Below are 113,410 nucleotides of genomic sequence, written 5' to 3'. Positions count from 1 at the left end.
GAGCGTCGGGAAGAACGCCTGGTTGAGGACGAGCGCGGCGGCCGTCCCGTAGATGTAGAAGTCGTAGAACTCGATGGCGGTCCCGATGAACGAGGCCACGGCCACCCGGCGGAGGCTCTCCCGGCCGGTGGCGAAGCCGGGCGCCTGGGCGTCCTCGCCCGGAGGCGTGGCCTTCGCGGCCGGGATGCCGCCCGCCGGTACGGCTGCTGATGTCGCGTCACTGTGCACGAGCCGCACTGTCACGCGGCACGCCGGGCCAGTCAATAGGTGGGATGCGGTGTCTTGGCTGTTGAGACAGGGGAGGTGGCGGCGGGAGGGTGGGAGGGGCGGCCGTGCACTGATTTTTCGGATGAGTACGATTTTCGACATAGGGCGTGACCTGGGGATTTTTACGGGGAAGGCGAGTTGTCGGCCTGATGAAATACGTAGCTCGGGTGGCCATCGTGGTCTCCTTGGTAGTCGGCTTGCTGAATGTCTTCGGCCTGATCTACCTGTTCGTCGAGTGGGGGCCGGGGAGTGCGGAGCCGCGTGACATCGTCGGTACCTGGACAGGGCCTCGCGGCGCGCAGGTGACGTTGCGCGAGGACGGGACGGCGATCGCGACGAATATGCCCACCGCCTACAGCGGATACGACTACCGCTCGACCATCAGCGGCACGGGCACGTGGTCGTTGCCGAGGAGGCCGGACATTTTCGTGGACCAGGCCGTCAAGATCACGATCCCCGCCGGACGCGGGGAGCGCGAGACCGAGCTGGAAGTGGACGGCCCGGGGGCGCGGCACGGCATGCATGTACCGGTGGACGTGGAGTCGGCGCTGGGCATCGACTTCCACAAGGCTTCCTGACGCCGCCTCGTCACGCCACCACCGCCTCCACGATCGAGAGCGTCGAGTCCGTGGCGAGCGTGCGGGACGGTTCCAGGCCGGCGGCGGTGAGGAGCCGGTGGAAGGCGGGTTCGTCGCGTTCGCGGCCGTCGAGGGAGGTCATCATCAGGATGTCCATGGTCTTGCCGGGGTGGGGGGCGTTGCCCGCGGGGACGACCGCGTCGATGGCCAGGAGGCGGCTGCCGGGCCGGGTCATGGCGGTGCGGCAGGCGCGCAGGATCCGTACGCAGTCGTCGTCGCTCCAGTCGTGCAGGATGCGCTTGAGGAGGTAGACGTCGGCGCCGGGTGGTACGGCGGCGAAGAAGTCGCCGGGGTGGGTCTGCCAGCGGCCGGTGAGTTCGGGGGTGTCCAGGGTGTGGTGGCGCAGGACCGGTTCCTGGTCGTGGAGGATGCCGTGCAGGGCCGGGTTGCGCAGCAGGACCTGACGCAGCAGGCCGCCGCGTCCGCCGCCGACGTCCACGACCGTGCCGTCGGCGGGGAAGTCGTACGCGGCGGCGATCGGGCCGTTCTCGCTCTCGGCGAGGCCGGCCATGCCGGTGTCGAAGACGGCGCCCGCTTCCGGTACGCGTTCCAGGTGGCCGAAGTAGGGCGCGCCGAAGAGGTCCTCGAAGACGGTACGGCCGCGACGGACGGTGTCCGCGAGCTGCCCGGCCGGCCGCCAGAAGGGTTCGTCGGTGAGCATGACGACGGCGTCCCGCAGGGAGGACGGGGCGTCGGAGCGGAGGGGGTCGGCCGCGGGGGTGAGGTGGAAGGCGCCCGTCTCGTCCTCGCGGAAGACTTCGCGCGTTGCCAGCAGGCGCAGGGCGCGGCGCAGGTGTGCGGCGTCGGAGCCGGTGGCGGCGGCGAGTTCCTCGGCGGTGCGCGGGCCGTCGGCCAGGTGGTCGGCGACGCCGAGGAGCGCCGCCGCCCGCAGCGCGGCGGAGTGGAGGTAGGCCAGGGCGTGTTCGGTGAGCCGGACGGCGGGGGAGTGCGGCGTGGTGGGCATGGGGGCGCGGCCCTTCCGTGAGCGGAGGTCGGGGCTTCCACCATGGCCGTACGCCCCGGGCGCCACCAGGGCACATTGCGCCGCCCGTGCACCGCGCGGGGCTACCGGTACCGCAGGTACCGCCGCCGCGTCCGGCGGAAGCCCGCCAGGCCGTCGTGCCAGGCCGCGGCCACCTCGTGCACACCGGCGCCCGCGTCGATCATCGTCCGTACGCGCGGGGTGCCGGTGAGCTTGTCGATCCAGTGGTCGGGGCGCCAGGCGAAACCGGGCCAGGTCCGCTTGGCGGTGATCAGGAGGGCGATGCCGGTACGGACCGGGTCGAAGGCCTCCCGGTCGTGGACGTGCAGTTGGACGCCGCCGATGGTCTTGCCCTGGAACTTGGAGAAGGCGGGGGCGAAGTACGCCTCCCGGAAGCGGACGCCGGGGAGGCCGACGTCCGCTGCCGCCTCGTTGGCGGCGGCGGCCCAGCGGCGGTCGATGCCGTCCGCGCCCAGCAGTTCGAAGGGGCGGGTGGTGCCCCGGCCCTCGGAGAGGTTGGTGCCTTCGAAGAGGCAGGTGCCGGCGTAGACGAGGGCGGTGTCCGGGGTGGGCATGTTGGGGCTCGGCGGCACCCAGGGCAGGCCGGTCGCGTCGAAGAAGCCGGTCCGCTGCCAGCCGGTCATCAGTACGGTGTCCAGGTCGGCGGCCCGGCCCGCCGCGCGGGGCACGAACTCGGCGTTGAACAGGAGAGCCAGTTCGGCCACGGTCATGCCGTGTGAGAGCGCGATCGGTTCGCGGCCGACTCCGGAGGCCAGGGCGCGGTCCAGTACGGGGCCGGTGGCGGCGCGTCCCGTCACCGGGTTGGGGCGGTCCAGGACGACGAGGCGTTTGCCGGCCAGGACGGCGGCGACCATGCAGTCGTACAGGGTCCAGATGTAGGTGTAGAAGCGCGCGCCGACGTCCTGGATGTCGAAGACGACCGTGTCCACGCCGGACCGGGTGAAGATGCCGGCCAGCGCCCGGCCGCTCTTGCCGTACGTGTCGTGGACGGGCAGCCCGGTGGCCGGGTCCTCGTAGCTGCCTTCGGAGCCGCCGGCCTGCGCCGTGCCCCGGAAGCCGTGTTCGGGCCCGAAGACGGCCGCGAGGTCCACCCGGTCGTCGGCGTGCATGACGTCGACGATGTGGCGTACGTCCGGGGTGACGCCGGTGGGGTTGGTGACGACGCCGACCCGGCGGCCGGACAGGAGCGCGTAGCCGTCGGCGGCCAGGCGGTCGAAGCCGGTACGGACGCGGGGGCGGGGGCGGGGGCGGCCGGAGGTCCCCTCGGCCGCTCCGGCGCCGTACGCTCCCTCGGGCTCTCCTGCCGCAGCCGCCTCGTCCGGCATTCCCATCGCACCCACCACGCTCGTGACCGCCGTCGCGGCCAGCAGATTCCGTCTGGACAGGGTCATGCGTCCACCTCCGCCGTCAGGGCAGTGTCGTGCGCACGCTAACGCCCGGCGGCCTCCGGGGGAACGCGGTGGACGGCGCGCCGCGCGCCGGGCCGCCGGGCGGGCCCGCGCCCTTCCACTCCGGCATACCGACTGGTTAGTCTGCCTGGCAGTCGAGTCATGGGCGACCGAGGGAGACCGCTGGTGGAAGCCGTACGGGACAAGGCAGTCGTGGTGACCGGGGCGGGCGGTGGCATCGGTGCCGCGCTGGCCCGCCGCTTCGCCGCCGCGGGCGCTCGGGTCGTGGTCAACGACCTGGACGCGGCCAAGGCCGAGCGGACGGCGCGGGAGACCGGCGCCGTGGCCGTGCCCGGGGACGCTTCCACCGTCGTGCCGGCGGCCCGCGAGGCGCTCGGCGGGACCGTCGACGTCTTCTGCGCCAACGCCGGGGTCGGCACCGGCGGCGGCCCCGAGGCGCCGGACGCGGCATGGGAGCTGGCCTGGGACGTCAACGTCATGGCGCACGTACGGGCCGCCCGCGCGCTGCTGCCCGGGTGGCTGGAGCGCGGCGCGGGCCGGTTCGTGTCCACCGTGTCGGCGGCGGGCCTGCTCACCATGGTCGGCGCGGCACCGTACAGCGTCACCAAGCACGGCGCGTACGCCTTCGCCGAGTGGCTGTCGCTGACGTACCGGCACCGGGGGATAGCGGTGCACGCCATCTGCCCGCAGGGCGTGCGCACCGACATGCTCGGCGGCACCGGCGCGGCCGGGGAGCTGGTGCTGACCCCCACCGCGATCGAGCCCGCCGAGGTCGCCGACGCGCTGTTCGCGGCGATGGCGGAGGAACGTTTCCTGGTGCTGCCGCACCCGGATGTCGCCACGTACTACACCGCGCGGGCCGCCGACACCGAGCACTGGTTGGGTGGCATGAACCGCCTCCAGCGGAAGCTGGAACAAGCCGGGAGCCGCACGCCGGAAGCCGAGGGGACGAGCCGATGACCACCTACCAGGACAAGCCGTGGCTGGCACAGCTCACCGAGGCGCAGCGCGCGCCCGTGCGCCCGCGCCCCTCCGCGCTGCACGCCTTCCAGGACGCGGCCCGCCGCGCCCCGGACCGTACCGCCCTCGCCTACTTCGACGGCCGGCTGTCCTACGCCGAGACCGACGCGCTCAGCGACGGCGTGGCCGGGCACCTGGCGGAGCGCGGCTTCCGGCCCGGCGACCGGGCCGCGATCATGCTCCAGAACACTCCGCACTTCGTGCTGGCGGTGCTCGGCGTGTGGAAGGCGGGCGGCATCGTCGTCCCCGTCAATCCCATGTACAAGTCGGCCGAGACGACCCACGTCCTCACCGACGCCGAGGTCACCGCGATCGTCTGCGCGGACCGCGCCTGGGACGCCTTCCTGCGCGCGACCGCCGCCGCTGCCCCCTCCGTACGCATCGCCCTGACCGCCTGTGAACTCGGCCTCCAGACCCGCGACGACGTCCGGGTGCTGCGCGGCGAACGGCTCGGGCCGCGCGAGGGCGCCGACGACCTGCTGGCGGCGGCCCGCGCGTACGAGGGCAAGCCACCCGGCGTGGCACCGCCGGCCGCCGCGGGCACCGCCCTCATCAGCTACACCTCCGGCACCAGCGGCACCCCGAAGGGCGCCGTCAACACCCACGGCAACATCGCCTACAACGCCGAGCGGCAGCGCACCGGCCTGGCGCTGCCCGAGGGTGCGACGTACTTCGCGCTGGCGCCGCTCTTCCACATCACCGGCATGGTCTGCGAGCTGGCCGCCAGTTTCGCCAACGCGGGCACCCTCGCGCTCGCCTACCGCTTCGAGCCGGGCGTGGTCCTCGACGCCTTCCTGGAGCACCGGCCCGCCTACACGGTCGGCCCTTCCACCGCCTACATGGCGCTGACGGCCCAGCCGGGGGTGACCCGCGAGCACTTCGCGTCGTTCCGCACCCTCTCCTCGGGCGGCGCGCCGCTGCCGCCCGCGCTGGTGGAGAAGTTCCGGGCGGCCTTCGGGCCGTACCTGCACAACGGCTACGGGCTGACCGAGTGCACCGCGCCGTGCGCCAGCGTCCCGCCGGGCCGCGAGGCGCCCGTCGACCCGGCCTCCGGCACGCTCGCGGTCGGCGTGCCGGGCCCCGACACGGTCGTCCGGATCGTCGACGACCAGGGGCGTGACGTGCCGTTCGGCGAGCAGGGCGAGATCGCGGTGCGCGGCCCGCAGGTGGTGCCCGGCTACTGGCGCCGCCCGGACGCCACCGCCGAGACCCTGCCGGACGGGGAGCTGCGCACCGGCGACATCGGCTTCATGGACCCGGACGGCTGGCTGTACGTCGTGGACCGCAAGAAGGACATGATCAACGCCTCCGGGTTCAAGGTGTGGCCGCGGGAGGTCGAGGACGTCCTGTACGGCCACCCCGCGGTGCGCGAGGCGGCGGTGGTCGGCGTGCCGGACGCCTACCGGGGCGAGTCGGTCAAGGCGTACGTGAGCCTGCGGCCCGGGCGGCACGCGGAGCCGGACGAACTGGCCGGGTACTGCGAGGAGCGGCTGGCCGCGTACAAATATCCGCGGCAGGTGGAGATCCTGCCCGACCTGCCGAAGACGACCAGTGGCAAGATCCTCAGGCGGGAGCTGCGCGGGCGCGGCTGACCGCGCCCGCTGCGGGCACCACGCAACGACACGACGCACGACGCACAAGGGACAGGTGAGCGCGATGGCCGGCACGACGGACGGCGGGAGTACCAAACCCGTGGCACGGCGGCTGCTGGCCACCGCCACCCGGCTCTTCGCCGAGCGGGGCTACGACCGCACCTCCGTCCAGGAGATCGTGGAGGCCGCAGGCGTCACCAAGGGCGCCCTCTACCACTACTTCGGCTCCAAGGACGACCTGCTGCACGAGGTGTACGGGCGGGTGCTGCGGCTCCAGCAGGAGCGGCTGGACCACTTCGCCTGCGCCGACGCGCCCGTGGAGCAGCGGCTGCGGGACGCCGCGGCCGACGTCGTGGTCACCACCATCGAGAACCTCGACGACACGAAGATCTTCTTTCGCTCGATGCACCACCTCGCGCCCGAGAAGGACAAGCAGGTGCGGGCCGAGCGGCGGCGCTACCACGAGCGGTTCCGCGCGCTGGTCGAAGAGGGCCAGCGCGCCGGGGTGTTCAGCAGCGCCACCCCGGCCGACCTGGTCGTGGACTACCACTTCGGGTCGGTGCACCACCTGGGCACCTGGTACCGCGAGGACGGCCCGCTCACGCCGCAGCAGGTCGCCGACCACCTCGCCGACCTGCTGCTGCGGGCACTGCGGCCGTGAGACCCCCGGGGCCGCACGGCCTGCCGCCTACATGTAGTGCTTGAGCTCCCGGCGCGCCAGCGACCGCTGGTGCACCTCGTCCGGGCCGTCGGCGAGGCGCAGCGTACGGGCCGCGGCCCACAGCTCCGCCAGGGGGAAGTCCTGGCTGACGCCGCCCGCGCCGTGCAGCTGCACCGCCCGGTCGAGGATGTCCACGACCGTACGCGGCGTGGCGATCTTGATGGCCTGGATCTCCGTGTGCGCGCCCTTGTTGCCGACGGTGTCCATCAGCCAGGCGGTCTTCAGCACCAGCAGCCGCAGCTGCTCGACGGCCACCCGCGCGTCCGCGATCCACCCCTGTACGACGCCCTGGTGCGCCAGCGGCTTGCCGAAGGCCGTACGGGTCACGGCGCGGCGGCACATCAGCTCGATGGCGCGTTCGGCCATGCCGATCAGCCGCATGCAGTGGTGGATGCGGCCGGGGCCGAGGCGGGCCTGCGCGATGCCGAAGCCGCCGCCCTCCTCGCCGATCAGGTTCCCGGCCGGTACGCGGACGTCGTGGAAGACGACCTCGGCGTGGCCGCCGTGGTAGTGGTCCTCGTAGCCGTACACCCGCATGGCGCGGCGGACTTCGAGGCCGGGGGTGTCGCGCGGGACCAGCACCATCGACTGCTGGCGGCGCGGGTCGGCGCCGTCCGGGTCGGTCTTGCCCATCACGATGAAGATCCGGCACAGCGGGTTCATCGCGCCGGAGATGTACCACTTGCGGCCGTTGACGACATATGAGTCGCCATCCCGCCGGATACGGGTCTCGATGTTGGTGGCATCGGAGGAGGCCACGTCGGGCTCGGTCATCGCGAACGCCGACCGGATCTCGCCCGCCAGCAGCGGGTGCAGCCACTGCTTCCGCTGCTCCTCGGAGCCGAACTGCGCCAGCACCTCCATGTTGCCGGTGTCCGGCGCCGCGCAGTTCAGCGCGGTCGGCGCCAGCTGCGGGCTGCGGCCGGTGATCTCGGCCAGCGGCGCGTACTGGAGGTTCGTCAAGCCGGCGCCGTACTCCTCGTCCGGCAGGAACAGGTTCCACAGGCCCTGCTTGCGGGCCTCCGCCTTGAGCTCTTCCACGACCGGCGGGGTGTCCCACGGTGAGGCGAGCGCGGCCCGCTGCTCGCCGGCCACCGCCTCGGCCGGGTACACGTGCTCGTCCATGAAGGCCAGCAGTCTGCCCCGCAGCTCTTCGGTACGGGCGTCGAATGCGAAGTCCATCAGCGTGCCTCAGCCTTCCTTGGCGGTCGTCAGGGTGTCGAGGGTGGCCAGGCCGCGGCCGATGAAGACCGGCACCAGCTCGCCGATCCGGTCGAAGCCCGCGCCGACGGTCTGCCCGAGCGTGAAGCGGTAGTGGATGCCCTCCAGGATCACGGCCAGCTTGAAATACGCGAACGCCGTGTACCAGGCGATGCCGGACACGTCCCGCCCCGACCCGGCCGCGTACCGCTCGATCAGCTCGGCCGCCTCCGGGTGGCCCGGCGCGCCGCACGTCGTGGCGATCGGCGAGCCGGGGACGTCCTCCTGCTCGCTGTACATCACCAGCAGCCCGAGGTCGGTCAGCGGATCGCCGAGCGTGGACATCTCCCAGTCCAGCACCGCCGTGATCCGGTCGCCGTCGCCGACCAGGACGTTGTCCAGGCGGTAGTCGCCGTGCACGACGGCGGGCGCGGGGGAGGCGGGCAGTGCCGCGCTCAGCGCCTCGTGCAGCGCGTCGATGCCCGGCAGGTCGCGGTTCTTCGACGCCGCCAGCTGCTTGCCCCAGCGCCGCAGCTGACGCTCCAGGAAGCCGTCGGGCCGCCCGAAGTCGCCGAGGCCGACCGCCGCCGGGTCCACGGCGTGCAGCGCCACCAGCGTGTCGACAAGGGACAGCACCACGCCGCGGGTCCGCTGCGGGCCGAGCGCGCCGAGCTGCTCGGCCGTACGGTACGGCACGCCCTCGACCAGCTCCATCACGTAGAACGGCGCACCGAGGACCGCCTCGTCCTCGCACAGCAGCAGCGCCTCGGGCACCGGCACCGCCGTCGGGTGCAGCGCGCCGATCACCCGGAACTCGCGCCGCATGTCGTGCGCGGTGGCCAGCACGTGGCCGAGCGGCGGACGCCGGACGACCCACCGGCCGGTGCCGTCGGTGATCCGGTACGTGAGGTTGGACCGGCCGCCCTCGATCAGCTCGGCCGCCAGGGGGCCCCGCACCAACCCGGGGCGCTCCCGGTCCAGGTGCTCGCGCAGCCGTTCCAGGTCGAGGCCCGGGGGCGCCGGCCGGGCCGGGGGCGTGGGAGGGGTGCCGTTGCTCATCGTGCTCCTCCGTACGGAAGGGACGGCCGCCCCGGGCGGACGGCCGCTACGATCATGCCGACTAGTCGGTATGGCGTCCAGAGGGAGAGTGTGGGGTGTGGGTCACGCAGCCGGACAGGGCCGAACGGCCCGGCTCAGATCAGGATCGCCGCGCCCAGCACCGCCAGCGCGCAGGTGCAGGCGGCCAGCGCCAGGGCCGTGCGGGCGGCCAGGGCCGGCGGGCGGCCGGCGCCCATCGCCCGCATCCGGACGTGCGCGGCCGCCACGAACGCGATCCACACCACCATCACCAGCGCCGCCGCGACCACCCCCACCGGCCCCGGGGCGCGGTGCTGGACCAGTTGGCGCCCCGCGAGGATCGCGACCAGCGTGCAGGACAGGGTGGTGCGCCGCCAGGCGAGGCGGGTGCGCTCCGGTTGCAGGCCCGGATCGCGGGCCGGGCGCGGCTGCTCCGGCGGCAGGGAACCGGCCATCGGTCAGCGCGTCCAGCCGACGGCGACGAGCACGACCATCGCCGCCGCGAGCAGGGCGACCGCGACCGCCAGTACGGCCGGGAAGCGGGAGGCGGGCAGGTCCTCGCCGCGCCGCATCGCCCGCTCGCAGCGCACCCAGTGGTTCACCGCCCGCACCGCGCACAGCGCGCCGCCCACCAGCAGGACGACCGTGAACGCCACCCGCGGCACGTCGTGCAGCCGGGGCAGGAACTGGTCCACCGCGAACCCGCCGCCCACCAGCGCCAGCCCGGTGCGCAGCCAGGCCAGGAAGGTCCGCTCGTTGGCGAGGGAGAAGCGGTAGTCGGGCGTCGCGCCCTCCTCGCGGACGCGCGCGGGCGTGAACCACAGCCGTACGCCCGCGCCGATCGACCGCAGCCTGTCGGTGAGGATCATGGCCAGCACCCTACGCGGTGCCCCGGCCGGCCCCCTGCCCGTAGTGCCCGGGGGCTGTCACTCCCGGGCCGCCCGCCACTCCAGCAGCCGCCGGTACGCGGCCATGCCGTCCGGCGTCCACTCCCACCCGGGTATGCGCCGCTCCAGCTCCTCGTCGCTGAGGAACGCGTGCCAGGCCACCTCCGACTCCTGCGGCCGGACGGGCAGCGTGCAGCGCACCTCGTAGACCGCCGACCACCAGGTGTGCTCGGGCGTCTCGTAGAGGAACTTGAACAGCGGGACCGGCTGCGGCAGGCCGGTCACGCCCAGCTCCTCCTCCGCCTCGCGCAGCGCCGTCTCGTCGTACGTCTCGCCCGCGCCGACCACGCCGCCGACGAACATGTCGTAGTACGAGGGGAAGACCAGCTTCTGCGCGGTACGGCGGTGCACGAAGATCCGGTCCTCGGCGTCGCGGGCGAGGATGAACGCGCACCGGGTCCGCAGCCGGTGGGCGTACGCGTCACCGCGCCGGGCCTGCCCCACGACCTCGTCGCTCTCGTTGACGACGTCGACGATCTCGTCCGCGCTCAGTGGTTGCTGTCGGTTCATGCCCCCATGCAACCAGCCCGCGGGGGCCGCCGCGCCGCAGGGCGGAGCGCGCGGCACCGCCCGTGGCGCGGGGGCGCCGCGTCTCGCCCACCGCGTCTCACCAGCGGACGGCCGTGAAGTCGACCGGCCGCGGCCGCAGTTGCCCGGTGCGCGCGGCCAGCCGGCGCATCCGGTCGGCCATGTCGGCGGCGGGCAGGTGCTTGCGGCCGCCGTGGCCGGGCAGCAGCCACTCGAAGCGCAGCCGGCCGACGGTACGGGCCAGGGACGCGGCCAGCGCCTCGATGGAGAACCAGGTGACGCTGTCCGCCACCTCGACGTCCCCGGTCGTGCGCGACCAGTAGAAGCTGTCCCCGCTGAAGCAGTAGCGCTCGTCGGCGACGTACAGGACGCTGCCCTCGGTGTGCCCCGGCAGCGGGTGGGCGAGCACACCGTCGGCGATCTCCGTGGTCCCGGTGCCCCGCAGGACGTGATCGGCCTCCGGTACGGAGTCCAGGTCGCCTTCGTGAATCCACAGCCGGGCGCCGAGGCGGTCGGCGTAGCGGCGGCCGTGCGCCACGTGGTCCCGGTGGGTGAGCAGTACGTCGGTGACGGGGCCGAGCGCCTCGTACCGGGCCGCCAGCGGCTCGCTCCACCGGGGCGTGTCCACCATCATCAGCGTCCCGCCGGGCCGGCGCAGGAGGTAGGAGTTGGCGCCCGCGGTGTGCTGGGAGTTGTGCCCGCACAGCAGCACGTCGGTGGTGCCGAGCGGCATGGGGTAGGGGTCCAGCGCCGGGTCGAGCCGGCGGGCCGGGTGGCGGATGGAGCGGGTGGGGCAGGCGAAGGCGGCGGCGTGCAGCCGCCGTTCCTCCGCCTCGTCGCGCGGCTGCCGGACGATCTCGGAGCGCCCGCCGCGCTCGGCGATGAGGTCGGGGGCGAGTTGCCGGGCGACGTCGCAGTTCGTGCAGCGGTCGTCGACGTACCAGGCGTCGTCCGGAGCGGTTCGCGTGCGGGAGGGGCCGCGGGCGTCGTTCTTCATGGCATGCCTCACCTTTCGGGCGGCTTGTGCGGGGTTCGTACGAAGAGGTACCGCGACGGCGGCGCAAAGAGGAAGGGGGGCGGGGGGTTGCCGGTTGCGGCCCGACCGTTTCTCACCCCACCCCGCAACTCCCGTATCCGCTCCGGCCGCCACCCCCGGTTGACGCCCCGCCCGGCCGCACTGAGGATCGGTACCCACGATGGCGGCCGGGCCCTCCGGCGCGCCGCGGCGAGGAGAGAAGCTGGCGGACATGGCCTACGACGCTGATGTGATCGTGATCGGAGCGGGTCTCGCGGGGCTCGCGGCCACCGCCGAGCTGGCCGAGGCGGGGCGCAAGGTGATCCTCCTGGACCAGGAGCCGGCGACCGGCCTCGGCGGCCAGGCGCACTGGTCCTTCGGCGGTCTCTTCCTCGTCGACTCGCCCGAGCAGCGGCGGCTGCGCATCCGCGACAGCCACGAGCTGGCCTGGCAGGACTGGCTCGGCGCGGCGGGCTTCGACCGCCCCGAGGACCACTGGCCGCGCCAGTGGGCCGAGGCGTACGTGGACTTCGCCGCGGGCGAGAAGCGCTCCTGGCTGCACCGGCAGGGCGTGCGGTTCTTCCCGGTCGTCGGCTGGGCCGAGCGCGGCGGCTACGAGGCCACCGGGCACGGCAACTCCGTACCCCGCTTCCACATCACCTGGGGCACCGGGCCCGGGCTGGTCGCGCCGTTCGAGCGGCGGGTACGGGCCGGGGTGGCGCGCGGCCTGGTGGAGCTGCGCTTCCGCCACCGCGTCACCGGCCTGGCGCGCAGCGCGGGCGTGGTCGACACCGTCACCGGCGAGGTGCTGGAGCCGTCGGCCGCCGAACGCGGCACGCCCAGCAGCCGCGAGGTGGCCGGCGTCTTCGAACTGCGGGCGCAGGCCGTGATCGTCACCTCGGGCGGCCTCGGCGGCAACCACGAGCTGGTGCGCGCCAACTGGCCGGAGCGCCTGGGCACGCCGCCGGAGCGGATGCTGTCCGGGGTGCCCGCCCACGTGGACGGCCTGATGCTCGGCGTCACCGAGGCGGCCGGCGGCCGGATCGTCAACCGGGACCGCATGTGGCACTACACGGAGGGCATCGACAACTGGGACCCGATCTGGCCGCGGCACGGCATCCGCATCCTGTCAGGGCCTTCGCCGCTGTGGCTGGACGCGCGCGGCAAGCGGCTGCCGGTGCCGCTCTTCCCCGGCTTCGACACGCTCGGCACCCTCGAACACATCATGCGCACCGGTTACGACCACACCTGGTTCGTGCTCACGCAGAAGATCATCGAGAAGGAGTTCACCCTCTCCGGGTCCGAGCAGAACCCGGACCTGACGGGCCGCAGCGTACGCGAGGTGCTGAAGCGGCCGCTGCCCGGCGCGCCCGGCCCGGTGCAGGCGTTCATGGACCGGGGAGCGGACTTCGTCGTCGAGCGCACGCTCGGCGGCCTCGTGCGGCGGATGAACCAGCTCACCAAGGAGCCGCTGCTCGACGAGGCCGAGCTGCGCCGTGAGATCGTCGCGCGCGACCGCGAGATCGCCCATTCCTTCACCAAGGACTCCCAGGTCACCGCCATGCGCGGGGCGCGCAGGTACCTGGGCGACCGGCTGATCCGCACCGCGTCACCGCACCGCCTGCTCGACCCCAAGGCCGGGCCGCTGATCGCCGTACGGTTGAGCATCCTCACCCGCAAGACGCTCGGCGGCCTGGAGACCGACCTGTCCTCGCGGGTGCTGACCGAGGGCGGCGAGCCGCTGCCGGGCGTGTACGCGGCCGGAGAGGCGGCGGGCTTCGGGGGCGGCGGCGTCCACGGCTACCGGTCGCTGGAGGGGACCTTCCTGGGCGGCTGCATCTTCTCGGGGCGCGCGGCGGGGCGCGCGGCGGCGCGGGCGGTGGGCTGAAACGTCACCCGCTCTTATTGACAAGTGTGTTGACAGGCAAGGGAGTTGAGTTTCCGGACATTCTCCGGACAGCCTTGACGTGAAGCTGTGACTGCCGCTTTGCTGTGCGTGACCCAGTGGTGTGGACCAGTCGGCCGACGGTGCGGGCCGGTCCGCCGAATTCCGCACATGCGCGCCCCGGATGCGGCGCGCCCGGAGGTGAAGCGCGTCGTGGAGTGTTCCTGCCCGTGACCCCTCCGCCGCCCCCGCCGCTGGGCAGATCCCGCCGCAAGGACTCCCTGGTCCTCGACCCGGCCCTGGACGACGTCGAACTCGCCGCCTCCGTCGACGCGCTGGCGCACGGCCGGTGGGTCAGGGTCCGTACGCTGCTGGCCGACACCGGCACGGACTGGGACCTGCGCGGCCACCGGCTGGTGGTGCTCGGCGAAGGCCCGGCCGGCGCCGCCTGGGCCGGTGACTGGCGCCTCGCCGAACCCGACAGCGCGGACGCCGCCGCCCTGCTGGCCTGCGCCCTCGTCTTCCAGGCGCTGCGGGGCAAGTGCAGCGCGGACGCCGCCCGCGAGGCCTGCGGCGTCGCCGCCCGCATGGCGCCCCGCGATCCCACACCGTGGCTGGGGACGCTCATACTCGCCCGCCGCACCGGCACGGCCGACGAACGCGAGCACGCCTTCGACCAGGTACGGGCCCGGCACCCCGACCACCACCACGCGCACCACCTGATGGCCGCCTGCCTGGCCGAGCAGCACCAAGGCGGCGCCGGCGACCCGTTGCACCAGGTCTACGACTTCGCCTACTGGGCCGCCGAACAGGCCCCGGCCGACTCGCCGCTGGCGATCCTGCCCGTCGTCGCGCACGCGGAGCGCTACCGCGCGCTGGCCGCCGCCGGCCTCGAACCCGCGGACCCCGCGGCCTCCGGGCACTGGTCCTCCCGCCGTGCCCGCCAGGTCATGAAGGCGGCCTTCGACTGGTGGCTGGAGTGGGAGGGCGAGGGCCACCCGCGCCGCAAGGTGGACCTCAACTTCCTCGCCCACGCCAAGTACCACGAGGGGAGGATGGCCGAGGCCGCCGCCCTCTTCCACCGCATCGGCCCGCACGTCACCGCCGTGCCGTGGTCCTATCCGGACCGGGACGCACGCAAGGCCTTCAAGGCGGCGCGCGACACCGCCTTCCGCACCGCCTGACGCACTCGCACTCGCCGCACTCCACGGAGAGGACACCTTCGCGCCATGCTCACGAGCAGTACGGGAAAGCAGCGCCGCCCGAGACGCACGGGAAGACCGGAAGGCCCCGGGGAGATCAGCACCTTCAAGGGCCAGGAGCGGGCCCTGCGGGCCGGCCGCATCGGCACGCCGGGCCTGCTCCTGTCCGTCCTGGCCGCCAGCGCGCCCCTGATGGTGGTGGCCGGCGTCATGGTCACCACGTACCAGGTCATGGGCATCGTCGGACAGCCGCTGCTCTTCGTCATCCTGGGCGTGGTGATGGCGCTGTTCAGCGTCGGCTACGCCGAGATGAGCCGGCACGTCCACAACGCGGGCGCCTTCTACGCCTACATCGCGCGCGGCCTCGGCGGCACGGCGGGCGCGGGCGCCTCCTTCGTCGCGCTCGCCGCCTACAGCGCCCTCCAGTTCGGCATCTACGGCATCTTCGGCTTCGAGGTGTCCGGGCTGCTGGACCAGCACCTGGGCAGCACGGTCGCCTGGTGGGTGCCCGCCCTGCTCGGCGTCGCCGTCATCGGCGTCCTCGGCGCGCTGAAGATCGACCTCAACGCCAAGGTGCTCGGTGTGCTGCTCGCCGCCGAGGTCGCCCTCATCGTCGTCTTCGACGTCGCCTTCGCCACCGACCCGGGGCCGCAGGGCCTGTCGCTGCACGCCTTCGACCCGGCCACCCTCGGCGGCGCGGGCCTGGGCACCGCGCTGTGCTTCGCCGTCGCCGCGTTCGTCGGCTTCGAACAGGCCCCCGTCTACGCCGAGGAGACCAGCCGGCCGCAGACGGTCGTGGCCCGCGTGATGTTCCTCGCCGTCGGCTTCGTCGCGGTCTTCTTCGCGCTCAGCTCCTGGCTCATCGGCGTCGCCACCGGCCCCGGCCACGTCGTGGCCGCCGCCGGGAAGGAAGGCCCCAACCTGGTCTTCGCCCTCACCGGGCCGCGCCTCGGCGGCACCTTCACCGACATCCTGCACGTCTTCTTCGTGACCGGCATCTTCGCCTCGATGCTCAGCTTCCACAACGTGGTCGCCCGGTACGCCTTCGCCATGGGCCGCGAGGGCCTGCTGCCCGCGGCCCTCGGCCGCACCGCCAAGTCCAGCGGCGCGCCCGCGCTCGGCTCGCTGCTCCAGTCCGTCATCTCGCTGCTCGTCGTGGGCGCCTTCGCGCTCACCGACCGGACGCCGGACGGCGACCCGGCCACCCCGTGCTCAAGCTGTTCACCTGGGGCGGCAACGTGGGCGCGCTCGGCGTGATCGTGCTGATGGCCACCGCGTCCGTCGCGGTCATCGCCTTCTTCCTGCGGCGCGGAGCGGGCCGCGCCCAGGCCGGACGGCTGCTGGCCGCGGGGCTGGCCGCGCTCGGACTGCTGACCGTACTGGTCTACGCGGTCAAGGACTTCGGCGTGCTGGTCGGCGCCGAGAAGGGCTCGGCACCGAGCTGGGCACTGCCCGGCGTCATCGGCCTGGCGGCCGTGGTCGGGCTCGGGTACGGGCGGGTGCTGCGCGCCCGGCGGCCGGAGGTCCACGCCCGTATCGGACTGGGCAACGAGGCGTTCCAACTGGAGAAGGCGGCGAGCGTGCCGCCGGTGCCGACCCTGCGCGAGGAGAGCTGACCGATGGCACACAGCGCGACGGAACCGCAGCCCCCGAAGGACACGGACGCGGCGCCCGCCGCCCCGCACCCCCTGGACCCGCTGACCGCGGAGGAGATCACCACCGTCCGCGACGTCCTGCGCCGCGAGGGACTGGTGGACGGCGCCACCCGCTTCCCCCTCGTCCTCCTCGACGAGCCGGACCGGCACACCGCCGCCGCGCACCGCCCCGGCGCCCCGGTCACCCGCCGGCTGCGCGTCACCCTCCTCGACACGGGGACCGGAGCCTCCGCCGAGGCCGTCGTCGACGTGGGCGCGCGCGTCCTGCTCTCCCACCGTCCCCTGGACCCCGGCGCCGACGGCCAGCCGCCCATCCTCTTCGAGGAATACGAACGCTGCGACGCGATCGTCAAGGCCGACCCGGGCTGGCGCCGGGCCATGGCGGAGCGCGGCCTCACCGACACCTCGCTCGCCGTCTGCGCCCCGCTGGCCGCGGGCAACTTCGGGCGGGCCGAGGAGACCGGGCGCCGCATGCTGCGCTCGCTGACGTTCCTGCGCTGCGAGGCGGCCGACAACCCGTTCGCGCACCCCGTGGGCGGCCTGGTCGCCGACGTCGACCTGACCGAGCGGCGGGTCGTCCGGCTCGTGGACACCGGCGCCGTACCCGTGCCCACCGAATGCGGGCGCTACGAGGCCGGGTTCAACGGCCCCGCGCGCACCGACCTCAGACCCCTGGAGATCAGCCAGCCCCAAGGCCCCTCCTTCACCCTGGACGGGCACCGCCTGGCCTGGCAGAACTGGTCGCTGCGGCTGGACTTCAACTCCCGTGAGGGCCTCGTCCTGCACGAGCTGTCCTTCCGCGACGGCGACCGCGTACGCCCCGTACTGCACCGCGCGTCGCTCGCCGAGATGGCCGTCCCGTACGCCGACCCCGGGGAGGACCGCAACTGGATCTGCTACCTGGACGTCGGCGAGTACACCCTCGGCCGCAACGCCAACGCGCTGCGGCTGGGCTGCGACTGCCTCGGCGAGATCGTGTACGTCGACGCCGTCGTCCCCGACGACCACGGCAACCCGCAGACGCTGCCCAACGCGATCTGCATCCACGAGGAGGACCACGGCCTCCTGTGGAAGCACACCAACATGTTCGACGACTTCGCCGCCGACAGCCGCCGCTCCCGCCGTCTGGTCGTCTCGTACATCGCCACGCTCGGCAACTACGACTACGGCTTCTACTGGTACCTCTACCAGGACGGCACGATCGAGTTCGAGGTCAAGTCGACCGGCCTGGTGCAGACCTCGGCGGCGGAGCCCGGCACCGTGTCCCCCTACGCCACGGAGCTGGCCCCCGGCCTCCAGGCGCCCTTCCACCAGCACCTCTTCTGCGCCCGGCTGGACCCGGCGGTGGACGGCCACGCGAACACGGTGGAGGAGGTCGACGTCGTCCGGCTCCCCATGGGCCCGGACAACCCCAACGGCAACGCCTTCACCACCCGTGCCACCCCCGTCACCGACTCCGGCGAGGCGGGACGGCTGGCCGACCCGGCGGCCGGGCGCCGCTGGCGGATCACCAACCCCGCCTCCGCCAACCGGACGGGCCGGCCGGTCGCGTACACCCTCACCCCGCAGGAAGGGCCCACGCTGCTCGCCCAGCCAGGGTCCCCGGTCGCCGCGCGCGTCGCCTACGCCACCAAGCACCTCTGGGTCACCCGCAGCGCCCCCGGCCGGCGCTACCCGGACGGCGACTACCCCAACCAGCACCCCGGCGGCGCGGGCGTCGTGCAGTGGTCGCGCCCCGGCGAATCCCTGGAGAACACCGCCCTGACCCTCTGGCACTGCTTCGGGCCGACGCACCTGCCGCGCCTGGAGGACTGGCCGGTCATGCCGGTCGACCGGTGCGGCTTCACACTGCGGCCGACCGGGTTCTTCGACCGCAACCCGGCACTCGACCTGCCGCGCGAGAGCGGCGGGCCGGGACACTGCACGCCCTAAGCGCCGTGCGGTGCGTCCAGGGACGTCGGTTCCCACGCGCGCCGCAACTGCGCGCGCAGAAGCGGCAAGGGGCTGTCGTCGAGGCCGCGGAGCCGGTCGGACAGGAGGGCCAGCGTGTCGCAGCGCGCCAGTTGCAGCGCCCGGGCGCACGCGCCGGGGCCGAACCCGGCCGCCTCGGCGACGCGTACGGCCGCCACGGCACCGACCGAGATCGCGATCCCGGCGACATCCTCGGCGGCGTCGCCGGTCACCGCGTCCGTCCAGTCCAGTACGCCGCTGATCCGCCCGTCCCCGGCCACGAGCAGATGCTCGCCCTTGATGTCGTTGTGCACGAGCGTGCCGGGCGCCGTCGCGGCCTCCGCCGCCGGTACGTGCAGTCTCGGCAGCCAGGCGGCGTCGAACTCGCCACGGGCCGCGACGGATTCGGCCGCCGCCGCGGCCCGGCGCAGCAGTCCGGGCATGTTGCGCGGCGCCTCCGGCGGCACGCCCAGCGCCTCGGCGTCCGCCACGGGCACCTCGGCGAGCAGGACGAGCATCCGCGCCAGACCGGCCTCGCCGGCCGCCGGGACCGAACACAGCTCGGCGGAGACCCCGTCCAGCCGCGCGTCCAGGGTGAACGCGCGCCCCCGCGCCCACTCACCGCTCGCCACGCTCCGCGGCACGGGCACGCCGATCCGGTCGCCGACCAGGCCGCGCAGCGCCACCTCGCGGCGCAGGCGCTCCGACCCGCCCCGGTCGAGCGCGCAGCGGGCGACGTGCTCCGTCCCCACCCACCAGGACGCGTGATCGCCCCCTTCGCCGATGGGCCGGACGTCCGCCACGCCCACCCCGGGCACCGCGTCCTGGGCCAGCAGGGCCACCTCTGCCGCCGTCGGCAGGCGTTCCTCCGTCATGATCGCCATCATGCCGCAGACCGCGAACCGCCGCCGGTCACCGCGTCCGGCCGCGCCCGGGCGGCCAACCTCGTTCCCGGAGCCGCCGGGACCGGTGCCGGGGCCGGCCCGGCCCGCGGGCCCTCAGCCCTCCAGCGCCTCGCGCACCCGCCGGGACACGGTGAACGCGTACAAGTCGAGCACCCCCGGCGGCTCCGCGAGGCCAGGGCCGCCGGCCCGTATCCAGGCGGCGATGTCGTCCAGCGCCGCGTCGTCGTTGACCAGGCCGAGCCACACCGGGCGCCCGCCCGCCGCCCGCCCCGCGCGCGACGGCTGGACCACGACGACGTTGGCCTGGTCGCAGACGTCCAGGCACTCGGAGGCCCGCACCGCGGCCGCGCCCGCCAGGGCCGCGCGCAGCCGCGGGATCTGGGCCGCGTGGTCGACGCCCGGGACCTTGCGCGGGTCGCCGCAGCAGCAGCCGCGGCAGACGGTGACCCGGCACGGGGCCTCGGCGGACGGGCGGCCGGAACGCTTGCTGATCATTCGACCCATGCTACGCGGGGTAGGTATCGGCCCCATGACCTCCACCACGCACAACCGCCCGGCGATACCGGGCCCCAAGGGCCTGCCGCTCCTGGGATCGATGCTCGACCTGCGGCGCGACACCCTCGACGCGTTCACCCGCGCCCGGTGCGAACACGGCGACGTGGTGCGCTTCACAGCCGGGCCGCCCGGCCTGCGCAGCGTCTTCCACGCGGTCTTCTCGCCCGAGGGCAGCCAGCAGATCCTGGCCTCCGAGGCCGCCAACTTCCGCAAGGACCACCCGTTCTACGAAGAGGTCCGGCAGTCCTTCGGCAACGGGCTGCTGACCAGCCAGGACGCCGACTACCTGCGCCAACGGCGGATCGTGCAGCCGCTGTTCACCAAGCGCCGGGTGGACGGCTACGCGGCGGCCGTGGCGGCCGAGGCCCAGGCCGTCGCCGGACGCTGGCGGACGCCGCCCGGCGGCACGGTCGACCTGGTGGGCGAGATGAACCGGCTCGCGCTGCGCACGGTCTCCCGCATCCTGTTCGGCACGGACGTCGAGGCCGCGGTCGACACCGTGCACCGCTGCTTCCCCGTGATCAACCGGTACGTGGTGCGGCGCGGTTTCTCGCCCCGCAACCCGCCGCGCCACTGGCCCACGCCCGCCAACCGGAAGGCCGCCGCCGCGACGGCCGAGCTGTACGCGGTCTGCGACCGCATCGTCGCCGGACGCCGCGCCGCCGGCAGGCCCGGCGACGGCACCGACCTGCTCTCGCTGCTGACCGGCGCCGGCAACGCGGAGGACGGCAGCCTGGACGCCACCGAACTCCGCGACCAGGTGCTGGTCTTCCTGCTGGCCGGGCACGAGACGACCGCGACGTCCCTGGCCTTCACCCTCCACCTGCTCGCCCGGCACCCCGAAGAGCAGGCGCTCGTACGGGAGGAGATCGCCGGTGTCCTGGCCGGGCGCGCCCCCGAGGCCGCCGACCTGGACCGGCTGCCGCGGCTCACGATGGCGCTCAAGGAGGCGATGCGGCTGTACCCGGCGGCGCCGGTGGTCAGCCGCCGCGCCGTCGCGGCCACCGAGATCGGCGGGCACGCGATCCCGGCCGGCGCCGATGTGATCGTCTCGCCCTGGGTGACCCACCGGCACCCCGGCCTGTGGGAGGACCCGGAGCGCTTCGACCCGCTGCGGTTCACGCCGGAGCGCGAGGCGGCCCGGCACCGCTACGCCTGGTTCCCCTTCGGCGGCGGCCCGCGGGCGTGCATCGGGCAGCACTTCTCGATGCTGGAGTCGGTGCTGGCGGCGGCCGTCCTGCTGCGCTCGTACGAGCTGACGGCCGTCGACCGGGAGGTGCCGCTGACCGCCGGGATCACCTTGCAGGCGGCGGGTCCGGCACGGGTGCGGCTGCGCGCGGTCTCCTGAGGGCCGGGACGGCCGGTGCGTGAGCGCGCGGCGGGCACCACGGTAAACGCAACAGAAATAGCGTTTGCGTTTCCGCGGCGCCCGCCGTACCGTTCTTCACGCCCCATTGCCGCCGATCGGAGAAGGCCGTTGCTCGTCTGAGGTCCTGAGACACCGCGCCCACGGCGCGAGGTGCGACGGTGCGCGCGTCCGGCGCGCCCGGCACCCGCCGTGCGGCCACGTCCGCGACCTCGGCGACCCCGGATCTCCGGCCCGCCTCCGCGCCGGCCCGCCCCCGTGCCCCGGCCCGGCCTCCCCGTGGACCTTCTCGCGGTGTCTCCCGCGCTGCCCCCGAATCCCGTCGCGCACTCAGGAGACCCGTATGCATACCCAGTCCGCCACACCCTCAGGCGCCTTCCTCGTCTGCTCCGGCCTCGGCTTCGCCTGGCCCGACGGCACCCGCGTGCTGGAGGACTTCAACCTGGCCGTGGGCCCCGGGCGCACCGGCCTGATCGGCCTCAACGGGTCGGGCAAGTCAACCCTGTTGAAGCTGTTCGCCGGAGAGCTCGAACCCGCCGGAGGGACCGTGAAAACCGTCGGCGAGATCGGCTACCTGCCGCAGAACGCCGCCCTGGACACCGGCCTGCGGGTGGACGCGGCCCTCGGCATCGCCGAGACCCGCGCGGCCCTGCACGCCATCGAGAACGGTGACGCCGACGAGGCCCACTTCGCCGCCGTGGGCGACGCCTGGGACGTCGAGGAACGCGCCCGCGCCACCCTCGACGGACTCGGCCTGCACGCCATCGACCTCGACCGCACCATCGGCGAGGTCTCCGGCGGTGAGTCCGTCCTGCTGCGCCTCGCCGCGCTGCTGCTGCGCCGCCCCGACGTCCTGCTGCTGGACGAGCCGACCAACAACCTCGACCTGGCGGCCCGCCGCCGGCTGTACGCGGCGGTGGAGGGCTGGTCCGGCGTCCTGGTCGTCGTCAGCCACGACCGCGAACTGCTCGACCTCGTGGACCGGATCGCCGACCTGCGCGGCGGCGAGGTCCACTGGTACGGCGGCAACTACACCGCGTACGAACACGCGCTCGCCGTCGAACAGGAGGCGGCCGAACGCATGGTGCGCGTCGCCGAGGCCGACGTGGTGCGCCAGAAACGCGAACTGGCCGACGCGCACGTCAAGCTGGCTCGCCGGGCCCGGTACGCCGACAAGATGTACGCCCGGAAGCGCGAACCGAAGATCATCATGAACGGGCGCAAGGCCGCGGCCGAGGTCTCGGCCGGCAAGCACCGCAACCTGCACACCGAGAAGCTCAAGGAGGCCAGGCAGCGGCTGGGCGAGGCCGCCGAAGCCGTGCGCGACGACGACGAGATCCGCGTCGACCTGCCGCACACCGAGGTACCGCCGGGCCGCGGCGTACTGACCCTGCGGGCCCTGCGCGCCCGCTACGGGGCATGCGCCGACATCGAGCTGCGCGGCCCCGAGCGGGTGGCGCTGACCGGGCGCAACGGCTCCGGCAAGACCACGCTGCTGCGGACGCTGGCGGGCGAGATCCCGCCCGCGGAGGGCACGGCGGAGATCCACGTACCGCACCGCTTCCTGCCGCAGCAGCGGCTGGACGTCCTCGACGACGGGCTGACCGTCGCCGAGAACGTCGCCCGCTTCGCCCCGGACGCCACCAACAACCAGGTACGGGCCCGCCTGGCGCGCTTCCTGTTCAAGGGCGCCCGTGCCGACCAGCCGGCGGGCACGCTCTCCGGGGGCGAGCGCTTCCGGGCCACCCTCGCGGCCCTGCTGCTCGCCGAGCCCGCGCCCCAGCTCCTGATGCTGGACGAGCCGACGAACAACCTGGACACGGCTTCGGTCCGCCGGCTCGTCACGGCGCTGGACTCCTACCGCGGCGCCCTGATCGTGGTCAGCCACGACCTGGCCTTCCTCCGTGAGATCGGCATCACCCGCTGGCTCGCCCTGAACGGCGCACTGGCGGACACCGCCCCGATGTGACCGCACCGATGCGACCGCCGCCCGATGTGACCGCCCCGGGCGGCGACGCGCCGGGGCGGCCGGCTCAGAAGTGCCGCAGCAGCTCGGTGAACTTCTCCAGGCGGAGCACCTGCCCGTCCGCCGGGTCGAGGACGTCGTGTTCCAGCACCCACGTGTTGTCGTTCGGGATGAACACCGCGTTCAGGCCCGCCGCCCGGGCCGGCAGGATGTCCGACTTGGGGGAGTTGCCGATCATCCAGGTGGCCGACGGCGTCAGCGTGCGGGCGCGCACCAGCTCCTCGTACGTACCGGCGTTCTTCTCCGGCACGATGTGCACCCCGCGGAAGTGGTGCGCCAGCCGCGACGCCGCCACCTTCCTGCGCTGCTCCTCCGCGTCGCCCTTGGTCAGCATCAGCAGCCGGTGCCGCCCGGCCAGTTCCGCCAGGGTCTCGGCCACCCCCGGGATCAGCTCGACCTCGTCCGCCTCGAACGCCCGCGCCCAGTCCGCGATCCGGGCCAGCTCCTGCGCACTGGCCTCCCGGCGGCGTACCCGCCGCACGCACTCGCCGAGGCTGCGCAGGAACACCTTGCTGCCGTACCCGTGGACCGCGGCGTTGGCGGCCTCGATCTCGTCCAGGAGGGCCCGTACGCCGTCCCGCCCCAGCTCGGGATGGTCCAGCCAGGTCAGGAACTCCTCGATGACCCGCTCGAAGATGACGTTGTTCTCCCACAACGTGTCGTCGGCGTCGAACACCAGCACCTGCCGTGCCCGGCGCGTCCCGGACCCGCCGTCCCCTGCACCCACACCGTCTCCCCGTGCTCCGTCGTCCCGGCCGGCCGGCGCTCCGGCCCCGCGGCACCCTACTGACCCGGCCCGCGCGGACGCACCGCATTTCCCGGCGGCCCGGACAGCGGCCCGGCCGTCGCGGGGGAACCGCCACCGGGGACAATGACGTCATGTCGACAGAGCGCGAGGCCGCGAGCGGGCCCGGCGGCCGGTACGCGGTGCGCGACGCGGCGGCGTACCTGGCCGGATGGTGGACGATCGACCGCACCGTGCTCGACGTCCGCACCGGTACGCAGGGAACCTTCAGCGGCACGGCGCACTTCCGGCCCGAAGGCGGGGCCGGGGCCGTGCTGCTGCACGTGGAGGAGGGCGAGCTGACCTGGAACGGCGCGACCGCCCCGGCCACCCGCACGCTGCGGCTGTGCCCGCGCCCCGACGGCACCGCCGACGTCACCTTCGCCGACGGGCGCCCCTTCCACGACCTCGATCTGCGCACCGGCCACTGGAACACCCGGCACCCCTGTGCCGCGGACCTGTACGAGGGCGAGTTCACCGTCGTCTCGCCGCGCGAGTGGCACCTGCGCTGGCGGGTGGGCGGACCGGCCAAGACCCAGCTGCTGTGCTCGGCGTACCGGAGGGCCGCCCGCCCGCTGCCGTGACGCGGCCTGCCGCGTCGGGGTCACGGCCGCCGGCCCCAGTCCTCCGGGTCGAGCACGGCGGCCATCCGGTCCAGCACCCGGTCCGGCATACCGGGCCGCAGCGGCAGGCAGACCGCGTGCCGTACCAGGTGGGCGGCGGTCCGTGCGCCCTGCGGGCGGTCCGGCGGGGCCGGTACCGCGCCGAGCGACGCCGGCCGCGCCGCGTCGAATCCCGCCGACCGCAGGCGGGCCGCCGTCGCGTCCGGGTCCGGGGTGGGCACGGCGCACAGCCAGAAAGTGTGGACGGGAGCCGCCGCGCCGTACACCAGCGCCGGGTCCGGCAGCCGTGCCGCCAGCCGCCGTGCCACCGCCGCACGGGCCGCCACCGCCCGTGCGGTGCCCGCGCCGCCCAACCGCCGGTCCAGCAGGGCCAGCAGAGCCGGCCCGGGACGCTGCCGGATCGCGGGCAGAAGATCCGCGCCGGCGAAGGCGCCCACCGAGCCCTGGAGGCTTCTCGCGTGGTCCCGCCCGAGCAGCCCGGCGGCGGCCACCAGGCCGGTGTAGAGCGGCCGTGAGGTCAGCAGCGCCAGCAGGGCGTACTTGGCGACCCGCCCGGCCTGCGCGTTCCGCCCCTGCACGGGCCACGCGCGGTGCAGTGCGCGCATCGAGGCCAGCAGGCCGGGGTCGCGTACGACCGCGACCGCGCCGCCCAGCGCCGTCGCGGTCTTCAGCGGGCCGAAGCTGAACAGCGAGACGTCCGCCGCGGCGCAGCCCCGGAAATCCGGGCCGCTGTACGCCTGGGCACAGTCCTCGACCAGCAGCCAGCCGTGCCGCGCGGCCAGTTCCGCCAGGGCCCCCAACGGCGCCTGGGTGCCGAAGAGGTGTGCGACGACGACGGCCTTCGTCCGCGGGGTGGCGGCCGCTTCCCACTGGTCGGCGGCGGGCAGCAGGGTGCCGGGGTCGAGGTCCACCGGGACCGGCACCAGGCCGTGTTCCGTCACGATCCGCCACATGTCGGGGATGGTGACGGCGGACATCAGCACCTCGCTGCCACGCGGCAGTGCCGCGGCGCTCAGTGTCAGGTCCAGCGCACTGCGCACGGACAGCGCCGCCATGCAGTGCCGTACGCCCCCGTCCGCGGCCGTACCGAGCGCGCTGCCGGCCCCGAACCGCCGTTCCACGGCGGCGGCCGCCCCCTCGGCGTCCCCGTCGCGCGCGCAGGCCGCCAACCCGTACGCGAGATCCGGCCAGCCGATGTCGAACGTCTTCGGTGGATACACCTCACACACCTCCCACCGGGTCAGACGCACAGCACCGCCGGGGACCTGACCCGAAAGGGTCCCCCGTGGGACCGCATCCGCCCGGCGGCCGACGGGTAGGGACCGCGCTGTGAAGACTCACGACACCGACCCCGCTACCGACGCCAAGCTGCGGGCCAACCAGGAGAACTGGGACGCCCGTACCCCCGTGCACGCGGCCAGCGACTTTTACGGCCTGGACGGCTCGCGGACCGCCGAAGACTGGTTCGCGCCCTTCGAGTGGGACGACCTCGGGCCCTTGAAGTACCGCGACGTACTGCACCTCCAGTGCCACCTGGGCACCGAGACGCAGGCGTTCGCCGACCGGGGCGCGGCGCACACGGTCGGCCTGGACTTCTCCGGCGCGGCGCTGGACGTGGCGCGCCGCCTGGCGGCCGGCCGCGGCCGGTGCGTCGAGTTCGTCCAGGCCGACGTCCACCGGGCCGCCGACGCGCTGGCCGGCCGCCGCTTCGACGTGGTCTACACGGGCAAGGGCGCGCTCTGCTACCTGCCGGACCTGACCCGGTGGGCGCGGGTGGTCGCCGGTCTGCTGCGGCCGGGCGGCACGCTGTACGTGGTCGAGTTCCACCCGGTGCTCAACGCCCTGGGGGCCGCCCCCGGCGCCGGCTCCGCTCCGGAAGACGGGCAGCTGCTGCTCACCCGCGACTACCTGGAGGGCCGGGGCGCGCTCCGCAGCGACACCCCGTACACGTACACCGACGGGCCGCCCGTGGCGGGCGCGACGACCAGTTACGAGTGGCGGCACGGCCTCGGGGAGACCGTGAGCGCGGTGACCGGCGCCGGGCTCGCCGTCGATCTGCTGCGGGAGACGGACCTGCTGCCCTGGAAGCGCTTCGCGGCGATGGAGCAGGCCGACAACGGCTGGTGGCGGCTGCCCGCGGACCACCCCCGCATCCCGCTGCTGTTCGCCCTGCGCGCGACCAAGGTCTGAGGCGGGTGCGGCGCGTGCCACGGATCAAGCCAGCCCTCGTCCCGTTCAAGCCGGAATGCCAGGCGCCGCTTTGCACCGACAAACATCCCATGATCCGGTGGATTCGCCGGGCGCCGGCAGACGCCCGGGGTACACCGCCGTCAGAGAGGTGACACAGCATGCGCGACGTGGATGCCGTACTCGGCACGCCCTGGCACGAACTGCCGACCGCCGACGACGTGGTGGCAGCGGCCATGGCCTGGCACTTCGACCCCGCCACCGGCTCCAGGTTCTGGGTGGAGCGGGCCGCGTCGCTGCCCTTCGACCCGCGCCGGGACATCACCACCCTCGCCGACCTGGCCAGGTTCCCCGACGTCAGCACGGAGTGGCGGGACGTACCGGTCGAGGACCTGCTCCCGGCGGGACTGCGCGGCATCGGCCGGCTGCCCTCGGTCTGGGAGAGCGGCGGCACGACCGGAGCCCCCAAGCGCGTCGTCGACCTGGGCCAGTGGGAACGCAACACCCGGTGGTGGTCCGACGTCCTCGACCGGCACGGCTTCCCCTCGCACGACGGCAACCTGCTCTTCCTCGGCCCCAGCGGCCCGCACGTCGTCGCCGACGCGCTGCGCGGCCTCGCCCGCCTGCGCGGCGCGGTGTTCTTCCCCGTGGACCTCGACCCGCGCTGGGTACGCAGGTCCCTCCGGGACGGCCACGACGACGTCGTCAAGCGCTACGTCGACCACATCCTCGACCAGGCCGAATGGGTGCTCGCCTCGCAGCACGTCACCATGCTCTACGCCACCCCGCCGCTCCTGGAGGCCATCGCCGAACGCCCCCGGCTCGCGGACCTCGTGCGCGCCAAGGTCCGCGGCATCATGTGGGGCAGCACCTCCATCGACCCCGAGACGCTCCGGCTGCTCGCCGCCGAGGTCTTCCCCGACGCGGCCGTCAGCGGCCTGTACGGCAACACGATGATGGGCGCGGCACCGCAGCGGCCCGCCGTCCCCGGCGACACCGAACCCTGCGTCTTCCAGAGCTTCCACCCGTACGTCCACCTGTCCCTGCTCGATCCGGACGACCTGTCCCGCGAGGTGGCGTACGGCGAGCGGGGCCGGGTGTGCATGCGCCAGCTGAGCCCGGAGGTCCTGCTGCCGCACGTCCTCGAACGGGACACCGCGGTCCGGGTCGCGCCGGTGCCGGGCTTCGCGGGGGACGGCGTCGCCGACGTGCAGCCGTTCACCGAAGGCGGCGCGGAGATCATCGAGGGGGTGTACTGAGGTGACAGGACACCCGAAAACGGCCGCGGGCCCCGATGGCGGCATCGCCGTCGAGCGGCCCTCGGGCCCGTACCGCTCCGCCAACCGCACCACCCTCACGGACGTCACGGGGCGCCCGGCCGGCGAACTCTCCCTCGCGCCCCCGCTGCTGATCCGCCAGGTGATCAACGAGATGCGCGCCGCCCCGGAACAGCCCGCCGAGGACCGGCTCGCGGCCCTGGCCGGGGCGGGCGAGCTGTTCGCCACGGCGACGCTGGACGGGGAGACCCCCGACGCCTACTGCCACCGCCAGGCCCTGGTCTCCGGGCTGCCGGTCTCCGTCGCCCGCCGCACCCTCGCCAAGGTGGCGCGGGCCGGCCGGGCCGCGGCGGACACCCTGGCCGCGCAGCGCCCCGCCGGCGCCGTGTCCCTCGACGCGCTGCGGGACACGGGCCGCCCGGACACCGGCGCCGCCCCGGTGTGGGTGCGCAAGGGCGACGTGCTCGGCGTACTGGCGCCCGGCAACCACCCCGCCACCCACCTGGAGTGGCTGGGCGCCCTCGCCCTCGGCTACCGCGTCGCCGTGCGCCCCTCCCGGCGCGACCCCTTCACCCCGCGGCGGCTGCTCCGCGCCCTGCGCCGGGCGGGGCTCGCACCGGGGTACACGGCGCTGCTGCCGACCACCCACGAGCACGCGGACGCCGTCGTCGAGCACGCCGACCGCGGCCTGGTCTACGGCGGTGACGCCGTCGTGGACCGCTACGCCGACAGCCGGCGGGTGCTCGCCCAGGGCCCCGGCCGCTCGAAGATCCTGCTTACCGGGGACGTGTCCTGGCGGGACCACCTGGACACCATCGCCGACTCGGTCGCGGGCGACGCCGGGGTGCAGTGCCTCAACGCCAGCGCCGTACTGTGCGAGCAGGACCCGCAGGGCCTGGCGGCCGCCCTCGCCGAGCGGCTCGACGGGCTGCCGTCGCTGCCCGCGGGCCACCCCGAAGCGGCCCTGCCCGTACGGCCGCTGGACGAGGCCCGGCAGCTCGCGCGGCAGGTGCGCGAGGCCGTCGGCGCGCACCTCGCGACCGGCCCCGGCGCGGCCGGCGAGCTGATCACCGACCTCGGGGACGGGAGCGCCGTCCTGCGGCCCGTGATCACCGTCCTGGACGGCCCGCGGCACCCGCACTTCGGCACCGAACTGCCCTTCCCGTACGCGGCCGTGGTGCCGTGGCGGCCCGGCCCGCGCCCGGACGGGCTCGGCCGGACCCTGGCCCTCACGGTGCTCGGCGGCGACGCCGGCCTGGTACGGCAGTGCCTCGCGAACCCGCTGATCCGCAACACCCACTGGGGTGACGTGCCCACGTACTGGTCCCGGCCCGGCCTGCCGCACGACGGGTCGCCGGCCGAGTTCCTGATGGAGACCAAGACCTTCGCCACGGGACCAACGGGCACGGAAACGCACTGACTTGGCCATGCCGCGCCGGCTGACCGGTGGATAAGGTTCCGGGCATGGTCCTTTCCGGGTTCTCTCGGTTGCCGCTCCGCGCCGTACTGTTCGCCGACGGGGTGCTCGCGCGCCTCGAAGGCAAGACGGCCCAAGGAGTGCTGAGACACAGCGTCGTCCTCGACCCCGTGGCGGTCATCGACCGCCTGCACCCGCCCGGCACCACGGAATCCGTGGTGCCGGGAACCGCCGTCCCGGTCGTCCCCTCGCTGGAAAGAGCGCTGCGGTTCCGGCCCGAAGCGCTGGTCGTGGCGATGACCGAGTCGGACCATGTCGCCTACGCGGACGGCCGCCCGCGGCACGCGCCGCGGCAGCCGGGGGACCTCCCGGCGTTCTGGTGGGAGCAGATCGCCGCCGCCGTACGCAACGGTCTGCACGTCATCTCCTGCCTCCACCTCCAGCTGCGGCACACCGAACTCGCCGAGCGGGTGGCGGGCGGCCAGCAGCTGATCGACGTGCGGCGCCCGCACGGCATACTGCCCAAGTACTCCGGGCGGCTGCGGCGGACCCGTGCCAAACTCGTGCACGTGGCGGGCAGCGACTGCGTCGTGGGGAAGCGGACCGTCGCCCTCCAGCTGCACCGCGAGGCGGTGGCGCGCGGCATCGACGCCGGCTACGTCGGCACCGGCCAGACCTGCCTGCTCGCCGGCTGCACCGAAGGCGCGATCGTCGACCGCGCCCCCGTCTTCCAGGCCGCCGGCCTCGTCGAGCACCTGGTCCTGCGCGCGGACCCCCGGCACGACCTACTGATCATCAAGGGCCAGGCGTCCGTGCTGCACCCGGCCTTCGGCGGCCTGGCCACCGCCATCCTCCAGGGCTCGCGGCCCGACGCCGTCGTCTTCGTGCACGACCCGCGCCGCCGCTTCCGCTACCACTGGGAGCACCTGCCGCTGGGCGACGTGCGCAGCGAGATCCACGTCGTGGAGGAGCTCGGCGGGGCCCCGGTGGCCGCCGTCGCCAGCCGCGGACGGGAGAACGTACGCAGCCTGCGGCACCTGGGACTGCCGGTCGTCGACGTCCTGGACGGCGACGGCACGGCCGAACTCCTGGACGCGCTGCGGCCCATGGTGATCGTATGACCTTGCCCGGCCCCGGACCCGGTGGCCCGGCCCGCGACTGTGAGGAAAAGGTGCACGGTGAGTGTTGAGGTGGCCCTGGCCGTACGGGCGCACTTTGCGGAACGCCCCGCGTGGGACGCCCGGAGCGGCACGCTGCTCTGGGTGGACATGGGCGAGGGGGACATCCACGGCTACCGTCCCTCCGACGGCAGCGACACGGTCACCGCGGCCGGCGGGCCGGTGGCGGCGGCCCTGCCCAGGGCGGGCGGCGGGCTCGTGCTGAGCCTGCGCGACGGCGTCGCGGTGACCGGGCCGGACGGCTCCCGGCGGTGGCTCGCCCAATGGCCGGACCAGGACGTACGCGGCAACGACGCGGGCATCGACGCCCGGGGCCGCCTGTGGGTGGGCACCATGGCCGGCGAGTCCTCGCCGGGCTGGCTGGCCCGTATCCCGGCCGACGGCCCCCCGCACCTCGCGGCGACCGGGGTCCGGCTGAGCAACGGCATCGCCTGGAGCCCGGACGCGACCCGCATGTACTACGTGGACACCCCCACCCGCCGCATCGACGTCTTCGACTACGACATCGGCACCGGCCAGGCGGCCAACCGCCGCCCCCTGGCCGAGATCACGGACACCGAGGGCGTACCGGACGGCATGTGCACCGACACCGCGGGCGGCATCTGGGTGGCCCTGTTCCGCGGGGGAGCGGTCCGCCGCTACACCCCGGACGGCCGGCTGGACCGCGAGATCGCCCTGCCCGCCTCACTGACCACGGCCTGCGGCTTCGGCGGCACCGACCTGACGGACCTTTACGTCACCTCGGCCCGCCGCGACCTGGGCGACATCGAGCCCGAGGCCGGCAACCTCTTCGTGATCCCCGGCGTCGCCCAGGGACTGGAGGGCGTGGCGTTCGACGGCTAGTTCCTGAGGACAGCCTCGCCGCTGTCCTGTCCGGCCCGCGTCGCCGCGGGCCGGAAGCGGGCGAACGCCCGGGACACCTCGACCAGCCATGCCACATCGGCGGAGAAGTCGGTACCGCCCGCGGGCACGGGCGCCGGCCTGCCGTCCGTACCGGCGGGCCCGGCAGCGCCGGAGTCCGGCGGCCGCGGCCCCGCCGCGAGCGCCGCCGCGATGTGCGCGGCCTCCGCCTCCGCGAGCCGCTCCCCGGCGGCTCCCCGCTCCGGGTCCGGCACCGCGCCGGGACCGCCGTGGTGACCGCGCAGCGCCAGGCAGCCGTCCCGGATCTCGATCACCCGGCGGTGCAGGTGGAACCGCAGGTCGTACAGGGCCGCCAGGTCGCTGCCGGTGCTGGACGGCAGGGAGATCTCCGGATGGGCCCGGTGCAGGGCCAGCCACAGCGGGCGCAGCCGCCGGTAACTGCGGTAGTCGGCCAGCCAGCGGCGGGCGGCGGAGACCCGCGGCCCCCACAGCGGGGCGGTCCAGCCGACGATGTTCAGCACCATGCCCACGGTCAGCGTGGTCCGGGACACGTCCGACCAGCGCAGCGGGTTCCAGCCGTACTGCGTCAGGAAGACGTCGGCGTACCGCCCGGCAGGGTAGACCAGTTCGACGACCGCGCCGGCCGCCGCGATGCGCAGGCCGCGGCGTACCCAGGCGTGGTCGGTGAGCTTCGCGAAATGCCAACAGGCGCGGGCCACCAAAACCTTGCCGACCACGAACGCGGTGAGGTAAGCGGCCTGGTAGGCGACGAAGAACGGCTGGTCTCCGGGGTGCTTGAAGACGTTGCGCGGCGCGCCCTGGAGGGTCGCCAGGAAGAACAGCACCGCCATCGTGACGGGCACCACCGCGAGGATCAGCAGCCGCCGCCTGGCCCGTACGAGCGCCTCGGCCCTCGGGTATATCCAGTGGATCAGCAGGATCTGCTGGCAGGCGAGCACGGCGATGATCCACAGCTGGACCGACACGTTGTACCAGGTGATGGTCCCGAACAGGGTGCCCGTCCAGCGGGCCGGGGTGGACATCGACAGGTACATGCCCTGGCAGCCGAAGGAGGCGCACAGCGCGATCAGACCGGCGTTGCGGCGGTGCCCGCGCAGCAGCGGCACGAGGGTGTAGGCGAACGCGATCCAGCAGGCGAGCGCGGCGATCGGGTAACGGATGTGGGTGATGCCGGTCATGAACCGTCCTCGCGGCGCCAGTCGAGCGATCCGTGTACGCGGCCCAGCGCGCTGTCGGGGTCCGGCGCGACCGCGCCCCCGCGCGGCCCCGCCCGCAGTGCCTCACCGAGGAGAAAGGCCATGACCTCCGCTTCCTGTTCCTGGGCGTCCGAGTAGTTCTCGCGGTAGAGCAAGTCCTGTACGAGGGTGGGGTCGAGGTCGGGGAAGAGCAGGGCGTTGGCGTCGGCTCCGTGGACGCCGACGCCGTGGTGGCCGCAGATCATGTGGGCCAGTTCGTGGGCGATGATGTGTTCCTGGTGGTGGCGGCTGGTCTGCGATTCGTAGACGACGTAGTCCGTGCCGGGGAAGGACAGCCACAGGCCGCAGGGCCCCGAGGAGTCCATCGGCATGGCCACCAACTCGATCTCCCTGCCCCGGTTCCGGGCCACGTGGTCGCAGAGCAGCGGCAGGTCGTAGCCGGCGGGGAGCCCGAACGCGGCCAGCTTGGCCCGGCACTGCCGGCGCAGCGCTTTGATGCCGGACCCTCTGCCGTGGCGGTCACGCCAGGGAAAAGGCATCCGGGGCACTACTCCTCGCTGTCGGACGGGCGGGCGGGCTGCCGGCCGCGCGTCGCGGCGGTGGTGGAGTGCAGCATGCTGACCTCGCGGATGATGCGGGCCAGCGACTTGCGGCCGGAGTCGTCCATGCTCATGGCGCGCAGCGCGATGTCCCGGACCTCCGCGTTGCCCATCGCGGAGGCGAGGGCCAGCTGCGAGTCGACGCGGTCCGCGGTGTCGTCGTCGAAGAAGTAGGCCACCGGCACCCGGAAGAAGGCCGCGAGCGCTTCGAGGTGGCGCTTGGTGGGGTTGGTGCGCTGACCGGTCCGCAGTTGCCAGACGTACGTCTTGGAGAAGGTGCCGCCGCTCAGTTCGCTGCATCCGCGCGCGACTTCCTCGTACGTGTACTCCCTGCCGTTCGCGCGGATCGTGGTGAACAGCTTGTCGACCTTCCCGGCCAGTGACGACATCAGGACTCCTTCAATGTGCGCCGGGTGGGCTGCCGAAGTGCCGACTCATCTTAGTTGACAGGGCTGTGGCGTGCACTTAACGTCGGAGCGCGTTAGCGGAGATGGACAGAATGCGCCTCACGTCTACTCACGCGAACGACGGGGGTGTTCGCGTGAGGAAGAGCTCGTCGCGACGGCGACCGGTTGCCACGGTCGCCGCGGCGCCGGCGCGATGAGCCGCACGTCCGGTGAACCACCCCTCGTACAGGTCGGTTTGCGCGCCTGCCCCCCCGATTCCGGCCGGTCTTAATTCCCGGCCAGGCGGGCACGCCACCAGTCCACCGTCGCCTCGACCTGTTCGTCGAGGGGCGTGGCCGCCGCGGCGAACGCCTCGCGGTAAGCGGTGGAATCCACGACGAACGGCCGGTCGAACTGGTAGCGGATCTCCCGCAGTTCCCGCAGCAAGGGCGAGACCACCGACAGCGCGCGCATTACGGCCGGCGGCAGCCGGCGCACCGGAACCGGCTCCACCCGTGCCTGCGCCGCCAGCTTGCCGGTCATCTCCCGCACGGACAGCGCGGGCGCCGTGGGAACGTGCCAGGCCCGCCCCCACGCCTCCTCCAGTACGGCGGCCTGGGCCATGGTCCTGGCCACGTCGGGCAGGTAGGTCCAGCTGTGCGGAGCGTCCGGATCGCCGAGGACGGAGACCGGCTTGCCGTCCAGCAACCGCGGCACGACCCGGGACGCCAGATGCCCGCCGTCGGTCACGCCCGGTCCGAAGAAGTCCGACGCGCGGACCTCGACGGCCTTGATGCGGCCCGCCTCGTGCAGGGCGCGCGCCCGCTCCCAAAGCTCCGCCCGCACCCGCCCCTTGGGGCCGGTCGCCGCGAGCGGCAGGTCCTCGGTCAGCTCGCCGCCGACCGGGCCGTAGCCGTAGAGGTTGCCCAGCATGACGAGCACCGCGCCGGTCGCCTCGGCCGCCTGGTTCACGGACGCGGCCAGCGCGGGCCAGTCACGCGTCCAGCGGTGGTACGGCGGCGAGGCGCACTGGTGGATCGCCGCCGCACCCCGCGCGGCCTCCGTCAGCCGCCCGGCCGCTGCCGCGTCCAGTGGGACGTGCTCGATCCCCGGCTCCGCGCGCCCGCCGGACCTGGTGACCACCCGCACGGAATGCCCCTGTCCAGCCAGGAACCGGGCCGTGGCCGCCCCGGCGGGACCGAAACCTATGACTACGTGAAGATCCATGCGCGCAGGTTAGCGAGCGCGGGCGCCGCCGCCCAGAAAAGCAAAAATCCCCAGGTGAACTGGGGTTTTAGCTGGTGTCCGAGGGGGGACTTGAACCCCCACGCCCGATAAAGGGCACTAGCACCTCAAGCTAGCGCGTCTGCCATTCCGCCACCCGGACCAGGTGTCTGCCGGTCCGGCCCCGCGGCCGTTCCGACATGGAAAACAATAGCAAACGTTCAGGGGTGGTCGATCACGGCCGTCCGGCGCCGGGGGCGCGCCTGTGACCAGCGGATGTCGGCAGCATTGCGGCCTTGGGCGCAGCGCCGCCGGGGTGGAGGATGGCGGTGGACCCCCGCCGCGGACCGGACTCCTGAGTCACGGCGCGGCCGTGAACCATGAGGAGGCAGTGTGAGCGAGTCGCAGCCGGCCCGTACGGTCACCGGCGAGGACGAGGTCGTCGACCTGTGCCGGGACCTGATCAGGATCGATACGAGCAATTACGGCGACCACTCCGGCCCGGGTGAGCGTGCCGCCGCCGAGTACGTGGCGGAGAAGCTCGCCGAGGTCGGGCTGGAGCCGCGGATCATCGAGTCGCACAAGGGCCGGGCCTCGACGGTGGCCCGCATCGAGGGCGCCGACCCGTCGCGGCCCGCGCTGCTGATCCACGGGCACACGGACGTGGTGCCGGCCAACGCGGACGACTGGACCCACCACCCCTTCTCCGGCGAGATCGCGGACGGGTGCGTGTGGGGCCGTGGCGCGGTCGACATGAAGGACATGGACGCGATGACGCTCGCGGTCGTCCGCGACCGGCTGCGTTCCGGGCGCAAGCCGCCGCGCGACATCGTGCTGGCCTTCCTCGCGGACGAGGAGGCGGGCGGCGTGTACGGCGCCCGGCACCTCGTGGACAAGCACCCCGGCCTCTTCGAGGGCGTCACGGAGGCCATCGGCGAGGTCGGCGGGTTCTCCTTCACCGTCAACGAGAACCTGCGGCTCTACCTCGTCGAGACGGCCCAGAAGGGCATGCACTGGATGCGGCTCACCGTGGACGGCACCGCGGGCCACGGGTCGATGACCAACAGCGACAACGCGATCACGGAGCTGTGCGAGGCGGTCGGGCGGCTGGGCCGGCACAAGTTCCCGGTGCGGGTGACCAAGACCGTACGGTCCTTCCTCGACGAGCTCTCCGACGCCCTGGGCACCGAACTCGACCCCGAGAACATGGAGGAGACCCTCGCCAAGCTGGGCGGCATCGCGAAGATCATCGGCGCCACGCTGCAGAACACCGCGGCACCGACCCAACTGGGCGCCGGTTACAAGGTCAACGTCATCCCGGGCCAGGCGACCGCGGCCGTCGACGGGCGGTTCCTGCCCGGTCACGAGGAGGAATTCCTCGCCGATCTGGACCGGATTCTCGGGCCGCGGGTCAAGCGCGAGGACATTCATGCCGACAAGGCCCTGGAGACCAGTTTCGACGGCGCCCTGGTGGACGCCATGCAATCGGCCCTCAGGGCCGAGGACCCGATCGCGCGGGCCGTTCCGTACATGCTCTCCGGCGGTACGGACGCCAAGTCCTTCGACGACCTCGGAATCCGGTGCTTCGGCTTCGCGCCGCTCAAGCTGCCGCCGGAGCTGGACTTCGCCGGGATGTTCCACGGCGTGGACGAGCGGGTGCCGGTCGACGGACTCAAGTTCGGTACGCGCGTACTCGACCGGTTCATCGAGCAGAGCTGACGTGAAGTCCCGTACCGGCGTACGGGACTTCCGCCGCCGGGCATCGCACGCGAGCCCGGACATTCGGCCAGACGTGCGCGTTTAGCCGGAACGAGTGAATGCCGTCATAGGCTCGTAGCTTCATCACCTTCTCCTCGTTGCAGAGGGTGCGGTCCGCGGCTGGGACCGCATTGCCAACAAGGAGGAATAATGATCAAGAAGGTCGTCGCTGCCGCGGCTGCCACCGGTGGTCTGGTGCTCGCCGGCGCGGGCCTGGCCGTTGCCGACTCCGGGACCCAGGGTGCCGCCCTGAACTCCCCGGGTGTCATTTCGGGCAACGCCGTCCAGGTGCCGATCCACGTGCCGATCAACCTGTGCGGCAACACGATTGACATCATCGGGCTGCTGAACCCCGCCTTTGGCAACACCTGCGTCAACGACTGACGCTGTGCCTGAACCCGTAAGGCTGTAATCCCGGTCGGCTCCGGAGTGCGCACCATGCACTCCGGAGCCGACGGTTGTTTCGGCGCGCGGAAGAGGAGAGTTCCGTGGGCCCTTCAGAAGGTCGAAGGCAGGGGAGAGCGAACCTATGCGAGAGGTCGCGAAAAAGGGCCTGATCACCATGGCGGCGGCGAGCGGCGTGCTGGCCGTCGCGGGAGGTTACGCGCACGCGGATTCCGGTGCGCAGGGGAAGACGGCGAACGCCCCGGGGGTGTTGGCCGGCAATTCGGCCCAAATTCCCGTGCACGTCCCGGTACAGGCCTGCGGGAATTCCGCGAATGTCGCCGGGCTGCTGAATCCGGCCATGGGAAACCGCTGTGACAACGGCGGCGGTTCCCGTGGCGACGGCAGCCGGAGTCACGGCTCCGGCGGCGCCGGTGCGCAGGGGACGGCGCAGAACTCGCCCGGCGTCGCGTCGGGCAACCAGGTGCAGGCGCCGGTCCACGCGCCCGTCAACGCCTGCGGCAACTCGGTGTCGGTCGTCGGGCTCGGCAACCCGGTCACCACGAACGGCTGCGGCGGCAGCGGCGGCGGCAGCAGCACGGGCGACGGTACGGGCACGGGCACCGGCCACGACCCGGAGCCGCCGTCGGGCCGGAACGACCCGAAGCCGTCCGGCGGCCAGGAAGACCCGCGGTCCCCGGCCGGGCCCGGTGCTCCGGCGCAGGACCGGGCGGGCGGACCGGCCGCACCGGGTGCGCCGGGCGGCCCGGCGGCCGGGCACCGGCCGGACACGGAGACCGCGGGCGCGGTCCAGGAGCGGGGGGCGCAGGCGCGGACGCGGGAGGAGTCGGAGCCGCGGACGCAGATCGTCACCCCGCCGGAGGGCGGCGGCCTCGAACACCTCGCGCAGACCGGCGCGGCCGCGCTCGGCATCGCGCTGCCGGCCAGCGCGGGCCTGCTGATCGGCGGCGCGGTGCTCTACCGCCGCGCGCGTTCCGCGCGCGCCTGACCACCTCGCCGAACCGGTACGGCCGGCGGGCTCCGCTTCGGCGGGGCCCGCTCGGTCCTGTGCGGGTCCGCTCCGCCGTCTCCACGGCCGGGAGCGCGAGTGATTCAGGCATGAGTTCGGGGGGTGGCCACGGTGCGGTCACGCGGCGTGGCGGGTGCAGCGGCGGGCGCGAAGCTCACCAGGTCGCCCTGATCTGGCGGATGATCCGGCGGCGCAGCCGTACGCGGCGGCTGCCGTCGGGATTGAGGCGCAGGCGGTCCAACTCCCAGTGTCCGTACTCGGCATGGTCGGTCAGCAGGCGTGTGGCGGCCTTGCGGGAGACCCCTCGCGGCACGTACACATCGCAGAATTCGTATTCCGGCATCGCATCTATTGTGCGGGACCGGCCCCGGTACGGATAGCGTCTGCACTATGTCTGATGCTGCGCAGCCTTCCGCTGCCGAGGTACGTGCCGCCGCCGAGGCGGTCAAAGCCGCGCTGGACCGTCACCTCGACGCGGTCGAACACCGCTCGGGCCAGGACGACCCCGCCGTCTATGCCGCGTTCGACGAACTCGCCGCGGCGGCTGAGGCGTACGACGAGCTGCTGTACGACACCTATGACGAGGTCACTCCCTTCGAGATCCCCGGCAACGACGCGCTGCCCGCCTACGCGGGCCCGGAGGAACCCAGCGCGCTGAGCGTGCTGATCCGGCGCGACTACGCGGTGGCCGAACCCCAGCGGCTGCTGTCGCAGGCGCAGCGGATCGCCGACCTCGACCCGGAGTCGGCCGCCGACGCCGCCGCGGAGGTCCGGGCGGTCAACGGTGGCACCGGATCGGTGGCCGGGGTGGTCGGCAGCAGCGTGCACGCGGCGCTGGGCGTGCTGTTCGGGGAGTTCGAACCGGACGAGATCGCCAGCCGGCACAAGGAGTTCGGCCTGGAGGAGGGCGACTCGACGCTGTGGGTGGTCGCGGCGGACGAGACGCCCGAGCCGGGGGAGTGGCTGTCCGCGCCGTTCGACCAGACCGATCCGCAGCGGGTGGTGTGCCGCTTCGACGTCAGCTCCGTCTTCGACGAGGAACCGGGCGCCGACGCCGATGACGACGACGTGCTGGAGACGCTCGACGGGGAGCGGTGAGGCGGCCGTAGCGGAAGCGTGACGGTGCCGGGGCGGCGCGTGGACGCGCGCCGCCCCGGCGCTCAGCCTGCCAGGGTGTCCGCCGTGGCCTGGGCGGTGTGCTGCTGGAGCAGCGTCCGCAGCCGGGTGGTGCGCTCCTTGACCGGGATCTCGGCGACCGCGCGCGGCAGCGCCTGGTCCACGCCCTGGACGACGGACAGGTGGCGTTCGGCGCGGCCGAAGGCGGTGTAGACCCAGGCGCGGGTCAGGCCCTTGGCGGCGTCGCCCGGCAGCACGGCCACGACGGCCGGCCAGCGCGAACCGGCCGCCTGGTGGGCCGTGATCGCCCAGCCGTGGCGCACGGCGCCCGCGGCGACCTCTTCGCGCGGCACGACCACGGGGGAGCCGGCGCAGTCCAGGTGCAGCCCGGCCTCGTCGGCGCCGGTGACCGTGCCGAAAACCGTACGGCCGGGGGCGGGGGAGTGGGCGACGCGGTCGCCCGGGTCGAAGCCGCCGAACCGGCCGGGGCCGGGGTTGAGCCGCTCCTTGAGGGCCGTGTTCAGGGCGCGGGTGCCCGCCGCGCCGCCGTGGCCGACGGTGACGACCTGGGTCTGCCCGGCGGGCACGCCGATCGCCCGGGGCACCGAGTCGGCGACGAGCTGCACGGTGCGGTGCACCGCCTCGCCGGGGTCGCGCGCCGGGACGATCACTACCTCCTTGCCGGGCGCCTCGACCTGGTTCAGCTCGCCGATGCCGATGCCGGAGACCAGCTCGCCGACCGGCCCGAAGTCCGGTGTGCGGGAGGCCACCTGGGGGCAGCAGCGGGCGGCGAGCACGTCGGCGAAGAGCCGTCCTGGGCCGGCCGACCACAGCACACCGGGGTCGCCGCTGAGCACCAGCCGGGTGCCGTCGGTCAGCGACTCGACGAGCGCAGCGGCGGTCTCCAGGTCCAGCTGGGGCGCGTCCAGGACGACCAGCAGGTCGAGGGCGAGGGAGCCGTCCGCGTCCCGGCCCGGGCCTTCGCGGCCCGCCAGCAGCCCGGAGAGCGTGACGGCGGCGTCGCCGGGGGCGGCCGGCGCCGCGGCCGGGTCCTGATACGCGTCGGCGGCCTCGGCGACGAGCCGGGCCAGCCGCGCGCGGCCGTCGTCGGTGTGCGTGGCGCCGCAGGCGCGCAGGCCGAGCGCGCGGGCCGCGGCGATCAGCGCGGCGGGCTCGGCACGCGCGGCCTCGGCGCCGGTGTGGGCGACCAGCCCGCCGCGGGCCGCGGTACGGATCAGCTCGGCGGCGGAGGGCGAGGGGGCGGCCGCCGCGGCGGCTTCCCAGTCGGCCGCGCCCGGCCGGCGGATGGCCGGTGCGCCGGGGTCCTCGTCCGGCGCGGTGCCGTCCGGATCCGGGGAGTCTTCGGCGGGGTGCTCCTCGTCGGCGGTGCCGTCCGGGTCCGCCGGGGCCGGGAGGCCGGCGGGCTCTTCGAAGGTGTTGAGCAGCCGCGCCAGGCCGTCCGCGACGCTCTCCTCGGCCATGGCGAAGCGGTCCAGGCCGAGCAGCACCCGGACCGGCTGCTCCTCGTCCTCGTCGTCCGACGCCGCCGGGCGGGCGGCGCCCGGGGCCTCGATCGCGTCCTGGAAGACCAGCACGGCGCCCTCGGCGATGGCCGTCTGCAAGGCCTCGTCCGGGTCCGGCACGGACCGCTGGGCGAGTGCGGCGCGCAGCGCGGACGCCTCCAGAGCGGAGTGCCCCGCCAGGGCGGCCTGCTCCAGCAGCCAGCCGACCAGGGCCTGCGCGCGCCGCTCGTCGCCGGGGCCGCACGCCGGGCCGAGGAGCGCCCGCGCGAAACCGTCGGCCTGCTCGGGGCGGACGCCCGGGACGGCGAGCAGCTGCCACGGGTCCTCGCGCAGCGCCTCGGCGGCCCGCTCGCCGAGCGTTTCGGCGGTCTTCGCGGCCAGCGCCTCCGGGGCGCCGCCCGCCGTCAGCACCTGTCGTACGCCCTCGATGCCGGAAGCGGGCGGCGCCGTCGCGGCCGGGTGCGCCGCGGCGTGTTCCGCCGGGCCGGGGCGGTGGGTGCCGCCGTCCGCGGCCGGGCGGGCGTGGCCGGGGGCGGCGTCCCGGCCGGGGTCTGCCGCGGGCTGCGGCACGGCTGCCGGGCCGCCGCGCTCCTGGGCGCCGGTGGCCGGAGCCGGCACGCCGCCGGCGTTCCGTGGTCCGCCCGCTGCCCGGGGGGCGCCGCCCGTCCGGGGGGAACGCCCGGTGAAGAAGGAGTCCGCCGACCGCTCGCCGCTCTCCACGGCCCGCACCGCTGCCGCCAGCGCGGCAGCGGTCGCCGCGTCGCCCCTCTTGGGCCCGGCCGCCACCTCCCCGGGCCCGGCCTCCACCTTCTCGGGCTCGGCCGCCACCTCCCCGGGTGCGGCCTCCGCTTCGCCGCCGGCGGCCTCCGGGCCGTGCGCGGTCGGCTCGGGTGCGGCCTCGTCGGAGAGGCGGTCGGTGCTCACAGCGTGCTCCAGTCGTGGTCGGGATAGTGGTGCACCGGGGCCGAGACGTCGTCCAGGGCCCGGCAGATCTCGTCAGGAAGACTAAGGCCCTCCACTGACAATGCCGCTCTGAGCTGCTGCGCGGTGCGCGCGCCGACGACCGGCGCGGCGACCCCCGGCCGGTCGCGGACCCACGCGAGAGCCACCTGCAGCGCGGTGACGGCGAGCCCGTCGGCGGCCGTGGTGACCGCCTCGACGATGCGGCTCCCCGTCTCGTCCAGGTACGGGGCGACGAACGGCGCGAGCTGCTCCGAGGCGCCGCGGGAGTCGGCCGGGGTGGTGCGCCGGTACTTGCCGGTGAGGACCCCGCGGCCCAGCGGTGACGAGGGCAGCACGCCGACGCCCAGGTCCCGCGCCGCGGGCAGCAGCTCGCGCTCGATGCCGCGCTGGAGCAGGGAGTATTCCATCTGGGTGCCGGCCAGGCGGGTCCGCAGCGTCGGCGCGGCCAGCTGCCAGGTCGCGGCCTTGGCCAGCTGCCACCCGGAGAAGTTCGAGACGCCCACATAGCGCGCGCGGCCGGTGGCCACGGCGATGTCGAGGGCCTGGAGGGTCTCTTCGAGGGGCGTGTGCGGGTCGAAGGCGTGCAGCTGCCAGAGATCGACGTAGTCCGTGCCGAGACGTTCCAGTGAGGCGTCCAGCGCGTCCAGCAGGTGGCGGCGGGAGCCGTCGACCCGGCGGTCCGCGTCCAGGACGCTGCCCGCCTTGGTCGCGATCACCAGGTCGCGGCGCGGCACCAGCCCCTCGCAGAGCCGGCCGAGCAGGTACTCGGCGCCGCCGTCCGCGTACACGTCCGCGGTGTCCACGAGGGTGCCGCCGGCCTCCCAGAACGCCTTGAGCTGCTCGGCGGCGTCGTGCTCGTCCGTGTCCCTGGCCCAGGTCAGGGTGCCGAGGCCGAGACGGGACACGCGCAGGCCGGTACGGCCGAGGTGCCTTTGCTCCATGGGGCTTGAGGTTACTGGCCCGTCGGCCGGGCCGGTGGACCTGTGGACAGCCGGCCGGCACACCGCGCGGGCGGCCTGTGGACGACCGGCCGGTGACGGCTGCCGCCGCCCCGCGCTAGAGTCCCCGGAACACCGACGTTACTGATCAGTAAGGGGAGCGGCATGAAGCTCGGGATCAACCTCGGCTACTGGGGCGCCGGGATGGACGCGGACAACCTGGCCGTGGCGCAGGAGGCGGACCGGCTCGGCTACGCGGTCTGCTGGGCCGCCGAGGCGTACGGCTCCGACGCCCCCACCGTGCTCTCCTGGGTCGCGGCCCAGACCGAGCGCATCGACGTCGGCTCCGCGATCTTCCAGATCCCGGCCCGTACGCCCGCGATGACCGCGATGACCGCCGCCACCCTCGACTCGCTGTCCGGCGGCCGCTTCCGCCTCGGTCTCGGCGTCTCCGGACCGCAGGTGTCCGAGGGCTGGTACGGCGTGAAGTTCGACAAGCCGCTGGCCCGCACCCGCGAGTACGTGGAGATCGTCCGCAAGGCGATGACCCGCGAGCGGCTGTCCTACCAGGGGCAGCACTGGACGCTGCCGCTGCCCGACGGCCCCGGCAAGCCGCTGAAGCTGACCGTGCACCCGCAGCGCGAGCACATCCCGCTCTACATCGCCGCGATCGGCCCCAAGAACCTCACGCAGACCGGTGAGATCGCCGACGGCGCGCTGCTGATCTTCCCCTCCGCCGACCACCTGGAGGAGACGGCGGTCTCCCACATCAGGGCGGGCCGGGAGAAGGCCGGGAAGACGCTGGAGGGCTTCGACGTCTGCCCGACGCTGCCCCTGGCCGTCGGCGAGGACAAGGACGTCGGCGCGCTGGCCGACATGTTCCGTCCGTACACCGCGCTGTATGTGGGCGGCATGGGCAGCCGCAAGCAGAACTTCTACAACCAGCTCGCCTGCCGCATGGGCTACGAGAAGGAGGCCGCCGAGATCCAGGAGAAGTACCTGTCCGGCGACAAGCAGGGCGCGGCGGCGGCGATCCCCCAGAAGCTGATCGACCAGACCACGCTGCTCGGCTCCGTCGAGCGCATCGCGGAGCGGATGCAGGCGTACGCGGCGGCCGGGGTGACCACGCTGACCCTCGCGCCCGCCGGCTTCACGCTGGAGGACCGGGTCGCCTCGCTGCGGGCGGGCACCGAGGCCCTGGAGCGCGCCGGGCTGGCGTAAGGGCCTGCCCGGCGTTCCGGGGCGCCGGGTCCGGAGAACGAGCCTGCGGCCGTGGTGGGGGCTCGGGGGTCTTCCCCGCCACGGCCGTCACCCCGCACAACGCCGGGACGGCCCGCGTGGTTACGCCGCGGCCCGGTCCCGCCCGGCCCCGGTCGTCCGGTCCCTCGAACGGGGGAGTTGGCCGACGTACCCGTTGCCACTTTCCGCGTACCGCACTTTACTTTTCTTTTGCGGATGTGCGTATCGGAGGTGGCCCGATGCTCTCGGCCAGAAGCCTGTTCCAGGAGATCCTCGACCACGACGAGTCCTACCGGCTGTTCTGCTCCATCGCGGCCAGCGGCGAGGCGCAGGGCGGCTGGGAGAACGGGCGGATCGCCGCGCTGGTCCCCGCCTCGCAGCGCGCACTGGCCCCCAAGGTCGCCCGGCACGGCGCCGACGAGGACAAGCACGGCCGGCTGTTCAACGCCCTCCTGCGCAAGCGCGGCCTCGATCCGGCGCCGGTCCCGGCGGAGGCCGACTACACCGTGCTGCTGGAGCGCCGCGGCATCGGCCTCGCACACGACAAGCTGCGCCGCGACGAACCGCTCACCGAGCAGGACGTCGTCACCTACCTCGCGCACAGCCGGGTCACCGAACAGCGCGCCGCCGACCAGATGGGCATGCTCAAGAAGCACTTCGGCGGCCACCCGGAGATCGGCAAGGCGATCCTGATGATCGCCCAGGACGAGGAGAACCACCTCGCCTACTGCCACGAGGAACTGCTGCGGCTGGCGGAGCAGGGGCACGGCCCCGCGATCCGGCGCACGCTGCGCGCCTGCGCCCTGGCCGAGGCCGTGGTCTACCGGGACGTCAGCCTGGCCGTGATGGCCCACATGGGCCGCGTCCTAAGCTGGCCGCGCGCCAAGTCCGCCCTGCTCGCCGCCGGCATCCGCGCGGTGTACGCGTACGAGCGGCTCGCGGGCTGGCGCCGGATGGTCACGCTGCGCGCCCCGGAGCGGCGCGACGCGCTGGGCGGACCGGCCGCCTCGGCGCCGGAGTCGGCCTGAGGCCGCGGGCCCGCGGACCGTTCTCACAGCCAGCCGCGCCGTTTGAAGAGCCGGTACAGGAGCAGTTCCAGGCACAGCATCAGCAGCAGGATGCCGTAGTAGCCCCAGGTCCATCTCAGCTCGGGCATGTGATCGAAGTTCATGCCGTAGACGCCGGCGATCAGCGTCGGCAGGGCCGCCATGGCCGCCCAGGCGGAGATCTTGCGCATGTCGTCGTTCTGGCGCACCCCCATCTGCGCCAGGTGGGCGCTGAGGATGTCCGACAGCAGCCGGTCCAGCCCCTCGACGGACTCGTTGGCGCGGGTGAGGTGGTCGCCGACGTCCCGGAAGAACGGGCGGGCCTCGGCGTGCACGAAGGGCACCCCGGCGTTCTGCAGGCGCAGCATCGGCTCCACCAACGGGTTGGTGGCGCGCCGGAATTCCAGTACCTCGCGCTTGAACGCGTAGATCGCGGCCGCGGTGTTGCCGGTGTCCGAGCGGGACGGCGCGAACACCTCCGCCTCCAACTCCTCCAGGTCCACCTGGAGTTCGGTCGCCACCTCGATGTAGTGGTCGACGACCGCGTCGCTGACCGCGTACACGACCGCGGTGGGGCCGTGGCAGAGCACGTCCGGCTCGTGCTCCAGGCGGCGGCGTACCGCGGCCAGCGGGCTGGCCGTGCCGTGGCGGACGGTGACGACGAAGGAGTCGCCGAGGAAGAGCATCAGCTCGCTGGCGGTGACGGAGCCCGCCGCGTCGTCGTAGGAGATCGGCTTGAGCACCATGAACAGGGAGTCGTCGTACACCTCCATCTTCGGCCGCTGGTGCGCCTTGAGCGCGTCCTCCACGGCGAGCGGGTGCAGCCCGAACTCGCTGCTGACACGGTCGAACTCCTCCCGGGTGGGCTCGTGCAGCCCGAGCCACAGGAAGGAGTGACCTTCGGCGCGCGCCGCTTCGAGGGCGTCGGAGAAGTCCGACGGCCCTTCGGTGCGGCGGCCGTCCCGGTAGATGGCGCAGTCGACGATCACACTGGGCATTGTCACTCGTCGTACCGGCTCGTGCCAGGACTCCGGGTCCGCGTCCGGTGGCCGGCCCCGGCAACGTAGGGTGCTGCCATGCCCACGCTGATCCTGGTGCGGCACGGCCGCTCCACCGCCAACACGTCCGGCCTGCTCGCCGGGCGGATGCCCGGAGTGGCCCTCGACGAGCGGGGTGCCGCGCAGGCCGCCGCGCTCCCCGGCCGCCTGGCGGGCCTGCCGCTCGCCGCCGCCGTGAGCAGCCCGCTGCAACGCTGCCGGGAGACCCTCCAGCCCCTCCTGGACGCCCGCCCCGGCCTGCCGCTGCACACCGAAGAGCGCATCAGCGAATGCGACTACGGCGACTGGTCGGGCCGCAAACTGGCCGAGCTGAACGACGAGCCGCTGATGGAGGTCGTCCAGCAGCACCCGTCCGCCGCCGCCTTCCCCGGCGGCGAGTCCATGCGCGGCATGCAGGCGCGCGCCGTGGACGCGGTACGCGACTGGAACGCCCGGATCGAGGCCGCGCACGGCCCCGAAGCGGTCTACGCGATGTGTTCGCACGGCGACATCATCAAGTCGCTGGTCGCCGACGCCCTCGGCCTGCACTTCGACCTGTTCCAGCGGATCTCCGTCGAGCCCTGCTCGCTCACCGCGATCCGCTACACCCGGCTGCGCCCGTACGTCGTACGCCTCGGTGACACCGGCGACTTCGGCGGGCTGGCACCGCGGGAGGACGGCACCACGGCGGCGGACGACCGGGACGCGGCCGTCGGTGGTGGCGCGGGCGGATCGTGATCAGCGGGCGCAGTAGGGTGGGGCGACGGCGCTGCCTGCCACACCTCCTGCGATCCGTACACGGAATCGGCACCCACAGGAACCGCAGCGACCGCAGTGACCCCGCAGTCGAGCAAACGGAGCAGGACGTTGTCCCGTCAGGTGTTCTTCTACGACGCGCCGGACCGCTTCGTGGCCGGTACGGTCGGGCTGCCTGGACGCCGTAGTTTCTTCCTCCAGGCGACGGCCGCCGGCCGCACCACCAGTGTCGCCCTGGAGAAGACCCAGGTCGCCGCGCTCGCCGAACGCGTCGACGAGCTGCTGGACGAGGTGGTGCGCCGCAGCGGCGGCAACGCGCCCGTCCCCGCGGTCGCCCCCGCCGAGCTGTCCGACACCGCTCCGCTGGAGTCACCGGTCGAGGAGGAGTTCCGGGTCGGCACGATGGCGCTCGCCTGGGACGGCGACGAACAGCGCATGATCATCGAGGCCCAGGCGCTCGTCGAGCTGGAGGCCGACACGGACGAGGACCTCGCCGAGGCCGAGGAGCGGCTGCTCCAGGACGACGAGAACGGCCCGCCGATGCTCCGCGTCCGGCTCACCGGCACGATGGCCCGCTCCTTCGCCAAGCGGGCCCTGGAAGTCGTCAACGCGGGGCGCCCGCCCTGCCCGCTGTGCAGCCTGCCGCTCGACCCGGAAGGACACGTATGCCCGCGTCAGAACGGATACCGGCGGGACGCGTGATGCCGGGGGAGGAGACGGTGACGGCCCGGGGGGACGGAGCGGCCGAGCAGGTGGCGGACGGCCGCCCGGGTGACGGCCGGGGCGGCGGCGGCCGGGCGGCGCAGGCGCACCCCGTACGGCTGTCCGCCGAGGCGCTGACGCACGGCGAGCTGACCGTACGCGGACAGGTGCGCGAGGCGTCCAACGCCGTCCTGTACTGCACGGTCACCCACGGGGGCACCACGGGCACCTGCGTCTACAAGCCCGTCGCCGGCGAGCGCCCGCTGTGGGACTTCCCCGACGGCACGCTCGCCCAGCGCGAGGTCGCCGCGTACGAGCTGTCGCGGGCCACCGGCTGGGACCTGGTCCCCACCACGGTCCTGCGCGACGGGCCCTACGGGCAGGGCATGGTCCAGGAGTGGATCGAGGCGGTGCCCGAGGACGCCGGGCTGCTGGCCCTGGTCGAGGGCGAGGAGCCGGGACCCGGCTGGAAACCGGTGGGTTTCGCCGAGGTCGGCGAAGGCCGTACGGCACTTCTGGTACACGCCGACGACGAGCGGCTGCGGCGGCTCGCGGTCCTGGACGCGGTCATCAACAACGGCGACCGCAAGGGCGGCCACCTGCTGCCCGCCGGCGGCGGACGGCTCTACGCCATCGACCACGGCGTGACCTTCAACGCCGAGGACAAGCTGCGCACGCTCCTGTGGGGCTGGGCGGGCGAACCGCTGACCGAAGAGGCCCGCGAGGTGCTGGAAAGGCTGGCCGGACAGCTCGCGGACGGCGCCCCGCTCGCCGCCAGGCTGGCCGGGCTGATCACCGCGGCCGAGCTCGCGGCGCTGCGCGGACGGGTCGCGGACCTGCTGCGCACGGGGGTGCACCCGAGCCCTGGCGGGGACTGGCCGCCGATCCCCTGGCCGCCGGTCTGAGCGTCCCGGGCGCCGCGGAACCGCCGGGATGCCCCCTGCCAGCACACCGGGGCGGTCCGGCGCAAGAGGGCCGATTCAGCCAAGATCCGTGATCCGGTTCGTATGCGGAACATGCATCCGGTTACGCTCAAGGCATGCATGCATGGCCCGCTTCTGAGGTCCCCGCCCTGCCCGGCCAGGGCCGCGACCTGAGGATCCACGACACAGCGACCGGCGGACGGGTGACCCTCGCTCCCGGTCCCGTCGCCCGTATCTACGTCTGCGGCATCACGCCGTACGACGCCACCCACATGGGGCACGCGGCGACCTACAACGCGTTCGACCTGGTTCAGCGCGTGTGGCTCGACACGAAGCGCCAGGTGCACTACGTGCAGAACGTCACCGACGTCGACGACCCCCTCCTGGAGCGGGCGCTGGCCACCGGCGACGACTGGACCGCGCTCGCCGAGCGGGAGACCGCCCTGTTCCGCGAGGACATGACGGCCCTGCGGATGCTCCCGCCGCGCGAGTACGTCGGCGCCGTCGAGGCCATACCGTGGATCGTCCCCATGGTCGAGCGCCTGCGCGACAACGGCGCCGCCTACGAGCTCGAAGGCGACATCTACTTCTCCGTCGAGGCCGACCGGCACTTCGGCGAGGTCTCCCGGCTCGACGCCGAGGCGATGCGGGTACTGTCCGCCGAGCGCGGCGGCGACCCGGAGCGCCCCGGCAAGAAGAACCCGCTCGACCCGATGCTGTGGATGGCCGCCCGCGACGGCGACCCCAGCTGGGACGGCGCCTCCCTCGGCCGCGGCCGCCCCGGCTGGCACATCGAGTGCGTCGCCATCGCCCTGCGGCACCTCGGCATGGGCTTCGACGTGCAGGGCGGCGGCTCCGACCTCGCCTTCCCGCACCACGAGATGGGCGCCTCGCACGCCCAGGCCCTCACCGGCGAGCACCCCTTCGCCAAGGCGTACGTGCACGCCGGCATGGTCGCCCTGAACGGCGAGAAGATGTCCAAGTCCAAGGGCAACCTCGTCTTCGTCTCCAAGGTGCGGCGCGACGGCACGGACCCGGCGGCGATCCGCCTGGCCCTGCTCGCGCACCACTACCGCGCCGACTGGGAGTGGACGGACGCGGTCCTGGAAGAGGCCGTGGAGCGGCTGGCGCGCTGGCGCGCCGCGGTCTCCCGCCCGGACGGGCCGCCGGCCGACGCGCTGCTGGAGGAGATCCGTACGGCGCTGGCGGACGACCTGGACTCGCCGGCCGCGCTCGCCGCGGTCGACCGCTGGGCCGCGGCCCAGCAGGCGGACGGCGGCAGCGACGAGGGCGCGCCCGGTCTCGTCTCGCGCTCCGTGGACGCGCTGCTCGGCGTCGCCCTGTAACCGCGTCACCGCCCCACCGGCCGCGCGCGGCACCCCGTCAGCTCCGGGGCGCTCCCTCCACCGAGGGAGCGCCCCGATTCGCTTGTGAAGACGTACCGTTGCGGGAGGCGGCGGGCCCGGGGGTGTGCTGGGCTGAGCGTCCCAGGACTCCCGCAGGAAGGACGCGCACCATGCCACGCTCCCTTTCCCGCCGAAGACTGCTCGCCACCGGCACGGCACTGGGCGCCGGCGCCGCCCTCGCCCCGCTCGGCCCCTTCGCGCCGCCCGCCCGCGCCTCCGGCGGATGGCCCACCACGATTCCCCTCCCCGACGGCTTCCGGCCCGAGGGCATCGCCATCGGCCCGGGCCCGTACGCGTACTTCGGCTCCCTGGCCGACGCCTCCGTCTACCGCGCCGACCTGGCCACCGGGCGGGGCCGGCTGATCACCGGAAGCCTCGGTACGGGCCGCCAGGCCATCGGCCTCAAGACCGACGCCAGGGGGCGGCTGTTCGTCGCGGGCGGCGCGGGCACGCTCCGCGTCGTCGACACCCGCGGCGGTGCCGTCCTGGCCACCTACGCGGCCGGCGACGGGCAGAACCTCGTCAACGACGTCTTCCTCACCCAGGACGCCGCCTACTTCACCGACTCCTTCCGCCCGCAGCTCTATGTGCTGCCCTTCGGGCGGCACGGCGAACTGCCGGGGCCCGACGGACTGCGCACCCTGCCGCTGACCGGCGAATGGGTCCAGGGCCCCGCCTTCACGGCGAACGGCATCGAACGCACCCCGGACGGCACGGCGCTGCTCGTCGTCAACGCCTACGCGGGCGCGCTCTTCCGGATCGATCCGCACACCGGGAACGCCCGCAAGGTCACGCACAGCGGCCCGCCGCTCGTGAACGGCGACGGGCTGCTGCTCCTGGACCGGGACCTGTACGTCGTGCAGCAGGCGCAGAACGCCGTGGACGTCCTGCGCCTGAACCGCACCGGCACGTACGGCCGGGCGGTCGCCCGCATCACCGACCCGCGCTTCCAGGTCCCGACCACCGCCGCGGCCTGCGGCGACCGCATCTACCTGCCCAACGCCCGCTTCGACGTGGACCCGCCGCTGCCGTCCACGACGTACACCGCCGTCGCGGTGGACCGCGTGTGACGGGCGGGACGCGAGGGCACCCATCCGGCGGGACGCTGCCTGTCCCGCCGGATGGTGACCGCCGCGCCGCCGCTGCCGGGGTGGCCTCAGGCGAGTGCCGGGGTCATTCCCCGGAGTCGTCCGAGGTGCCGTCCTCCGGGCCCTTGGCGTCCGCCGAGCCGCCGGGCTCGCGGGGCTCGTGGGTCTCCTCGGCGTCCCGCGGCTCCCGGTGCTGCTCCCGGGGCTCCTTGGCCTCCTTCGGCTCTTTCGGGTCCTTGGGCGCCGGGCGGGGCGGGCGGGTGCGGCCGCTCGTCGTGTCGCGCAGGTAGGAGCCGTCGCGGCCGTCGGCGACACCGCCGTCGGTCGCCAGACCCGGGCCGGCCTGCGGGTCCCGGCGCCGCAGATACCGCTCGAACTCCCGGGCGATGGCCTCGCCCGACGCCTCCGGCAGTTCGGCGGTGTCCCGCGCTTCCTCCAGCGACTGGACGTACTCCGCGACCTCGCTGTCCTCGGCCGCCAGCTGGTCCACGCCCAGCTGCCAGGCACGGGCGTCCTCGCTCAGCTCGCCCAGCGGGATGCGCAGGTCGAGCAGGTCCTCCAGGCGGTTGAGGAGGGCGAGGGTGGCCTTCGGGTTCGGCGGCTGCGAGACGTAGTGCGGCACCGCGGCCCACAGGCTCACCGCCGGGACGCCCGCGTGGGTGCACGCCTCCTGGAGGATGCCGACGATGCCGGTCGGGCCTTCGTACCGGGTCTCCTCCAGGTCCATCGTGCGCGCGAGGTCCGGGTCGGAGGTGACGCCGCTGACCGGCACCGGCCGGGTGTGCGGGGTGTCGCCGAGCAGCGCGCCCAGCACCACCAGCATCTCCACGCCCAACTCGTGGGCGAAGCCCAGCAGCTCGTTGCAGAACGAGCGCCAGCGCATGCTGGGCTCGATGCCGCGCACCAGCACCAGGTCGCGCGGCTTGCCCTTGCCGTTCGCGTCGGCGATCCGCACGACGGAGAGGCGCGTGGTGGGCCACGTGATCTTGCGGACGCCGCCGTCCAGCCAGACGGTCGGGCGGTTGACCTGGAAGTCGTAGTAGTCCTCCGCGTCCAGCGCGGCGAACACCTCGCCCTTCCACTCCCGGTCCAGATGCGCGACCGCGGCGGAGGCGGCGTCACCGGCGTCGTTCCAGCCCTCGAACGCGGCCACCATGACCGGGTCGATCAGCTCGGGAACTCCGTCGAGCTCGATCACCCAGCGCCTCCTTCCGACCGGCGCCGCCTCCTCGGGACGGTCACCGGCAGCAGTTCCATTTGCGTGCGCCCCCAGCCTACGGCGTCCGTGGGACCCCGACGCAGCCCCTGTGCACGAACGAGTGTGCATACATCCGACGTGTTCGGATTCCGTCCGGCCCGGCGCCCGGTACCCGCCCGCTGCCGGCCGGCCCCCGGCCTCGGCCAACTTCCGTACGTCCCCCGGACGCTGGCGCGCCGCCGACGGCGCCGGGGGCACGGTCCGTGCTTCACGTGCCGGTGCGCCCGCTCACTGGCGGCGCCGGGCCGTGCGAACGGGTTCAGCATCCGGTGATGTTCGACTACGTTGCGGTGTCCGGGAGTGGGGAGGACCGGGCGCTTCCGACCGGTTCCCCGGCAGCGTGACCAGCGTCACGCCGGCCGCCTCCCGGATGGCCGGCGGCGGGAAACAGGACCGAGGGGGCCACGATGCCGTACGTACCGCGCGGGGACCGCCAGTTGGGGCGTACGGGCGTGCACGTGCCGCCGCTCGGTCTGGGCTGCGCGCCGCTGGGCAACCTCTACCGGCCCCTCACCGAAGAGCGCGCCCGGCAGACCGTGCTCGCCGCGTACGACACCGGCGCCCGCCACTTCGACACCGCGCCGCACTACGGACTCGGCCTGTCCGAGGAGCGCCTCGGCCGCGCGCTGGCGGGGCGCGACCGCGCCTCGTACGTCCTGTCCACCAAGGTCGGGCTGCGGCTGCGCGCGCTCGCGCCGGGCGAAGCGGTCGACGGCCAGGGCTACACCGACACCCCCGCGCGCGCCCGCGTGCGGGACCTCAGCGGGGACGGCATCCGCCGCACGCTCGACGCCTCCCTGGAACGGCTCGGTGTCGCCGCCGTCGACATCGTCTACCTGCACGACGTCGAAGGGCGGGAGGCCGCGGTGTACGACTCCGGCTTCCCCGCCCTCACCGAACTGCGCGCGCAGGGCGTGGTCGGCGCCATCGGCATCGGCATGAACCACAGCGGCCCCCTGGCGAGGTACGTCGCCGACCTCGACGTGGACGTGGTGCTGTGCGCCGGGCGCTGGACCCTGCTCGACCGCGGCGCCTTCGACGACCTGCTGCCGGTCTGCGCATGCCGCGGCACGTCGGTCGTCGTCGGCGGCGTCTACAACTCCGGGCTGCTGGCCGATCCGTCGCCCGGCGCCCCGTACGACTACGTGCCGGCGCCGGACGCGCTGGTGGAGCGGGCGCGGCGGCTCGGGGAAGTGTGTGCGGAGTTCGGCGTGCCGCTCAAGGCGGCGGCCCTGCGCTTCCCCTTCGGGCACCCGGCCGTGGCCGGTGCCCTGGTCGGCGCCGCCTCCCCGGAGGAGGCCCGGGAGAACGCCGACCTGTTCACGTACGACATTCCCGACGCGCTCTGGCACGCACTCGCAGACCGGGGCCTCCTCGACACCGACCTGCCGCTGCCCACCGCCGATCCGGCAGCCCGCCCGTGACGTCACGCGTCCGGATTCCGCCAGCCGTGCCGTCCGCCGCGTACGAGGATCGAGTCGGGCACGGCCCCTGGGGGAGGGGCTCGGTCCGCTGGGCCAGCCCCTTTCTCACAGGGTGGACCGCAGCCCGTTCTCCACGCTCGCGACGTGCACCGTCGCCCAGGCCCGCGCCGCCTCCGCGTCCCGGTCGCGGAGCGCGGCGACGATCGCCCGGTGCTCGGCGAGCGTGCGGCTCACCGCGTCCTGCTGCGCCAGCCCGCGCCAGACGCGTGCCCGCGTCGTCGGCCCCGAGAGCCCGTCGAGGAGGGAGCACAGCACGGAGTTGCCGGCGGCGGCCACGATCTCGCGGTGGAACTCCAGGTCGCAGGCGACCAGCTCCTCCACCGCGGGGTACGGCCCGAGGGCGTCCAACCGCCGCTCCAGGCCGTCCAGTTCGCCCGCTCGGATCCGGCCGGCCGCCATCGCGGTGGCGGCCGGCTCCAGGATCCGGCGGACGGCCAGGAACTCCAGCACCGTGTCGTCGCGGTGGAAGTCCACCACGAAGCCCAGCGCCTCCAGGAGGAGTTGCGGGTCCAGGCTCGTGACGTAGGTGCCGTCGCCCTGCCGTACGTCCAGGATGCGGATCAGCGACAGGGCGCGTACGGCCTCGCGCAGCGAATTGCGCGACAGGCCCAGGTCCGCGGCGAGTTCGCTCTCCTTGGGCAGCCGGTCGCCCGGCCGCAGCGCGCCGGAGACGATCATCGACTTGATCTTCTCTATGGCCTCGTCCGTGACCGCCATGGCCGGCCCTTCCGTTCGCGTGCGCCATCCGGATCGCCGAAGACATCCGATGTCTGCGCCATTATGGCGGCGGAACCGGGGGCACCGGGAGGGCCGGGCGGCCGCCTTGGTTCAGCCCGCCCTGACGAGCGCCTCCACCTCGGCGATCGCGGCCGCCTCGTCCAGCGTCGTCAGCCGCCGGTCGCGCATCAGGACCCGGCCGTCGACGACGGTGTCCCGCACGTCGGCGGCGCGCGCCGCGTAGGCGAGCGTCGACAACGGGTCGTGGCGCGGCGCCAGGTGCGGCCCGCCGAGGTCGAGCACGGCCAGGTCCGCGCGCTTGCCCGCCTCCAGCGAGCCGAGCTGCCCGTCGAGCCCCAGCGCCCGCGCGCCCTCGATCGTCGCCATCCGTACGGCCTGCTCGGCGCCGACCGCCGTGGGGTCGCCGCCCGCCTTGTGCACCAGCGCCGCCAGTCCCAACGCGCCCACCATGTCAAGGGAGTTGGAGCTGACCGGGCCGTCCGTGCCGAGCCCGACCGGCACGCCGTGACGCAGCAGGTCGGGCACCCGGGCGACGCCGCAGCCCAGCTTGAGGTTGGAGACCGGGCAGTGCGCCACACCGGTGCCGGTCCCGGCGAGCGCCGCGATCTCGGTGTCGCTCAGCTCGACCGCGTGCGCGAGCAGCGTGTCGGGGCCCAGCAGGCCCAGCGACTCCAGCAGTTCGACGGGCCGCTTGCCGTACCGCTCGCGCACCATCGCCACCTCGGCGGCGTTCTCGGCCGCGTGCAGGTGCAGCAGCGCGCCGTGCTCCTCGGCAAGCGCGGCGATGTCCGTCAGCTGGGCGGCGTCCAGGGTGTAGGCGCTGTGCGCGAAGACCACCGGCCGGGTGCCGGGGGAGAAGCGGCGCTCTTCGAGGTAGCGGCGCGCCCACTTCGTCCGCTCCCCGTACGGCATGCGGTCCGGCGTCACCGGCACGTCCATGAACGTCGGCCCCGACAGCAGCCGCCAGCCGGCCTCCCGCGCCGCCCGGTCGGCCGCCTCGGGGAACCAGTACATGTCCAGGGCGGTGGTCACCCCGCCCCGCACACTCTCCGCGACGGCCAGCCGCAGGCCGGCGGCCACCGCTTCCGGGGACAGCAGCGCGCCCTCCCGGGGCACCACGCGCGCCAGGAATCCCTGGAGGGTCACGTCGTCGGCGTGGCCGCGCAGCAGCGTCATCGCGAGGTGGGTATGGGTGTTGACCAGCCCCGGCAGCACGAGGCAGCCGGTCGCGTCGATCTCCTCGGCCGCGCGGTACGCGGCACGGACCTCGCCGGCCGGTCCCACCGCGACGATCTCCCCGTCCCGTACGGCGACCGCGCCGTCCCGCAGCACCGTGCCCGCCGCGTCGACGGTCAGCACCGTACCGCCGTGCACCAGCAGGTCGGCCGCCGCCGCTTCCGCGCGGCCGCCCGCCGCGACCCCGTCTCCCGCCGCGCTCACCGGGCTCCCTCCGCCAGCGTCCGCAGGGCCTCCAGCGAGACGACGGCGCCGCGCGCCACGCCGTCCGCGACGACGTCCCGGTACGGGTCGTAACCGCCGGTCGCCGCCTCGTCGACCAGTTCGTCCGCGTTCACCCCGTCGACCACCAGCACCGCGCCGGCGACCAGCCCGCGCAGGCCCGCCGTCACCAGCAGCGCGGACACCTCCATCTCGATCGCGGCCACGCCGGCCGCCGTGTACGCCGCCACCGGCAGCGGCAGCAGACCCGGCTGGAACGCCGCCCGGGTCCACACCACCCCGCGGTGGTACGGCGCCCCGGCCTCCGCCGCCGCCCCGGCGAGCGCCAGCACCGCCTCCGGCGCGGCCACGGCCGGGTACTCCGGCGGCACCAGCTGCTGCGTCACCCCGTCGTCCCGCACCGCGGCCTCGGCGATCACCAGGTCGCCGTCGCCGATCCCGGCCCTGATCGCCCCCGCCGTACCGAACCGCACGAACGTCCGCACCCCCGCGTCGGCCAGCTCCTGGAACAGCAGCACCGCGCCGGGCGCGCCCACCCCGTGCGACGCGACGACCACCGGCAGGCCCTTCCAACTGCCGGTGAACGTCCGGTACTCGCGCTGGTACGCGATCTCCGCCGCGTCGTCGAGCAGCTCGGCGACGGCGGCCGCGCGGGCCGGGTCGCCCACCACGACGGCGGACGGCGGAAGCCCGCGGCGGGGCAGGCGGGCGATGGGTGACAGGTCTGGTGTCACGGGTCGGCTCCAGTGGCTCGGGCGCATGGCCCGCGGGACGGGACAACGCTGACGGGACGGCGCCGGCCGGGACCGCGCGCCGCGCCTCCCAACCTACGGGTCCGCCTTCCCGCGCCCGCGACGTGGTCCGGTACGCGCGGCCGCGCCCCGTGCGCCCTCGTGGCCCGACGGCTCACTCCCGCCCCGACGCCAGCTCCAACTCCAGCAGCCACTGCACCACTTCGGCGTGGTGCCGGGCCTGGAGCAGGTCCGCGCCCCACGCGTACAGGCCGTGCCCCGCCACGACCACGGCGGGCATCCGCGGTTCCCTGGCCTTCTCCAGACGGTCCCCGAGCACGCGCATGTCCTGGCTGTTGGCGATGACCGGCAGCCGCACCGCGGCACCTTCGGCGGGCAGCCCGACCCCCTTGAGCATCTCCAGGTCCCGCAGGACGATCCCGCCGGGCCGCCGCCGCCCCATCGCCACCGCGGCGACCGTGTGGACGTGCACGATCGCCCCGGCGCCGGTCAGCCGCGCCACCCGCGCGTGCAGCCCGGCCTCCGCCGAGGGACGGCCGCCCGCCGGACCCTCGACCGCCGCCCCCGCACCGTCCACGAGCACCACGTCGTCCGCCGTCAGCTCGCCCTTGTCCCGCCCGCTCGCGGTCACCGCCAGCCGCAGCGGATCGCGGGCCAGGACGACCGACAGGTTGCCGGACGTGCCGCGCATCCAGCCGAGCGAGGCGAACCGCGCGGCCTCGGCGGCCAGCCGGGCCCCGGCCCGCCGCACCTCCGCCGCGCCGGGGCCGCCGCCGTCCCCGGCGCCCGTGCCTATCTCCAGCTGGGCGAAGGACGCCACCTCGGGGTGGTCGCCCGTCCCGCTCTCGTAGTACGGCTCCCCGGGCCGCCGGACCCCCGCCGTGCGCCACCCCGCCGCCCTGGCCGCGTCCAGTTCCCCCGGCCGGTCCGACAGGAACAGCATCCGCTCCGGCGCTGCGCCGAGGTCGGCGGCGATGGTCCCGTACGAGGCGGCCGCCAGTTTGGGCCCGGCGTTCTCCGTGTCGTAGAACCGGTCGGCCAGCGGCCGCAGGTCCCCCGCCGGGCTGTGCCCGAACCACGCGCGCTGGGCCGCCACCGAACCCGACGAGTACACGTGCAGCCGGACCCCGGCCGCGTGCCACGCCCGCAGCCGGGGCACCACGTCCGGGTAGAAGTGCGAGACCAGCTCCCCGCTCGCGAAGCCCTCGGCCCACACGATCCCCTGCAACGTCTTCAGGGGCGCGGCCTTGCGGTCCTCGTCGAGCCACGCGCCGAGCACCTGCTCGATCCGCGCGGCGTCGGCGGCCGGCTCGTCCAGCATCTGCCGGATCTGCCCGACGGCCCGCCGTACGTCCGGCTCCCCGGCCCGTTCGGCCAGCAGCCGCCCGAACCGCTCGCGCGCGTACGGGTACAGCTTGTCGACGACGAAGCCGGTCGCGCCCGTGGTGCCCTCGATGTCCAGCACCACGTGGTCCACCTCGAAGGCGTGGGTCACGCCGCGCCCCCTTCGGCCCGCGCGGCCCGCAGCGTGTCGAAGTCCGGGAACCGCAGCGCGATGTCGTCGCCCGTGAACGTGGCGATCCAGCCGTCCTCCTCGTGGAAGAAGCGGATGGCGGTGAAGGACGGGCGGGTCCCCATGTCGAACCAGTGGGTGGTGCCCCGCGGCACCCCGAGCAGGTCGCCCTCCTCGCACAGCACGGCGTGCACCTCGCCTCCCGCGTGCAGGTAGAACGCCCCGGACCCGGCGACGAAGAACCGCACCTCGTCGTCGTCCTCGTGGGTGTGCTCGGCGAGGAACTTCTGCCGCGCGGCTTGCGCCCGCTCCGCCCACGCGGGGTCGTCGGCCGGGTGCAGGGCCGCCACGTCCACCGTCGCGAAGCCCTCCTCGGCGGTCAGCGTGGCGATCTCCGCCCGGTACGCCGCGAGGACGGTGCCGGCGTCCGCGTCCGGCGCCACGCCCGCGCGCACCGGCCACTGTTCGTACCGCACCCCGATCGGTGCCAGCGCCGCGGCGATCTCCACGGGGTCGGACGTGTGCCGCACCACGGTCTCCGGGCCGCTCTCCGGCCAGGTGGTCAGCAAGGTCATGGGGCTCTCCAAGGTCGGTGACGGGTCTGGAGGCTGTGCGGGCCGGGCCGGGAGCCCCGGCCGGCCCCTGCGGCGATGCTAGTGCGGCGTCCGCCCGGGACGGCCCGCTCGCCGGGTGTGTGATTCCTGCGGGGCGGGTACCCCGGGGGGCCGGAAGGAACAGAGTCCGCACGCAAGGGAGGCGAGGGCCGCAGGTCATGGACGCATGGGATGTGATCATCGTCGGCGCGGGGTCGGCCGGAGGCGTACTGGCCTCCCGGCTGACCGAGGACCCCGCGCGGACCGTACTGCTGCTGGAGGCCGGGCCCGACTACGGCAGCACGCCCGGCGGGCTGCCCGACGACGTGGCCACCAGCCCCGCCGCCACCCACAGCCACGACTGGGGCTACGTCGGCGAGCCCGGCGTCCTCGGCCGGTCCGTCGCGCTGCCCCGCGGCAAGCTGGTCGGCGGCTCCTCGGCGATCAACTCGGCGATCGCCCTGCGCGGGCACCCGCAGGACCACGACGACTGGGCCGCCCAGGGCAACCCCGGCTGGGCGTTCGCCGACTTCCTGCCCAGCCTGCGCCGCGTCGAACGCGACCTGGACGTCGGCCCGCCCTGGCACGGCACGGACGGCCCGGTACCCGTTCGGCGGTACGGGCAGGCCGAGACGAACCCGTGGCAGCGCGCCTTCCACGACGCCTGCACGGCCCTCGGGCACCCGCCCGTCACCGACCACAACGCCCCCGGCGCACGCGGCGTCGGCCCGGTCCCGGTCAACCGGGTCGGTGGCATCCGCCAGAGCACCGCCCTCACCTACCTCGCGCGGGCGCGCGGGCGGCCGAACCTCACCGTGCGCGGCGGAGTGCTCGTCAACCGGGTCGTCCTGCGCGGCGGGCGGGCGGCAGGAGTGGAACTGGCCGGTCCGCAGCGGACGGTGCTGCCCGCGCACCGGGTCGTGCTCGCGGCCGGCGCGTACGGCAGCCCGCCGGCCCTGCTGCGCTCCGGCATCGGCCCGGCGGACCACCTGCGTGACCTCGGCATCCCCGTGACGGCCGACCTGCCCGGCGTGGGGGAGAACCTGCGCGACCACCCTGCCGTGACGCTCAAGTACGGCACCGGCGCCCCGCCACCCGGCCCCCGCGACCCGGTCCTGCAAACCTTCCTGACCTGTGGCGTCGGCTGCGAGGGCGGGCCGGTCGACCTCCAGGTCTTCCCCTCCGGCCCGGAGGCCGACGAGAACGGGGACACGGTGCTCACCCTGTGGGTGGCGCTGCTGCGGCCGTCCTCGTGCGGCCGTCTGCGGCTGCGCTCGGCCGACCCCCTGGACGCCCCGCGTATCGACGTGGGCTTCCTCCGCGAACCGGAGGACACCCGGCGGATGGTGACAGGCATGCGGCTGGCCCGCGCCCTCGCCCGTACGGCACCCCTGTCCGCACTGCTCCGCGAGGAGCGGGCGCCCGGCCCGTCCGTCACCACGGACGGGCAGCTGGCGGAGGCGCTGCGGCGGACGGTCAGCGGCTACCAGCACGCCGCCGGGACCTGCCGGATGGGCCCGGCCGGTGACCGCGGCGCGGTGGTCTCCGCCACCGGCGCCGTACACGGCGTCGAAGCCCTGCACGTCGTCGACGCCTCCGTGATGCCGACGCTGCCCGCCGCCAACACCAACCTCACCACCATGGCCATCGCCGAGCACTGCGCGGAGCTGAAGCCGTAAGCACCTGTGTCATGCCCCGCGACGCGCCGAAGGGCGGCTCCCGGTCCGGGAGCCGCCCTTCGGGACAGCGGTGGGTGGCGGAGCGTCAGCCGCGCCGGCCCAGTATGTCCTTGGTCTTGGTACGGACGTCCTCCGTGTCCAGACCGCGGATGGTCAGCGTGGTGCGGCGGCGCAGCACGTCGTCGACCGTCTCCGCCCACTCGTGGTCACGGGCGTAGACGACCTGGGCCCAGATCTCGGGCGCGTCCGGGTGGATGCGCTCGGCCAGCGCCGGGTCGTCGTTGGCCAGGCGCGCGATGTCGAAGGACAGCGAGCCGTAGTGGGTGGCCAGGTGGCGGGCGGTCTCCGGCGCCATGCGCGGGCCGGGGGCCGAGCCGTCGACCAGCAGGCGGTGGGCGACCGCGTTGGGGTTGGCGATACCGGGCAGCGGGAGCTTCTTCGGCAGGTGCGAGATGGGCTCCATGTCCTCGGCCAGCGGGTGGCCCGGCAGCGCCGCCAGCTTGTTCATGACCGTACGGCCGATGTGGCGGAACGTGGTCCACTTGCCGCCCGCGACGGAGAGCATGCCGCCCGCGCCCTCGGTGACGACGGTCTCGCGCTTGGCCTTGGAGGTGTCGCCGGGGCCGCCCGGCAGCACCCGCAGGCCCGCGAAGGAGTACGTGATCAGGTCACGGGACAGCTGCTGGTCGCGGACGGAGAAGGCCGCCTCGTCCAGGATCTGCGCGGTGTCCTTCTCGGTGACGCGGACGTCCGCCGGGTCGCCCTCGTACTCCTCGTCGGTCGTACCGAGCAGCAGCATGTCCTCCCAGGGGAGGGCGAAGGTGATGCGGTACTTGTCGATGGGGGTCGCCAGCGCGGCCTTCCAGGGGGAGGTGCGCTTGAGGACCAGGTGCGCGCCCTTGGACAGGCGGATGGAGGGCGCCGCGTTCGGGTTCTCCATCTTGCGCAGGTGGTCGACCCACGGGCCGGTCGCGTTCAGGACCAGGCGCGCGTTGACGCCGAACTCGGTGCCGTCGGTGCCGTCCTTGAGCTCGGCACCGGTGACCCGGCCCTGCGTGAAGCGCAGCCCGGTGACCTCGGCGTGGTTCAGGACGGTGGCGCCGGCCTCGACGGCCGCGCGGACCGTCATCAGGGCCATGCGCGCGTCGTTCATCTGGTCGTCGCCGTACACGGCCACGGCCTTGAGGTTGTCCGTGCGCAGCTCCGGCACGTCGCGCTGGGCCTTGGACGGGCTGATGACGTGACCGACGCCGTCACCGAAGGCGGACAGCGCGGAGTACGCGAAGACGCCCGCGCCCAGCTTGGTCGCGCCGTGCGGGCCGCCCTTGTAGACCGGCAGGTAGAAGGTCAGCGGGTTGGCGAGGTGGGGGGCCACCTCGCGGGAGACCGCACGGCGCTCGAAGTGGTTCTCCGCCACCAGCTTGACCGCGCCGGTCTGCAGGTAGCGCAGACCGCCGTGGAGCAGCTTGGAGGAGGCGGAGGAGGTGGCGCCGGCGAAGTCACCGGCGTCCACCAGCGCAACCCGCAGCCCCGACTGCGCGGCGTGCCAGGCGGTGGAGATGCCCAGGATGCCGCCGCCGATCACCAGGAGGTCGTACGTCGCCTTGGAAAGCCGCTCCCGGGTCTCGGCGCGGCTCTGGGTCGAACCGTCGGCCGGGTGCGTCCCGAGTGCCGGGACGCTCTGCAGGGTGCTCATTTGATTACTCCTCGTCCTCGATCCAGCCCATGGACCGCTCGACGGCCTTGAGCCAGTTCTTGTACTCGCGGTCGCGGGTCTCCGCGTCCATGCGGGGGGTCCACTCGGCGGCCCGGCGCCAGTTGGCGCGCAGCGCGTCGGTGTCCGGCCAGAAGCCGACGGCCAGTCCGGCGGCGTAGGCGGCGCCGAGGCAGGTCGTCTCGGCCACCATCGGACGCACCACGGGCGCGTCCAGGAAGTCCGAGATGGTCTGCATCAGCAGGTTGTTGGAGGTCATGCCGCCGTCGACCTTCAGCGAGGTCAGGTCGACGCCGGAGTCCTTGGTCATGGCGTCGGTGATCTCGCGGGTCTGCCAGGCGGTGGCCTCGAGCACGGCGCGGGCGATGTGCGCCTTGGTGACGTAGCGGGTCAGGCCCGCGATCACACCGCGCGCGTCCGGGCGCCAGTAGGGGGCGAACAGGCCGGAGAACGCGGGGACGAAGTACGCGCCGCCGTTGTCCTCGACGGTGCTGGCCAGCGTCTCGATCTCGGCGGCCGAGTTGATCAGGCCCATCTGGTCGCGCATCCACTGCACCAGCGAACCGGTGACGGCGATCGAGCCCTCCAGGGCGTAGACCGGCTTCTGGTCGCCGATGCGGTAGCCGACCGTGGTCAGCAGCCCGTTGTAGGAGTTGACGGGCTCGTCACCGGTGTTCATCAGCATGAAGGTGCCGGTGCCGTACGTGGACTTGGCCTCGCCCTGGTCGTAGCAGGTCTGGCCGAACAGCGCGGCCTGCTGGTCGCCCAGCGCCGAGGCGACCGGCACGCCGGCCAGCGCGCCCGAGGCGGCCGTGCCGTACACCTCGGCGGAGGAACGGATCTCCGGCAGCACCTCGGCGGGGATGTCGATGGAGTGCAGGATCTTCTCGTCCCACTCCAGCTTGCGCAGGTTCATCAGCAGCGTGCGCGAGGCGTTGGTGACGTCGGTGACGTGCACGCCGCCCTCGGTGCCGCCGGTCAGGTTCCAGATGACCCAGGAGTCCATGGTGCCGAAGAGGATGTCGCCGGCCTCGGCGCGCTCGCGCAGGCCCTCGACGTTGTCCAGCAGCCAGCGGATCTTCGGACCGGCGAAGTAGGAGGCCAGCGGCAGGCCGGTCTCGCGGCGGAAGCGGTCCTTGCCGACGTTGCGGCCCAGCTCGCGGCAGAGCGCGTCGGTGCGGGTGTCCTGCCAGACGATGGCGTTGTGGACCGGCTCACCGGTGTGCTTGTCCCACATCAGCGTGGTCTCGCGCTGGTTGGTGATGCCGATGGCCTTGACGTCCTTGGCGGTGATGCCGGCCTTCTCGACGGCACCGGCCACGACCTGCTGGACGTTGGCCCAGATCTCCTTGGCGTCGTGCTCGACCCACCCCGGCTTGGGGAAAATCTGTTCGTGCTCCTTCTGGTCGACCGACACGATGCGGCCGTCCTTGTCGAACACGATGCAGCGGCTGGAGGTGGTGCCCTGGTCGATGGCCGCGATGAAGGGGCCGTGACCGTGCGAGGCGGCGCTGTGGTTGTCGCTCATGGTGTCTGTGCTCCAAAAGTCTTCTGTGCGGGCGGCGCGGCTCAGGCGAACGCGATGTTGTAGATACCACCGGCGATCGCGCCGCCGATCAGCGGACCGGCGACCGGGATCCAGGCGTAGCCCCAGTCCGATCCGCCCTTGTTCGGCAGCGGAAGCAGCGAGTGGACGATACGCGGACCGAGGTCGCGGACCGGGTTGATCGCGTAGCCGGTCGGGCCGCCCAGCGACAGTCCGATACCGACGACCACGAACGCGGTCAGCAGCGCTCCGACGACACCGACGCCCTTGCCGTTGTCACTGAGGCCCTGCGTGAGGATCGCCAGCACGAGCACGATGGTGGCGATGACCTCCGTGGTCAGGTTCTGCACCGCGTTGCGGATCTCGGGTCCGGTGGAGAAGATCCCGAGAACCGGGCCGGCCTTGGGGGCCGCCGCCTTGTCGACCATGCCTTCCTGCCCGCTCCGCGCGCCCACGATCTCCGGGTCGGTCAGGTGGGCCTTGAAGTGGCCGTAGTACGCGAGCCACACGAGTACCGCACCGATCATGGCGCCGAGCAGCTGCGCGGCGAAGTAGACCGGCACGTCGCCCCACGGCGTGCCGCCCTTGACCGCCAGTCCCACGGTGACCGCCGGGTTCAGGTGGGCGCCGGACTTGGTCGCGATGTACGCGCCGGTCAGCACGGCGAAGCCCCACCCGAAGGTGATGGCCACCCAGCCGGAGTTGAACGCCTTCGAGCGCTTGAGCGTGACGGCGGCGCAGACGCCACCGCCCAGCAGGATCAGAACAGCGGTACCGATGGTCTCGCTGATGAAGATGTCGGAGCTGGACACCCGCGACTCCTTTGTCCTTCGTCCAGGGGAAGGCGGACCCCGGGTCCCTCCGGTGGTCCGCGCCCTCCGAGAGGGCGTTGGTCGGCCTCCGGCAATGTCCACCATAACGAATATTGTCGTTTGGTGTTCGACAATGCCGACCGACGAACGGCAGTTTTCTTCACACGCAGCACCCCGTCAAGGGTTCTGTGACTGAAAACTTAGGTGAACATATGGTGCGAAAGGGGTCAGAATCGCCCTGCGCCGAGGTCCCTGGAGACGGCACGTGCGCAATCCCTCACAGCGGCGACGATTTCCGGCCGCAGCTCACCCGGCTCGCCGTCCCGGCAGACCCGCTCCACCGCGCCCGTGACGCCCACCGCGCCCACCGGCATCCGCCGCCGGTCGTGGATGGGCGCCGCCACCGACGCCACGCCCTCCCAGGTCTCCTCCACGTCGGCAGCCCAGCCCCGCGCCCTGGTGAGGTCCAGCACGCCCTCCAACTCGTCCAGCGCGGTCACCGTGCGCGGCGTGAACGCCTGCCGCTCCGCCTCCGCCGCCTCGCTGTGCGCCACCGGGTCGTACGCCGTCAGCACCTTGCCCAGCGCGGTGCTGTGCAGCGGGTGCATCGCGCCGACCTCCAGCACCTGGCGGCTGTCGTCGGGCCGGAAGACGTGGTGCACGATCAGCACGCCCTGCTGGTGCAGCACCCCCAGGTACACGCTCTCGCCGCTGGAACGCGCCAGGTCGTCCGTCCATACGAGCGCGCGGGCGCGCAGCTCGTGCACGTCCAGGTAGCTGTTGCCCAGCCGCAGCAGCTCCGCGCCCAGCTGGTAGCGGCCGGACGCCGGGTCCTGCTCGACGAAGCCCTCCTGCTGGAGGGTGCGCAGGATGCCGTGCGCGGTGCCCTTCGCCAGGCCCAGCGCGGAGGAGATGTCGGAGAGCCCCAGCCGCCGCTCGCCGCCGGCCAGCAGCCGCAGCATCGCGGCGGCACGCTCCAGCGACTGGATGGTCCGTGCCATCGGGCAACCTCCGGGTGAAGCGGTGTGAAGCGGGTGACATGGTGCGGTGTGCAGCGGCGCCGTACAGCCCATGAGCAGCTCACGAGCGGTTCGGCAATGCTGAACGATATCGGTGAATGCCGACCCTGTGGCAGTCGGCCGACCCCTGTCAATGATCTTGACCGGGTCCGGCGCTGCCCCGGAACCGCCCCGCGCCGTCCACGCCGTGGGACACCCGGGCCACCGGCAGCCACGCCCGCTACCCTGACCGGGTGCGCCTTCTACCGGAAGACGCAAAGCCGACAGCCGTCGCAACCAGGGGAGCACCTCCATGGCCTCGTACACGCCATCGTCCACCAGCACATCCCGCACCACGGCACTGCGCGAGGCCCTCGCCTCCCGCGTAGTGGTGGCCGACGGGGCGATGGGCACGATGCTCCAGGCCCAGGACCCGACGATGGAGGACTTCCAGCAGCTGGAGGGCTGCAACGAGATCCTGAACATCACCCGTCCGGACATCGTCCGCTCGGTCCACGAGGAGTACTTCGCGGTCGGCGTCGACTGCGTCGAGACCAACACCTTCGGCGCCAACTACGCCGCCCTCGCCGAGTACGACATCCCCGGGCGGGTCTTCGAACTGTCCGAGTCCGGCGCCCGCATCGCCCGCGAGGTCGCCGACGAGTTCACCGCCTCGACCGGGCAGCAGCGCTGGGTGCTCGGCTCCATGGGCCCCGGCACCAAGCTGCCCACCCTCGGCCACGTCGACTACGCCACCCTGCGCGACGCCTACCAGCAGAACGCCGAAGGCATGATCGCCGGCGGCGCCGACGCGCTGCTGGTCGAGACCACCCAGGACCTGCTGCAGACCAAGGCCGCCATCCTCGGCGCCCGCCGCGCCCTCGCCGCCACCGGCACCGACCTGCCGGTGATCTGCTCGGTGACCGTGGAGACCACCGGCACCATGCTGCTCGGCTCGGAGATCGGCGCCGCGCTGACCGCGCTGGAGCCGCTGGGCATCGACATGATCGGCCTGAACTGCGCCACCGGCCCCGCCGAGATGAGCGAGCACCTGCGCTACCTGGCGCGCAACGCCCGCGTACCGCTGGCCTGCATGCCCAACGCCGGCCTGCCCGTCCTCGGCAAGGACGGCGCCCACTACCCGCTGACCCCGGGCGAGCTGGCCGACGCCCAGGAGACCTTCGTCGGCGAGTACGGCCTCTCGCTGGTCGGCGGCTGCTGCGGTACGACCCCCGAGCACCTGCGCCAGGTCGTCGAGCGGGTACGGGGCCTGGCCCCCACCGAGCGCGACCCGCGCCCCGAGCCCGGCGCCGCCTCCCTCTACCAGACCGTCCCGTTCCGCCAGGACACCTCGTACCTGGCCATCGGCGAGCGCACCAACGCCAACGGCTCCAAGAAGTTCCGCGAAGCCATGCTCGAAGGCCGCTGGGACGACTGCGTGGAGATGGCCCGCGACCAGATCCGCGAGGGCGCCCACCTGCTCGACCTGTGCGTGGACTACGTCGGCCGCGACGGCGTCGCCGACATGCGGGAGCTGGCCGGCCGCTTCGCCACCGCCTCCACCCTGCCCATCGTGCTGGACTCCACCGAGGTCCCGGTGCTCCAGGCGGGCCTGGAGAAGCTGGGCGGCCGCGCGGTGATCAACTCCGTCAACTACGAGGACGGCGACGGCCCCGAGTCGCGGTTCGCCAGGGTCGCCGCGCTGGCCCGCGAGCACGGCGCCGCCCTGATGGCGCTGACCATCGACGAGGAGGGCCAGGCCCGCACCGTCGAGAACAAGGTCGCCATCGCCGAGCGCATCATCGAGGACCTGACGTCCAACTGGGGCATCCGCGAGTCGGACATCCTCATCGACTGCCTGACCTTCACCATCTGCACCGGCCAGGAGGAGTCCCGCAAGGACGGCGTCAACACCATCGAGGCGATCCGCGAGCTGAAGCGGCGCCGCCCCGACGTACAGACCACGCTGGGCCTGTCCAACATCTCCTTCGGCCTCAACCCCGCCGCCCGCATCGTGCTCAACTCCGTCTTCCTCGACGAGTGCGTCAAGGCGGGCCTGGACTCGGCGATCGTGCACGCCTCCAAGATCCTGCCCATCGCGCGCCTGGAGGAGGAGCAGGTCAAGGTCGCCCTCGACCTGATCTACGACCGGCGCGCCGAGGGCTACGACCCGCTCCAGAAGCTGCTGGAGCTGTTCGAGGGCGCCACCGCCAAGTCGCTGAAGGCCGGCAAGGCCGAGGAACTGCTCGCGCTGCCCCTGGAGGAGCGGCTGCGGCGCCGCATCATCGACGGCGAGAAGAACGGCCTGGAGACCGACCTGGACGCGGCGCTCGCCGAGCGCCCCGCCCTGGACATCGTCAACGACACGCTGCTGGAAGGCATGAAGGTCGTCGGCGAGCTGTTCGGCTCGGGCCAGATGCAGCTGCCGTTCGTGCTCCAGTCCGCCGAGGTCATGAAGACCGCGGTGGCCTACCTGGAGCCGCACATGGAGAAGTCCGACTCCGAGGGCAAGGGCACCATCGTCCTGGCGACCGTGCGCGGCGACGTGCACGACATCGGCAAGAACCTCGTCGACATCATCCTGTCCAACAACGGCTACAACGTCGTCAACCTCGGCATCAAGCAGCCGGTCTCGGCCATCCTGGAAGCCGCCGAGGAACACCGCGCCGACGTCATCGGCATGTCGGGCCTGCTGGTCAAGTCCACGGTGATCATGAAGGAGAACCTGGAGGAGCTCAACCAGCGCAAGATGGCCGCCGACTTCCCCGTCATCCTCGGCGGCGCCGCCCTGACCCGCGCCTACGTCGAGCAGGACCTGCACGAGATCTACGAGGGCGAGGTCCGCTACGCCCGCGACGCCTTCGAGGGCCTGCGCCTGATGGACGCCCTGATCGCCGTCAAGCGCGGCGTGCCCGGCGCCACCCTGCCCGAGCTCAAGCAGCGCCGCGTCCCCAAGCGCGACCTCCAGGTCGCCGAGCCGGAGCAGGAGGAGGGCACGGTCCGTTCCGACGTGGCCACCGACAACCCCGTACCGGCGCCGCCCTTCTGGGGCACCCGCGTCGTCAAGGGCATCCAGCTCGCCGACTACGCGTCCTGGCTGGACGAGGGCGCCCTGTTCAAGGGGCAGTGGGGCCTCAAGCAGGCCCGTACGGGTGACGGCCCCTCCTACGAGGAACTGGTCGAGTCCGAGGGGCGGCCCCGGCTGCGCGGCTGGCTCGACAAGCTCCAGACCGAGAACCTCCTCGAAGCCGCCGTCGTCCACGGCTACTTCCCCTGCCACTCCAAGGGCGACGACCTGATCCTGTTCAACGAGGACGGCACCGAGCGCACCCGCTTCACCTTCCCGCGCCAGCGCCGCGGCCGGCGCCTGTGCCTGGCCGACTTCTTCCGCCCGGAGGAGTCCGGCGAGACGGACGTGGTCGGGCTCCAGGTCGTCACCGTCGGCTCGAAGATCGGCGAGGCCACCGCCGAGCTGTTCGCCTCCGACTCCTACCGCGACTACCTGGAGCTGCACGGCCTGTCCGTCCAGCTCGCCGAGGCGCTCGCCGAGTACTGGCACGCCAGGGTCCGCGCCGAGCTGGGCTTCGCCGGGGAGGACCCGGCCGACGTCGAGGACATGTTCGCGCTGAAGTACCGCGGCGCCCGCTTCTCGCTGGGCTACGGCGCCTGCCCCGACCTGGAGGACCGCGCCAAGATCGCGGACCTGCTCCGCCCCGAGCGCATCGGCGTCCAGCTCTCCGAGGAGTTCCAGCTCCACCCCGAGCAGTCCACCGACGCCATCGTCATCCACCACCCGGAGGCCAAGTACTTCAACGCGCGTTAGCCGGCGCCGTCGTACACTGGTCGGTCCGGTAGCGGCCGGTCGTTTCCCCAGTACGGGGAGGCGACCGGCCCTTTTGTCCCTCCGGGGACACATCAACGGAGGTGCACGGATGACCAGCAGCATCCCCGCGGTAGGCACGCGTACGGCCGACGGAGCCACCCTCCAGGCCGTCTTCCTCGACCTGGACGGCACCCTCGTCGACACGGAGGGCTTCTGGTGGGAGGCGGAGGCCGAGGTCTTCGCCGAGCTGGGCCACGTACTGGACGACCACCACCGCGAGGTCGTCGTCGGCGGGCCGATGACGCGCAGCGCCGCGTACCTGATCGGCGCGACCGGCGCCGACATCGGCCTCCCGGAACTGACCGTGCTGCTGAACGCCCGGTTCGCCGAGCGCATCGCCCGCGGCGTCCCGCTGATGCCGGGCGCCCGCCGGCTGCTGGCCGAGCTGGCCGCCCACGGCGTGCCCACCGCCCTGGTCTCCGCCTCGCACCGCACCATCATCGACCGGATGCTGCACTCCCTGGGCCCGGAGCACTTCCGGCTGACGCTGGCCGGCGACGACCTGCCCCGTACGAAGCCGCACCCGGACCCGTATCTGACCGCGGCCGCCCGGCTGGGCGTGGACCCGCGGCGCTGTGCCGTGGTGGAGGACACCGTCACCGGGGTGACGGCCGGTGAGGCGGCGGGCTGCCGGGTCGTGGCCGTGCCGTCGGTGACGCCGATCGCCCCCGCGGCGGGCCGCACGGTCGTCGGTTCCCTCGAAGAAGTGGATCTCCCATTTCTCCGCTCGCTCATCACGGATAGCCGGTGAGGTGTGCACCGAGCGTGGCGTTCGAAAACGGAAGAAACTGTAAGGAGTGGGCCGCTCATTTTCCGTGACGAATGCGTTGGCTGAATTCACCCGCCCGAACCCCCCAATGCCGGAGTGACGTTTCTCACGCGCCAGCCCGTCGACAGGGGAGTCCGCAGGCCTCTCGCGGGTAATTTCGGGTGGTTTCGGCAGGGGCAAGTGTCCGGATTCATGGAGGCTCGCGCAAATCGTTCCCCCGTCCGGATATCGGTCACCTGGCGGCCGTTATCCGGGCGTGATATCTGTTCAACTCTGTTGTGTCCCGGACGCCCTGGCCGTTCCTACTAATGTCATCGCGAGCAACACCTCTGCGCTGATAAGGAAACCTGCCGACGATGAATCGCAAGACCTTGGTGCTGCCGGCCCTGGCCGGTCTGCTCGTCCCCGCGCTCGCCGCCTGCGGCAGCTCGGACGGCTCCGGGGACGGCGGCAAGCCGATCAAGGTCGGCACCACCGCCCAACTGGAGGCCACCAAGGACGCGCCCGCCCCGCTCGACCCCGCGCAGGCGTACGACGTCGACGCGTGGAACGTGCTGCGCGGAACCTTGCAGACGCTGATGCGGCTGCCGCGAACCGGCACGGCGCCGGTCCCCGAGGCCGCCGAGTCCTGCGGTTTCCGGGACACCCAGAACGAGCAGTACCGCTGCAAACTCCGCAGCGGCCTGAAGTTCTCCAACGGGCACGCGCTCACGTCCAAGGACGTGAAGTTCTCCATCGACCGGATGCTCGCCATCAAGTTCGACACCGGCCCGTTCTCACTGGTGGACAACGTCGACAAGGTGGAGACGCCCAGCGAGACCGAGGTGGTCTTCCACCTCAGGAAGCCGGACGCCACCTTCCCGCAGAAGCTCGCCACCCCGGCCGCCGCCATCGTCGACAGCGAGGTGTACCCGGCCAAGGGCCTCTACAAGGGCTTCGAGGTCGCCGGCTCCGGCCCCTACACCGTGCAGGTCGAGCACAGCGGAGAGCGCGTCACCAAGGCCGTCTTCTCCAAGAACCCCGATTACCAGGGCGGCATCGAGGCGAAGAACTCCGCCGTCGAGATGAGGTTCTTCGACGACTCGGCCGGCATGGAGAAGGCGCTGCGCAAGGGCGACATCGACCTGATGAACCGCAGCCTGGCGCCCGACCAGATCAAGGGCCTGGAGGACGCCAGGAACGACCACGTCACCCTGACGGCGGTACCCGGCGCGGAAATCCGCTACCTGGCCTTCAACACCGACGACCCGTCGGTCTCCGACAAGGCCGTCCGGCAGGCCATGGCCCAGCTGGTCAACCGCTCCGCGCTGGTACGCGACGTGTACTCCTACGCGGGTGACCCGCTGTACTCCCTGGTGCCGAAGGGCCTCACCGGCCACATCAACTCCTTCTTCACCAAGTACGGCAACCCGAGCGTCCCCGCCGCCCGCAAGATCCTCCAGCAGGCGCACATCAACACCCCGGTCAAGCTCACCCTCACCTACACCACGAACCACTACGGCACCATCACGGCCAAGGAGTTCAAGGAACTGCAGAGCCAGCTCAACAAGAGCGGCCTGTTCGACGTCAGCGTCAAGGGCGTCGACAGCTGGCAGCAGTTCCGCAAGGAGCAGACCGAGGGCAAGTACGCCGTCTACGGCATGGGCTGGTTCGCCGACCTCCCCGACGCCGACAACTACATCGCGCCGTTCATCGGCAAGGGGAACTTCCTCAACTCCCCGTACCGCAACAGCAAGATCGAATCCCAGCTGATCCCCAACACCCGGCAGCAGACCGACCGCAACGCCGCCGGCGAGGGATTCAAGCAGGCCCAGGACATCATCGCGGACGAGGTACCCGTACTGCCCCTGTGGCAGGGCAAGCAGTACGTCGCGGCCCGTGACGACATCACCGGTGCCGAATGGGCCCTCAACTCCTCCTCGGCCCTCCAGATCTGGGAACTCGGCCGCGGCGTGAGCAGCAACTGACCCGATCTCCGGCCGGCGCCCACGTGCGCCGGCCGGCTGCCCCGTCCACGACGGCGCGCACCACCACAACCGATGACGGCACCCTGCCGGCACACCGACACCGGCACCCGCCGGCGCGGACCACAACGCTTCACCGCCATGACGACTGTGAGGGACACGCACGTGAGGAAACGCGACCAGTGGCTGGCCGCACCGATCGGGGCAGGGCTCATCGCCGCTCTGCTCAGTGGCTGCGGCTCAGGTGACGGCAAGGGTGCCGGGACCGGTGAACCCGTGGTGATGGGCATGACCGACGAAGTCGTGTCCACCGACCCCGCGGCCGGCTACGACCCGGTCTCCTGGCTGCTGTTCAACAACGTCTTCCAGTCGTTGCTCAGCTTCCCCAAGGGCAGCACGACGCCCCAGCCCGAGGCCGCCGAGTCCTGCGGCTTCACCGAGGGCGGCAGCAGCGTCTACAAGTGCACCCTCCAGGACGGCCTGAAGTTCAGCAACGGCAACGCGCTGACCTCCGAGGACGTCAAGTTCTCCTTCGACCGGATCAAGCGCATCAACGACAAGCGCGGCCCGGCCGTGATGTTCGCCGCCGTCGACAAGATCGAGGCCCCCGACGCCAAGACCGTCGTCTTCCGCCTCAAGGCCCCCGACGCGACCTTCCCCATGAAGATCGCCTCCGGCGCCGGCTCCATCGTCGACCACCGCTCGTACGCCCCCGACAAGCTGCGCACCGACAACAAGGCCGTCGGCTCCGGCGTCTACACCCTCAACGAGTACGGCGCCGAGGAAGCGGTCTTCGGCGTCAACGGCTCCTACAAGGGCCCCGCCAAGGTCAAGAACTCCGGCATGACGATGAAGTTCTTCGACAGCCAGGACAAGCTGAAGAAGGCCGTGCAGGACGGCTCCATCGACTTCGCCTACCGCGGCCTGGCCATGAAGGACATCGCCTCCCTCGACCAGGCGTCCGACAGCCAGAAGCACGGCATCCAGGTCGTCGAGGGCAACAGCGCCGAGGTCATGCACCTGGTCTTCAACATGCGCGACCCCGTCGCGGGCAAGCTGGGCGTCCGCAAGGCCATCGCCCACCTCCTGGACCGCTCCACCCTCGTCCGGGACGTCTACAAGCGCACCGCCACCCCGCTGTACTCGATCGTCCCCGCGGGCATCACCGGCCACAACACCGCCTTCTTCGCCAACTACGGCGACCGGCCGCAGCCCGACAAGGCCGCCGCCGCCCTGCGCGAGGCCGGCTACGGCAGCGACAAGAAGGTGCCCCTGACCCTCTGGGCCACCCCCGTGCGCTACGGCCCCGGCACCGTCCCGGCCTTCCAGGAGATCGCCCAGCAGCTCAACGCCAGCGGCCTCTTCGACGCCAAGGTCAAGAGCGTGCCCATGGAGGAGTACGAGAAGGGCGTGGAGGCCGGCCAGTACGGCGTGTACGTCAAGGGCTGGGTCCCCGACTACCCGGACCCCGACAACTTCACCCAGCCGTTCTTCGGCAAGGACAACGTCCTGCGCAACAACTACGACGCCAAGCGGATCACCGGGAAGCTGCTGCCCGGCACCGCGGGCCAGCCCGACCGGCAGGCGACCAAGCCCGCCTTCCGCGAGATGCAGGACATCGTCGCCGAGGACCTGCCCATGATCCCGGTGTGGCAGGGCAAGCAGTACGCCGTCGCCCGCGAGAACGTCGACGGTCTCCAGTGGACCCTGGACGCCTCCACCGTCTTCCGCTTCTGGGAGATCAACAAGGGCTAGGGCGCTTCTGATGGATCTCCGTGGAGGACGGAGCGGCGTTCGGTGCGTGCGCTCGGCGTGCGGTGGGGAGGGTCATGTGGCGGAGCCACCTGTCCCTTCGCGCCGTGCGGCGAGGGTGCGTGCCGGGCGTCGCGATGCCGCGGAGATCCGTCAGAAGCGCCCTAGCGGCACCGGACCGCGCCGCCACGCGAAACGGCCCGGCCCGCCCACTCCTCCGGGAGCGGGCGGGCCGGGCCGTTCCTACGCGTCCGGCGCCCGCCTACTGCGCGCCGGGACGCACCAGACCGCTCTCGTACGCGTACACCGCGGCCTGCACCCGGTCGCGCAGCCCCAGCTTCGTCAGCACATGCCCCACGTGCGTCTTGACGGTCGTCTCGCTCACGAACAGGTCCGCGGCGATCTCCGCGTTCGACAGGCCGCGCGCCACCAGCTTCAGCACCTCCACCTCACGCTCGGTGAGCGTGTTCAGCGTGTCCGGCACCGGCTCCTCACCCGACGGCAGGTGCCCCGCGTACTTGTCCAGCAGCCGGCGCGTGATGCTCGGCGCGAGCATCGCCTCACCCGCCGCCACCACCCGGATCGCCTGCACCAGCTCCTGCGCGGGCGCGTCCTTCAACAGGAAGCCGCTGGCCCCGGCGCGCAGCGCCTCGACCACGTACTCGTCCAGGTCGAACGTGGTCAGCACCAGCACCTTCGCCGGACCGTCCTTCGCCGGGCCGGTGATCTGCCGGGTCGCCTCCACCCCGTCCATCCGCGGCATCCGGATGTCCATCAGCACCACGTCGGGCTGCAGCGCCCGCACCTGCTCCAGCGCCTGCAAGCCGTCCCCGGCCTCGCCGACGACCGCGAGATCCTGCTCGGCCTCCAGGATCATCCGGAAACCGGTACGCAGCAGCGGCTGGTCGTCGACCAGCAGGACGCGGATAGCCACAGGAACTCCTTCGTTAGACCGCGCCCATTCTGCCTTGCCCCTCCCCGGAAGCCTCCACAGGGAGAACGGGCAGCGCCCGCCCGGCATCCGGCGCGTGCAGCGGATAGGGCGGGGGGGTGCCGCCGAACTCGGGACACACGGCCTGGTGGTCGCACCATCCGCACAGCTTCGTACGCCGCGGCCGCCAGTCACCGCTCGCCGCCGCCCGCTGGATGGCGTCCCACAGCGCCAGCAGCTTGCGCTCCACACCCCGCAGGTCCGCCTCGGTCGGGTCGTACGTCAGCACGTCCCCGCTGCCCAGGTACACCAGCTGCAGCCGCCGCGGCACCAGGCCGCGCAGCCGCCACATCACCAGCGCGTAGAACTTCATCTGGAACAGCGGACCGTCCGCGTACTCCGGGCGGGGCGCCTTGCCGGTCTTGTAGTCGACGAGCCGCACCTCGCCCGTCGGCGCCACGTCCACCCGGTCGATGAAGCCGCGCAGCCGCAGCCCCGAGTCGAGCACCGTCTCCACGTACAGCTCGCGGTCCGCCGGCTCCAGGCGCGTCGGATCCTCCAGCGTGAACCAGCGCTCCACCAGCGCCTCGGCGTCCGCCAGCCACGCCGCCAGCCGCTCACCCGCCGGGTCGTCCTCGAACAGCGCGGCCAGCTCCGGCCGCTTCGCCAGCAGCTTCTCCCACTCGCCCGGCACCATGGACCGCGCGCCGTCGGCCGTCCGCTGCGCCGCGGGCGCGTCGAAGAGGCGCTCCAGCACCGCGTGCACCACCGTGCCGCGCGTCGCCGCGGCGCTGGGCTTCTCCGGCAGCTTGTCGATCACACGGAAGCGGTACAGCAGCGGGCACTGCATGAAGTCGCTCGCCCGTGACGGCGACAGCGCGACCGGCCGCCCGGCGGGCAGGGCGACGACCGGCGGCGCGACGCCGGCCACGGCCACGGCCTCGGCCCCCGCCCCGGCGCCGGTCCCGGCCGCCGCCCCGGTCCCGTCCTGCCCGCCGTCCCCGCCCGCGGCGTCCGGCCCGGCCTTCTCGGTGCTCGTTCCCATGACACCCGACCTTACGGCCCGCCACTGACAGCTCGCCCAACCGAGGGATCACAATGGGAGACCGAGACGGGGCGCCGCGGAGCGCTCCGCATACCATCGACGCCAGACCCCTTCGCCCTGCATGATCGACAAGCCGCCGGACAGGATCCGTACGGACAGGAGCGAAGGCCGCAATCGACGAGGGGACACCGTGGACGAGAGTGGGAAGCCGCAGGACCCAGAGGAGTCCGCGCACCCCCAACCGCCCAACCCGCCCGGACCGTCCGACCCGGCCAGCGACACCGGGCGCACACGCGCGGCCGGGCAGCGCCCCCCGAAGCAGCAGCCGTCCGGGAACACCCGCCGGGGACGGCGCACCGGCGGCGGCATCCTCATGGGCCGCCCCTTCGGCGTACCGGTCTACGTGGCCCCCAGCTGGTTCGTCGTCGCCGCCCTGATCACCTGGGTCTTCGGCGGCCAGCTCGAACGGATCCTGCCGGAGCTGGGCGCCGCCCGCTACCTCGTCTCGCTCTTCTTCGCCGTCGCCTTCTACGCCTCGGTGCTCGTCCACGAGCTCGCGCACACGATCGCCGCGCTGCGCTACGAACTCCCCGTCCGCCGCATCCAGCTCCAGTTTTTCGGCGGCGTCTCCGAGATCGAGAAGGAGTCCGAGACCCCCGGCCGCGAATTCGTCCTCGCCTTCGTCGGCCCGCTGCTCTCCCTCGTCCTGGCGGGCGTCTTCTACGGCGGCATGAAGCTCGTCGAACCCGGCACCGTACCCGGCGTCCTGCTCGCCGGACTGATGATCTCCAACCTGATCGTCGCCGTCTTCAACCTGCTCCCCGGCCTCCCGCTGGACGGCGGCCGGATGCTCCGCGCCGTCGTGTGGAAAATCACCGGCAAGCCGATGACCGGCACCGTCGCCGCCGCCTGGGTCGGCCGCGGGCTCGCCATGGCCGTCCTGATCGGCCTGCCGCTGCTCACCCACACCGGCGCCCTGGGCAACGCGCCCACCGACCTCGGCGGCGCCGACTCGATCACCGACGCCCTGCTCGCCGCGATCCTCGCCGCGATCATCTGGACCGGGGCGGGCAACAGCCTGCGCATGGCCCGGCTGCGCGAACGCCTCCCCGACCTCCAGGCCCGCACCCTCACCCGGCGCGCCGTGCCCGTGGAGGCCGACACCCCGCTGTCCGAGGCCCTGCGCCGCGCCAACGACGCCGGCGCCCGCGCCCTGGTCGTGGTGGACCGCGTGGGCCGGCCCACCGCCGTCGTCCGCGAGACCGCCATCGTCGGCGTCCCCGAGCACCGCCGCCCCTGGGTCGCCGTCAGCGGCCTCGCCCAGGACCTGAAGGACGGCATGCGGGTCTCCGCCGAACTGGCCGGCGAGGACCTCCTGGACTACCTGCGCGCCACGCCCGCCACCGAATACCTCGTGGTCGAGGAGACCGGCGAGATCTACGGCGTCCTGTCCACGGCCGACGTCGAGCGCGCCTTCGTGGCAGCGATGGCACGACCTTCCTGAGGCGGGGGTTCCTCCGGCCACCCCTGGGTAAGCCCCCACCGGGGGGATGATCGCGTTCGATTCGCCCCGTAGGGCTGCGGCCCCTGCCCCGCCTCGTCTCGCCCCACCCGCCCCGCCTTCCCCACCCCGCCCCCGCCCCTCCCTGGTACGGAGCGCCCCCCGCGCCCGGTAGGCTGGTCACATGTCCGAACCGACCGGTGCCGCCCGCCGTCGCGGGCCCTTCAAGGTCGGGGACCAGGTCCAGCTCACCGATCCCAAGGGACGCCACTACACGTTCACGCTCGAAGAGGGCAAGAGCTTCCACACCCACAAGGGAGCCTTCCCCCACGACGAGCTGATCGGTGCTCCCGAGGGCAGTGTTGTCCGTACCACCGGGAACGTCGCCTACCTCGCGCTGCGCCCGCTGCTCCCCGACTACGTCCTGTCCATGCCCCGCGGCGCCGCCGTGGTCTACCCCAAGGACGCGGGGCAGATCCTGGCGATGGCCGACATCTTCCCCGGCGCCCGCGTCGTCGAGGCGGGGGTGGGATCCGGCTCGCTCAGCAGCTTCCTGCTGCGCGCCATCGGCGACCAGGGCATGCTGCACTCCTACGAGCGGCGCGCCGACTTCGCCGAGATCGCCACGCAGAACGTGGAGCGCTACTTCGGCGGCCCGCACCCCGCGTGGACGCTGACCGTCGGCGACCTCCAGGACAACCTCTCCGACACCGACGTCGACCGGGTCATCCTGGACATGCTCGCCCCCTGGGAGTGCCTGGAGGCCGTCTCCAAGGCGCTCGTGCCGGGCGGCATCCTGTGCGCTTACGTCGCCACGACCACGCAGCTGGCCCGCACCGTCGAGGCCATCCGCGAGCACGGCACCTTCAACGAGCCGTCGGCCTGGGAGACCATGGTCCGTACGTGGCACGTCGAGGGCCTGGCCGTCCGCCCGGACCATCGCATGATCGGCCACACCGGCTTCCTGCTCACCGCCCGCCGCCTCGCGGACGGCGTGGAGCCGCCGCTGCGCCGGCGCCGCCCGGCCAAGGGCGCGTACGGCGAGGACTACAGCGGTCCCGGCAGCTCCAGCGGAGGCGCGGAGCGCGGCTGATCCGCCGCCCGTACGACGACCCGAACCACCCGGCGCCGCCGACGAGTTCCCCCGCGCGGGAACCGCCGGCGGCGCCGCTTCGTTCGGCTGGGAGAGCCCCTGCCCGGGTGTTCCCTGACGGGCCTGCCCTGTGGAACGATGCTGGGCACTCCCACCGCCACAGTTCTTCACAGGAGTCACCCCGCGTGCAGCTCACGGCAGGCCAGGATCTCCCGCACACCCGCGCCCGCGCCTTGCACTGGCTCGCCACCGCCGCCGCCCTGGCGGCGGTCGCCGCGACCGCGTCCCTCGTCCAGCCGCCCGACGCCACGGCCACCACCGCAGGCGCCGCGAACGCCCGCGCCGCCGCCGCACCGGCCCCCGACGCGCGTGCCGCCGCCTACCCGGTGGACTGCGGCCCGAACCGCCTCGACGTGGTCGACAGCGCCACCGGCGACCTCGACGGCGACGGCGGCCCCGAGACGGTCGCCGTGGTGCGCTGCCACACCGAGACGGGTACGCCTCCCAGCGGCGTGTACGTCCTGGCCCGCCCCAAGGCGGGCCAGGGTGCCCCGCGGGTCGCCGCGACCCTCCTCGCGCCCGCACGGCAGCGCAGCGTCGAGGGCTTCGCCGTACGCGGCGGGGTGGTCGCCGCGACCCTGCTGGGCTACTCCACGACCGATGTGCCGCGCTGCTGCCCGGATGAGCGCGAGCAGGTCAAGTGGCAATGGAAAGGCGGGAAGTTCGTCCAGAGCGAACTTCCCGCCTCATCCGGCACCGAGGGTGTGTGATCCGTCACACTCCGTCTACTCTGCGTCCGGGCCGAAAACCTCCACCTGGTCCGAGACGCGGCGCACGTGGATGCAGTCACCCGGGCACTCCTTCGCGGAGTCCCGTACGTCATTGAGCAGCGGCAGGGGTACGGGGGTGGTGGCCCCCTTGTCCTGCAGCAGCTCGTCGTCGGCGCTTTTCACATAAGCCAGACCGTCGATGTCGAGTTCGAAGACCTCCGGCGCGTACTGCGCACAGATGCCGTCGCCGGTGCAGAGGTCCTGGTCGATCCAGACCTCCAGTGCTTCGTCCTGCGCCGTCATCTCGCCTGCCGTTCCTGCGTACGTGAATCAAATGGGGCCCACCCTGACGGGTGTTGACCGTCTCGACGATACAACCGTCCGCTTTCTGATGTTGTTGGGTGGGTATCCCCCTGAGGTGAGGACGTGCGCAAGGGTGAAGATCGGACACACCCCGACAGTCTTTTCGATCTAGGGGTTTCAACCTGCACCGGCCCAGGTAGGGTCAGGAAGCGTCCAGCTCCCCTTGGAGGAGGTGAGGACCGTGGCAGCCCACGACGACGACATCAACCGCGGCATCCGGCCGGGGCGGGGGTCTGACGACCCTGCCGGCCAGGTTGCCTATCTCGAGCAGGAGATCGCCGTCCTGCGACGCAAGCTCGCCGACTCTCCGCGTCACACGAGGATTCTCGAAGAGCGGATCGTCGAGCTGCAGACCAACCTGGCCGGCGTTTCGGCACAGAACGAACGACTCGCCAACACGCTCCGTGAGGCGCGCGACCAGATCGTCGCCCTCAAGGAGGAAGTCGACCGGCTCGCACAGCCGCCGGCCGGCTTCGGAGTCTTCCTGCAGGCGAACGAGGACGGCACGGCCGACATCTTCACCGGAGGCCGCAAACTCCGGGTGAACGTCAGCCCCAGCGTCGACCTCGAAGAGCTGCGGCGTGGCCAGGAGGTCATGCTCAACGAGGCTCTCAACGTGGTCGAGGCCATGGAGTACGAGAACGCCGGGGACATCGTCACCCTCAAGGAGATCCTTGAGGACGGCGAGCGGGCCCTGGTCATCGGGCACACCGACGAGGAGCGGGTGGTGAGGCTCGCCGAGCCGCTGCTGGACATCACCATCCGCCCCGGCGACGCCCTGCTCCTGGAACCGCGCTCCGGCTACGTCTACGAGGTCATCCCGAAGAGCGAGGTCGAAGAGCTCGTCCTCGAAGAGGTCCCGGACATCGACTACACGAAGATCGGCGGTCTGGGCGGCCAGATCGAACTGATCCGCGACGCGGTCGAGCTCCCGTACCTCTACCCCGACCTGTTCAAGGAGCACGAACTGCGCCCGCCCAAGGGCGTCTTGCTCTACGGACCGCCCGGCTGCGGCAAGACGCTCATCGCCAAGGCCGTGGCGAACTCGCTCGCCAAGAAGGTCGCCGAGGTGACCGGGCAGCCCGCGGGGAAGAGCTTCTTCCTCAACATCAAGGGCCCCGAGCTGCTGAACAAGTACGTCGGCGAGACGGAGCGGCACATCCGCCTCGTCTTCCAGCGGGCCAGGGAGAAGGCGAGCGAGGGCACACCCGTCATCGTCTTCTTCGACGAGATGGACTCCCTCTTCCGCACCCGCGGATCCGGGGTCAGCTCGGACGTGGAGAACACCATCGTCCCGCAGCTGCTCTCCGAGATCGACGGTGTGGAGGGCCTGGAGAACGTCATCGTGATCGGCGCCTCCAACCGCGAGGACATGATCGACCCGGCGATCCTGCGTCCCGGCCGGCTCGACGTCAAGATCAAGATCGAGCGTCCGGACGCCGAGGCCGCCAAGGACATCTTCTCGAAGTACCTCACCGAGCGCCTGCCGCTGCACGCCGACGACCTCGGCGAGCACGGCGGAGTCCGCTCGGCGGCGGTCAGTGCGATGATCCAGTCGGTCGTCGAGCAGATGTACGCGGAGTCCGAGGAGAACCGCTTCCTGGAGGTCACCTACGCCAATGGCGACAAGGAAGTTCTCTATTTCAAGGACTTCAACTCCGGCGCAATGATCGAAAACATCGTCGGACGCGCCAAGAAGATGGCCATCAAGGCATTCCTCGAACACAACCAGAAGGGTCTGCGCGTCGCCCACCTGCTCCAGGCGTGCGTGGACGAGTTCAAGGAGAACGAGGACCTGCCCAACACCACCAACCCGGACGACTGGGCCCGCATCTCCGGCAAGAAGGGCGAGCGGATCGTTTACATCCGCACCCTGGTCACCGGCAAGCAGGGCGCGGACACCGGCCGCTCCATCGACACGGTGGCGAATACCGGCCAATACCTGTAACACCGCCGACCGGCTGCGGATGTCCTGCACGGGGCGTCCGCAGCCGGACGCATTTCCGGGGCCACGGGGGTGATCCTCCGGAACGCGGCGACGGAGCAGGTAAAAACCGGACTGGAGCAATGACTGTAATGATCTCCCCAGCGCCGCAAAGGCGTTCTAGGCTCTTCGGTACCGCCGCTTCACGCACTGCGGGAGCGGGGACCGCACACGGACCGGAAGCGCAGCGGTACTTGAGCGCCGACCCCATCCGGGGGCGCCGCCGGGCAAGGAGGGCCGCATGACCGTACGGCGAGTAATGGGAATCGAGACGGAGTACGGGATCTCCGTCCCCGGCCACCCGAACGCCAATGCCATGCTCACCTCGTCCCAGGTCGTCAACGCCTACGCGGCGGCGATGCACCGGGCGCGACGCGCCCGCTGGGACTTCGAGGAGGAGAACCCGCTGCGGGACGCCCGAGGTTTCGACCTCGCCCGCGAGAACGCCGACGCCAGCCAGCTGACCGACGAGGACATCGGGCTGGCCAATGTGATCCTCACCAACGGGGCACGTCTGTACGTGGACCACGCGCATCCGGAGTACAGCTCGCCCGAGGTCACCAACCCGCGCGACGCGGTGCTCTGGGACAAGGCCGGCGAGCGCATCATGGCCGAGGCCGCCGAGCGCGCGGCCCAGGTCCCCGGCGCCCAGCCCATCCACCTCTACAAGAACAACACCGACAACAAGGGCGCCTCCTACGGCACGCACGAGAACTACCTGATGAAGCGGGAGACCCCCTTCTCGGACATCGTGCGCCATCTGACGCCCTTCTTCGTCTCCCGCCAGGTCTTCGCGGGCGCCGGCCGCGTCGGCATCGGCCAGGACGGCCACGAGCACGGCTTCCAGCTCAGCCAGCGCGCCGACTACTTCGAGGTCGAGGTCGGCCTGGAGACCACTCTCAAGCGCCCCATCATCAACACCCGCGACGAGCCGCACTCCGACGCCGAGAAGTACCGCCGGCTGCACGTGATCATCGGGGACGCGAACCTCTCCGAGATCTCGACGTACCTCAAGCTGGGCACCACCTCGCTGGTCCTGTCCATGATCGAGGACGGCTTCATCGCCGTGGACCTCGCCGTCGACCAGCCCGTACGCACCCTCCACCAGGTCTCCCACGACCCCTCGCTGCGGCACCTGGTCACGCTGCGCAGCGGCCGGACACTGACCGCTATCCAGCTGCAGATGGAGTACTTCGAGCTGGCGCGCAAGTACGTGGAGGACCGCCTCGGCGCGGACGCCGACGAGCAGACCAAGGACGTCCTGGCCCGCTGGGAGGACGTGCTCGGGCGCCTGGAACACGACCCGATGAGCCTGTCCGGCGAGCTGGACTGGGTGGCGAAGCGGGAGCTCATGGAGGGCTACCGGCGCCGCGACGGCGTCGGCTGGGACGCGGCGCGGCTGCACCTGGTCGACCTGCAGTACGCCGACGTACGGGCCGACAAGGGCCTCTACAACCGCCTCGCGGCCCGCGGCAAGATGAAACGGCTGCTGACCGACGCCGAGGTCGACCGGGCGGTGCAGGCGCCCCCGGAGGACACCAGGGCGTACTTCCGCGGCCGCTGCCTGGAGCAGTACGCGGACGACGTGGCCGCGGCCTCCTGGGACTCGGTGATCTTCGATCTGCCGGGCCGTGACTCTCTGCAACGGGTTCCGACACTGGAGCCGCTGCGCGGCACCCGTAACCACGTCAAGGAGCTCCTCGACCGGTGCCGTACGGCCGAGGACCTGGTCAGGGTCCTTTCCGGAGGGTGATCCGGACCCCGATCGGGCACCCGGCGAGGGGCTGAAAGGTCCCCCGAACGGGAATCATCGGGGTGTCTCCCGGACGTTGCACCAAGACAACGAAGAACAGGGCCGATGTCAGACCTTGCTTGTAGGGTCTGATCTTGACAAGTCACATCGAGCGGGGCGAACCGAGCGGGGTGAGGGATATGGCGACCAAGGACACCGGCGGCGGACAGCAGAAGGCGACGCGTTCCACCGAGGAGGTCGAGGAGCAGTCGCAGGACGCACAGGCTGCCGACGATCTCAAGGAGCGGCAGGAGAAGCTCTCGGACGACGTCGACTCCGTCCTCGACGAGATCGACGACGTGCTCGAAGAGAACGCCGAGGACTTCGTCCGGAGTTTCGTGCAAAAGGGCGGCCAGTAGCCGATCCGCCGCTTCGGCCGGCAAGGGGTGCGGCGCGTACGGGCACGGGCTGCCCGCGGCCGCATCCGCTGCCGGGCGGAACCGGCGGGCCGACCTCCGGCCGAGGTGCCGGCGGTGCGTGGCGGAGCGCGGAGCCGCGCACCGCCGGTGCCCCCGGGGTGCCCGGCGCACGGCCGCATGTGGATCACGACCACAAGACGGGTAAGGTCCGGGGCGTACGGTGCTTCAGCAGCAACGCAGCGCTGGGCCAATTCAAGGATCGGCCGGACGTCTTGGGGCGGGCGGCCGAATATCCGGAAGGAAACGTGTGGAAGCCAACACTCGTAGCACCGGGCGTCTGCCGGCGGCCTTCCTGACGCCCGGCTCCTCGTCGTTCATGGACTTCCTCGGGGAGCACTCGCCGGAACTTCTGCCGGGCAAGCGGCCGCCGCTGCCCGTCCAGGGGGCCGTCGAGGCGCCGCACGGCACGACGATCGTGGCGGCCTCGTTCCCCGGCGGCGTGGTGCTCGCCGGCGACCGCCGCGCGACGATGGGCAACGTCATCGCGCAGCGCGACATCGAGAAGGTCTTCCCCGCCGACGAGTACTCGGCCGTCGGCATCGCCGGCACCGCCGGTCTCGCGGTCGAGATGGTCAGGCTCTTCCAGCTGGAACTGGAGCACTTCGAGAAGGTCGAGGGCGCCCAACTCTCCCTGGAGGGCAAGGCCAACCGCCTCTCGACGATGATCCGCAGCAACCTGGGGATGGCCATGCAGGGCCTGGCCGTGGTGCCCCTGTTCGCCGGCTGGGACGTGGACCGCGAGAAGGGCCGCATCTTCTCGTACGACGTGACCGGCGGGCGCTCGGAGGAGCACGGCTTCGCGTCGACGGGTTCCGGCTCGGTCTTCGCGCGCGGCGCCCTCAAGAAGCTCTACCGCGACGACTTCACGGAGAACCAGGCCGCCACCGCCGTCGTCCAGGCGCTGTACGACGCCGCGGACGACGACTCGGCGACCGGCGGCCCCGACCTGGCGCGCCGCATCTACCCGATCGTCACCGTGATCACCGAGGACGGCTTCAAGCGGTTCACCGAGGCCGAGGTGTCCCAGATCGCCCGGGCCGTCCACGAGCGGCGGCTCGACGAGCCCGACGGCCCGCGTGCCGCGCTGCTCTGAGGGACGGAAGTCCGCCATGCACGCGCCACTGAGAGAGTCATTGACAGAAAGGGACGGATAGCCGGTGTCGACGCCGTTCTATGTCTCACCCCAGCAGGCCATGGCCGACCGCGCGGAGTACGCACGCAAAGGCATCGCGCGCGGCCGCAGCGTCGTGGTGCTGCAGTACACCGACGGCGTGGTCTTCGTCGCCGAGAATCCTTCCCGCGCCCTGCACAAGGTCAGCGAGATCTATGACCGCATCGCCTTCGCCGCGGTCGGCAAGTACAACGAGTTCGAGAACCTGCGCATCGGCGGCGTGCGCTACGCCGACCTGCGCGGATATACCTACGACCGCGCGGACGTGACCGCGCGGGGCCTCGCCAACGTCTATGCGCAGACCCTCGGCACGATCTTCTCCAGTGCCGCCGAGAAGCCCTACGAGGTGGAGCTGATCGTCGCGGAGGTGGGCAACGCCCCCGAGGACGACCAGATCTACCGGCTGCCGCACGACGGCTCGATCGTGGACGAGCACGGTTCGGTCGCGGTGGGCGGCAGCGCCGATCAGATCAGCAGCTACCTCGACCAGCGGCACCGTGACGGCATGACGCTGGGCGAGGCGCTGAAGCTGGCCGTCGAGTCGCTCTCGCGCGACAACAACGGCGGCGAACGCACGCTGACCGCCGAGCAGTTGGAGGTCGCGACCCTGGACCGTACGCGGCCGCAGCAGCGGAAGTTCAAGCGGATCCTGGGCCGTCAGCTCTCCCGGCTGCTGGAGGAGAACGGCGCCGCGGTGTCCGCGGCGGGGGAGGACCGGGAAGGGGCCGGCGACGAACCGTCGGACTCCGAAGGCGCCTCGGGCTCCGAAGGCGGCCCGGACACCGGGAAGTAGCGCTTACGAGGCGTCGTGCGGCGTGCCGGTGGCCGGCAACCGTACGACGCGGCAGAGGGGCACCCACGCGCCCCGGCGGGTCGGCACCCGCCGGGGCGCGCCGCGTTGTGCTGCGGTCACCGGGGCGGCGCGGTGGAGCCGCGGACGACCAGTTCGGCCGGCAGGGTCGCGGGCGCGGGCGTACCGCCGTCCAGCGCCGTCATCAGGGCCCGCATGCCGGCGGCCCCCACGTCCTCGGCGGGCAGCCGCAGGGTGGTCAGTTCCGGTTCCAGGGCGGTGGCCAGCGCCAGGTCGTCGACGCCCGTGACGGAGACGTCCTCCGGTACCCGCAGGCCCAGCCGGCGCGCGGCTTTGCAGGCCCCCGCCGCCAGGAGGTCGTCGTCGCACAGGAGGGCGGTCGGCCGGGGGCCGGGCCGGGTCAGGGCGGCGTGCGCGGCGCGCAGGCCCGCCTCGACACTGAGGGCGGCCGGTTCGGTCCGTACGAGGGCGTCCGGGACGCCGCGCAACGCCTCCGCGAGCGCCTGGGCCCGTACGCGGAAGGTCCAGGCGTCGATGTCGGCGGCGAGGTGGGCGATCCGGCGGTGACCCAGCGCGAGCAGGTGCGTGGTCAGCCGGCGGACGCCGCCGGAGAGGTCCAGGTTGACGGTCGCGGTGGCCCCGGAGTCGTCCGGGTCGCTGTCGAGCAGGACCAGCGGCAGCCCCTCGCCGCGCATGGCGGCCAGGGCGTCGGAGGCCATCGAGGAGGCGATCACGCCGTCGAGTGAGGCGCGCGCCGAGTCGAAGGGGTCGCGGGCCGGGCCGACGCCTTCGGGGGAGGGGTACAGCACGACGCCGAAGCCGTTCTCGGCGGCGACCCGCGCCGCGCCGGTGTAGACGCGCGCGAAGAACTCGGTGGTCAGGGCGGGGACGACGAGCAGCGCGGTACGGGTGCGGCCCAGCCGGAGGCTGCGGGCGGCCAGGTTGGGCCGGTAGCCGAGGTCGCGGGCGGCGGCGCGGACGGATTCGGCCTTGGGCCGCGAGACGCGGCCGTGCCACTTGTCGCCGAGGACCAGGGAGACGGCGGCCTGCGAGACGCCGGCGGCGCGGGCCACGTCCCGGCTGGTCACGCGGGCGCCGGCGGCCGTGCCCCGGCGTGCTGCTGTCGGGTCCTCTTGGGGGGTCACCGGGGTCTGGCTCCTCGCGTCGGTACGTCGCGGTGTGGACCCGCGGACCGGTCCCATGGTACGTATGACGCCCGCACGTTATACGTAACACTCCCGGCCGAGCCGGGCAGGAGGGGGCGGGCATGGCCGCTGGGTACGCGGAGCTGCTCAGGACGCGGCACGCGGCGCGGCTGCTGGTCGGGACACTGATCGGCAGGCTGCCGAACGCGACGGGGCCGCTGGCCATCGTGCTCTTCACCCGCGCGGAGGGCGGCAGCTACGTGCTCGCCGGGGCGCTGTCCGCCGTGTACGGGCTGAGCAACGCCATCGGGCAGCCGCTGCTGGGGCGGGCGGTGGACGTGTACGGGCAGCCGCGCGTGATCCTGCCCGCCGCCGTGATCTCCGCCCTGGGCATGACCTTGCCGGCGGCCGTGGGACTCGATCCGCTGCCCGTGGTGTACGCGGCCATGGTGGTCGCCGGGTTCTTCACGCCGCCGCTGGAGGGCGGGCTGCGCGCGCTGTGGCCCGGGGTGCTCAAGCGCGAGGACCGGGTGCACGCCGCGTACGCGCTGGACGCGGTGGCGCAGGAAGTGCTGTTCGCGGTGGGCCCGTTGCTGGTGACCACGTGTGTGGCGGCCTGGTCGGAACGGTCGGCGCTGCTGGTGGTCAACGTGTTCGGGGTGCTGGGCGCGCTCTCGGTGGCCGTCTCGGCGCCGTCGCGGCAGTGGCGCAGCGCGCCACGGGAGGCGCACTGGCTGGGGGCCTTGCGGTCCTCCGGGATCGTGGTGCTCGTGGCGTCGTTCTTCTTCGTGGGCGCGGCGCTGGGGTCGATCGCGGTGGCGGCGGTGGCGTATGCCGACGCGCACGGCGGCGGCATGGTCTCCAGCTACCTGCTGTCCGCCCTCGGCGTCGGCGCGCTGCTGGGCGGTGTGGTGTACGGCGCACGGCAGTGGCCCGGCCATCCGGAGAACCGGCTGCGGCTGCTGGTGGCCCTGCTGGCGGTGGGGTACGTGCCCTTGGCGGTGACGCCGGGAGTGGTGGGGATGACGCTGCTGGCGGGGCTGTCCGGTGTCTCCCTGGCGCCCGCGCTGGCGTGTGCGTTCGTGGTGGTGGACCGGCACGCGCCGCGCGGCACGGTCACCGAGGCGTTCTCGTGGCTGGTGACCACGATCGGGGTCGGGTCGGCGGTGGGGATGACGGTGGTGGGGCCCGCGGTGCAGCGGGGCGGCCCGGCCGCCGGGTTCGCGGTGGCCGGCGCGGGCGGCGTGGCCGCACTGGTCGTCCTTCTGTCGACAAAGCGCTTTCTTTCCCCTGGTGGCGGGGTCGCCGCGAGCCGGGCTGTGCGGGTCACGGCGGAAAATGATCGGAACGGGGCGGCCCAACCCGGTTTCAGAGCAGGGCATCAGGCGTAATGTTCAGTCATGGACCGCCGCATTTTCGGGCTGGAGAACGAGTACGGCGTCACGTGCACGTTCAGGGGACAGCGCCGACTGTCTCCTGACGAAGTGGCGCGGTACCTCTTCCGCCGTGTCGTGTCATGGGGCCGCAGCAGCAATGTCTTCCTGCGGAACGGCGCCCGCTTGTACCTGGACGTGGGATCGCACCCGGAATACGCAACCCCCGAGTGCGACAACGTGACCGAGCTGGTCACCCACGACAAGGCCGGCGAGCGCATTCTCGAAGGTCTGCTGGTCGACGCCGAGCGCCGCCTGCACGAGGAGGGAATCGCGGGCGACGTCTATCTCTTCAAGAACAACACCGATTCCGCCGGAAACTCCTATGGTTGCCACGAAAACTATCTCGTGGCCCGGCACGGGGAGTTCTCCCGGCTCGCGGACATTCTCATTCCGTTCCTGGTCACCCGCCAGCTGCTGTGCGGCGCGGGCAAGGTCCTGCAGACGCCGCGCGGGGCCGTCTACTGCGTGAGCCAGCGCGCCGAGCACATCTGGGAGGGCGTCTCCTCGGCGACGACCCGGTCCCGCCCGATCATCAACACCCGCGACGAGCCGCACGCCGACGCGGAGCGCTACCGCCGGCTGCACGTCATCGTCGGCGACTCCAACATGTCCGAGACGACGATGCTGTTGAAGGTCGGCGCCACGGACCTCGTGCTGCGCATGATCGAGGCCGGCACCGTCATGCGCGACCTGACGCTGGAAAACCCGATCCGCGCCATTCGTGAGGTCAGCCACGACATAACGGGCCAGCGAAAGGTGCGGCTCGCCAGCGGCCGGGAGGCGTCCGCGCTGGAGGTCCAGCAGGAGTACTACGAAAAGGCGGTGGACTTCTGCGAACGGCGCGGTATCCGTACGGGCATGGTCGAGCAGGTCCTGGAGTTGTGGGGCCGTACGCTCGAAGCCGTCCGTGAACAGGATCTCGACCGTATCGACACCGAGATCGACTGGGTCATGAAGTACAAGCTCATCGAGCGGTACCGCGCGAAGAACAACATCAGCATGTCGCATCCGCGGGTGGCGCAGATAGACCTCGCGTATCACGACATCCACCGCCGCCGGGGCCTTTACTACCTCCTGGAGCGGAAGGGCCAGGCGGCTCGTATCTGCAACGACTTGAAGATCTTCGAGGGCAAGTCGGTGCCGCCGCAGACCACCCGGGCGCGGCTGCGCGGCGACTTCATCCGCCGCGCGCAGGAGCAGCGCCGCGATTTCACGGTGGACTGGGTGCACCTGAAGCTCAACGACCAGGCGCAGCGCACGGTGCTGTGCAAGGACCCGTTCCGGTCGGTGGACGACCGGGTGGAGAAGCTGATCGCCGGTATGTGAGTCCGGGCCGTCACCGGATACGGTGACGGCCGGCCGTGGAGGTGCCGGGAGCGCGGGGCGCTCCCGGCACATTGCTCTATTCCACCGTTGTGTTGCTTATGGAAATGCACCCAGGTTCAGGTCGTAGAGTGGCGGGCATTGCCCACCCGCCCCACGACCCCGAGTTGGACTTCATGAACCTCACGAAGAACACCAGCCGCGCTGCCGCCGCGGCGCTGACCGTGCCCCTCCTGCTGTTCACCGCCGCCTGCGGGTCCGATGACGGCAAGGGCTCGTCGGCTTCCGCCTCCGCCTCCGCGGTCGCCAAGGTGGAGGGGAAACCCGGGGAACAGCCCAAGATCACCGTGCCGAAGGACGCCAAGGCGCCCGACGAGGCCGTCACCAAGACGCTGATCGAGGGCAAGGGCGCGACGGTGAAGAAGGGCGACTACGTACGCCTGGACTTCGCGGCGCAGACCATGAAGAGCGGCCAGAACCTCGGCAGCACGTGGACCAAGCAGCCCGGCGCGGATGCGAAGGCGCCGCGGATGCAGCTGGTCAGCGAGGTGAGCGACCAGCAGACCCAGCAGCAGCTGCCGCAGAAGGTGCTGGAGGCGGTGGCGGGCCAGAAGGTCGGCAGCCGGTTCGAGGTCGAGGGCACCGCGAAGGCGCTGATCGGCGAGAACCTGAACCCGCAGTCCGGCATCAAGCCGGAGGACGGCCTGGTGTGGGTCGTGGACGTGGCCGGCGCGGGCAAGGCGGACAAGAAGGGCAAGTCCGAGGGCGAGCAGGCGGCGCCTGAGGAGGGCATGCCCGAGGTGAAGGCGGAGGGCGACAAGGCCGCGACGATCACCATCCCCAAGGGGGAGGAGGCGCCCGCCGACCTCAAGGAGCAGGTCCTGATCAAGGGCAAGGGCCCGAAGGTGAAGGCCGGCGACGGGCTGATCGCGCAGTACACGGGCGTGAAGTGGGAGGACGGCAAGAAGTTCGACTCCTCCTGGGACCACGGCGGGGCGACCGCCTTCCAGATCGGCACCGGTGCCGTCGTCAAGGGCTGGGACCAGGCGCTGGTCGGCAAGAACGTCGGCGACCGGGTGGAGATCGTGATCCCGCCGAAGCTGGGCTACGGCGCGAACCCGCAGCACGAGCTGGGCAAGAGCACTCTCGTGTTCTCCGTGGACATCGTCGGCACGGTGTGAACTACATCTGCCAGACTGTGGTCGTAGCAGTACAGATTCGTTCGTAGGAGCACTTTCGTGAGCATCGACAAGCCCGAAATCGACTTTCCCGAGGGCGAAGCCCCCACCGATCTGGAGATCGTGGACCTGTGGGAGGGTGACGGGCCGGTCGCCAAGGCCGGGGACTACGTCAAGGTCCACTATGTCGGGGTCTCCTTCAGCTCCGGCGAGGAGTTCGACGCGAGCTGGAACCGCGGCAACCCGCTGGAGTTCCAACTCGGTGCCGGCCAGGTCATTCCCGGCTGGGACAAGGGCGTACAGGGCATGAAGGTCGGCGGCCGCCGCCGGCTGACCATCCCGCCGCACCTGGCCTACGGCGACCGCGGCGCCGGCGGCGGCCGCATCGCCCCCGGCGAGACGCTGATCTTCGTCTGTGACCTGATCTCCGTCTGAGACCGACGGCGGCCGGCCCACCGCACCGCGGCGGCCGGCCCACCGAGGGCCCGTGCCACCCGGCACGGGCCCTCGGCTTTCGCCGACCGGGCCGCCGCTGCCCGTCGTCCGGCCCCTCGGCTTTTGCCGCAGGTCCCCGGAGCGGTACGGTCATCGGTCGGGAGTCCGACAAGAAAGGGCGTCGATGGCCATTGCCAAGGCCGAGCGGCTGATGAACCTGGCGCTGTGCCTTCTGGGTACCCGTCGCCCGCTGACCAAACGCGAACTGCGGGCCTCCATCGAGGCGTACATGGAGACCTTCGGAGGCGGGGACGCCGGAAGCGGCAGCGACGACTCCTTCAACCGGATGTTCGAGCGCGACAAGGACGATCTGCGCGAGCTGGGCCTGGTCATCGAGACCGTCGAGGCACTGGACGGGGAGACCGGCTACCTCGCGCGCCGGGACAGCAACCGGCTCCCCCCGATCACCCTGGACGCGGCCGAGGCCGCCGCCCTGGGACTCGCCGCCAAGATCTGGCAGCAGGCCCGGCTGGCCGGCGCGGCCAGCGGCGCGCTCCAGAAGCTGCGCGCCGCCGGCATGCCCCTCCAGGACGACGACGCGTTCGAGGCGCAGCAGCCGCACAGCGCGCTGGAACCCCGCATCCCCGCCCACGAGGCAGCCTTCGAACCGCTGATGCTCGCCTGCCGCGACCGGCGCCCCGTCGTCTTCGACTACCGCAAGTCCAACGCCGCGCGCCCCGAGCAGCGGCAGGTGGAGCCGTGGATACTGGAGTGCTGGCGCGGCCACTGGTACCTGGCCGGCTGGGACCGCGAGCGGCAGGCCGAGCGCGTCTTCCGGCTCTCCCGCATCACCGGCAAGGTCCGCTCCCGGCAGGGGAAGTTCACCGCCGAGGTGCCCGACCACGTCACGGTCCGCGAGACCGTGGAGAGCTGGGCCGGCGAGACCGCCACCGGCACCGCCCGCATCAGACTGCGCGCCGACCACGGTTACCCGCTGCGCGCCCGCGCGCTGAACATCCGCGAGCTCGGCGGCGGCTGGGACGAACTGGAGATCCCGTACGGGCACGGACTCGACGCCTGGCTGGTGGAGTTCGGCCCCGACGTGGTGGTGCTGGAACCCGCCGAACTGCGGGCCGACGTCGTGGACCGGCTGCGCGCCGTGGCCAAGGGCTGAGAGAGACGGGACGCACACTCCATGGCTACGAACGCGATCGACCAGACCCGGCGCATGCTGTCGCTGGTGACCTACCTGCGCGAACGCCCCGGCGCCCGCGTCTCCGACGTCGCCCGCGCCTTCGGCATCACCGAGGACGAGCTGATCGCCGACCTCGACGTACTGCCCATGTGCGGTACCAGCTTCCGCGGCGGCGACCTGCTCGACATCGACACCGACGGCGACCGCATCTGGTGGCACAACCCCGACGACGTCGCCGAACCGCTCCGCCTCGCCGCCGACGAGGCCACCGCCCTGCTGGTGGCCGCCCGCGCGGTGGCCACCCTCCCCGGCCTGCGCGAGGGCGACCGGCAGGCGCTGCTGCGCGCCACCGCCAAGCTGGAGGCCGCGGCGGGCGAGGCGGCCGGGGCCAGCTCCCGGGTGTCGGTCACCTTCGAGTCCGAGGGCGGGGTCTTCGCCGACGTGGACCGGGCGATCGCCGAGCGGCGCCGGCTGTGGCTGCGCTACTACTCGCCCGCGCGCGACGAGCTGACCGAGCGCGAGGTGGACCCCATCCGGCTGTTCGCGGTGGGCCACACCTACGTAGAGGCGTGGTGCCGGCTCTCGGAGGCACGCCGCACCTTCCGGCTCGACCGGGTCGCCGAGATCAAGCTGCTCGACGCCCCCTCCGACCCGCCGCCCGTCGAACTGCGCGACCTGTCCGAAGGGCTGGTCCAGCCGGCGGCCGAGGACCCCGAGGTCGTCATCGAGGTCGGCCCCGGCGGCCGCTGGGTGGCCGAGTACTACCCGCACGACAGCGCCGACGAGCTGCCGGACGGCGGCCTGCGCATCACGCTGCGCACACCCGACCCCGCCTCGCTGCGGCGGCTCGCGCTGCGCCTGGGCCGCGACGGCCGCATCGTCTCGCCGCAGGCCCTCGCGGACAGCGCGCGCCAGGCGTCCCGGCAGGCGCTCGCGGCGTACGGCGAATAGGACGCGGAGGGCGGCGGCACGATGACGACGACCACGGCGGGCGCGATGACCACGACCCTGGCAGGACCGGTGCTCTTCAAGGCGGCCTGCCCGGCCTGCCGCGGCCGCTTCGAGCTGGCGTCGGACGCGTTGCGCCTGGCCATCGGCGCCAGCAGCCGTACGACCTTCTACTCCTTCACCTGTCCGGACTGCGGCAGCGCGGTCCGCAAACCGGCCGGCGAACGGATCGTCGAACTGCTCACCGGGGGCGGGGTGCGCACGCTGCGGCTGCACTGCGGCTGACGTGCTCCGAGACACACCCGCCCCGCCCATCCCGATAGGCTCGCCCCATGCTCTGGCCCATGATCGCTATCGCTCTCGGCTTCCTCGGCCTCGCCGTGCTCGGCGTCCTCGCCGTCCGCGTCTTCGTCGAGGTACGGCGGCTGGCCCGCCAGGTCGGAGAGACCTCGCAGCGCATCCAGCGGGCCGCCGAGGACCTGGAACGCGCGGCCACACCGCTGGCCGCGCGGGGCGGAAGAGTAAAGGGATGACGCGCTCTGCTCAGTCGTACGCGCGACCGGTACGCTGCTGAAGCGGGCCGAAGAGCGAGGCACCGGCCCGCAACCGGGAGTACGCGCGGAGATTGTCCAGCGTTTGCCGCCGCGCGTTACGATCGCTGCTGGCACGGCGGACGGACATATGTCCGATCTGTCGAGCAGCCCCAACCCCAGCCGCCTCGGTGAGAAGGTACCCAGTTATGTTCGGTGGAAAGATCGGTGTTCCCGAGATCCTCCTCATCCTCGTCGTCGTCCTGCTGCTGTTCGGCGCGAAGAAGCTCCCCGACATGGCTCGTTCGCTCGGCAAGTCCGCGCGCATCCTCAAGAGCGAGGCCAAGGCGATGAAGTCGGAGGGGACGGACTCGCAGTCGGCGCCGTCCGACCCGCCGAACCCGAACGGCCAGCAGGAGGCCCCGCGCACCATCCAGGCCGCCCCCGGCGACGTGAACAGCGGACGGCCGGTCGCCCAGCCGTCCGACACCACCAAGCGCTGACCGAGGGCCCGGACGGGGCAGGGGTGACGGCCACTGCCTCTCGCACGAGATGAGGACGTGGGGTGCTCAAGTCCGCCCTCCCGAAGAGCCGCAAAGAGAAGGATCCCGAGGGGCGCATGCCGCTCGTGGAGCACCTGCGCGAGCTGCGCAACCGGCTCGCCAAATCGGTCCTGGCCATCCTGATCGCCACGATCGTCTGTGCGTTCTTCTACGGCGAGATCATCAACTTCATCACCAAGCCGGTCCTGCAGGCCGTCGGCTGTGATGCGCTGTTCACCGACCTGGCCAAGCAGCAGAAGGGCACCTGTGCCCGCATCGTCATGCTGGACCTCCTCGGGCCGTTCGCGCTGGCCCTGAAGGTCTCCCTGATGGGTGGCGTGATCCTGGCCAGCCCGGTCTGGCTGTACCAGTTGTGGGCCTTCCTCGCGCCGGGCCTGCACCGCCACGAGAAGAAGTACTCCCTGAGCTTCGTGGGCACCGGCTTCCCGCTCTTCGTCGTCGGCGCGTACTTCGCCTACTCGGTGCTGCCGACCACCGCCAAGGTGCTGCTGGAATTCACGCCGGTCGGCGTGGACAACCTGCTGCCGCTGGACAAGCTGCTCGACCTGGTCACCCGGATGTTCGTGGTCTTCGGGCTCTCCTTCGAGCTGCCGCTGGTGCTGGTCATGCTCAACTTCGCCGGCGTCCTGTCCGCGGCCCGGATGCGTGGCTGGTGGCGCGGCATGGTGATGGGCATCACCGTGTTCTCGGCCATCGCCACCCCGAGCACCGACCCGCTGACGATGATCGCCCTCGCCGCGCCCATCTGCCTCCTGTACTTCACGGCCGTCGCGATCGCCACGATGAACGACTCCCGCAGGCAGCGCAGGCTGGCCGCGGGGCTCGCCGACGACGAGGCCTCCGAGCTGGACCTGACACCTGACGACATCGGCGAGGTGGAACCGGTCACCGGCCACCGGATGCTGCCGGAGCAGGCCGGCGGCGATGGGCCGCCGCGCCGCAACGGGTACGACGACGCGACGTGACCGGCAGGGCCGGGGCGAGGTGTGAGCCGAACCACCGACCCCCGGCCGCCGGGCCGCCCCGCGTTCCTGCGTCGCCCCTGACCTTGCGTCGCCCCGTGTTCCAGCGTCGCCCCGCGCTTCTCCGGGGCGAATCGAACGTGCTCGTCCCCCCGGCCGGGGGTTACCCAGGGGTGGCGGGTGCGAACCCGCGCCCCGCACGCCGCCCGTGCACGCCGCCCCCCCCACACGCCGCCCCCCCGCACGCCGCCCGTGCGCGCTGCCCGTGCGCGCCGCCCCCCCCACCCCGCCCCCGCACGCCGCCCGTGGCGCGTGCCCGCGCCGGTCGGTGGTTGTCGGGAGGTTCGGGGGGCTGCGGGTGTCGGCGGGTGGGTGGGGGAGCGGGGGCTTGGGGGAGGGTCGGTAAAGGGCGGCCATAATGATCGGCTCGTTGTCAGAGGTGGCCGGTAGGCTCGTAAGCACGATGACCGAGGACATGTCCCCTGCTGAGCGCTACGCCGCCGCCAAGCTGCGGGCGGCGGAGCAGGCCACCGCACTCGCCCCTTTCCGTGAGATGTACGACTTCGCGCTGGACCCGTTCCAGATCGAGGCGTGCCAGGCCCTGGAGGCCGGGAAGGGAGTGCTGGTCGCGGCCCCGACCGGATCCGGCAAGACGATCGTGGGCGAGTTCGCCGTCCACCTGGCCCTGGAGCAGGGCCGTAAATGCTTTTACACCACGCCGATCAAGGCGCTGTCGAATCAGAAGTACCAGGACCTGGTGCGGCGCTACGGCGCGGACCGGGTCGGCCTGCTGACCGGTGACAACAGTGTCAACTCCGAGGCGCCGGTGGTCGTGATGACCACCGAGGTCCTGCGGAACATGCTGTACGCGGGTTCGCAGTCGCTGTCCGGGCTCGGGTATGTGGTGATGGACGAGGTGCATTACCTGTCCGACCGCTTCCGGGGGGCCGTCTGGGAAGAGGTGATCATTCACCTCCCCGAGTCCGTGACGCTGGTGTCCCTGTCCGCGACGGTTTCGAACGCGGAGGAGTTCGGCGCCTGGCTGGACACGGTGCGCGGTGACACGGAAGTGATCGTCTCCGAGCACCGCCCGGTGCCGCTGTGGCAGCACGTGCTCGCAGGCCGCCGGATGTACGACCTCTTCGAGGAACGCGAGGGCCGGTCCGGCGCCGGGCGCCGCGAGGTCAACCCGGACCTGGAGCGGCTCGCGCGGATGGAGAACAGCCGCCCGACGTTCGGCCGGGACAAGCGCCGGGGCCGCAACCAGCGCGAGGCGGACCGCGAGCGCGAGCGGCGCCAGCGCAGCCGTATCTGGACGCCGGGCCGTGCCGAGGTGATCGACCGGCTGGACAACGAGGGCCTGCTGCCGGCGATCACGTTCATCTTCAGCCGGGCCGGGTGCGAATCCGCCGTGCAGCAGTGCCTGTATTCGGGGCTGCGGCTCAACGACCAGGAGGGGCGGGCCAAGGTCCGCGCCATCGTGGAGGAGCGGACGGCCGGGATTCCCGATGAGGACCTGCACGTCCTCGGCTACTACGAGTGGCTGGAGGGGCTGGAGCGGGGTATCGCCGCGCACCACGCCGGCATGCTGCCGACCTTCAAGGAGGTGGTGGAGGAGCTCTTCCTGAAGGGGCTGGTCAAGGCCGTCTTCGCTACGGAGACGCTGGCGCTGGGCATCAACATGCCCGCGCGTTCGGTGGTGCTGGAAAAGCTGGTCAAGTGGAACGGCGAGCAGCACGCCGACATCACCCCCGGCGAGTACACGCAGCTCACCGGCCGTGCCGGGCGCCGCGGTATCGACGTCGAGGGCCACGCGGTGGTGCTGTGGCAGCGCGGCATGGACCCGGGCGCGCTGGCGGGCCTGGCCGGTACGCGTACGTATCCGCTGCGCTCGTCCTTCAAGCCGTCGTACAACATGGCGGTCAACCTGGTCTCGCAGTTCGGGCGGCACCGTTCGCGCGAGCTGCTGGAGATGTCCTTCGCGCAGTTCCAGGCGGACAAGTCGGTCGTCGGCATCTCGCGTCAGGTGCAGAAGAACGAGGAGGGTCTGGAGGGCTACAAGGAGTCCATGACCTGCCACCTCGGCGACTTCGAGGAGTATTCGCGGCTGCGCAGGCAGCTGAAGGACCGTGAGACGGAGCTGGCCAAGCAGGGCGCGGCGCAGCGCAGGACCGCGGCCGCGGCGGCGCTGGAGAAGCTCAGGCCGGGCGACGTCATCCACGTGCCGACGGGCAAGTACGCGGGCCTGGCGCTGGTGCTGGACCCGGGCATGCCGTCGGGGCGCACCAACGGCCACCGCGGCTACGACGCGCACGACGGGCCCCGGCCGCTGGTGCTGACCGCCGAGCGGCAGGTCAAGCGGTTGGCGTCGATCGACTTCCCGGTGCCGGTGGCGCCGCTGGACCGGATGCGCATCCCGAAGTCCTTCAACGCGCGCAGCCCGCAGTCGCGCCGCGACCTGGCGTCGGCGCTGCGTACGAAGGCCGGGCACCTCGTGCCGGAGCGGCACCGCAAGCAGCGGTCGGCGGCGGCCGACGACCGGGAGATCGCGCGGCTGCGTACGGAGCTGCGCGCGCACCCCTGCCACGGCTGCGACGAGCGCGAGGACCACGCGCGGTGGGCCGAGCGGTACCACCGGCTGCTGCGCGACACCCGGCAGCTGGAGCGCCGCATCGAGGGCCGTACGAACACGATCGCGCGCACCTTCGACCGGATCTGTGCCCTGCTGGCCGAACTGGGCTACCTGCACGGGGACACGGTCACGGACGAGGGCCGGCGGCTGGCGCGGCTGTACGGCGAGCTGGACCTCCTCGCGAGCGAATCCCTGCGCGAGGGCGTCTGGAACGGGCTGGGCCCGGCCGAACTGGCCGCCTGCGCCTCGGCGTTGGTCTACGAGGCGCGGCAGGCGGACGACGCGGTGGCGCCGAAGCTGCCGTCCGGCAAGGCGCGGGACGCGCTCGCCGAGATGGTGCGGATCTGGGGCCGGCTGGACGCCCTGGAGGAGGACCACAAGATCAACCAGGCCGAGGGCGTGGGCCAGCGCGAACCGGATCTCGGCTTCGCGTGGGCCGCGTACCGCTGGGCTTCCGGCTTCGGCCTGGACGAGGTGCTGCGGGAGGCGGAGATGCCGGCCGGCGACTTCGTGCGCTGGTGCAAGCAGCTGATCGACATCCTCGGCCAGATCGCGGCGGCGGCTCCGCCGGACGTGGCGCGCAACGCGCGGAAGGCCGTGGACGCGGTGCTCAGGGGCGTGGTGGCGTACTCCTCCGTGGGATGAGGGGGGAGGGAGGAGCGGCGAGGTTTGGGGCCCTCACTACTCCTCCCTCACGGTGCGGTCCGCCCCAGGGCAGGGGCCGGGCCCGCGTACCGCACGCCCCACCCCCGTGGTCCGGGCGTGCGGGGCTTCGGTGGGCTACGCCGGCGGGTTGACGGCGGTGGCCTTGAAGAAGGTGTAGTGAAACGTTCCTCCGGCGTCCGCGGTCCGGCGCAGGTCGCCGATGCCGCGCTCCCAGTCGGCCTCGGTCGTCAGCCCGGCGGCCAGCGCGTCGTCCCGCACCGACGCGATCATCGCGATGAACGTGGCGCGCGTGAAGCTGTCGACCAGTCCGGGCCGGGTCGCGTCGGCGTAGACCGTACGCGGCGACACGGCGACCTCCTCGTATCCGGCGCCGGTCAGCAGGGGCTGCACCTCCCGGCCGAGCAGCGCGTTGCCGCCGGCCGCGGCCTGCAACCGGACCTGGTGGCCGATCGCGGCGCGGGCGTGGGCGCTGTCCGGGTGGAAGAGCGCCGACCCGTGGTCGCCCTCGATGACGGTGATGCTGCCGCCGGGCCGCAGTACGCGCCGCAGGTCCGCCAGCGTCTGCCCGGGATCGGGCAGGTGCTCCAGGACGAAGCAGACGAAGAGGTGGTCGAAGCAGGCGTCGTCGTACGGCAGGTCGGTCAGGTCGGCCTGCTGCCAGTGCACCGTCGCCGCGTGCGGACGGGCGGCGAGGCGGGCGCGGGCCTGGGCGAGCGAATCGGCGGAGATGTCGACCGCGGTGATGTGTGCCCCCGGGCTGGACGCGGCCAGGTGCGCTGTCTGGGCGCCGACCCCGCACCCGGCCTCCAATACCCGGCTGCCCGCGGGGTACGCCGTGCCCGCGTGCAGGAGCGCTGCCAGGGTGTCCGCCTGGTCGGTCAGCCGGCGCGCCTCGTGGTCCGAATACCCGTGCACATAGCCTGTTGCGGGCGGGGCGGGGGACCGGTGGCCGTGCCCGGCGCCGGCCGGCTGGTCCGTCGCTGTTGCTGACGTTCTCATACCGTCACTCTGGCCCCACAATGGTCCGGTGCCCAGGTCCAAAGACGTTCCAGCAGACCGGTCCAAAACATCCGGGTCCGACTTCCTCCAGCTCAACGCCGCCGACGCCCCGGCGGGCGGCCTGTCCGACTGGCTGGCGCAGCGCCTGCGGCTCGCCGTCTCGGACGGCCGCCTCGCGGTGGGCGACCGGCTGCCCGCCACCCGTACGCTCGCCGAGGAACTGCGGGTCTCCAGGGGCGTGGTCACCGAGGCGTACCAGCGGCTGATCGAGGACGGGCACGCGGTCGGCCGCGGCCGCGCCGGTACGGTCGTCGTCGCCGCTCCCGTCGTCGCGGCGGCGCCGGCGCCCGCGCGTCCGGCCGGCCGGCTGCCGCCGGACGCGGTCTTCACCGCGGAACCCGGCGATGACGTCTTCGACACGGTGCGGGCGGCACCGGCCCGAATCGACCTCAGCCCCGGCACGCCCGACCTGGCCTCGTTCCCGCGCGCGGCGTGGCTGCGCGCGGAGCGCCGGGTCCTCGGCTCGCTCGCGGCCACCGGCTTCGGTTACGGGGACCCGCGCGGCGCGCCGGAGCTGCGGCACGCCGTCGCGAAGTGGCTGGCGCGCAACCGCGGCATCACCGTCGGCCCGGACGAGGTGCTGATCGTCTCCGGCACCGCGCAGACGCTCGGCCTGCTGGCCCGCGTGCTGGGCGACCGGGGGCTCGACGAGGTGGCGGTGGAGGACCCCGGGTCGCTCGGCGCCCGCCAGCACCTGCGGTACTGGGGGATGCGGACGCCGCCGGTGCCGGTCGACGCGGACGGCATCCGCGTCGACGACCTGCGGGCCTGCGGCGCCCGCGCGGTCGTGGTCACGCCGGCGCACCAGTTCCCGACCGGGGTGGTGCTCGGCGGCGGGCGGCGCCGCGAACTGATGCGCTGGGCGGCCGACGGCGGCGGCCTGATCATCGAGGACGACTACGACGCCGAGCACCGCTACGACCGGCCGCCGGTGCCCGCGCTGCGCTCGATGCTGCCCGAGCACGTCTGTTACGCGGGGAGCGTCTCGAAACTGCTGGCGCCCGCGCTGCGGACCGGCTGGGTCGTCGCGCCGCCGGAGCTGCACGGCGCGCTGGTGAACGCCAAGCGGTTCACCGACCTGGGGAACGCCGGGCTGCCCCAGCTGGTGCTGGCCGACCTGATGGAGACCGGTGAATTGGAGCGCCGGCTGCGGCAGTTGCGCAAGCGGCACCGGGCGCGCCGCGACGCGATGATCCGGGCGATCGGTACGTACCTGCCCGGCGCGGCCGTGCAGGGCGCGGCGGCGGGCCTGCACCTGACGATCACCTTCGACGCTGACTTCGCCGACACGGACCTGGCGGCGGCCGCGTTCGCCCGGGGCGTCAAGGCGCAGCCGCTGTCGTGGACCCGCCAGAGGCCGGGACGCCCCGGGCTGGTGCTGGGCTACGCCGCGAGCACGGCGACCGAGATCGCGGAAGGGGTGGCGGTCATCGGGAGCGTGCTGGCGTGAGCGTGTGCCGCCCGTCGGGCAGGCCGTACGGTACGGGCGGGGCGCGTCCAACCGGGGTGCGCCGGGCTCGTACGGCGTGTCGCGCGGCGCGTTTGTGCCGGTCCGACACGCCGTGGGTGTCCCCGGTTCCGCGGCGCCGACGCGGCGGAGCGCCGCCGGGGGCGCGCAGGCGCGGCAGCCGGCGCTGCCCGCAACCCTTTTCCGCTCTTGGAATCCCAGGTTCCACGGACCGGAGGCCACCGCTCGGCACGGAGACGCGCCGTCCCGCCATGAGCCGTACGGTCCCGGCCACGCGGCCGCGGAACGCGGGGCGGGAGCGCCGCGCGGTGTCCGTTCCCCGGTCCGCGCCCGGAGTTCACGTACCCGCGGCGCCCGGTCGCCGAACCCCGGGTACGCGTCAGGAAGCGGCGGGGGCGGACTCCTGCTCGGCCTCGACCTGCTGGTTCCAGACCTGCTTGGACGCCTGCCAGCCGTCCTCGTCGTGGCCGCGGCGCCAGTAGCCGGAGATCGACAGGGCCTCGCGCGGGATCTCGCGCTCGACGCGGAGCAGGGCGCGCAGCTCCTTCACGAAGCCGGCCTCGCCGTGCACGAAGGCATGCACCCGGCCCGCCGGGAACTCCAGCGCGCGCACGGCCGCGACCAGGCGCTCGCCGACCGGCGCGCCGCCGCGGTGCAGCCAGGTGATCTCGGCGCCGGCCGGGGCTTCGAGCTTCTGCTCCTCCTCCGGGCCCGCGACCTCGATGAAGGCGTGTACGGGTACGTTCTCCGGCATGCGGGCCAGGGAGGCGGCGATGGCCGGCAGCGCGCTCTCGTCGCCGGCGAGCAGGTGCCAGTCGGCGTCGGCGTCGGGGGCGTACGCGCCGCCGGGGCCGAGGAAGGGCACCTCGTCGCCCGGGCGGGCCTGTGCCGCCCACGGCCCGGCGAGGCCGGTGTCGCCGTGCACCACGAAGTCGACGGCCATCTCCCGCGCGTCCGGGTCCCAGCTGCGCACCGTGTACGTACGCGTCCTGGGCCACTGGTCGCGGGGGAAGGCGGCGCGGATCTCCGCGATGTCCAGCGGCTGCGGGTAGTCCACGCCGGGGACCGGGAAGACCAGCTTGATGTAGTGGTCGGTGTAGTCACCCGCCGAGAATTCCGCCAGGCCGTCGCCGCCCAGCACCACCCGCACCATGTGCGGCGTGAGCTGTTCGGTGCGCAGTACCTGCGCGTGAAGGAGTTTGGGCTTCTTGCGGGCCGGACGCTCTGTTGCCACGACGTTCTCCCCTGACACGATCATTGTTAGGTATACCTAACCTAACAGCTCAACCGTGCAGCGTCGTGAGAACCCTCTGCAATGAGCCACCAAGTCCCCATTGCTCCGCAAGTGCCGCAAGTCGTTCCGGATCGGCGGGCTCGCCGGGCAGCGCCGGGTCCACGTCCGGCAGCGGCACGTCCGTGGCGACGCGGACCACCTTCGGTGCCACCTCGACGTACGGGCGCGCCTCGGCCAGCCGCTTGCGCTGCGAGGGGGTGAGCTTGGCGGCCGGGTCGTCGACGGCGGCCATGATCCCGGCCAGGTCCCCGTAGGCGGCCAGCAGTTTCGCCGCGGTCTTCTCGCCGATGCCCGGCACGCCCGGCAGCCCGTCGCTGGGGTCACCGCGCAGCAGCGCCAGGTCCGCGTAGCCGCGGCCGTCCACGCCGTACTTCTCGCGCAGCAGTGCCTCGTCCGTCATCTGGAGGGTGCCGACGCCCTTGAGCGGATAGAGGACGCGGATGCCGCGCCGGTCGTCGGCCAGCTGGAACAGGTCGCGGTCGCCGGTGACGATGTCCACCGGGCCCGCGGCGCGCGCGGTGAGCGTGCCGATGACGTCGTCCGCCTCGTACCCCGCCGCGCCGGCCCGCGCGATGCCGATCGCGTCGAGCACCTCCTCGATCACCGGGACCTGCGGGGAGAGGGTGTCCGGAATCTCCTCCTCGTCCGGCTCCGGCGAGCCGGCCGGGGCTTCCTCGGCGACCCGGTGCGCCTTGTAGGAGGGGATGAGGTCGACCCGCCACTGCGGACGCCAGTCGAAGTCCATGCAGGCCACCAGGTCGTCGGGCCGGTGGTCCTGGACGAGCCTGGCGATGAAGTCGAGCAGTCCGCGCACCGCGTTGACCGGGGTGCCGTCCGGGGCCCTGACCGATTCCGGCACGCCGAAGTAGGCCCGGAAATAGAGGGAGGCGGTGTCGAGGAGCATCAGGCGTCGGGTCACACCCCGAATGATGCCGCACCCCGTGGTGCGGCGCCGGGCGCGGGCCGGTGCGGTTGTGAGGGATGTCACTGACGTGTTTGCGCTCGGCGAAAGGGGGCAGGCGCGCGGCCGGAGCGGACCGGTGGAAATTCAACATTTCCACCGGTTAACGGCGGGCCCGACCCGCGCCGCGCCACGACCTGCCAACGGGGGAGACGGGTCGTACTTCGGTTAATTCGAGAGGTGTATGTGGCCAGGCTGCAAGCCGAACACGTGTACAAAGTGTTCGGGAGACGACCCGAGGACGCGGTACGACGGCTCGAAGGCGGCGCCGGCCGCGACGAGTTGCGGGCCGACGGCACGACCGCCGCGGTGATCGACGCGTCGTTCTCCGTGGACGAGGGCCAGATATTCGTCGTCATGGGTCTGTCCGGATCCGGCAAGTCCACGCTGCTGCGAACCCTCAACGGGCTGCTGGAGCCGACTTCCGGGAGCGTCCGGTTCGACGGCCAGGACCTGACCTCGCTGAGCGCCAGGGAACTGCGCAAGGTCCGCTCCGAAAAGATCTCCATGGTCTTCCAGCACTTCGCGCTCTTCCCGCACCGCAGTGTGCTGGAGAACGCGGCGTACGGGCTGGAGGTGCAGGGCGTACCGCGCGCGGAACGCGAGAAGCGCGCCACCGAGGCACTGCACCTCGCGGGCCTCAAGGGCTGGGAGAAGTCCTGGCCTGACGAGCTGTCCGGCGGCATGCAGCAGCGCGTCGGGCTGGCCCGCGCGCTGGCCACCGACGCCGACCTGCTGCTGATGGACGAGTCCTTCAGCGCGCTGGACCCGCTGATCCGCCGCGACATGCAGGACCAGCTCCTGGAACTCCAGAAGACGCTGAAGAAGACCATCGTCTTCATCACCCACGACCTGAACGAGGCGATGCGCCTCGGCGACCGGATCGCCGTCATGCGCGACGGCCGGATCGTGCAGACCGGCAGCGCCGAGGACATCCTCCTCACCCCCGCCAACGACTACGTCGCCTCCTTCATCCAGGACGTCGACCGCTCCCGGGTGCTCACCGCGGGCGCCGTCATGGTCGACGCGGACGAGGTGCTGGGCGGCACGGCGGAGGACGGTACGGAGCTGCGTACGGCCGCCGACCTGCTGGCCGCGGCGCCCGCCACGGTCCACCGGGACACGCCGGTCGCGGAGCTGTTCGGGCCGTGCTCGACCGGCTCCGTGCCGGTCGCGGTGACCGGCGCGGACGGCGAGCTGGTCGGCGCGGTGCCCGCGCAGCGGCTGCTGTCCGTGCTCGGCGACGGCGGGTCCGCCGGGGGCCGGGAGGCGAAGGCGGCCGGGGCGCCGGCTCCGGAGGAAGCAGCCGTCCGGGATTCCGGCGGTGCCGCCGGGGACGGGCCGCGAGGCGAAGCGGGCGGCAAGCCCGAGAGCAAGGTGACCGCCGGTGCCTAGGATCAACGTCGGTTCCTGGGCCGACACCTGCGTCGAGTGGCTGCGCCACCACCTCACCTGGCTCTTCGACTTCGTCTCGCACGTCCTGACGGACATGTACAACGGCATAGAGGCGGTCCTGACCGCCCCGCAGCCGTTCCTGCTGATGGGCATTTTCGCGGTGCTCGCCTGGTGGCTGCGCGGCCTGCCGGCCGCCGTCCTCACCTTCGCGGGCTTCGCGCTGATCGACTCCGTCCGGCAGTGGGACGCCACCATGCAGTCCCTGTCGCTGGTGCTCGTCGCCTGCATCATCACCATCGTCGTGGCGGTGCCGCTGGGCATCTGGGCGGCCCGCAACCGCGCCGTCGGCGGCGCGCTGCGCCCGGTCCTGGACCTGATGCAGACGATGCCGGCGATGGTCTACCTGATCCCCGGCATCCTCTTCTTCGGCATCGGCGTGATGCCCGGCATGGTGGCGACCGTCATCTTCTCGATGCCGCCGGCCGTGCGCATGACCGAGCTGGGCATCCGCCAGGTCGACGGCGAACTGGTCGAGGCGGCGGAGGCGTTCGGTACGCACCCGCGCCGCACCCTCTTCCGCGTGCAGCTGCCGCTGGCGCTGCCCACGATCATGGCCGGTATCAACCAGGTCATCATGCTGGCGCTGTCCATGGTCGTCATCGCCGGCATGGTCGGCGCCGAGGGCCTGGGCTCGTCGGTCTACAACGCGGTCAGCTCCGTGAACGTGGCCCTCGGTTTCGAGGCCGGTCTCGCCGTCGTCATCCTCGCCATGTACCTGGACCGGATGACCGGCGCCCTCAACGAGCGGGTCTCGCCGCTGGGCCGCCGCGCGCTGGCCAAGGCGCAGGCGGCGCTGGGCGGCGCGAAGTTCCTGTACTGGAAGCCCGGCACGTCCGTGGCGATGGTCGGCGTGGTCGTGCTCGCGCTGGTCGCGGGCGGCCTGAACGTCTTCGGCAAGGAAGGCACCAAGACCGACGGCGGCGGCCGCCCGATCACCCTCGGGTACGTCAACTGGGACGAGGGCAAGGCCACCACGTACCTGTGGAAGGAGATCCTCGAACAGCGCGGCTTCAAGCCGAAGGCGCAGGCCCTGGAGGCCGGCGCGCTGTTCACCGGGCAGGCCCGCGGCGACATCGACGTGCAGACCAACGCCTGGCTGCCCACCACGCACGCCGAGTACTACAAGAAGTACCAGGACAAGCTGGAGGACCTCGGCGCCTGGTACGACAAGACCTCGCTGGAGATCGCGGTCCCGTCGTACATGAAGGACGTCAAGACCCTCGACGACCTCAAGGGCAGGGCGGGCGAGTTCGGCGGCAAGATCACCGGCATCGAGCCGGGCGCCGGCGAGATGAAGATCCTCAAGGACAAGGTCCTGAAGGACTACGGCCTGGAGGGCGAGTACAAGGTCGCCGAGTCCAGCACCGCGTCCATGCTCACCGAGCTGGACCGCGCGTACGCGGCGAAGAAGCCGATCGCCGTCACGCTGTGGTCGCCGCACTGGGCGTACGACAAGTACGACCTCACCAAGCTCGAAGACCCCAAGAGCTCCTTCGGCTCCGGTGACGGCCTGCACCTGCTGGGCCGCAAGGGCTTCGCCAAGGACGAGCCCGAGGTCGCCCGGTGGATGAAGAACTTCCACCTGGACGAGAAGCAGCTCACCAGCCTGGAGAACGAGGTCAAGAGCGCCGGCGAGGGCCACGAGCAGGACGGCGTGCGCAGCTGGCTGAAGAAGAACCCGGGCCTGGTGGACAAGTTCGCCCCCTCCGCGAACGCCACGTACGCCAAGGGCAAGGACGCGGGCGCCGCGCCGAACATCGGCTACCCGGCGTGGGACGAGGGCATCGCCACCACGTACCTGTGGAAGAACGTCCTGGAGAAGCGCGGCTACAAGCCGGACATCCGCAACCTGGACGTCGGCCCGATGTGGACCGGCCTGTCCAGCGGGCAGATCGACGTCGAGTTCGACGCCTGGCTGCCGGTCGCGCAGAAGCAGTACTGGGACCAGTACAAGAACGACCTCGTCGACCTCGGCGCGTGGTACGACAAGACGTCGCTGGAGATCGCGGTGCCGTCCTACGTCAAGGGCGTCAAGACGCTGGACGACCTGCGCGAGCACCGGGACGAGTTCCAGGGCAAGATCATCGGTATCGAGCCGGGCACCGGCGAGATGAAGCGCCTGAAGGACACCGTCGCACCCGCGTACGGCCTGGAGGACTTCCAGGTCACCGAGGCCGGCACCAGCTCCATGCTGGCCGAGCTGGACCGCGCCTACGCCAAGAAGGAGCCGGTCGCGGTCGTGCTCTGGTCGCCGCACTGGGCGTACAGCAAGTACGACCTGACCAAGCTGGCCGACCCGCGGCACACCTGGGGCGACAACAACCAGATCAAGTCGCTGGGCCACCAGAGCTTCCCGGAGAAGTTCCCGGAGTTCGACGGCTGGCTGAAGAACTGGAAGATGTCACCCGAGGAGCTGGGCAGCCTGGAGAAGGAGATCCAGGACGCCGGCAAGGGCCACGAGAACGACGGCGTCGAGAAGTGGATCGAAGCCCACCCGGGCATCGTCGACAAGATGGCGCCGGTGAAGTGAGGCGCCGAACACACCGCAAGTGAGGCGCCGAACGCACCGCACGGGCCCCGCCCCCGGCTGTACGGCCGGGGACGGGGCTTTGTGCGTCGGGCGCGGCCCCGCCCGCGTACGGTGGGGTGATGACGACCGGTCAGCGCCGCGCCCCGCGTGTGGTCTCCCTCGTGCCCTCGCTCACCGAGGCCGTGGCCGCCACCGCGCCCGAACTGCTCGTCGGCGCGACCGACTGGTGCAGCCACCCCGCCGGACTGGACGTCCCGCGCCTCGGCGGCACGAAGAACCCGGACACCGCCCGCATCGCCGCCCTCGCGCCCGACCTCGTCCTCGCCAACGAGGAGGAGAACCGGGCCCCCGACCTCGGCGCGCTGCGGGCCGCCGGTCTGGACGTCATGGTCACCGAGATCCGCAACCTGGACCAGGCGCTGCGCGAACTGGACCGGGTGCTGGTGCGCGGCTGCCGGCTGCCCAGGCCCGGCTGGCTGGACGACGCGGCGGACGCCTGGCGGGACGTACGGGCCGGGACGGCGGACGCGCGCGGCGCGGTGGTGCCGATCTGGCGGCGGCCCTGGATGGTGCTGGGCCGGGACACGTTCGCGGGCGACCTGCTCGCCCGTCTGGGTGTGACGAACCTGTACGCGGACCACGCCGACCGGTACCCGCGCATCCCGGTCGACGAGCTGAACGGGCGCGGCGCCGACTTGGTGGTGCTGCCGGACGAGCCGTACCGCTTCACGGCGGACGACGGCCCCGAGGCGTTCCCGGGGCTGCCGTCCGCGCTGGTCAGCGGGCGCCATCTGACCTGGTACGGGCCGTCGTTGGCCGAGGCGCCCGGGGTGCTCAGGGCCGCGCTGGACGCGGCGCGCTGACCGCCGCCACCGGCTTCTCCCGCGGCGGCGCCAGAAGCTGACCGCGCGCCAGGCCCAGGGCGGTGCGCACGCCCGCCACCAGCCACGCCGCCACCAGGACGGCGAACAGCCCCACCGCGAGCCAGGTGTAGGCCGTCAGCCCCGTGTGCCGGGCCAGGCCCGCGGCGCCCGTCACGCACGTGCCGACCGGGAAGGTGAACCCCCACCAGGTCATCGAGAACGTCATCCCGGCCCGGAAGGCCCGTACGACCAGCGCCGTCGCCAGCGCCAGCCACAGCAGCGCGAAGCCCGTCACCGGCACGCCGTACAGCAGCGCGAAGCCGCTCATGGCCTGCGCGTACCCGGCGCCCACCGTGCCGGGCGCGGCGTCGGCGAGGTTGTTCACGGCGGTCGTGGACTGGCCGAGCGGCCCCAGGACGAGGAACAGCGTCGGGGTCAGCGCGAGCGGCAGCGGGCCGTGGTGGATCAGCCGGGCCAGGACCAGCGGCAGCACCAGCAGGGTGGCCAGCAGCGACATCCCGAACAGCGCGTAGCAGGCGAGCAGCATCGCCTCCCGCCACTGCCCGGCCGGCAGGTGCGGCACCAGGCCGGGCCCGAGCGCGGCCGACACCATCGGCGCGACCAGCGGCAGGATCCAGACGGGGGAGGCGGCGCCGGCCTCGATCCGGTGCCGGGCCACCATGAGGTACGGGACCGCCGTGGCCGCCGCGAGCCCGATCGCCGTACCGGCGCACCACAGGACCGCGTCGGCGGCGACGGCCGCCCGCTCGCCGAGCACGTCGGGGCCGACGGCGAGCGTCCCGCCGCCGACCGCCAGCAGCGCCATCGCCAGACAGCCGTAGAACGGCGCCACGGCGGGATCCAGGAGGTGCTGCCGCGCCTGGTCGCCGTGGCGCAGCCAGTGCGCGGTACGGGCGGCCAGCAGGACCGCCAGCAGGACGGCGGAGAGCGCCCAGACCGCGACGTACGCGCCGCGCAGGCCAGGGGAGTGCAGCGGCAGGGCGGCGCCGGCGTTGGCGACGATGGCGGTGCCCATGACGGCGGCGTACCAGTTGGGGCCGAGGTGGCGCAGCGCGGGGGGCGCGCCGGGGGAGCGGGTGGAGGTGCGGGGGCCGGAATCCGCCGGGGACTGCGTCAGGGTTGCCATGGTCCCAGAGTCGGCGGGGACGCCGCCGCCCACCAGGGGCCTCGTACCTATGGGGACATAAGGTGGGGTTATGGCCAGTGTGAACGAAGAGCGATCCGAGGCGGGTGCGGCCACCCCGCTCTCGCACCGCGTGCCCGACCTCGGCGCGCTGGAACTGCTGCTCGCCGTCGCCCGGCTCGGCAGTCTCGGCCGGGCGGCGCGCGAGCGGGGCATCAGCCAGCCCGCCGCGAGCAGCCGGCTCCGCTCGATGGAACAGCAGCTGGGCGTCGCCCTCGTCGAGCGCTCGCCGCGCGGCTCGCGGCTGACGGACGCGGGAGCGCTGGTCACGGACTGGGCGCGGCGGGTGGTGGAGGCCGCGGAGGCGTTCGACGCGGGCGCGCAGGCGCTGCGGGGGCAGCGCGACTCGCGGCTGCGGGTCGCCGCCAGCATGACCATCGCCGAGTACCTGCTGCCCGGCTGGCTGATCGCCCTGCGCGCCCAGCGCCCCGGCACCGCCGTGTCCCTGCTGGCCGGGAACTCCGCCGCGGTCGCCGGACGCCTCCTCGCGGGCGAGGCCGACCTCGGGTTCGTGGAGGGGCTGCACGTGCCCGCCGGACTCGACGGCGCGGTCGTCGGCCACGACCGGCTCGTGGTGGTCGCCGCGCCGTCCCACCCCTGGGCCCGGCGCCGTACGCAGCTGACGCCGGCCGAACTGGCCGCGACGCCGCTGATCCTGCGCGAACGCGGCTCCGGCACCCGCCAGGTCCTGGACGCGGCACTGGCCGGGCACGGGGGACTGGCGGCGCCGCTGCTGGAACTGGCCTCCACGACGGCGGTGAAGGCCGCGGCGGTCAGCGGCGCGGGCCCCTCGGTGCTGAGCGAACTGGCCGTGGGGGAGGAACTGGCGGCCCGGCGGCTGGTCGAGGTCCCCGTCCTCGGCACGCGCTTCGGCCGCGACCTGCGCGCCGTCTGGCCGGCGGGCCACCGCCCGGCGGGCCCGGCCCGCCACCTGCTGGGGCTGACCCGGGCCCTGCCGTGACCGCGGATCGGGTCAGCGGTCGGCCTGGTACGCCGCGTCCGCGGCGGTGGCCGTCCTGCCGTCGGGGGCGGTGTAGGTGAGTGTGCGGTCCCCTCTGATCTGGAAGACGTTGGTGGGCCGCTGACGGTTCTGGGGGTTGCAGACCGCGACCGGGACGGTGAAGACGGTCTGGTACCGCGACCCGTCGGGCATGGACACCCGCGTCACGAAGGTGACCACCCCCTTCTTGGCGGGATGGCTGCCGTTCGGCGCCTCGAAGAACCAGAATCCGTCCGCCGTCGCGGAGGAGTTCGTCGGCACGACCGTCATCGAGTTGCCCGCGTTGAACTGCACGGTCCGTACCTTGGTGCCGTCCTGGGTGTACGGCTTGGACAGCTCGAACGGTGCCCTCCCGCCCTCCTGCGGGGCCTGGATGAAGTCGTTTTCGCTGCCCGCACACTGCCTGGGGGCGGCCACGGCGGCGGAACCGTACTGGGTGAGGAAGCCGAGGGCCAGCACGGAGGACAACCCCACGGCGGCGGCGGACTTCAGGTGGCGTCGGTATGTCATGGCGGAACCCACTTCCGTCGGAAGGACAGCACGAGGCCGGGCTTTGCCGCGCACGGCGAAGCTCCGCGGCGTTGACGCAGGTCAGCGCCGGTGCAGCGAGCGTATCCAGGGTTCCGGCGGGGATGACATCGCCGAATCGTGTGGGTTTGCCGACGCAATTTGCAGCCATACGGGGGGCTTCTAGAAACCGCTTGCCGCCCTCACCAGCGCGTCCATCAGGCGGGTGTCGTCCCCGGCCTCCGGATGCCATTGGACGGACAGCACGAAGTGATCCGCCTCCGGGAGTTCCAGGGCCTCGATGGTGCCGTCCGCCGCGTAGGCCGAGGGCCGCAGGCCGCGGCCGAGGCGGTCCGCGGCCTGGTGGTGGTAGGTCGGCGCGGACACCGCCTCCGGCAGCAGCTCGGCGAGGAGGGTGCCCGGCTCCGGCTTGACCTCGTGGTGGCCGAAGACCCCGACGGGGCCCCGGTGGCCGTCGACATGCTGGACGAGCGTGCCGCCGAGGGCCACGTTCAGCAGCTGAAGGCCGCGGCAGACGCCGAGCAGCGGGAGCCGCGCGCGCAGCGCGGCGTCGATCAGGGCCAGCTCCCAGGCGTCCCGTTCGCGGGCCGGCGGGTCGGTACGGGGGTCCGCCTCGGCTCCGTACCGTGCGGGTTCGACGTCCGGGCCGCCCGCGATCACCAGCCCGTCCAGGCGCGCGACGACCGCCGCCGCGGTGCCGGGATCCCCGGGCGGCAGCAGGACGGCGAGGCCGCCGGAGCGCTGTACGAGGCGGTGGTAGCCGGCCGGGAGCACGGCGGCGGGCAGCGACCAGATGCCCCAGCGGGCTTCGTCGGTGAGGTAGGTGGTGACGCCGATGAGGGGGAGTGACTGGGCCACTGGGCCTCCGATGTGTGTGTAGGTGCGGGGTACCGCCTCCGGCGGCGGTGGTCAGTCGCGTCGCAGCTCCGCCTCGGCCGCCGCCAGCGCCGCGAACTCCTCCTCCGGCGCCGCCGCCACCAGCCGGTGCCGGGAGTAGAAGGCGAAGTAGGCCAGCGCGACGGCGTAGACACCGAGGGCGATGAACGCGGCCTCCTTGTCGACGAGGAACGTGGCCACCAGCGCGGCACAGGCGAGGACGAAGGCGGCGGACGAGGTCAGGACGCCGCCGGGGGTGCGGTACGGGCGGTGCAGCCGCGGTTCGCGGCGGCGCAGCACGAGGTGCGAGAGCGCCATCAGGGCGTAGGAGATCGTGGCGCCGAACACCGCGATGTTGAGCATGCGGGCGCCGTCGCCGGTCGCCGCGGCCAGCGCGAAGCCCAGCGCGCCGGGGACCAGCAGCCCCAGGTAGGGGGCCTTGCGGCGGTTGGTGAGGGAGAGGAAGCGGGGCAGGTAGCCGGCCCGGGAGAGGGCGAACAGCTGCCGGGAACCGGCGAAGATGAGGGAGAAGAAGGATGCCACCAGCCCGGCGAGGCCCGCGTAGTTGACGATGCGGGAGACGGTGGTGGGCTCGCCGCGCGGTTGCAGCGCCTGGACCAGCGGGTCGCCGGCGGACTGGAGGGCGGCGGAACCCCGGGCGCCGGTCGCGGCGACGAAGGTGACCAGGGCGAGCAGCAGCAGGATGCCCATCGCGGCGGCCATCGCCTTCGGCAGCGTACGGGCCGGGTCCCTGGCCTCCTCGGCGGCCAGCGGCACGCCCTCGACGCCGAGGAAGAACCACATGCCGAACGGGAACGCCGCCCAGATGCCGAGGACGCCGAACGGCAGCCAGGAATTGGCCCCGAACGCACCGGAGTCGACGGGAATGTCGTCCAGCGAGCCGACGTGGAAGTCGCTGAGCGCCCCGAACGCGAAGACGACGACCGCGGCGACCGCGACGGCGGTGACCACCAGGCTGAAGCGCAGCGCCTCGCCCACGCCCCACAGGTGGATGCCGGTGAAGACCGCGAAGCAGGCCAGGTAGACGGGCCAGCCGGAGGCCGGCCCGGGCAGGCCGAGGGACTCGGCGTAGTCGCCGATGAAGATGGCGATCGCGGCGGGCGCGAGCACGTACTCGATGAGGATGGCCGTGCCGGTCAGGAAACCGCCCCAGGTGCCCAGCGCGCGGCGGGCGAAGCCGTAGCCGCCGCCGGCCGTCGGCAGGACGGAGGCCAGTTCGGCGAGGGCGAAGACCAGGCAGGTGTACATCAGGCCCATGAGGACGGCGGCGATCGCCAGGCCGCCGAATCCGCCGTGCGCCAGACCGTTGTTCCAGCCGGAGAAGTCGCCGGAGACGACATAGGCGACGCCCAGGCCGGTGAGCAGGAGCGGGCCGGCGCTGCCGCTCCGCAGGGCGCGCCGCTCCAGGTACGCGTCGTGCGGTGCGGGGGTGCCGCCCGCGGTGGGGGAGGGCGGTGCGGTGCGGGGATCGGTGCTGTCGGCCATGAGCCGCTCCTGCCTCGCCGAGGGGGTGGGTGGGGGGAAGCGCATCAAAGGTTTGGCCGCACACCTTTGCGTCACCGTGCGGCCGAGCGCAAGCCCCCTGCGTAAAAGACTGGTTACGAAGGCGGCCCCGTCAAGAAGCCCCGCAGCAGGGCCGCGGTGCCGCGGCAGTGCTCGCGCATCACCTCGCGCGCGCCGTCCGCGTCGCCCTCCAGCACCGCCTCGACCAGGGCGGTGTGC

Annotated in this window: 99 protein-coding genes, 1 tRNA gene and 2 pseudogenes (2 of these 102 running past the window's edge); 58 read left to right on the top strand and 44 right to left on the bottom strand. The window is 72.8% G+C overall.

Annotation, left to right across the window (positions count from 1 at the left end; genetic code table 11):
* Window positions 1–186, bottom strand: partial view of an MFS transporter gene (locus ACH4K4_RS16245; RefSeq protein WP_398168029.1) — the beginning only. The gene continues 1,140 nt to the left of window position 1, outside the view; 186 of the gene's 1,326 nt are visible here — the first part of the coding sequence; the start codon lies at window positions 184–186; its stop codon lies beyond the left edge, outside the window.
* 230 nt (window positions 187–416) lie between these two features.
* Between ACH4K4_RS16245 and ACH4K4_RS16240 the strand changes: the two genes are divergently transcribed.
* Complete coding sequence (locus ACH4K4_RS16240; RefSeq protein WP_398167818.1) at window positions 417–845, top strand: hypothetical protein; 429 nt, start codon at window positions 417–419, stop codon at window positions 843–845.
* Between the two features lie 10 nt (window positions 846–855).
* Here the strand turns inward: ACH4K4_RS16240 and ACH4K4_RS16235 are convergent, their stop codons facing one another.
* Both ACH4K4_RS16235 and ACH4K4_RS16230 read right to left on the bottom strand, forming a co-directional pair.
* Entirely contained in the window at window positions 856–1,869 is a 1,014-nt protein-coding gene (locus tag ACH4K4_RS16235) for a methyltransferase (RefSeq protein ID WP_398167817.1), read from the bottom strand.
* Window positions 1,870–1,970: 101 nt separating this feature from the next.
* The gene (locus ACH4K4_RS16230; protein ID WP_398167816.1) at window positions 1,971–3,299 is read right to left on the bottom strand and encodes an exo-beta-N-acetylmuramidase NamZ domain-containing protein; all 1,329 of its coding nucleotides are present in this window, start codon (window positions 3,297–3,299) and stop codon (window positions 1,971–1,973) included.
* 183 nt (window positions 3,300–3,482) lie between these two features.
* Between ACH4K4_RS16230 and ACH4K4_RS16225 the strand changes: the two genes are divergently transcribed.
* The 3 genes from ACH4K4_RS16225 to ACH4K4_RS16215 all read left to right on the top strand — a co-directional run bounded on the left by ACH4K4_RS16225 (window position 3,483) and on the right by ACH4K4_RS16215 (window position 6,590).
* On the top strand, window positions 3,483–4,277 hold the full coding sequence (locus tag ACH4K4_RS16225; protein WP_398167814.1) for an SDR family oxidoreductase: 795 nt from the start codon (window positions 3,483–3,485) through the stop codon (window positions 4,275–4,277).
* Window positions 4,274–5,929, top strand: coding sequence for a class I adenylate-forming enzyme family protein (locus tag ACH4K4_RS16220; RefSeq protein ID WP_398167813.1), 1,656 nt, complete (start codon window positions 4,274–4,276; stop codon window positions 5,927–5,929). The genes ACH4K4_RS16225 and ACH4K4_RS16220 overlap by 4 nt, the downstream gene beginning before the upstream one ends.
* 64 nt (window positions 5,930–5,993) lie before the next feature.
* Window positions 5,994–6,590, top strand: a complete 597-nt coding sequence (locus tag ACH4K4_RS16215; RefSeq protein WP_398167812.1) for a TetR/AcrR family transcriptional regulator — start codon at window positions 5,994–5,996, stop codon at window positions 6,588–6,590.
* Window positions 6,591–6,617: 27 nt separating this feature from the next.
* Here the strand turns inward: ACH4K4_RS16215 and ACH4K4_RS16210 are convergent, their stop codons facing one another.
* The 6 genes from ACH4K4_RS16210 to ACH4K4_RS16185 all read right to left on the bottom strand — a co-directional run bounded on the left by ACH4K4_RS16210 (window position 6,618) and on the right by ACH4K4_RS16185 (window position 11,399).
* Entirely contained in the window at window positions 6,618–7,832 is a 1,215-nt protein-coding gene (locus ACH4K4_RS16210) for an acyl-CoA dehydrogenase family protein (RefSeq protein WP_398167811.1), read from the bottom strand.
* 9 nt (window positions 7,833–7,841) lie between these two features.
* Window positions 7,842–8,909: a phosphotransferase family protein gene (locus ACH4K4_RS16205; RefSeq protein WP_398167810.1), complete on the bottom strand. Its 1,068-nt coding sequence runs from the start codon at window positions 8,907–8,909 to the stop codon at window positions 7,842–7,844.
* 134 nt (window positions 8,910–9,043) lie between these two features.
* Complete coding sequence (locus ACH4K4_RS16200; protein ID WP_398167809.1) at window positions 9,044–9,382, bottom strand: DUF202 domain-containing protein; 339 nt, start codon at window positions 9,380–9,382, stop codon at window positions 9,044–9,046.
* A gap of 3 nt (window positions 9,383–9,385) precedes the next feature.
* On the bottom strand, window positions 9,386–9,796 hold the full coding sequence (locus tag ACH4K4_RS16195) for a YidH family protein (RefSeq protein ID WP_398167808.1): 411 nt from the start codon (window positions 9,794–9,796) through the stop codon (window positions 9,386–9,388).
* 57 nt (window positions 9,797–9,853) lie between these two features.
* Window positions 9,854–10,384: an NUDIX hydrolase gene (locus tag ACH4K4_RS16190; RefSeq protein ID WP_398167807.1), complete on the bottom strand. Its 531-nt coding sequence runs from the start codon at window positions 10,382–10,384 to the stop codon at window positions 9,854–9,856.
* A gap of 97 nt (window positions 10,385–10,481) precedes the next feature.
* Window positions 10,482–11,399 carry an MBL fold metallo-hydrolase gene (locus tag ACH4K4_RS16185; RefSeq protein WP_398167806.1) on the bottom strand — a complete coding sequence of 306 codons (918 nt, stop codon included), beginning with the start codon at window positions 11,397–11,399 and terminating at the stop codon, window positions 10,482–10,484.
* 250 nt (window positions 11,400–11,649) lie between these two features.
* On the opposite strand from ACH4K4_RS16185, the gene ACH4K4_RS16180 reads away from it, so the two are divergent.
* From ACH4K4_RS16180 to ACH4K4_RS16165, 4 genes and pseudogenes are all read left to right on the top strand, one after another.
* Complete coding sequence (locus ACH4K4_RS16180; RefSeq protein ID WP_398167805.1) at window positions 11,650–13,305, top strand: FAD-binding dehydrogenase; 1,656 nt, start codon at window positions 11,650–11,652, stop codon at window positions 13,303–13,305.
* A 227-nt stretch (window positions 13,306–13,532) separates the two neighbouring features.
* Window positions 13,533–14,486, top strand: a complete 954-nt coding sequence (locus tag ACH4K4_RS16175; RefSeq protein ID WP_398167803.1) for a hypothetical protein — start codon at window positions 13,533–13,535, stop codon at window positions 14,484–14,486.
* Between the two features lie 45 nt (window positions 14,487–14,531).
* Window positions 14,532–16,120 (top strand): annotated as a pseudogene (locus ACH4K4_RS16170) (APC family permease).
* Between the two features lie 3 nt (window positions 16,121–16,123).
* Window positions 16,124–18,091, top strand: coding sequence for a primary-amine oxidase (locus ACH4K4_RS16165; protein ID WP_398167802.1), 1,968 nt, complete (start codon window positions 16,124–16,126; stop codon window positions 18,089–18,091).
* Here ACH4K4_RS16165 and ACH4K4_RS16160 read toward each other — a convergent pair.
* Window positions 18,088–18,984, bottom strand: coding sequence for a phosphotransferase family protein (locus tag ACH4K4_RS16160; protein WP_398167801.1), 897 nt, complete (start codon window positions 18,982–18,984; stop codon window positions 18,088–18,090). The genes ACH4K4_RS16165 and ACH4K4_RS16160 overlap by 4 nt on opposite strands.
* A 123-nt stretch (window positions 18,985–19,107) precedes the next feature.
* Window positions 19,108–19,509: a (2Fe-2S) ferredoxin domain-containing protein gene (locus ACH4K4_RS16155; RefSeq protein ID WP_398167800.1), complete on the bottom strand. Its 402-nt coding sequence runs from the start codon at window positions 19,507–19,509 to the stop codon at window positions 19,108–19,110.
* A gap of 34 nt (window positions 19,510–19,543) precedes the next feature.
* Between ACH4K4_RS16155 and ACH4K4_RS16150 the strand changes: the two genes are divergently transcribed.
* Window positions 19,544–20,917: a cytochrome P450 gene (locus tag ACH4K4_RS16150; RefSeq protein ID WP_398167798.1), complete on the top strand. Its 1,374-nt coding sequence runs from the start codon at window positions 19,544–19,546 to the stop codon at window positions 20,915–20,917.
* Between the two features lie 361 nt (window positions 20,918–21,278).
* On the top strand, window positions 21,279–22,904 hold the full coding sequence (locus tag ACH4K4_RS16145) for an ABC-F family ATP-binding cassette domain-containing protein (protein ID WP_398167797.1): 1,626 nt from the start codon (window positions 21,279–21,281) through the stop codon (window positions 22,902–22,904).
* Between the two features lie 64 nt (window positions 22,905–22,968).
* Here the strand turns inward: ACH4K4_RS16145 and ACH4K4_RS16140 are convergent, their stop codons facing one another.
* Window positions 22,969–23,688 carry an HAD family hydrolase gene (locus tag ACH4K4_RS16140; protein WP_398167796.1) on the bottom strand — a complete coding sequence of 240 codons (720 nt, stop codon included), beginning with the start codon at window positions 23,686–23,688 and terminating at the stop codon, window positions 22,969–22,971.
* A gap of 152 nt (window positions 23,689–23,840) precedes the next feature.
* Between ACH4K4_RS16140 and ACH4K4_RS16135 the strand changes: the two genes are divergently transcribed.
* A complete protein-coding gene (locus tag ACH4K4_RS16135; protein ID WP_398167795.1) occupies window positions 23,841–24,329 on the top strand; it encodes a DUF6314 family protein in 489 nt (162 codons plus the stop codon).
* Window positions 24,330–24,349: 20 nt separating this feature from the next.
* On the opposite strand, the gene ACH4K4_RS16130 is transcribed toward ACH4K4_RS16135, so the two are convergent.
* Window positions 24,350–25,588 (bottom strand): DegT/DnrJ/EryC1/StrS family aminotransferase, encoded by a 1,239-nt coding sequence (locus ACH4K4_RS16130; RefSeq protein WP_398167794.1) that lies wholly within the window; start codon window positions 25,586–25,588, stop codon window positions 24,350–24,352.
* Window positions 25,589–25,697: 109 nt separating this feature from the next.
* Between ACH4K4_RS16130 and ACH4K4_RS16125 the strand changes: the two genes are divergently transcribed.
* From ACH4K4_RS16125 to ACH4K4_RS16105, 5 genes are all read left to right on the top strand, one after another.
* Window positions 25,698–26,558, top strand: coding sequence for a class I SAM-dependent methyltransferase (locus ACH4K4_RS16125; RefSeq protein ID WP_398167792.1), 861 nt, complete (start codon window positions 25,698–25,700; stop codon window positions 26,556–26,558).
* A gap of 158 nt (window positions 26,559–26,716) precedes the next feature.
* Window positions 26,717–27,814 carry a phenazine biosynthesis protein gene (locus ACH4K4_RS16120; RefSeq protein WP_398167790.1) on the top strand — a complete coding sequence of 366 codons (1,098 nt, stop codon included), beginning with the start codon at window positions 26,717–26,719 and terminating at the stop codon, window positions 27,812–27,814.
* Between the two features lies 1 nt (window position 27,815).
* Window positions 27,816–29,252 carry an aldehyde dehydrogenase family protein gene (locus ACH4K4_RS16115; protein ID WP_398167789.1) on the top strand — a complete coding sequence of 479 codons (1,437 nt, stop codon included), beginning with the start codon at window positions 27,816–27,818 and terminating at the stop codon, window positions 29,250–29,252.
* 44 nt (window positions 29,253–29,296) lie between these two features.
* A complete protein-coding gene (locus ACH4K4_RS16110; RefSeq protein WP_398167788.1) occupies window positions 29,297–30,370 on the top strand; it encodes a DUF1611 domain-containing protein in 1,074 nt (357 codons plus the stop codon).
* A gap of 57 nt (window positions 30,371–30,427) precedes the next feature.
* On the top strand, window positions 30,428–31,270 hold the full coding sequence (locus tag ACH4K4_RS16105) for an SMP-30/gluconolactonase/LRE family protein (protein WP_398167786.1): 843 nt from the start codon (window positions 30,428–30,430) through the stop codon (window positions 31,268–31,270).
* On the opposite strand, the gene ACH4K4_RS16100 is transcribed toward ACH4K4_RS16105, so the two are convergent.
* The 5 genes from ACH4K4_RS16100 to ACH4K4_RS16080 all read right to left on the bottom strand — a co-directional run bounded on the left by ACH4K4_RS16100 (window position 31,267) and on the right by ACH4K4_RS16080 (window position 34,877).
* Window positions 31,267–32,487, bottom strand: coding sequence for an MAB_1171c family putative transporter (locus tag ACH4K4_RS16100; RefSeq protein WP_398167785.1), 1,221 nt, complete (start codon window positions 32,485–32,487; stop codon window positions 31,267–31,269). The two genes, ACH4K4_RS16105 and ACH4K4_RS16100, sit on opposite strands and share 4 nt — an antisense overlap.
* A complete protein-coding gene (locus tag ACH4K4_RS16095; RefSeq protein ID WP_398167784.1) occupies window positions 32,484–33,044 on the bottom strand; it encodes a toxin in 561 nt (186 codons plus the stop codon). Before ACH4K4_RS16095 ends, ACH4K4_RS16100 begins: the two co-directional genes overlap by 4 nt.
* Before the next feature lie 8 nt (window positions 33,045–33,052).
* A complete protein-coding gene (locus tag ACH4K4_RS16090; protein ID WP_398167782.1) occupies window positions 33,053–33,493 on the bottom strand; it encodes an XRE family transcriptional regulator in 441 nt (146 codons plus the stop codon).
* A gap of 285 nt (window positions 33,494–33,778) precedes the next feature.
* A complete protein-coding gene (locus tag ACH4K4_RS16085) occupies window positions 33,779–34,717 on the bottom strand; it encodes an NAD-dependent epimerase/dehydratase family protein (RefSeq protein WP_398167781.1) in 939 nt (312 codons plus the stop codon).
* A gap of 72 nt (window positions 34,718–34,789) precedes the next feature.
* Window positions 34,790–34,877 (bottom strand) — tRNA-Leu (locus ACH4K4_RS16080).
* A gap of 230 nt (window positions 34,878–35,107) precedes the next feature.
* Between ACH4K4_RS16080 and ACH4K4_RS16075 the strand changes: the two genes are divergently transcribed.
* From ACH4K4_RS16075 to ACH4K4_RS16065, 3 genes are all read left to right on the top strand, one after another.
* Window positions 35,108–36,433, top strand: coding sequence for a M20/M25/M40 family metallo-hydrolase (locus ACH4K4_RS16075; RefSeq protein WP_398024608.1), 1,326 nt, complete (start codon window positions 35,108–35,110; stop codon window positions 36,431–36,433).
* 189 nt (window positions 36,434–36,622) lie between these two features.
* Window positions 36,623–36,856: a chaplin gene (locus tag ACH4K4_RS16070; RefSeq protein ID WP_031010739.1), complete on the top strand. Its 234-nt coding sequence runs from the start codon at window positions 36,623–36,625 to the stop codon at window positions 36,854–36,856.
* Between the two features lie 145 nt (window positions 36,857–37,001).
* Window positions 37,002–37,865 (top strand): chaplin, encoded by an 864-nt coding sequence (locus ACH4K4_RS16065; RefSeq protein ID WP_398167780.1) that lies wholly within the window; start codon window positions 37,002–37,004, stop codon window positions 37,863–37,865.
* Between the two features lie 175 nt (window positions 37,866–38,040).
* On the opposite strand, the gene ACH4K4_RS16060 is transcribed toward ACH4K4_RS16065, so the two are convergent.
* Window positions 38,041–38,229 (bottom strand): DUF5703 family protein, encoded by a 189-nt coding sequence (locus tag ACH4K4_RS16060; protein ID WP_003986762.1) that lies wholly within the window; start codon window positions 38,227–38,229, stop codon window positions 38,041–38,043.
* Between the two features lie 47 nt (window positions 38,230–38,276).
* Between ACH4K4_RS16060 and ACH4K4_RS16055 the strand changes: the two genes are divergently transcribed.
* On the top strand, window positions 38,277–38,984 hold the full coding sequence (locus tag ACH4K4_RS16055) for a hypothetical protein (RefSeq protein WP_398167779.1): 708 nt from the start codon (window positions 38,277–38,279) through the stop codon (window positions 38,982–38,984).
* Between the two features lie 62 nt (window positions 38,985–39,046).
* Here ACH4K4_RS16055 and ACH4K4_RS16050 read toward each other — a convergent pair whose 3' ends face one another.
* Both ACH4K4_RS16050 and ACH4K4_RS16045 read right to left on the bottom strand, forming a co-directional pair.
* Window positions 39,047–41,449, bottom strand: coding sequence for a helix-hairpin-helix domain-containing protein (locus ACH4K4_RS16050; RefSeq protein WP_398167778.1), 2,403 nt, complete (start codon window positions 41,447–41,449; stop codon window positions 39,047–39,049).
* On the bottom strand, window positions 41,446–42,429 hold the full coding sequence (locus ACH4K4_RS16045) for an aldo/keto reductase (RefSeq protein WP_398167776.1): 984 nt from the start codon (window positions 42,427–42,429) through the stop codon (window positions 41,446–41,448). Before ACH4K4_RS16045 ends, ACH4K4_RS16050 begins: the two co-directional genes overlap by 4 nt.
* Before the next feature lie 162 nt (window positions 42,430–42,591).
* Here ACH4K4_RS16045 and ACH4K4_RS16040 point away from each other — a divergent pair, with 162 nt between their 5' ends.
* Both ACH4K4_RS16040 and ACH4K4_RS16035 read left to right on the top strand, forming a co-directional pair.
* Window positions 42,592–43,647 (top strand): LLM class F420-dependent oxidoreductase, encoded by a 1,056-nt coding sequence (locus tag ACH4K4_RS16040; protein ID WP_398167775.1) that lies wholly within the window; start codon window positions 42,592–42,594, stop codon window positions 43,645–43,647.
* Window positions 43,648–43,904: 257 nt separating this feature from the next.
* Window positions 43,905–44,693, top strand: coding sequence for a ferritin-like domain-containing protein (locus ACH4K4_RS16035; RefSeq protein ID WP_398167773.1), 789 nt, complete (start codon window positions 43,905–43,907; stop codon window positions 44,691–44,693).
* Window positions 44,694–44,716: 23 nt separating this feature from the next.
* Here the strand turns inward: ACH4K4_RS16035 and corA are convergent, their stop codons facing one another.
* Window positions 44,717–45,709 carry a magnesium/cobalt transporter CorA gene (gene corA / locus ACH4K4_RS16030; RefSeq protein WP_398167772.1) on the bottom strand — a complete coding sequence of 331 codons (993 nt, stop codon included), beginning with the start codon at window positions 45,707–45,709 and terminating at the stop codon, window positions 44,717–44,719.
* Between the two features lie 78 nt (window positions 45,710–45,787).
* Between corA and ACH4K4_RS16025 the strand changes: the two genes are divergently transcribed.
* The 5 genes from ACH4K4_RS16025 to ACH4K4_RS16005 all read left to right on the top strand — a co-directional run bounded on the left by ACH4K4_RS16025 (window position 45,788) and on the right by ACH4K4_RS16005 (window position 50,605).
* Window positions 45,788–46,486, top strand: a complete 699-nt coding sequence (locus ACH4K4_RS16025; protein ID WP_398167770.1) for a histidine phosphatase family protein — start codon at window positions 45,788–45,790, stop codon at window positions 46,484–46,486.
* Between the two features lie 129 nt (window positions 46,487–46,615).
* On the top strand, window positions 46,616–47,206 hold the full coding sequence (locus ACH4K4_RS16020) for a DUF3090 domain-containing protein (RefSeq protein ID WP_398167769.1): 591 nt from the start codon (window positions 46,616–46,618) through the stop codon (window positions 47,204–47,206).
* Window positions 47,170–48,111 carry an SCO1664 family protein gene (locus ACH4K4_RS16015; RefSeq protein WP_398167768.1) on the top strand — a complete coding sequence of 314 codons (942 nt, stop codon included), beginning with the start codon at window positions 47,170–47,172 and terminating at the stop codon, window positions 48,109–48,111. The genes ACH4K4_RS16020 and ACH4K4_RS16015 overlap by 37 nt, the downstream gene beginning before the upstream one ends.
* Window positions 48,112–48,245: 134 nt before the next feature.
* Complete coding sequence (gene mshC, locus ACH4K4_RS16010) at window positions 48,246–49,475, top strand: cysteine--1-D-myo-inosityl 2-amino-2-deoxy-alpha-D-glucopyranoside ligase (RefSeq protein ID WP_398167767.1); 1,230 nt, start codon at window positions 48,246–48,248, stop codon at window positions 49,473–49,475.
* Between the two features lie 170 nt (window positions 49,476–49,645).
* Entirely contained in the window at window positions 49,646–50,605 is a 960-nt protein-coding gene (locus ACH4K4_RS16005) for a superoxide dismutase (protein ID WP_398167765.1), read from the top strand.
* A gap of 103 nt (window positions 50,606–50,708) precedes the next feature.
* On the opposite strand, the gene ACH4K4_RS16000 is transcribed toward ACH4K4_RS16005, so the two are convergent.
* Window positions 50,709–51,821 carry a PAC2 family protein gene (locus tag ACH4K4_RS16000; RefSeq protein WP_398167764.1) on the bottom strand — a complete coding sequence of 371 codons (1,113 nt, stop codon included), beginning with the start codon at window positions 51,819–51,821 and terminating at the stop codon, window positions 50,709–50,711.
* Between the two features lie 467 nt (window positions 51,822–52,288).
* On the opposite strand from ACH4K4_RS16000, the gene ACH4K4_RS15995 reads away from it, so the two are divergent.
* On the top strand, window positions 52,289–53,305 hold the full coding sequence (locus ACH4K4_RS15995; protein WP_398167763.1) for an aldo/keto reductase: 1,017 nt from the start codon (window positions 52,289–52,291) through the stop codon (window positions 53,303–53,305).
* 105 nt (window positions 53,306–53,410) lie between these two features.
* Here the strand turns inward: ACH4K4_RS15995 and ACH4K4_RS15990 are convergent, their stop codons facing one another.
* From ACH4K4_RS15990 to ACH4K4_RS15970, 5 genes are all read right to left on the bottom strand, one after another.
* Complete coding sequence (locus ACH4K4_RS15990; RefSeq protein ID WP_398167762.1) at window positions 53,411–54,082, bottom strand: FadR/GntR family transcriptional regulator; 672 nt, start codon at window positions 54,080–54,082, stop codon at window positions 53,411–53,413.
* Window positions 54,083–54,193: 111 nt separating this feature from the next.
* Window positions 54,194–55,543 (bottom strand): amidohydrolase, encoded by a 1,350-nt coding sequence (locus ACH4K4_RS15985; protein WP_398167761.1) that lies wholly within the window; start codon window positions 55,541–55,543, stop codon window positions 54,194–54,196.
* Window positions 55,540–56,295, bottom strand: a complete 756-nt coding sequence (locus ACH4K4_RS15980) for a purine-nucleoside phosphorylase (protein WP_398167760.1) — start codon at window positions 56,293–56,295, stop codon at window positions 55,540–55,542. Before ACH4K4_RS15980 ends, ACH4K4_RS15985 begins: the two co-directional genes overlap by 4 nt.
* 172 nt (window positions 56,296–56,467) lie before the next feature.
* On the bottom strand, window positions 56,468–57,778 hold the full coding sequence (gene mtnC, locus ACH4K4_RS15975) for an acireductone synthase (RefSeq protein WP_398168027.1): 1,311 nt from the start codon (window positions 57,776–57,778) through the stop codon (window positions 56,468–56,470).
* Between the two features lie 26 nt (window positions 57,779–57,804).
* A complete protein-coding gene (locus ACH4K4_RS15970) occupies window positions 57,805–58,401 on the bottom strand; it encodes a 1,2-dihydroxy-3-keto-5-methylthiopentene dioxygenase (RefSeq protein ID WP_398167759.1) in 597 nt (198 codons plus the stop codon).
* Window positions 58,402–58,598: 197 nt separating this feature from the next.
* On the opposite strand from ACH4K4_RS15970, the gene ACH4K4_RS15965 reads away from it, so the two are divergent.
* Window positions 58,599–60,098: a GMC family oxidoreductase gene (locus ACH4K4_RS15965; protein ID WP_398167757.1), complete on the top strand. Its 1,500-nt coding sequence runs from the start codon at window positions 58,599–58,601 to the stop codon at window positions 60,096–60,098.
* 85 nt (window positions 60,099–60,183) lie between these two features.
* Here ACH4K4_RS15965 and ACH4K4_RS15960 read toward each other — a convergent pair whose 3' ends face one another.
* The 4 genes from ACH4K4_RS15960 to ACH4K4_RS15945 all read right to left on the bottom strand — a co-directional run bounded on the left by ACH4K4_RS15960 (window position 60,184) and on the right by ACH4K4_RS15945 (window position 65,171).
* On the bottom strand, window positions 60,184–61,794 hold the full coding sequence (locus ACH4K4_RS15960) for an FAD-dependent oxidoreductase (RefSeq protein ID WP_398167756.1): 1,611 nt from the start codon (window positions 61,792–61,794) through the stop codon (window positions 60,184–60,186).
* Between the two features lie 4 nt (window positions 61,795–61,798).
* On the bottom strand, window positions 61,799–63,340 hold the full coding sequence (glpK, locus tag ACH4K4_RS15955; protein ID WP_398167755.1) for a glycerol kinase GlpK: 1,542 nt from the start codon (window positions 63,338–63,340) through the stop codon (window positions 61,799–61,801).
* 41 nt (window positions 63,341–63,381) lie between these two features.
* Entirely contained in the window at window positions 63,382–64,170 is a 789-nt protein-coding gene (locus tag ACH4K4_RS15950; RefSeq protein ID WP_398167754.1) for an MIP/aquaporin family protein, read from the bottom strand.
* Between the two features lie 227 nt (window positions 64,171–64,397).
* Window positions 64,398–65,171 (bottom strand): IclR family transcriptional regulator, encoded by a 774-nt coding sequence (locus ACH4K4_RS15945; protein WP_360127967.1) that lies wholly within the window; start codon window positions 65,169–65,171, stop codon window positions 64,398–64,400.
* A gap of 310 nt (window positions 65,172–65,481) precedes the next feature.
* On the opposite strand from ACH4K4_RS15945, the gene metH reads away from it, so the two are divergent.
* The 4 genes from metH to ACH4K4_RS15925 all read left to right on the top strand — a co-directional run bounded on the left by metH (window position 65,482) and on the right by ACH4K4_RS15925 (window position 73,539).
* Window positions 65,482–68,991: a methionine synthase gene (gene metH, locus ACH4K4_RS15940; RefSeq protein ID WP_398167752.1), complete on the top strand. Its 3,510-nt coding sequence runs from the start codon at window positions 65,482–65,484 to the stop codon at window positions 68,989–68,991.
* Window positions 68,992–69,100: 109 nt separating this feature from the next.
* Window positions 69,101–69,802, top strand: a complete 702-nt coding sequence (locus ACH4K4_RS15935; protein ID WP_398167751.1) for an HAD family hydrolase — start codon at window positions 69,101–69,103, stop codon at window positions 69,800–69,802.
* Between the two features lie 374 nt (window positions 69,803–70,176).
* Window positions 70,177–71,787, top strand: a complete 1,611-nt coding sequence (locus ACH4K4_RS15930) for an ABC transporter substrate-binding protein (RefSeq protein WP_398167750.1) — start codon at window positions 70,177–70,179, stop codon at window positions 71,785–71,787.
* 138 nt (window positions 71,788–71,925) lie between these two features.
* A complete protein-coding gene (locus ACH4K4_RS15925) occupies window positions 71,926–73,539 on the top strand; it encodes an ABC transporter substrate-binding protein (RefSeq protein ID WP_398167748.1) in 1,614 nt (537 codons plus the stop codon).
* Between the two features lie 259 nt (window positions 73,540–73,798).
* On the opposite strand, the gene ACH4K4_RS15920 is transcribed toward ACH4K4_RS15925, so the two are convergent.
* Entirely contained in the window at window positions 73,799–74,470 is a 672-nt protein-coding gene (locus tag ACH4K4_RS15920; protein WP_360127955.1) for a response regulator transcription factor, read from the bottom strand.
* A 13-nt stretch (window positions 74,471–74,483) separates the two neighbouring features.
* A complete protein-coding gene (locus tag ACH4K4_RS15915) occupies window positions 74,484–75,512 on the bottom strand; it encodes a RecB family exonuclease (protein WP_398167746.1) in 1,029 nt (342 codons plus the stop codon).
* A gap of 190 nt (window positions 75,513–75,702) precedes the next feature.
* Here ACH4K4_RS15915 and ACH4K4_RS15910 point away from each other — a divergent pair, with 190 nt between their 5' ends.
* The 3 genes from ACH4K4_RS15910 to ACH4K4_RS15900 all read left to right on the top strand — a co-directional run bounded on the left by ACH4K4_RS15910 (window position 75,703) and on the right by ACH4K4_RS15900 (window position 78,876).
* Window positions 75,703–77,016 (top strand): site-2 protease family protein, encoded by a 1,314-nt coding sequence (locus ACH4K4_RS15910; protein ID WP_398167745.1) that lies wholly within the window; start codon window positions 75,703–75,705, stop codon window positions 77,014–77,016.
* Window positions 77,017–77,197: 181 nt separating this feature from the next.
* Window positions 77,198–78,106, top strand: a complete 909-nt coding sequence (locus ACH4K4_RS15905; RefSeq protein WP_003981600.1) for a tRNA (adenine-N1)-methyltransferase — start codon at window positions 77,198–77,200, stop codon at window positions 78,104–78,106.
* A 185-nt stretch (window positions 78,107–78,291) separates the two neighbouring features.
* Complete coding sequence (locus ACH4K4_RS15900; protein ID WP_398167743.1) at window positions 78,292–78,876, top strand: hypothetical protein; 585 nt, start codon at window positions 78,292–78,294, stop codon at window positions 78,874–78,876.
* Between the two features lie 15 nt (window positions 78,877–78,891).
* On the opposite strand, the gene ACH4K4_RS15895 is transcribed toward ACH4K4_RS15900, so the two are convergent.
* Window positions 78,892–79,179, bottom strand: a complete 288-nt coding sequence (locus tag ACH4K4_RS15895; protein ID WP_398167741.1) for a ferredoxin — start codon at window positions 79,177–79,179, stop codon at window positions 78,892–78,894.
* Between the two features lie 241 nt (window positions 79,180–79,420).
* On the opposite strand from ACH4K4_RS15895, the gene arc reads away from it, so the two are divergent.
* The 6 genes and pseudogenes from arc to prcA all read left to right on the top strand — a co-directional run bounded on the left by arc (window position 79,421) and on the right by prcA (window position 85,398).
* Window positions 79,421–81,187 (top strand): proteasome ATPase, encoded by a 1,767-nt coding sequence (gene arc, locus ACH4K4_RS15890; RefSeq protein ID WP_398167739.1) that lies wholly within the window; start codon window positions 79,421–79,423, stop codon window positions 81,185–81,187.
* A 277-nt stretch (window positions 81,188–81,464) separates the two neighbouring features.
* Window positions 81,465–82,976 carry a depupylase/deamidase Dop gene (gene dop / locus ACH4K4_RS15885; RefSeq protein WP_398167737.1) on the top strand — a complete coding sequence of 504 codons (1,512 nt, stop codon included), beginning with the start codon at window positions 81,465–81,467 and terminating at the stop codon, window positions 82,974–82,976.
* 179 nt (window positions 82,977–83,155) lie between these two features.
* Window positions 83,156–83,374 carry a ubiquitin-like protein Pup gene (locus ACH4K4_RS15880; RefSeq protein ID WP_003981605.1) on the top strand — a complete coding sequence of 73 codons (219 nt, stop codon included), beginning with the start codon at window positions 83,156–83,158 and terminating at the stop codon, window positions 83,372–83,374.
* Window positions 83,375–83,550: 176 nt separating this feature from the next.
* Window positions 83,551–83,730: pseudogene (locus ACH4K4_RS15875) on the top strand (endonuclease domain-containing protein); the annotation flags it as partial.
* Complete coding sequence (prcB, locus tag ACH4K4_RS15870; protein ID WP_398167736.1) at window positions 83,682–84,527, top strand: proteasome subunit beta; 846 nt, start codon at window positions 83,682–83,684, stop codon at window positions 84,525–84,527. The pseudogene ACH4K4_RS15875 and the gene prcB, both read left to right, overlap by 49 nt.
* A 64-nt stretch (window positions 84,528–84,591) precedes the next feature.
* Window positions 84,592–85,398, top strand: coding sequence for a proteasome subunit alpha (gene prcA, locus ACH4K4_RS15865; protein WP_398167735.1), 807 nt, complete (start codon window positions 84,592–84,594; stop codon window positions 85,396–85,398).
* Between the two features lie 116 nt (window positions 85,399–85,514).
* Here prcA and ACH4K4_RS15860 read toward each other — a convergent pair whose 3' ends face one another.
* Window positions 85,515–86,561, bottom strand: a complete 1,047-nt coding sequence (locus tag ACH4K4_RS15860; protein ID WP_398167733.1) for a LacI family DNA-binding transcriptional regulator — start codon at window positions 86,559–86,561, stop codon at window positions 85,515–85,517.
* A gap of 122 nt (window positions 86,562–86,683) precedes the next feature.
* Here ACH4K4_RS15860 and ACH4K4_RS15855 point away from each other — a divergent pair, with 122 nt between their 5' ends.
* From ACH4K4_RS15855 to ACH4K4_RS15805, 11 genes are all read left to right on the top strand, one after another.
* Window positions 86,684–87,952 carry an MFS transporter gene (locus ACH4K4_RS15855; protein WP_398167731.1) on the top strand — a complete coding sequence of 423 codons (1,269 nt, stop codon included), beginning with the start codon at window positions 86,684–86,686 and terminating at the stop codon, window positions 87,950–87,952.
* Window positions 87,953–87,961: 9 nt separating this feature from the next.
* Window positions 87,962–89,323, top strand: a complete 1,362-nt coding sequence (pafA, locus tag ACH4K4_RS15850) for a Pup--protein ligase (RefSeq protein WP_398167729.1) — start codon at window positions 87,962–87,964, stop codon at window positions 89,321–89,323.
* A 173-nt stretch (window positions 89,324–89,496) separates the two neighbouring features.
* Window positions 89,497–90,501, top strand: a complete 1,005-nt coding sequence (locus ACH4K4_RS15845; RefSeq protein WP_398168025.1) for an FKBP-type peptidyl-prolyl cis-trans isomerase — start codon at window positions 89,497–89,499, stop codon at window positions 90,499–90,501.
* Between the two features lie 57 nt (window positions 90,502–90,558).
* Window positions 90,559–90,933, top strand: a complete 375-nt coding sequence (locus ACH4K4_RS15840; protein ID WP_398167727.1) for an FKBP-type peptidyl-prolyl cis-trans isomerase — start codon at window positions 90,559–90,561, stop codon at window positions 90,931–90,933.
* A 184-nt stretch (window positions 90,934–91,117) separates the two neighbouring features.
* Window positions 91,118–92,107 carry a helix-turn-helix transcriptional regulator gene (locus ACH4K4_RS15835; protein ID WP_398167726.1) on the top strand — a complete coding sequence of 330 codons (990 nt, stop codon included), beginning with the start codon at window positions 91,118–91,120 and terminating at the stop codon, window positions 92,105–92,107.
* A gap of 21 nt (window positions 92,108–92,128) precedes the next feature.
* Complete coding sequence (locus ACH4K4_RS15830; RefSeq protein WP_360127911.1) at window positions 92,129–93,079, top strand: WYL domain-containing protein; 951 nt, start codon at window positions 92,129–92,131, stop codon at window positions 93,077–93,079.
* A 21-nt stretch (window positions 93,080–93,100) separates the two neighbouring features.
* Window positions 93,101–93,361, top strand: coding sequence for a hypothetical protein (locus ACH4K4_RS15825; RefSeq protein WP_398167725.1), 261 nt, complete (start codon window positions 93,101–93,103; stop codon window positions 93,359–93,361).
* A gap of 47 nt (window positions 93,362–93,408) precedes the next feature.
* Entirely contained in the window at window positions 93,409–93,609 is a 201-nt protein-coding gene (locus tag ACH4K4_RS15820) for a hypothetical protein (protein ID WP_360127905.1), read from the top strand.
* A gap of 206 nt (window positions 93,610–93,815) precedes the next feature.
* Entirely contained in the window at window positions 93,816–94,109 is a 294-nt protein-coding gene (tatA, locus tag ACH4K4_RS15815) for a Sec-independent protein translocase subunit TatA (protein WP_360127902.1), read from the top strand.
* 62 nt (window positions 94,110–94,171) lie between these two features.
* Window positions 94,172–95,134 carry a twin-arginine translocase subunit TatC gene (gene tatC, locus ACH4K4_RS15810; protein WP_398167723.1) on the top strand — a complete coding sequence of 321 codons (963 nt, stop codon included), beginning with the start codon at window positions 94,172–94,174 and terminating at the stop codon, window positions 95,132–95,134.
* 460 nt (window positions 95,135–95,594) lie between these two features.
* On the top strand, window positions 95,595–98,408 hold the full coding sequence (locus tag ACH4K4_RS15805) for a DEAD/DEAH box helicase (protein WP_398167721.1): 2,814 nt from the start codon (window positions 95,595–95,597) through the stop codon (window positions 98,406–98,408).
* Window positions 98,409–98,543: 135 nt separating this feature from the next.
* On the opposite strand, the gene ACH4K4_RS15800 is transcribed toward ACH4K4_RS15805, so the two are convergent.
* Window positions 98,544–99,428, bottom strand: coding sequence for a methyltransferase domain-containing protein (locus ACH4K4_RS15800; protein WP_398167720.1), 885 nt, complete (start codon window positions 99,426–99,428; stop codon window positions 98,544–98,546).
* A 28-nt stretch (window positions 99,429–99,456) separates the two neighbouring features.
* Here ACH4K4_RS15800 and ACH4K4_RS15795 point away from each other — a divergent pair, with 28 nt between their 5' ends.
* Window positions 99,457–100,938, top strand: coding sequence for a PLP-dependent aminotransferase family protein (locus tag ACH4K4_RS15795; RefSeq protein WP_398167718.1), 1,482 nt, complete (start codon window positions 99,457–99,459; stop codon window positions 100,936–100,938).
* A gap of 397 nt (window positions 100,939–101,335) precedes the next feature.
* Here the strand turns inward: ACH4K4_RS15795 and ACH4K4_RS15790 are convergent, their stop codons facing one another.
* Window positions 101,336–102,190, bottom strand: coding sequence for a siderophore-interacting protein (locus tag ACH4K4_RS15790; protein WP_398167717.1), 855 nt, complete (start codon window positions 102,188–102,190; stop codon window positions 101,336–101,338).
* 49 nt (window positions 102,191–102,239) lie between these two features.
* Window positions 102,240–103,154: a 5'-3' exonuclease H3TH domain-containing protein gene (locus tag ACH4K4_RS15785; protein WP_398168023.1), complete on the bottom strand. Its 915-nt coding sequence runs from the start codon at window positions 103,152–103,154 to the stop codon at window positions 102,240–102,242.
* Window positions 103,155–103,397: 243 nt separating this feature from the next.
* On the opposite strand from ACH4K4_RS15785, the gene ACH4K4_RS15780 reads away from it, so the two are divergent.
* The 3 genes from ACH4K4_RS15780 (at window position 103,398) to ACH4K4_RS15770 (ending at window position 108,059) form a co-directional block, all read left to right on the top strand.
* Window positions 103,398–104,606: a glycine betaine/L-proline ABC transporter ATP-binding protein gene (locus tag ACH4K4_RS15780; protein WP_398167716.1), complete on the top strand. Its 1,209-nt coding sequence runs from the start codon at window positions 103,398–103,400 to the stop codon at window positions 104,604–104,606.
* A complete protein-coding gene (locus ACH4K4_RS15775) occupies window positions 104,599–107,196 on the top strand; it encodes an ABC transporter permease/substrate binding protein (RefSeq protein WP_398167715.1) in 2,598 nt (865 codons plus the stop codon). The genes ACH4K4_RS15780 and ACH4K4_RS15775 overlap by 8 nt, the downstream gene beginning before the upstream one ends.
* Before the next feature lie 119 nt (window positions 107,197–107,315).
* Complete coding sequence (locus ACH4K4_RS15770) at window positions 107,316–108,059, top strand: helical backbone metal receptor (protein ID WP_398167713.1); 744 nt, start codon at window positions 107,316–107,318, stop codon at window positions 108,057–108,059.
* Here the strand turns inward: ACH4K4_RS15770 and ACH4K4_RS15765 are convergent.
* Entirely contained in the window at window positions 108,031–109,206 is a 1,176-nt protein-coding gene (locus tag ACH4K4_RS15765) for a TDT family transporter (protein WP_398167712.1), read from the bottom strand. The genes ACH4K4_RS15770 and ACH4K4_RS15765 overlap by 29 nt on opposite strands.
* 70 nt (window positions 109,207–109,276) lie before the next feature.
* On the opposite strand from ACH4K4_RS15765, the gene ACH4K4_RS15760 reads away from it, so the two are divergent.
* Window positions 109,277–110,224, top strand: coding sequence for a LysR family transcriptional regulator (locus tag ACH4K4_RS15760; protein WP_398167711.1), 948 nt, complete (start codon window positions 109,277–109,279; stop codon window positions 110,222–110,224).
* Between the two features lie 12 nt (window positions 110,225–110,236).
* Here ACH4K4_RS15760 and ACH4K4_RS15755 read toward each other — a convergent pair whose 3' ends face one another.
* The 4 genes from ACH4K4_RS15755 to ACH4K4_RS15740 all read right to left on the bottom strand — a co-directional run.
* Window positions 110,237–110,773 carry a hypothetical protein gene (locus ACH4K4_RS15755; RefSeq protein WP_398167710.1) on the bottom strand — a complete coding sequence of 179 codons (537 nt, stop codon included), beginning with the start codon at window positions 110,771–110,773 and terminating at the stop codon, window positions 110,237–110,239.
* Window positions 110,774–110,953: 180 nt separating this feature from the next.
* A complete protein-coding gene (locus tag ACH4K4_RS15750) occupies window positions 110,954–111,649 on the bottom strand; it encodes a gamma-glutamyl-gamma-aminobutyrate hydrolase family protein (RefSeq protein WP_398167708.1) in 696 nt (231 codons plus the stop codon).
* 51 nt (window positions 111,650–111,700) lie between these two features.
* The gene (eat, locus tag ACH4K4_RS15745; protein WP_398167706.1) at window positions 111,701–113,173 is read right to left on the bottom strand and encodes an ethanolamine permease; all 1,473 of its coding nucleotides are present in this window, start codon (window positions 113,171–113,173) and stop codon (window positions 111,701–111,703) included.
* A gap of 113 nt (window positions 113,174–113,286) precedes the next feature.
* Window positions 113,287–113,410, bottom strand: partial view of a FadR/GntR family transcriptional regulator gene (locus ACH4K4_RS15740; RefSeq protein ID WP_398167704.1) — the end only. It continues 623 nt past the right edge of the window; only the last 124 of its 747 coding nucleotides appear in the window; its start codon lies beyond the right edge, outside the window; it ends in the stop codon at window positions 113,287–113,289.

Origin of the sequence: Streptomyces sp. NPDC017529, assembly GCF_044329785.1 — a bacterium.
GTDB lineage: Bacteria > Actinomycetota > Actinomycetes > Streptomycetales > Streptomycetaceae > Streptomyces.
This window is presented reverse-complemented; position numbering and strand designations above follow the sequence as displayed.

Excerpts from the sequence above, each read along its gene's own strand:
- ACH4K4_RS15770 (WP_398167713.1), top strand. The coding sequence starts at position 107,316 with ATGACGACCGGTCAGCGCCGCGCCCCGCGTGTGGTCTCCCTCGTGCCC.
- ACH4K4_RS15760 (WP_398167711.1), top strand. The coding sequence starts at position 109,277 with ATGGCCAGTGTGAACGAAGAGCGATCCGAGGCGGGTGCGGCCACCCCG.
- ACH4K4_RS15830 (WP_360127911.1), top strand. The coding sequence starts at position 92,129 with ATGGCTACGAACGCGATCGACCAGACCCGGCGCATGCTGTCGCTGGTG.
- ACH4K4_RS15960 (WP_398167756.1), bottom strand. The coding sequence starts at position 61,794 with ATGAGCACCCTGCAGAGCGTCCCGGCACTCGGGACGCACCCGGCCGAC.
- ACH4K4_RS16185 (WP_398167806.1), bottom strand. The coding sequence starts at position 11,399 with ATGAAGAACGACGCCCGCGGCCCCTCCCGCACGCGAACCGCTCCGGAC.
- pafA (WP_398167729.1), top strand. The coding sequence starts at position 87,962 with ATGGACCGCCGCATTTTCGGGCTGGAGAACGAGTACGGCGTCACGTGC.
- ACH4K4_RS16150 (WP_398167798.1), top strand. The coding sequence starts at position 19,544 with ATGACCTCCACCACGCACAACCGCCCGGCGATACCGGGCCCCAAGGGC.
- ACH4K4_RS15765 (WP_398167712.1), bottom strand. The coding sequence starts at position 109,206 with ATGGCAACCCTGACGCAGTCCCCGGCGGATTCCGGCCCCCGCACCTCC.
- ACH4K4_RS16205 (WP_398167810.1), bottom strand. The coding sequence starts at position 8,909 with ATGAGCAACGGCACCCCTCCCACGCCCCCGGCCCGGCCGGCGCCCCCG.
- ACH4K4_RS15895 (WP_398167741.1), bottom strand. The coding sequence starts at position 79,179 with ATGACGGCGCAGGACGAAGCACTGGAGGTCTGGATCGACCAGGACCTC.
- corA (WP_398167772.1), bottom strand. The coding sequence starts at position 45,709 with ATGCCCAGTGTGATCGTCGACTGCGCCATCTACCGGGACGGCCGCCGC.
- ACH4K4_RS15915 (WP_398167746.1), bottom strand. The coding sequence starts at position 75,512 with ATGGGAACGAGCACCGAGAAGGCCGGGCCGGACGCCGCGGGCGGGGAC.
- ACH4K4_RS15755 (WP_398167710.1), bottom strand. The coding sequence starts at position 110,773 with ATGACATACCGACGCCACCTGAAGTCCGCCGCCGCCGTGGGGTTGTCC.
- ACH4K4_RS16180 (WP_398167805.1), top strand. The coding sequence starts at position 11,650 with ATGGCCTACGACGCTGATGTGATCGTGATCGGAGCGGGTCTCGCGGGG.
- ACH4K4_RS16065 (WP_398167780.1), top strand. The coding sequence starts at position 37,002 with ATGCGAGAGGTCGCGAAAAAGGGCCTGATCACCATGGCGGCGGCGAGC.
- ACH4K4_RS16190 (WP_398167807.1), bottom strand. The coding sequence starts at position 10,384 with ATGAACCGACAGCAACCACTGAGCGCGGACGAGATCGTCGACGTCGTC.
- ACH4K4_RS16155 (WP_398167800.1), bottom strand. The coding sequence starts at position 19,509 with ATGATCAGCAAGCGTTCCGGCCGCCCGTCCGCCGAGGCCCCGTGCCGG.
- ACH4K4_RS16215 (WP_398167812.1), top strand. The coding sequence starts at position 5,994 with ATGGCCGGCACGACGGACGGCGGGAGTACCAAACCCGTGGCACGGCGG.
- ACH4K4_RS15925 (WP_398167748.1), top strand. The coding sequence starts at position 71,926 with ATGACGACTGTGAGGGACACGCACGTGAGGAAACGCGACCAGTGGCTG.
- ACH4K4_RS16145 (WP_398167797.1), top strand. The coding sequence starts at position 21,279 with ATGCATACCCAGTCCGCCACACCCTCAGGCGCCTTCCTCGTCTGCTCC.
- ACH4K4_RS16055 (WP_398167779.1), top strand. The coding sequence starts at position 38,277 with ATGTCTGATGCTGCGCAGCCTTCCGCTGCCGAGGTACGTGCCGCCGCC.
- ACH4K4_RS16045 (WP_398167776.1), bottom strand. The coding sequence starts at position 42,429 with ATGGAGCAAAGGCACCTCGGCCGTACCGGCCTGCGCGTGTCCCGTCTC.
- ACH4K4_RS15835 (WP_398167726.1), top strand. The coding sequence starts at position 91,118 with ATGGCCATTGCCAAGGCCGAGCGGCTGATGAACCTGGCGCTGTGCCTT.
- ACH4K4_RS15855 (WP_398167731.1), top strand. The coding sequence starts at position 86,684 with ATGGCCGCTGGGTACGCGGAGCTGCTCAGGACGCGGCACGCGGCGCGG.
- ACH4K4_RS15935 (WP_398167751.1), top strand. The coding sequence starts at position 69,101 with ATGACCAGCAGCATCCCCGCGGTAGGCACGCGTACGGCCGACGGAGCC.
- ACH4K4_RS16035 (WP_398167773.1), top strand. The coding sequence starts at position 43,905 with ATGCTCTCGGCCAGAAGCCTGTTCCAGGAGATCCTCGACCACGACGAG.
- ACH4K4_RS15995 (WP_398167763.1), top strand. The coding sequence starts at position 52,289 with ATGCCGTACGTACCGCGCGGGGACCGCCAGTTGGGGCGTACGGGCGTG.
- mshC (WP_398167767.1), top strand. The coding sequence starts at position 48,246 with ATGCATGCATGGCCCGCTTCTGAGGTCCCCGCCCTGCCCGGCCAGGGC.
- ACH4K4_RS16120 (WP_398167790.1), top strand. The coding sequence starts at position 26,717 with ATGCGCGACGTGGATGCCGTACTCGGCACGCCCTGGCACGAACTGCCG.
- ACH4K4_RS15930 (WP_398167750.1), top strand. The coding sequence starts at position 70,177 with ATGAATCGCAAGACCTTGGTGCTGCCGGCCCTGGCCGGTCTGCTCGTC.
- ACH4K4_RS16230 (WP_398167816.1), bottom strand. The coding sequence starts at position 3,299 with ATGACCCTGTCCAGACGGAATCTGCTGGCCGCGACGGCGGTCACGAGC.
- ACH4K4_RS15800 (WP_398167720.1), bottom strand. The coding sequence starts at position 99,428 with ATGAGAACGTCAGCAACAGCGACGGACCAGCCGGCCGGCGCCGGGCAC.
- ACH4K4_RS16135 (WP_398167795.1), top strand. The coding sequence starts at position 23,841 with ATGTCGACAGAGCGCGAGGCCGCGAGCGGGCCCGGCGGCCGGTACGCG.
- ACH4K4_RS16085 (WP_398167781.1), bottom strand. The coding sequence starts at position 34,717 with ATGGATCTTCACGTAGTCATAGGTTTCGGTCCCGCCGGGGCGGCCACG.
- ACH4K4_RS15990 (WP_398167762.1), bottom strand. The coding sequence starts at position 54,082 with ATGGCGGTCACGGACGAGGCCATAGAGAAGATCAAGTCGATGATCGTC.
- ACH4K4_RS16110 (WP_398167788.1), top strand. The coding sequence starts at position 29,297 with ATGGTCCTTTCCGGGTTCTCTCGGTTGCCGCTCCGCGCCGTACTGTTC.
- metH (WP_398167752.1), top strand. The coding sequence starts at position 65,482 with ATGGCCTCGTACACGCCATCGTCCACCAGCACATCCCGCACCACGGCA.
- ACH4K4_RS15805 (WP_398167721.1), top strand. The coding sequence starts at position 95,595 with ATGACCGAGGACATGTCCCCTGCTGAGCGCTACGCCGCCGCCAAGCTG.
- ACH4K4_RS16235 (WP_398167817.1), bottom strand. The coding sequence starts at position 1,869 with ATGCCCACCACGCCGCACTCCCCCGCCGTCCGGCTCACCGAACACGCC.
- ACH4K4_RS15965 (WP_398167757.1), top strand. The coding sequence starts at position 58,599 with ATGGACGCATGGGATGTGATCATCGTCGGCGCGGGGTCGGCCGGAGGC.
- ACH4K4_RS16210 (WP_398167811.1), bottom strand. The coding sequence starts at position 7,832 with ATGGACTTCGCATTCGACGCCCGTACCGAAGAGCTGCGGGGCAGACTG.
- ACH4K4_RS16060 (WP_003986762.1), bottom strand. The coding sequence starts at position 38,229 with ATGCCGGAATACGAATTCTGCGATGTGTACGTGCCGCGAGGGGTCTCC.
- ACH4K4_RS16095 (WP_398167784.1), bottom strand. The coding sequence starts at position 33,044 with ATGCCTTTTCCCTGGCGTGACCGCCACGGCAGAGGGTCCGGCATCAAA.
- ACH4K4_RS15905 (WP_003981600.1), top strand. The coding sequence starts at position 77,198 with ATGTCCGAACCGACCGGTGCCGCCCGCCGTCGCGGGCCCTTCAAGGTC.
- ACH4K4_RS15945 (WP_360127967.1), bottom strand. The coding sequence starts at position 65,171 with ATGGCACGGACCATCCAGTCGCTGGAGCGTGCCGCCGCGATGCTGCGG.
- ACH4K4_RS16100 (WP_398167785.1), bottom strand. The coding sequence starts at position 32,487 with ATGACCGGCATCACCCACATCCGTTACCCGATCGCCGCGCTCGCCTGC.
- ACH4K4_RS16040 (WP_398167775.1), top strand. The coding sequence starts at position 42,592 with ATGAAGCTCGGGATCAACCTCGGCTACTGGGGCGCCGGGATGGACGCG.
- ACH4K4_RS16220 (WP_398167813.1), top strand. The coding sequence starts at position 4,274 with ATGACCACCTACCAGGACAAGCCGTGGCTGGCACAGCTCACCGAGGCG.
- ACH4K4_RS16025 (WP_398167770.1), top strand. The coding sequence starts at position 45,788 with ATGCCCACGCTGATCCTGGTGCGGCACGGCCGCTCCACCGCCAACACG.
- ACH4K4_RS16240 (WP_398167818.1), top strand. The coding sequence starts at position 417 with ATGAAATACGTAGCTCGGGTGGCCATCGTGGTCTCCTTGGTAGTCGGC.
- tatA (WP_360127902.1), top strand. The coding sequence starts at position 93,816 with ATGTTCGGTGGAAAGATCGGTGTTCCCGAGATCCTCCTCATCCTCGTC.
- ACH4K4_RS16090 (WP_398167782.1), bottom strand. The coding sequence starts at position 33,493 with ATGTCGTCACTGGCCGGGAAGGTCGACAAGCTGTTCACCACGATCCGC.
- ACH4K4_RS15785 (WP_398168023.1), bottom strand. The coding sequence starts at position 103,154 with ATGCTCCTCGACACCGCCTCCCTCTATTTCCGGGCCTACTTCGGCGTG.
- ACH4K4_RS16165 (WP_398167802.1), top strand. The coding sequence starts at position 16,124 with ATGGCACACAGCGCGACGGAACCGCAGCCCCCGAAGGACACGGACGCG.
- ACH4K4_RS15820 (WP_360127905.1), top strand. The coding sequence starts at position 93,409 with ATGCTCTGGCCCATGATCGCTATCGCTCTCGGCTTCCTCGGCCTCGCC.
- eat (WP_398167706.1), bottom strand. The coding sequence starts at position 113,173 with ATGGCCGACAGCACCGATCCCCGCACCGCACCGCCCTCCCCCACCGCG.
- ACH4K4_RS15845 (WP_398168025.1), top strand. The coding sequence starts at position 89,497 with ATGAACCTCACGAAGAACACCAGCCGCGCTGCCGCCGCGGCGCTGACC.
- dop (WP_398167737.1), top strand. The coding sequence starts at position 81,465 with ATGACCGTACGGCGAGTAATGGGAATCGAGACGGAGTACGGGATCTCC.
- ACH4K4_RS15880 (WP_003981605.1), top strand. The coding sequence starts at position 83,156 with ATGGCGACCAAGGACACCGGCGGCGGACAGCAGAAGGCGACGCGTTCC.
- glpK (WP_398167755.1), bottom strand. The coding sequence starts at position 63,340 with ATGAGCGACAACCACAGCGCCGCCTCGCACGGTCACGGCCCCTTCATC.
- ACH4K4_RS16005 (WP_398167765.1), top strand. The coding sequence starts at position 49,646 with ATGCCACGCTCCCTTTCCCGCCGAAGACTGCTCGCCACCGGCACGGCA.
- ACH4K4_RS16160 (WP_398167801.1), bottom strand. The coding sequence starts at position 18,984 with ATGACGGAGGAACGCCTGCCGACGGCGGCAGAGGTGGCCCTGCTGGCC.
- ACH4K4_RS15825 (WP_398167725.1), top strand. The coding sequence starts at position 93,101 with ATGACGACGACCACGGCGGGCGCGATGACCACGACCCTGGCAGGACCG.
- ACH4K4_RS16195 (WP_398167808.1), bottom strand. The coding sequence starts at position 9,796 with ATGATCCTCACCGACAGGCTGCGGTCGATCGGCGCGGGCGTACGGCTG.
- ACH4K4_RS16070 (WP_031010739.1), top strand. The coding sequence starts at position 36,623 with ATGATCAAGAAGGTCGTCGCTGCCGCGGCTGCCACCGGTGGTCTGGTG.
- ACH4K4_RS16015 (WP_398167768.1), top strand. The coding sequence starts at position 47,170 with ATGCCCGCGTCAGAACGGATACCGGCGGGACGCGTGATGCCGGGGGAG.
- ACH4K4_RS15970 (WP_398167759.1), bottom strand. The coding sequence starts at position 58,401 with ATGACCTTGCTGACCACCTGGCCGGAGAGCGGCCCGGAGACCGTGGTG.
- ACH4K4_RS16200 (WP_398167809.1), bottom strand. The coding sequence starts at position 9,382 with ATGGCCGGTTCCCTGCCGCCGGAGCAGCCGCGCCCGGCCCGCGATCCG.